Source organism: Flaviflexus salsibiostraticola (assembly GCF_003952265.1).
GTDB classification, from domain to species: domain Bacteria; phylum Actinomycetota; class Actinomycetes; order Actinomycetales; family Actinomycetaceae; genus Flaviflexus; species Flaviflexus salsibiostraticola.
Map to the genome: position 1 here is coordinate 171070 of NZ_CP034438.1, position 115343 is coordinate 286412.

At 66.2% G+C, this 115343-nt stretch carries 101 protein-coding genes, 1 other RNA gene and 3 pseudogenes (2 of these 105 only partly in view); 61 read left to right on the top strand and 44 right to left on the bottom strand.

Going from position 1 to position 115343, the window contains the following annotated elements:
* Together pdxR and EJO69_RS00865 are read left to right on the top strand one after the other, a co-directional pair.
* Positions 1 to 145: the 3' portion of a MocR-like pyridoxine biosynthesis transcription factor PdxR gene (pdxR, locus tag EJO69_RS12730; RefSeq protein ID WP_126037937.1), read on the top strand. Its footprint begins 1367 nt before the window's first position; 145 of the gene's 1512 nt are visible here — the last part of the coding sequence; the start codon falls outside the window, past its left edge; it ends in the stop codon at positions 143 to 145.
* 59 nt (positions 146 to 204) lie between these two features.
* Positions 205 to 1167: an IS481 family transposase gene (locus EJO69_RS00865; protein ID WP_126037940.1), complete on the top strand. Its 963-nt coding sequence runs from the start codon at positions 205 to 207 to the stop codon at positions 1165 to 1167.
* A 452-nt stretch (positions 1168 to 1619) separates the two neighbouring features.
* On the opposite strand, the gene EJO69_RS00870 is transcribed toward EJO69_RS00865, so the two are convergent.
* On the bottom strand, positions 1620 to 1976 hold the full coding sequence (locus tag EJO69_RS00870) for a hypothetical protein (RefSeq protein ID WP_126037943.1): 357 nt from the start codon (positions 1974 to 1976) through the stop codon (positions 1620 to 1622).
* An 83-nt stretch (positions 1977 to 2059) separates the two neighbouring features.
* Here EJO69_RS00870 and EJO69_RS00875 point away from each other — a divergent pair, with 83 nt between their 5' ends.
* From EJO69_RS00875 to EJO69_RS00955, 17 genes are all read left to right on the top strand, one after another.
* Entirely contained in the window at positions 2060 to 2656 is a 597-nt protein-coding gene (locus EJO69_RS00875) for an acyltransferase (RefSeq protein ID WP_126037946.1), read from the top strand.
* A gap of 185 nt (positions 2657 to 2841) precedes the next feature.
* A complete protein-coding gene (locus EJO69_RS00880) occupies positions 2842 to 5232 on the top strand; it encodes a helix-turn-helix transcriptional regulator (RefSeq protein WP_126037949.1) in 2391 nt (796 codons plus the stop codon).
* Between the two features lie 218 nt (positions 5233 to 5450).
* Positions 5451 to 7913 carry a helix-turn-helix transcriptional regulator gene (locus tag EJO69_RS00885; RefSeq protein ID WP_126037952.1) on the top strand — a complete coding sequence of 821 codons (2463 nt, stop codon included), beginning with the start codon at positions 5451 to 5453 and terminating at the stop codon, positions 7911 to 7913.
* Complete coding sequence (locus EJO69_RS00890) at positions 7910 to 10513, top strand: helix-turn-helix domain-containing protein (RefSeq protein WP_126037955.1); 2604 nt, start codon at positions 7910 to 7912, stop codon at positions 10511 to 10513. The genes EJO69_RS00885 and EJO69_RS00890 overlap by 4 nt, the downstream gene beginning before the upstream one ends.
* A 426-nt stretch (positions 10514 to 10939) precedes the next feature.
* The gene (locus EJO69_RS00895; RefSeq protein WP_126037958.1) at positions 10940 to 12493 is read left to right on the top strand and encodes a sugar transferase; all 1554 of its coding nucleotides are present in this window, start codon (positions 10940 to 10942) and stop codon (positions 12491 to 12493) included.
* Positions 12493 to 13566, top strand: coding sequence for a Gfo/Idh/MocA family protein (locus EJO69_RS00900; RefSeq protein WP_126037960.1), 1074 nt, complete (start codon positions 12493 to 12495; stop codon positions 13564 to 13566). Before EJO69_RS00895 ends, EJO69_RS00900 begins: the two co-directional genes overlap by 1 nt.
* Positions 13563 to 14576, top strand: a complete 1014-nt coding sequence (locus EJO69_RS00905) for a dTDP-glucose 4,6-dehydratase (protein ID WP_126037963.1) — start codon at positions 13563 to 13565, stop codon at positions 14574 to 14576. Before EJO69_RS00900 ends, EJO69_RS00905 begins: the two co-directional genes overlap by 4 nt.
* The gene (locus EJO69_RS00910) at positions 14573 to 15748 is read left to right on the top strand and encodes a DegT/DnrJ/EryC1/StrS family aminotransferase (protein ID WP_211331460.1); all 1176 of its coding nucleotides are present in this window, start codon (positions 14573 to 14575) and stop codon (positions 15746 to 15748) included. Before EJO69_RS00905 ends, EJO69_RS00910 begins: the two co-directional genes overlap by 4 nt.
* Positions 15745 to 16422 carry an acetyltransferase gene (locus EJO69_RS00915; protein ID WP_126037965.1) on the top strand — a complete coding sequence of 226 codons (678 nt, stop codon included), beginning with the start codon at positions 15745 to 15747 and terminating at the stop codon, positions 16420 to 16422. The genes EJO69_RS00910 and EJO69_RS00915 overlap by 4 nt, the downstream gene beginning before the upstream one ends.
* Complete coding sequence (locus EJO69_RS00920) at positions 16419 to 17582, top strand: DegT/DnrJ/EryC1/StrS family aminotransferase (protein WP_126037968.1); 1164 nt, start codon at positions 16419 to 16421, stop codon at positions 17580 to 17582. Before EJO69_RS00915 ends, EJO69_RS00920 begins: the two co-directional genes overlap by 4 nt.
* A complete protein-coding gene (locus tag EJO69_RS00925) occupies positions 17579 to 18748 on the top strand; it encodes a glycosyltransferase (RefSeq protein ID WP_126037970.1) in 1170 nt (389 codons plus the stop codon). The genes EJO69_RS00920 and EJO69_RS00925 overlap by 4 nt, the downstream gene beginning before the upstream one ends.
* A complete protein-coding gene (locus EJO69_RS00930) occupies positions 18745 to 20388 on the top strand; it encodes a lipopolysaccharide biosynthesis protein (protein WP_126037985.1) in 1644 nt (547 codons plus the stop codon). Before EJO69_RS00925 ends, EJO69_RS00930 begins: the two co-directional genes overlap by 4 nt.
* A 17-nt stretch (positions 20389 to 20405) precedes the next feature.
* Positions 20406 to 21533, top strand: coding sequence for a glycosyltransferase family 2 protein (locus tag EJO69_RS00935; protein ID WP_126037987.1), 1128 nt, complete (start codon positions 20406 to 20408; stop codon positions 21531 to 21533).
* Positions 21534 to 21544: 11 nt separating this feature from the next.
* Positions 21545 to 22930 (top strand): glycosyltransferase family 4 protein, encoded by a 1386-nt coding sequence (locus tag EJO69_RS00940; protein WP_211331461.1) that lies wholly within the window; start codon positions 21545 to 21547, stop codon positions 22928 to 22930.
* Positions 22927 to 23685 (top strand): Wzz/FepE/Etk N-terminal domain-containing protein, encoded by a 759-nt coding sequence (locus tag EJO69_RS00945; RefSeq protein WP_126037990.1) that lies wholly within the window; start codon positions 22927 to 22929, stop codon positions 23683 to 23685. Before EJO69_RS00940 ends, EJO69_RS00945 begins: the two co-directional genes overlap by 4 nt.
* Positions 23682 to 25715: an O-antigen ligase family protein gene (locus EJO69_RS00950; RefSeq protein ID WP_126037993.1), complete on the top strand. Its 2034-nt coding sequence runs from the start codon at positions 23682 to 23684 to the stop codon at positions 25713 to 25715. The genes EJO69_RS00945 and EJO69_RS00950 overlap by 4 nt, the downstream gene beginning before the upstream one ends.
* Positions 25712 to 26821 (top strand): glycosyltransferase, encoded by a 1110-nt coding sequence (locus EJO69_RS00955; protein WP_126037996.1) that lies wholly within the window; start codon positions 25712 to 25714, stop codon positions 26819 to 26821. The genes EJO69_RS00950 and EJO69_RS00955 overlap by 4 nt, the downstream gene beginning before the upstream one ends.
* A gap of 306 nt (positions 26822 to 27127) precedes the next feature.
* Here the strand turns inward: EJO69_RS00955 and EJO69_RS00960 are convergent, their stop codons facing one another.
* From EJO69_RS00960 to EJO69_RS00970, 3 genes are read right to left on the bottom strand one after another with little or no spacing between them, the layout of a single operon-like run.
* The gene (locus EJO69_RS00960) at positions 27128 to 28000 is read right to left on the bottom strand and encodes a glycosyltransferase (protein ID WP_126037997.1); all 873 of its coding nucleotides are present in this window, start codon (positions 27998 to 28000) and stop codon (positions 27128 to 27130) included.
* A 26-nt stretch (positions 28001 to 28026) separates the two neighbouring features.
* A complete protein-coding gene (locus EJO69_RS00965) occupies positions 28027 to 30840 on the bottom strand; it encodes a WecB/TagA/CpsF family glycosyltransferase (protein ID WP_164519808.1) in 2814 nt (937 codons plus the stop codon).
* Positions 30833 to 31306, bottom strand: a complete 474-nt coding sequence (locus EJO69_RS00970) for a VanZ family protein (protein WP_164519809.1) — start codon at positions 31304 to 31306, stop codon at positions 30833 to 30835. The genes EJO69_RS00965 and EJO69_RS00970 overlap by 8 nt, the downstream gene beginning before the upstream one ends.
* A 354-nt stretch (positions 31307 to 31660) precedes the next feature.
* On the opposite strand from EJO69_RS00970, the gene EJO69_RS00975 reads away from it, so the two are divergent.
* Positions 31661 to 32221 (top strand): dienelactone hydrolase family protein, encoded by a 561-nt coding sequence (locus tag EJO69_RS00975; RefSeq protein ID WP_126038007.1) that lies wholly within the window; start codon positions 31661 to 31663, stop codon positions 32219 to 32221.
* 9 nt (positions 32222 to 32230) lie between these two features.
* Here the strand turns inward: EJO69_RS00975 and EJO69_RS00980 are convergent, their stop codons facing one another.
* Positions 32231 to 33256 carry a zinc-dependent alcohol dehydrogenase family protein gene (locus tag EJO69_RS00980; RefSeq protein ID WP_126038010.1) on the bottom strand — a complete coding sequence of 342 codons (1026 nt, stop codon included), beginning with the start codon at positions 33254 to 33256 and terminating at the stop codon, positions 32231 to 32233.
* A gap of 22 nt (positions 33257 to 33278) precedes the next feature.
* The gene (locus tag EJO69_RS00985; RefSeq protein WP_126038013.1) at positions 33279 to 33857 is read right to left on the bottom strand and encodes a CDP-alcohol phosphatidyltransferase family protein; all 579 of its coding nucleotides are present in this window, start codon (positions 33855 to 33857) and stop codon (positions 33279 to 33281) included.
* Positions 33858 to 33991: 134 nt separating this feature from the next.
* On the opposite strand from EJO69_RS00985, the gene EJO69_RS00990 reads away from it, so the two are divergent.
* A complete protein-coding gene (locus EJO69_RS00990; protein ID WP_126038016.1) occupies positions 33992 to 34630 on the top strand; it encodes an NUDIX hydrolase N-terminal domain-containing protein in 639 nt (212 codons plus the stop codon).
* A 20-nt stretch (positions 34631 to 34650) separates the two neighbouring features.
* Here the strand turns inward: EJO69_RS00990 and EJO69_RS00995 are convergent, their stop codons facing one another.
* From EJO69_RS00995 to EJO69_RS01015, 5 genes are all read right to left on the bottom strand, one after another.
* Positions 34651 to 34971: a DMT family transporter gene (locus EJO69_RS00995; RefSeq protein WP_126038019.1), complete on the bottom strand. Its 321-nt coding sequence runs from the start codon at positions 34969 to 34971 to the stop codon at positions 34651 to 34653.
* Complete coding sequence (locus EJO69_RS01000) at positions 34968 to 35321, bottom strand: DMT family transporter (RefSeq protein ID WP_126038022.1); 354 nt, start codon at positions 35319 to 35321, stop codon at positions 34968 to 34970. Before EJO69_RS01000 ends, EJO69_RS00995 begins: the two co-directional genes overlap by 4 nt.
* Positions 35322 to 35386: 65 nt before the next feature.
* A complete protein-coding gene (gene mgtE / locus EJO69_RS01005) occupies positions 35387 to 36733 on the bottom strand; it encodes a magnesium transporter (RefSeq protein ID WP_126038025.1) in 1347 nt (448 codons plus the stop codon).
* A gap of 484 nt (positions 36734 to 37217) precedes the next feature.
* A complete protein-coding gene (locus EJO69_RS01010; protein WP_126038028.1) occupies positions 37218 to 39848 on the bottom strand; it encodes an MMPL family transporter in 2631 nt (876 codons plus the stop codon).
* Between the two features lie 22 nt (positions 39849 to 39870).
* On the bottom strand, positions 39871 to 40464 hold the full coding sequence (locus tag EJO69_RS01015) for a TetR/AcrR family transcriptional regulator (protein WP_164519810.1): 594 nt from the start codon (positions 40462 to 40464) through the stop codon (positions 39871 to 39873).
* Positions 40465 to 40650: 186 nt separating this feature from the next.
* Here EJO69_RS01015 and EJO69_RS01020 point away from each other — a divergent pair, with 186 nt between their 5' ends.
* Positions 40651 to 41325 (top strand): DNA alkylation repair protein, encoded by a 675-nt coding sequence (locus EJO69_RS01020; protein WP_126038041.1) that lies wholly within the window; start codon positions 40651 to 40653, stop codon positions 41323 to 41325.
* A 94-nt stretch (positions 41326 to 41419) separates the two neighbouring features.
* Positions 41420 to 41818, top strand: a complete 399-nt coding sequence (locus EJO69_RS01025) for a DUF1622 domain-containing protein (RefSeq protein WP_126038044.1) — start codon at positions 41420 to 41422, stop codon at positions 41816 to 41818.
* An 87-nt stretch (positions 41819 to 41905) separates the two neighbouring features.
* On the opposite strand, the pseudogene EJO69_RS01030 reads toward EJO69_RS01025, so the two are convergent.
* Positions 41906 to 42877, bottom strand: a pseudogene (locus tag EJO69_RS01030) (bile acid:sodium symporter family protein).
* A 252-nt stretch (positions 42878 to 43129) separates the two neighbouring features.
* Here EJO69_RS01030 and EJO69_RS01035 point away from each other — a divergent pair.
* The 4 genes from EJO69_RS01035 to EJO69_RS01050 all read left to right on the top strand — a co-directional run bounded on the left by EJO69_RS01035 (position 43130) and on the right by EJO69_RS01050 (position 47824).
* A complete protein-coding gene (locus EJO69_RS01035; RefSeq protein ID WP_164519811.1) occupies positions 43130 to 43750 on the top strand; it encodes an ABC transporter ATP-binding protein in 621 nt (206 codons plus the stop codon).
* Positions 43747 to 46368, top strand: coding sequence for a hypothetical protein (locus EJO69_RS01040; protein WP_126038049.1), 2622 nt, complete (start codon positions 43747 to 43749; stop codon positions 46366 to 46368). Before EJO69_RS01035 ends, EJO69_RS01040 begins: the two co-directional genes overlap by 4 nt.
* Positions 46369 to 46458: 90 nt before the next feature.
* Positions 46459 to 47064 carry a CueP family metal-binding protein gene (locus tag EJO69_RS01045; RefSeq protein WP_126038052.1) on the top strand — a complete coding sequence of 202 codons (606 nt, stop codon included), beginning with the start codon at positions 46459 to 46461 and terminating at the stop codon, positions 47062 to 47064.
* A 37-nt stretch (positions 47065 to 47101) separates the two neighbouring features.
* Positions 47102 to 47824, top strand: coding sequence for a zinc ribbon domain-containing protein (locus EJO69_RS01050; RefSeq protein WP_126038056.1), 723 nt, complete (start codon positions 47102 to 47104; stop codon positions 47822 to 47824).
* 26 nt (positions 47825 to 47850) lie between these two features.
* Here the strand turns inward: EJO69_RS01050 and EJO69_RS01055 are convergent, their stop codons facing one another.
* Positions 47851 to 48618 (bottom strand): YaaA family protein, encoded by a 768-nt coding sequence (locus EJO69_RS01055; RefSeq protein ID WP_126038059.1) that lies wholly within the window; start codon positions 48616 to 48618, stop codon positions 47851 to 47853.
* A 99-nt stretch (positions 48619 to 48717) separates the two neighbouring features.
* Here EJO69_RS01055 and rnpB point away from each other — a divergent pair.
* Together rnpB and EJO69_RS01065 are read left to right on the top strand one after the other, a co-directional pair.
* Positions 48718 to 49063, top strand: an RNA gene (gene rnpB / locus EJO69_RS01060) — RNase P RNA component class A.
* Between the two features lie 37 nt (positions 49064 to 49100).
* Positions 49101 to 49889: a Nif3-like dinuclear metal center hexameric protein gene (locus EJO69_RS01065; protein WP_126038062.1), complete on the top strand. Its 789-nt coding sequence runs from the start codon at positions 49101 to 49103 to the stop codon at positions 49887 to 49889.
* A 68-nt stretch (positions 49890 to 49957) separates the two neighbouring features.
* Here EJO69_RS01065 and ppgK read toward each other — a convergent pair whose 3' ends face one another.
* Both ppgK and map read right to left on the bottom strand, forming a co-directional pair.
* Positions 49958 to 50749, bottom strand: coding sequence for a polyphosphate--glucose phosphotransferase (ppgK, locus tag EJO69_RS01070; protein WP_126038065.1), 792 nt, complete (start codon positions 50747 to 50749; stop codon positions 49958 to 49960).
* The gene (map, locus tag EJO69_RS01075) at positions 50746 to 51618 is read right to left on the bottom strand and encodes a type I methionyl aminopeptidase (protein WP_245993700.1); all 873 of its coding nucleotides are present in this window, start codon (positions 51616 to 51618) and stop codon (positions 50746 to 50748) included. Before map ends, ppgK begins: the two co-directional genes overlap by 4 nt.
* A 31-nt stretch (positions 51619 to 51649) precedes the next feature.
* On the opposite strand from map, the gene EJO69_RS01080 reads away from it, so the two are divergent.
* Positions 51650 to 51844 carry a hypothetical protein gene (locus tag EJO69_RS01080; protein ID WP_126038071.1) on the top strand — a complete coding sequence of 65 codons (195 nt, stop codon included), beginning with the start codon at positions 51650 to 51652 and terminating at the stop codon, positions 51842 to 51844.
* A gap of 77 nt (positions 51845 to 51921) precedes the next feature.
* On the opposite strand, the gene panB is transcribed toward EJO69_RS01080, so the two are convergent.
* Positions 51922 to 52743: a 3-methyl-2-oxobutanoate hydroxymethyltransferase gene (gene panB, locus EJO69_RS01085; protein ID WP_126038073.1), complete on the bottom strand. Its 822-nt coding sequence runs from the start codon at positions 52741 to 52743 to the stop codon at positions 51922 to 51924.
* 83 nt (positions 52744 to 52826) lie between these two features.
* Here panB and glnA (EJO69_RS01090) point away from each other — a divergent pair, with 83 nt between their 5' ends.
* The 3 genes from glnA (EJO69_RS01090) to EJO69_RS01100 are packed head-to-tail and all read left to right on the top strand — an operon-like array spanning position 52827 to position 57776.
* A complete protein-coding gene (glnA, locus tag EJO69_RS01090; RefSeq protein WP_126038075.1) occupies positions 52827 to 54164 on the top strand; it encodes a type I glutamate--ammonia ligase in 1338 nt (445 codons plus the stop codon).
* Position 54165: 1 nt separating this feature from the next.
* Positions 54166 to 57147 carry a bifunctional [glutamine synthetase] adenylyltransferase/[glutamine synthetase]-adenylyl-L-tyrosine phosphorylase gene (locus EJO69_RS01095; protein WP_126038078.1) on the top strand — a complete coding sequence of 994 codons (2982 nt, stop codon included), beginning with the start codon at positions 54166 to 54168 and terminating at the stop codon, positions 57145 to 57147.
* Positions 57148 to 57161: 14 nt separating this feature from the next.
* Positions 57162 to 57776: a histidine phosphatase family protein gene (locus EJO69_RS01100; RefSeq protein WP_126038080.1), complete on the top strand. Its 615-nt coding sequence runs from the start codon at positions 57162 to 57164 to the stop codon at positions 57774 to 57776.
* Here the strand turns inward: EJO69_RS01100 and EJO69_RS01105 are convergent, their stop codons facing one another.
* The gene (locus EJO69_RS01105; RefSeq protein ID WP_126038083.1) at positions 57777 to 58172 is read right to left on the bottom strand and encodes a hypothetical protein; all 396 of its coding nucleotides are present in this window, start codon (positions 58170 to 58172) and stop codon (positions 57777 to 57779) included.
* A 201-nt stretch (positions 58173 to 58373) separates the two neighbouring features.
* Complete coding sequence (glnA, locus tag EJO69_RS01110; protein ID WP_126038087.1) at positions 58374 to 59798, bottom strand: type I glutamate--ammonia ligase; 1425 nt, start codon at positions 59796 to 59798, stop codon at positions 58374 to 58376.
* 134 nt (positions 59799 to 59932) lie between these two features.
* Here glnA (EJO69_RS01110) and EJO69_RS01115 point away from each other — a divergent pair, with 134 nt between their 5' ends.
* Entirely contained in the window at positions 59933 to 60283 is a 351-nt protein-coding gene (locus EJO69_RS01115) for an RDD family protein (protein WP_164519812.1), read from the top strand.
* Between the two features lie 141 nt (positions 60284 to 60424).
* On the opposite strand, the gene EJO69_RS01120 is transcribed toward EJO69_RS01115, so the two are convergent.
* The 4 genes from EJO69_RS01120 to lpdA form a co-directional block, all read right to left on the bottom strand.
* Entirely contained in the window at positions 60425 to 61123 is a 699-nt protein-coding gene (locus tag EJO69_RS01120; protein WP_126038093.1) for a DUF4191 domain-containing protein, read from the bottom strand.
* Between the two features lie 10 nt (positions 61124 to 61133).
* Positions 61134 to 62261, bottom strand: a complete 1128-nt coding sequence (locus EJO69_RS01125; RefSeq protein WP_164519813.1) for an MFS transporter — start codon at positions 62259 to 62261, stop codon at positions 61134 to 61136.
* A 119-nt stretch (positions 62262 to 62380) separates the two neighbouring features.
* A complete protein-coding gene (sucB, locus tag EJO69_RS01130) occupies positions 62381 to 64177 on the bottom strand; it encodes a 2-oxoglutarate dehydrogenase, E2 component, dihydrolipoamide succinyltransferase (RefSeq protein WP_126038099.1) in 1797 nt (598 codons plus the stop codon).
* A 20-nt stretch (positions 64178 to 64197) separates the two neighbouring features.
* Positions 64198 to 65577 carry a dihydrolipoyl dehydrogenase gene (gene lpdA, locus EJO69_RS01135; RefSeq protein ID WP_126038102.1) on the bottom strand — a complete coding sequence of 460 codons (1380 nt, stop codon included), beginning with the start codon at positions 65575 to 65577 and terminating at the stop codon, positions 64198 to 64200.
* 137 nt (positions 65578 to 65714) lie between these two features.
* Here lpdA and EJO69_RS01140 point away from each other — a divergent pair, with 137 nt between their 5' ends.
* Positions 65715 to 66014 (top strand): oxidoreductase, encoded by a 300-nt coding sequence (locus tag EJO69_RS01140; protein ID WP_126038105.1) that lies wholly within the window; start codon positions 65715 to 65717, stop codon positions 66012 to 66014.
* A gap of 275 nt (positions 66015 to 66289) precedes the next feature.
* Here EJO69_RS01140 and EJO69_RS01145 read toward each other — a convergent pair whose 3' ends face one another.
* Positions 66290 to 67771, bottom strand: a complete 1482-nt coding sequence (locus EJO69_RS01145) for a leucyl aminopeptidase (protein WP_211331462.1) — start codon at positions 67769 to 67771, stop codon at positions 66290 to 66292.
* A gap of 35 nt (positions 67772 to 67806) precedes the next feature.
* Between EJO69_RS01145 and EJO69_RS01150 the strand changes: the two genes are divergently transcribed.
* Together EJO69_RS01150 and EJO69_RS01155 are read left to right on the top strand one after the other, a co-directional pair.
* Complete coding sequence (locus EJO69_RS01150; RefSeq protein WP_126038108.1) at positions 67807 to 68244, top strand: hypothetical protein; 438 nt, start codon at positions 67807 to 67809, stop codon at positions 68242 to 68244.
* 17 nt (positions 68245 to 68261) lie between these two features.
* Positions 68262 to 69278 (top strand): quinone-dependent dihydroorotate dehydrogenase, encoded by a 1017-nt coding sequence (locus tag EJO69_RS01155; RefSeq protein WP_126038111.1) that lies wholly within the window; start codon positions 68262 to 68264, stop codon positions 69276 to 69278.
* Between the two features lie 80 nt (positions 69279 to 69358).
* Here the strand turns inward: EJO69_RS01155 and EJO69_RS01160 are convergent, their stop codons facing one another.
* Both EJO69_RS01160 and EJO69_RS01165 read right to left on the bottom strand, forming a co-directional pair.
* The gene (locus EJO69_RS01160) at positions 69359 to 70381 is read right to left on the bottom strand and encodes an aldo/keto reductase family protein (protein WP_126038114.1); all 1023 of its coding nucleotides are present in this window, start codon (positions 70379 to 70381) and stop codon (positions 69359 to 69361) included.
* Positions 70382 to 70476: 95 nt separating this feature from the next.
* Positions 70477 to 71058, bottom strand: a complete 582-nt coding sequence (locus tag EJO69_RS01165; RefSeq protein ID WP_164519814.1) for a DUF3043 domain-containing protein — start codon at positions 71056 to 71058, stop codon at positions 70477 to 70479.
* A gap of 38 nt (positions 71059 to 71096) precedes the next feature.
* Between EJO69_RS01165 and EJO69_RS01170 the strand changes: the two genes are divergently transcribed.
* The 7 genes from EJO69_RS01170 to ctaF all read left to right on the top strand — a co-directional run bounded on the left by EJO69_RS01170 (position 71097) and on the right by ctaF (position 78128).
* Complete coding sequence (locus EJO69_RS01170; RefSeq protein WP_126038120.1) at positions 71097 to 72452, top strand: dipeptidase; 1356 nt, start codon at positions 71097 to 71099, stop codon at positions 72450 to 72452.
* Positions 72449 to 73408, top strand: a complete 960-nt coding sequence (locus EJO69_RS01175; protein ID WP_126038123.1) for a glycerate kinase — start codon at positions 72449 to 72451, stop codon at positions 73406 to 73408. The genes EJO69_RS01170 and EJO69_RS01175 overlap by 4 nt, the downstream gene beginning before the upstream one ends.
* A 117-nt stretch (positions 73409 to 73525) precedes the next feature.
* Positions 73526 to 73870, top strand: coding sequence for a HesB/IscA family protein (locus EJO69_RS01180; protein WP_126038126.1), 345 nt, complete (start codon positions 73526 to 73528; stop codon positions 73868 to 73870).
* Entirely contained in the window at positions 73870 to 74859 is a 990-nt protein-coding gene (locus EJO69_RS01185) for an FKBP-type peptidyl-prolyl cis-trans isomerase (RefSeq protein ID WP_126038128.1), read from the top strand. Before EJO69_RS01180 ends, EJO69_RS01185 begins: the two co-directional genes overlap by 1 nt.
* A 235-nt stretch (positions 74860 to 75094) precedes the next feature.
* Positions 75095 to 75979: an aa3-type cytochrome oxidase subunit II gene (gene ctaC, locus EJO69_RS01190; RefSeq protein ID WP_211331463.1), complete on the top strand. Its 885-nt coding sequence runs from the start codon at positions 75095 to 75097 to the stop codon at positions 75977 to 75979.
* The gene (ctaD, locus tag EJO69_RS01195) at positions 75966 to 77684 is read left to right on the top strand and encodes an aa3-type cytochrome oxidase subunit I (protein WP_126038131.1); all 1719 of its coding nucleotides are present in this window, start codon (positions 75966 to 75968) and stop codon (positions 77682 to 77684) included. The genes ctaC and ctaD overlap by 14 nt, the downstream gene beginning before the upstream one ends.
* Before the next feature lie 3 nt (positions 77685 to 77687).
* Positions 77688 to 78128 carry an aa3-type cytochrome oxidase subunit IV gene (ctaF, locus tag EJO69_RS01200; protein WP_126038135.1) on the top strand — a complete coding sequence of 147 codons (441 nt, stop codon included), beginning with the start codon at positions 77688 to 77690 and terminating at the stop codon, positions 78126 to 78128.
* Between the two features lie 178 nt (positions 78129 to 78306).
* Here the strand turns inward: ctaF and EJO69_RS01205 are convergent, their stop codons facing one another.
* Positions 78307 to 78696, bottom strand: coding sequence for a hypothetical protein (locus EJO69_RS01205; RefSeq protein WP_126038138.1), 390 nt, complete (start codon positions 78694 to 78696; stop codon positions 78307 to 78309).
* A gap of 307 nt (positions 78697 to 79003) precedes the next feature.
* Between EJO69_RS01205 and EJO69_RS01210 the strand changes: the two genes are divergently transcribed.
* Positions 79004 to 79378, top strand: coding sequence for a hypothetical protein (locus EJO69_RS01210; protein WP_126038140.1), 375 nt, complete (start codon positions 79004 to 79006; stop codon positions 79376 to 79378).
* A gap of 26 nt (positions 79379 to 79404) precedes the next feature.
* Here the strand turns inward: EJO69_RS01210 and EJO69_RS01215 are convergent, their stop codons facing one another.
* From EJO69_RS01215 to ctaE, 7 genes are all read right to left on the bottom strand, one after another.
* A complete protein-coding gene (locus EJO69_RS01215; RefSeq protein WP_126038143.1) occupies positions 79405 to 80193 on the bottom strand; it encodes a hypothetical protein in 789 nt (262 codons plus the stop codon).
* Between the two features lie 193 nt (positions 80194 to 80386).
* Positions 80387 to 80854, bottom strand: a complete 468-nt coding sequence (locus EJO69_RS01220) for a hypothetical protein (protein ID WP_126038146.1) — start codon at positions 80852 to 80854, stop codon at positions 80387 to 80389.
* A 185-nt stretch (positions 80855 to 81039) separates the two neighbouring features.
* Positions 81040 to 81654 carry a superoxide dismutase gene (locus EJO69_RS01225; protein ID WP_126038149.1) on the bottom strand — a complete coding sequence of 205 codons (615 nt, stop codon included), beginning with the start codon at positions 81652 to 81654 and terminating at the stop codon, positions 81040 to 81042.
* Between the two features lie 100 nt (positions 81655 to 81754).
* Positions 81755 to 83452, bottom strand: coding sequence for a cytochrome bc1 complex cytochrome b subunit (gene qcrB / locus EJO69_RS01230; RefSeq protein WP_126038152.1), 1698 nt, complete (start codon positions 83450 to 83452; stop codon positions 81755 to 81757).
* The gene (gene qcrA, locus EJO69_RS01235; RefSeq protein ID WP_211331464.1) at positions 83449 to 84447 is read right to left on the bottom strand and encodes a cytochrome bc1 complex Rieske iron-sulfur subunit; all 999 of its coding nucleotides are present in this window, start codon (positions 84445 to 84447) and stop codon (positions 83449 to 83451) included. The genes qcrB and qcrA overlap by 4 nt, the downstream gene beginning before the upstream one ends.
* Positions 84448 to 84473: 26 nt before the next feature.
* Positions 84474 to 85250 (bottom strand): cytochrome bc1 complex diheme cytochrome c subunit, encoded by a 777-nt coding sequence (gene qcrC, locus EJO69_RS01240; protein WP_245993701.1) that lies wholly within the window; start codon positions 85248 to 85250, stop codon positions 84474 to 84476.
* A 45-nt stretch (positions 85251 to 85295) separates the two neighbouring features.
* Entirely contained in the window at positions 85296 to 85931 is a 636-nt protein-coding gene (gene ctaE, locus EJO69_RS01245) for an aa3-type cytochrome oxidase subunit III (RefSeq protein WP_245993703.1), read from the bottom strand.
* A 295-nt stretch (positions 85932 to 86226) separates the two neighbouring features.
* Here ctaE and EJO69_RS01250 point away from each other — a divergent pair, with 295 nt between their 5' ends.
* The gene (locus EJO69_RS01250; protein ID WP_126038161.1) at positions 86227 to 86661 is read left to right on the top strand and encodes a response regulator; all 435 of its coding nucleotides are present in this window, start codon (positions 86227 to 86229) and stop codon (positions 86659 to 86661) included.
* Entirely contained in the window at positions 86658 to 87710 is a 1053-nt protein-coding gene (gene trpD / locus EJO69_RS01255) for an anthranilate phosphoribosyltransferase (RefSeq protein ID WP_126038165.1), read from the top strand. Before EJO69_RS01250 ends, trpD begins: the two co-directional genes overlap by 4 nt.
* Positions 87711 to 87796: 86 nt before the next feature.
* On the opposite strand, the gene EJO69_RS01260 is transcribed toward trpD, so the two are convergent.
* The 3 genes from EJO69_RS01260 to EJO69_RS01270 are packed head-to-tail and all read right to left on the bottom strand — an operon-like array spanning position 87797 to position 90279.
* Complete coding sequence (locus EJO69_RS01260) at positions 87797 to 88075, bottom strand: Lrp/AsnC family transcriptional regulator (RefSeq protein WP_126038168.1); 279 nt, start codon at positions 88073 to 88075, stop codon at positions 87797 to 87799.
* A gap of 57 nt (positions 88076 to 88132) precedes the next feature.
* Complete coding sequence (locus EJO69_RS01265; protein ID WP_126038170.1) at positions 88133 to 89857, bottom strand: DEDD exonuclease domain-containing protein; 1725 nt, start codon at positions 89855 to 89857, stop codon at positions 88133 to 88135.
* On the bottom strand, positions 89857 to 90279 hold the full coding sequence (locus tag EJO69_RS01270) for a hypothetical protein (protein WP_126038173.1): 423 nt from the start codon (positions 90277 to 90279) through the stop codon (positions 89857 to 89859). Before EJO69_RS01270 ends, EJO69_RS01265 begins: the two co-directional genes overlap by 1 nt.
* A 59-nt stretch (positions 90280 to 90338) precedes the next feature.
* On the opposite strand from EJO69_RS01270, the gene EJO69_RS01275 reads away from it, so the two are divergent.
* Both EJO69_RS01275 and EJO69_RS01280 read left to right on the top strand, forming a co-directional pair.
* A complete protein-coding gene (locus EJO69_RS01275; protein WP_126038176.1) occupies positions 90339 to 91550 on the top strand; it encodes a pyrophosphate--fructose-6-phosphate 1-phosphotransferase in 1212 nt (403 codons plus the stop codon).
* A gap of 75 nt (positions 91551 to 91625) precedes the next feature.
* On the top strand, positions 91626 to 92984 hold the full coding sequence (locus EJO69_RS01280; protein WP_126042251.1) for a class II 3-deoxy-7-phosphoheptulonate synthase: 1359 nt from the start codon (positions 91626 to 91628) through the stop codon (positions 92982 to 92984).
* Positions 92985 to 93111: 127 nt separating this feature from the next.
* On the opposite strand, the gene pknB is transcribed toward EJO69_RS01280, so the two are convergent.
* Both pknB and EJO69_RS01290 read right to left on the bottom strand, forming a co-directional pair.
* Positions 93112 to 95058, bottom strand: coding sequence for a Stk1 family PASTA domain-containing Ser/Thr kinase (gene pknB / locus EJO69_RS01285; RefSeq protein ID WP_164519815.1), 1947 nt, complete (start codon positions 95056 to 95058; stop codon positions 93112 to 93114).
* A 62-nt stretch (positions 95059 to 95120) separates the two neighbouring features.
* Positions 95121 to 96500 carry a LysM peptidoglycan-binding domain-containing protein gene (locus tag EJO69_RS01290; RefSeq protein ID WP_126038182.1) on the bottom strand — a complete coding sequence of 460 codons (1380 nt, stop codon included), beginning with the start codon at positions 96498 to 96500 and terminating at the stop codon, positions 95121 to 95123.
* Positions 96501 to 96651: 151 nt separating this feature from the next.
* On the opposite strand from EJO69_RS01290, the gene EJO69_RS01295 reads away from it, so the two are divergent.
* Complete coding sequence (locus EJO69_RS01295; protein ID WP_245993705.1) at positions 96652 to 97002, top strand: Rv2175c family DNA-binding protein; 351 nt, start codon at positions 96652 to 96654, stop codon at positions 97000 to 97002.
* A gap of 58 nt (positions 97003 to 97060) precedes the next feature.
* Here EJO69_RS01295 and EJO69_RS01300 read toward each other — a convergent pair whose 3' ends face one another.
* A complete protein-coding gene (locus EJO69_RS01300; protein WP_164519816.1) occupies positions 97061 to 98131 on the bottom strand; it encodes a polyprenyl synthetase family protein in 1071 nt (356 codons plus the stop codon).
* 107 nt (positions 98132 to 98238) lie between these two features.
* Between EJO69_RS01300 and EJO69_RS01305 the strand changes: the two genes are divergently transcribed.
* The 5 genes from EJO69_RS01305 (at position 98239) to EJO69_RS01325 (ending at position 105237) form a co-directional block, all read left to right on the top strand.
* Positions 98239 to 99114, top strand: coding sequence for a hypothetical protein (locus EJO69_RS01305; RefSeq protein WP_126038188.1), 876 nt, complete (start codon positions 98239 to 98241; stop codon positions 99112 to 99114).
* A gap of 115 nt (positions 99115 to 99229) precedes the next feature.
* On the top strand, positions 99230 to 100330 hold the full coding sequence (gcvT, locus tag EJO69_RS01310; protein ID WP_126038191.1) for a glycine cleavage system aminomethyltransferase GcvT: 1101 nt from the start codon (positions 99230 to 99232) through the stop codon (positions 100328 to 100330).
* 55 nt (positions 100331 to 100385) lie between these two features.
* Positions 100386 to 100760 (top strand): glycine cleavage system protein GcvH, encoded by a 375-nt coding sequence (gcvH, locus tag EJO69_RS01315; RefSeq protein ID WP_245993706.1) that lies wholly within the window; start codon positions 100386 to 100388, stop codon positions 100758 to 100760.
* Positions 100757 to 103642, top strand: a complete 2886-nt coding sequence (gene gcvP, locus EJO69_RS01320; protein ID WP_211331465.1) for an aminomethyl-transferring glycine dehydrogenase — start codon at positions 100757 to 100759, stop codon at positions 103640 to 103642. Before gcvH ends, gcvP begins: the two co-directional genes overlap by 4 nt.
* A 140-nt stretch (positions 103643 to 103782) precedes the next feature.
* On the top strand, positions 103783 to 105237 hold the full coding sequence (locus EJO69_RS01325) for an RNA polymerase sigma factor (RefSeq protein ID WP_126038200.1): 1455 nt from the start codon (positions 103783 to 103785) through the stop codon (positions 105235 to 105237).
* On the opposite strand, the gene EJO69_RS01330 is transcribed toward EJO69_RS01325, so the two are convergent.
* A complete protein-coding gene (locus tag EJO69_RS01330; protein WP_126038203.1) occupies positions 105234 to 105866 on the bottom strand; it encodes a 3'-5' exonuclease in 633 nt (210 codons plus the stop codon). The two genes, EJO69_RS01325 and EJO69_RS01330, sit on opposite strands and share 4 nt — an antisense overlap.
* Positions 105867 to 105960: 94 nt before the next feature.
* On the opposite strand from EJO69_RS01330, the gene EJO69_RS12735 reads away from it, so the two are divergent.
* The 5 genes and pseudogenes from EJO69_RS12735 to EJO69_RS01355 all read left to right on the top strand — a co-directional run.
* Positions 105961 to 106257 (top strand): DUF7455 domain-containing protein, encoded by a 297-nt coding sequence (locus EJO69_RS12735; RefSeq protein WP_245993708.1) that lies wholly within the window; start codon positions 105961 to 105963, stop codon positions 106255 to 106257.
* 110 nt (positions 106258 to 106367) lie between these two features.
* Entirely contained in the window at positions 106368 to 108461 is a 2094-nt protein-coding gene (locus EJO69_RS01340; protein WP_126038206.1) for a DNA gyrase/topoisomerase IV subunit B, read from the top strand.
* A 17-nt stretch (positions 108462 to 108478) separates the two neighbouring features.
* On the top strand, positions 108479 to 109525 hold the full coding sequence (locus tag EJO69_RS01345; protein WP_126038209.1) for a GNAT family N-acetyltransferase: 1047 nt from the start codon (positions 108479 to 108481) through the stop codon (positions 109523 to 109525).
* The gene (locus tag EJO69_RS01350; RefSeq protein ID WP_126038212.1) at positions 109525 to 110475 is read left to right on the top strand and encodes a GNAT family N-acetyltransferase; all 951 of its coding nucleotides are present in this window, start codon (positions 109525 to 109527) and stop codon (positions 110473 to 110475) included. The genes EJO69_RS01345 and EJO69_RS01350 overlap by 1 nt, the downstream gene beginning before the upstream one ends.
* A 115-nt stretch (positions 110476 to 110590) precedes the next feature.
* Positions 110591 to 111076, top strand: a pseudogene (locus EJO69_RS01355) (leucine zipper domain-containing protein); the annotation flags it as partial.
* A 54-nt stretch (positions 111077 to 111130) separates the two neighbouring features.
* Here EJO69_RS01355 and istB read toward each other — a convergent pair.
* Complete coding sequence (istB, locus tag EJO69_RS01360; RefSeq protein WP_126038216.1) at positions 111131 to 111880, bottom strand: IS21-like element helper ATPase IstB; 750 nt, start codon at positions 111878 to 111880, stop codon at positions 111131 to 111133.
* Positions 111881 to 113086: an IS21 family transposase gene (gene istA, locus EJO69_RS01365; RefSeq protein ID WP_126038218.1), complete on the bottom strand. Its 1206-nt coding sequence runs from the start codon at positions 113084 to 113086 to the stop codon at positions 111881 to 111883.
* Between the two features lie 72 nt (positions 113087 to 113158).
* On the opposite strand from istA, the pseudogene EJO69_RS01370 reads away from it, so the two are divergent.
* Positions 113159 to 113683: pseudogene (locus EJO69_RS01370) on the top strand (DDE-type integrase/transposase/recombinase); the annotation flags it as partial.
* On the opposite strand, the gene EJO69_RS01375 reads toward EJO69_RS01370, so the two are convergent.
* Together EJO69_RS01375 and EJO69_RS01380 are read right to left on the bottom strand one after the other, a co-directional pair.
* A complete protein-coding gene (locus EJO69_RS01375; protein ID WP_126038221.1) occupies positions 113680 to 114666 on the bottom strand; it encodes an IS481 family transposase in 987 nt (328 codons plus the stop codon). The pseudogene EJO69_RS01370 and the gene EJO69_RS01375 sit on opposite strands and share 4 nt — an antisense overlap.
* A 124-nt stretch (positions 114667 to 114790) precedes the next feature.
* Positions 114791 to 115343, bottom strand: the 3' portion of a protein-coding gene (locus tag EJO69_RS01380) for an HAD-IA family hydrolase (protein ID WP_126038224.1). Its footprint extends 107 nt past the window's final position; 553 of the gene's 660 nt are visible here — the last part of the coding sequence; its start codon lies beyond the right edge, outside the window; it ends in the stop codon at positions 114791 to 114793.

The window sequence follows — 115343 nt, forward strand, 5'->3', positions numbered from 1 at the left end:
GCAACGCGACTCCAAACAACAAGGTCATTTTGGTTTGGTCATAGGCACTGGAGGCACGAACTCCAGCACCATGACCGACCATTCAACGTTTGAGGATGCGCTGACTAGGTGTAGTTCCTCGGGAGGTTGTGAACGCTCGAGTTAGATGAAGACCTCCGGCAGGATGTGGGTTACCACACTCGCATCCAGTAACCGGAGGTCTTCATGTCCCACGCTAACGCACCATTGACCCCTGTGGGCAGGCAGCGCCTGGCTTCTCTGATCGTCGATCAGGGATGGTCGATCCGACGCGCAGCGGAGCGATTCCAGGTCTCACCTGCCACCGCATCGAAATGGGCGTCCCGATACCGCGCGGGTGAACCTCTCGTGGATCGTTCCTCGCGCCCGCATCACTCACCCATGAGGCTTGCGGAGCGGCGCGAGCACCGCATCATCAGCCTGCGGTTCACCCGCCGGTGGGGACCGCACCGGATCAGCTACCACCTGGGCATCCCGCGGTCCACGGTCGAACGCGTCCTTGCCCGGTACCGGATGCCTCTGCTGGCACATCTGGATCAAGCAACCGGGCTGCCCGTCCGTAAGCCTCGCCCTGTGCGCTACGAGAAACAGCGTCCGGGCGAGCTTGTGCATGTCGACATCAAGAAGCTCGGCCGTATCCCTGACGGTGGTGGACATCGCATGCTCGGACGCGCCAACGGCAAGCGTAACCGTCGCCATGGCGTCGGGTACGCGTTTCTGCATCACGCGGTCGATGACTACTCGCGTCTGGCCTACTCCGAGATCCTTGCCGACGAGAAGAAAGAAACAGCCGCCGCGTTCTGGCACCGAGCGCGCATGTTCTTCGCCCAGGCCGGAGTGACCGTTGCGGCGGTGATGACCGATAACGGGTCTTGTTACCGCTCTCGAACGTTCGCAGCCGCGCTCGGACCTGATGTGAAACATCGTCGAACTCGTCCGTATCGGCCCCAGACCAACGGGAAAGTTGAACGTTTCAACCGCACCCTCGCCACCGAGTGGGCCTACGCCCAGATGTACGAAAGCGACGGAGCCAGGGCCGCAACGTACAGCACCTGGCTCCACCACTACAATCATCACCGACCCCACACCGGAATCGGAGGACAGACTCCCTCAGACCGTGTTCACAACCTCACTGGGAACTACAACTAGGCTCCGTGGAATCCTGAGTTCGGAATTCACCTGAGAATGGCGATTGTGTGCCTCAACATTGGCGATTCTTGAGATCAGGTGAGTGTGTTCAGGCCCCGGGCACAGTGACCACGCCCCGTCACGCCCCATGTCGCGTTAATGGCGTAACCCGAATTGTGCCTCACAGAGTTTGATCGCGCAGCCCCTGTCAGGCGGAGCGGAGTTTCACCCCGCCCGTTTGTCGTTTGCGCCGGTTCTTCTTTGCGTCTTCGAGCTCGGCAGTGAGTATCTCGGTCCTCCAGCTGGCTCTGGTCATGGGCATGCCCGGCTATCGGACAATGGTGTGGGTCAGTTCGACTGGGTTGAGCTTCGCACACTGCGCCCGCAACTCCTGAGTCGTGGACAGTACCCCGCTCGAGTGGCCGGCGATGCGGGGTCCTGGGGCCGTCATGCACGCGCTGTCTGCGTCCCGCTCATCCATTCTTCATCCGACAGGTTTCCTCGTGGGGTGAAGAGTTCATTGGCATGATGACCACGTGCCAAAGTTCTGTGAAGACCTCGCGATCATCCGCGGTGTCGTAACGGTGGCGAAAGCCGTCCTGTCGAACAATGTGATTGTTCTTTGATTCCGCGATCGTGGTGATGTTCTTCACCCTCAGATGCGGGCCCGTGAGGTGGCGTTGCCCGACTGCCCCCTCTCTCAGGCAATCTCCGCGGTTGACCTTCGGTGCCGCCTGAGCGCTGCGGATGCCGCCCTCGCCGGTACCCAGTCGCATCCCGCCCGTGGATTGCCGTCCAAGTGATTTGTGGCGAAGTGTGTCCTGCGTCACGAGTGCGCATGTTAGTCTTGCGGGCACATCATAGTGCCAGATGACCCAGGCAGGGTATTGTGACCGGCGCGTGAGGAGTGGATATGACGACGCACATTGCCGACACGGCTGATATCTCCGACGATGCGACGATCGGCGATGGTTCTCGCGTGTGGCACCTGGCCCAGATCCGCGAGGGCGCGGTGCTCGGTGAGAACTGCATCATCGGCCGCGGGGCGTACATCGGTCCCGGGGTCAGGTTGGGCGACAACTGCAAGATCCAGAATTATGCCCTGGTCTACGAGCCCGCGAGGCTTGCGGATGGCGTCTTCATCGGACCAGCTGCCGTCCTGACAAACGACCTTCATCCGCGTGCGATCAACCCGGACGGAACGCAGAAGTCCGCCGCCGATTGGGACATGGTCGGGGTGATTCTCAAGGAGGGCGCCTCGGTCGGCGCTCGAGCCGTGTGCGTCGCACCGGTGACCATCGGCGCGTGGGCGATGGTCGCGGCGGGCGCGGTCGTCACGAAAGATGTGGCGCCACATGCCCTCGTCGTGGGAGTGCCCGCCCGACAGATCGGCTGGGTTGGCCACGCGGGAGTGAAGCTCGAGGATGCTGCCGAGGGCAGGCTCCGCTGCCCGGAGACGGGAGATCTCTTCCAGGTTGCCGGAGATGCGCTCCACAGGGTGAACGGCTGACGTGCCTGGCTCTCCTTTCCCTCCGAGGGTGAACGTCCTCGATGGTTGCACCAATTTCAGCCTTGCGTGACGATCGCCGCTGGATTCGCCCGAAGTCCACTCGTATGGAACTACGACATCCTCAGTTGGCTGATCGCTAAGCTTGGACGAGGGGCCCGCGATGATGCGGGGCCAGGGAGGGCGAGATGGTTCTCAAACCGATTGTTGGTCGCCCGCGTGGCGGTGCCTGGGAGGCTGCGGGGGACGAGAGCTTCATCGACGAGGCCGTTCGCCGTGCGGCGATCGGGTCCGGCATCCTTCTCCACGGAGAGTCGGGGGCCGGCCAGGAGGATTTCGCGCGGAGGATTGCCCTCCGTCTCGCCGCACCGGCCTCACCTATGGAGTTGACCAGTCCGCCGCACCCAGAAACATCGCGATCCCTCGCCAGGCTCGTCGAGTCGCCACCCACCTCGGGCCCCATCCTCCTCATCCCCACCATCTCGTCCTTCGCCGGCCCTGAGCTTGACGATGTTGCCAGGCTCGTCCTTCACCATCATGCCGTCGTGATCGCCGCTGACACCGACGACGTTCCTTCCGCCGCGGCACCTCTTGGCGACCTCGTCGGCCTTGAGCGGATATGGGTTCCCGACATGACGGAGGTTGCCACCGCGAGTTTCGTGGAGAACGGATTGGGCGGGCCGGTGAGCAGTCGGGCGGCACACGCCCTCTGGAGCGGCGTGGCGGGTAACCGGGCGAGAGTCCGCATGGTCGTCGAGGACTGGCTCGAGGCATCTGTTCTCGTGCGCCACGACGAAGTCTGGATCATCGCAGATCCGGCGCCTCGCGCGGGTCCACGGCTCAGCCGGTACTGGAAGGGCCGGCTGGCCGCCGAGGATCCTGCTGTTCACGACGTGCTCGAGGTGCTGTCGCTCGCCGGAGAGATACCGCTGCCTCTCCTCTTGGAGATCTGCGAACCTGATGCGGTCGATGCCGTCCACGGGCGAGGGCTCCTGGAACTGCGGGGCTCACTCGGTCGGGATGCGAGTCTGCGAGGGGCCATCAACTCCGAGGCGATCGCCAACCACATCCCTCCCGGGCGCAGTCTGCAGCTTCGTCATCGCGTCTCCGACTGCGCATCGGGGAACGGATTCCGCATTCCCGCAGGACTGGTGCACTGGCAGGTGCGCCACGGATTCGAGGTCGACCACCCCGATGTGCTCGATGCGGTCGAGCACCTGATATCCCGTGCGCCGACGAAGGCTATCGACCTGCTAGGGGTGGTCCTCGCCGGCGCAGATCCGGACCGGGCTGAATCTGCTCGAATCGAGGCTCTCATTGCGGCTGGCCGCCTCACCGACGCGTGGGAATGCGCACGGCGCATCCGCACGACGCCCAAGGGTGAGGCCGCGGTCCTGAGTCCCGCGCGTGCGGCTGACCTTGTGAGCGCGTCCTGGCGTGGAGACTATCGGCCGATTCTCAAGGCACGAGAGGCTCCCGCTCGGATGTCGGATGCGCTCGAATGGCTCTGGCGGCATTCGACTCATGAAGCCCTCGTCATGTCCGGACGAGCGGAGGAGGGGATGAGAGCTGAGCGTGAACTGCTCCGGACGCTCGAACGATCGGATGCTGCGTCGCCCATCGCCCAGCGAGTGAGGACTGGACTCGTTGACATGCAGATCCTGACAGGAGAGTGGACGCGCGCAGCGGCGACTCTTGCCAGCAGCTCGAGCGCTCATGGCGTTGACGGGCATGGGCTCGAAGTCGTCTATCGCGCTCTCGCGCGAGTACTCACCGCGGACTTCGAGGAGAGTGTTCGTGCCCTCAGGTGCGAGATGCCGCAGCTGCACATCCTCGACCGCCACGACGTCCATGCGCTCGGCAGTTCTCTCCTTGCTGTGTCTCTCGCCGCCACCGGCCATCGGGCAGAGGCCTTTGCCGCGCTCGCGGGCATCGAGACGCCCCACCCGGAGGGTGCAGGAATCTGGCACAGGACCTGGGGGGCGGACTTCTTCTCCGCCCAGGCGCTCGGCCTGCTTGGGCGAAGGGATGACGCCGTCGAGCTGCTCATGCGCTGCGCAGACCGTGACCGGGATCTGGAGAATCATGCGCTCGAGCTCCTTGCGCTGTCGGGCGCCGTCCAGTGGGGTCAGGAGTCCGCGCTGGACCGCCTCGAGAGCGTGGCGCAGCGGACGGAGAGTCGCTTCGCCCAGGCGTGTACGCGGGTGGTCCATGGACTCCGGACGGGTGACGCCGAGTCGCTCGAGATCGGGGCGGCCATCGCCCGTGCCATCGGCCAGCACTTCTTCGCCGACTTCGCCGACGACCGACGTGCGGACCTCAACGGTACGCGCACGGCCGCACTGTCCAGCGGGCGGGGAGGTGCTCTTGGTGCTCGGTCGTTGACACCGCGTCAACGAGAGATCGTCGAGCACGTGCTCGCGGGCCGCAGCAGCGGCACCATCGCCGAGACCATGGGAATATCGGTGCGAACCGTTGAGTCCCACCTCTATCAGATCTACGCCAAGCTGGACGTGGGGAGCCGAGCTGAACTGCGGGCGATCCTGGCAGACCGGACGACGGACCAGGTACGTAAGTAGCACTGAGCTAAAACAAGTAGCATGTGGCATCAACTACTGGTGCATATGGTCTGACCTGGGGTTTAGGATAGATCACCGCCAGGCTGGGTCGACTGAAGGGGGTACGCAGGGCCTGGGGCATCGAGCCTGTCTGGGGGCGGTTTCGGGTGAAGTCAGCAGCAGTGAATACAGGTAGTCAGAATCCGGGAGAATCCGGAGCGGAAGAAGCGCGGGAGCAATTGTCTCCCCTCCTCCGACGAGTCGTACTCGACCAGAGGCTCGGAGGTGCCATTCTCATCGGCCGGGCCGGCAGCGGCCGTCGAGCCACCTTTGACGCGGCCGTCGCAGGCATTGAACCCCGGCCCACGGTCATCCATCTCAATGGCAGTCCCTTCGCGGCTCAGACGCGCTATGGCGTCCTCTCTCTCATGCTGTCGCGGCTCGAGACCACCCCATCGGTGTCCCGTCACGAGCTGGTCCGGGCTGTTGCCACACTCATCGGTGAGCAGCGAACCATCGTCACGCTCGGCAGTCCCGATTTCATCGACGGCGACTCTGCCGCCGTCTTGGCACAGCTCGCCGCCATGCGAAAAATCTCCCTCGTTGTCGTGTGTGAACGCACCTCGCAGCTTCCCGCCGACATCTCGGCCCTTCACCGCTCCGGACTGCTCGTCCGCATCGATGTGCCAGGAATGGACGCGGGGCGCACGAAGTCCTTCCTCGAGGCGGAGCTTGGAGGACCGGTGTCAATGTTCGCCGCCGCGGTCCTGTGGCGCCTGTGCCGAGCCAGCCGTGCTCTCATCCGCCAGGTCGCCCGGGAGTTTGCCGCTCAGGGAAGGCTGCGGATCGAGGGCGGAACGTGGATCCTCGTTCCGGGCCCCGTCCACATCCCGGCTGGGATCCGAGTGCCGCATCTCGCGAGCGTGTCTCGGGAGGAGCGCCGTCTCCTCCTCCTTCTTGCCCAGGGTGGTCCGGCGAGCATGAGCGCCCTTCGCCACTGCGGCTTGGCGGGCGAGGTGAACAGCCTCCGCTCGCGCGGTCTCGTCACCGTCGAGGGGTCTCGTTCGGAGTCGGTCGACCTCGCCGTGCCCCTCGTCGGCCACATTCTGCGTGAGAGAGCGGACGAGAGCGAGCTCGCGGATGAGGCGGTGCGCGAGGTGTATGCCGACCCGCAGGCCGCCCGCGTGCTGACGGAGGCAAGGGCGATGCGCGACGTCGGCGACGATGCCGGAGCGGTTGCCGCCATCGAGACATTCAGCCGGTCCGGGGGATTCTCGGCCGACGCATGGCGGACCGAGCCGAATACGCGCGGACTCATCCTCGAGGTGCAGGTCCGGGCGCTGCTGACGCGGGGACGCCATGCCAGCATCGACACGTGCCTGGCGCGAGCCGCTGAGGGACTCGCGTCTGCGGTCAAATTTGGGGCGGGTGGGCGCAGCCACGTCCAGGCCGAACAGCTCCTCGGGCTCCTCAGCGCCTATGCGGCCGTGATCACCGGCCGACCCCGTCAGGCCCTTGGCCTGACGGAGGTGCTGTGGGAGACCGAGGCGCTCCATCTCAAGGCCCTCGCCGTCCAAGCCGAGGCGTGGGCGGTGGCGGACCGACAGCGTGAGGCGCTGTCGATCGTCGCCTCCATCGACTCCGATATCGCGGCACTCCGGCTCGCCGGGGTTCTCGACGAGGTGATGACGCCCTGGGAGTGCGCCGACATCGAGTGCACCCTGCTCAAGGTCCGCCTCCTGGCCGGCGATTGGCGCGCCGCCGCGAGGGCCGCGTCCCGGCTCGCCGAGGGCCGATACCCGGTGCCTCACGCCATTGCGTTCGGCGATGTCGTCGGCGGGATGCTCTCGGCATTGGCCCACGAGACGGACGAGGCTCTCAGCATCCTCCTGCCCGCAATGCACCAGCTGTCAGTCCTTGCCGACGGGGCCGTTCCGGCGGGAATCCGTGCCGCCGCGGCCTTCTGTCTCGCCGACCTCGACCACGGAGATGCAGAGAGCCTGTCCGCCCCGATTCCAGATCCAGAACTGTCTTCATCAGACTTCCTCGGATGGGCGGGGGCGGTCCTCGACTGCCTGCGCCGCGGCAGGGACGACGCCGCCGGCGCGATCGTGGACCTTGTGGAGCTGGCCGACCGCTGCCATGACAGGGGAGCGGAGACGCTGGAGATGGGGGCACTCGCCGCTGCCCTGCGACTGGGAGACACCTCCGGCGCGGACCGCCTCGGACAGCTGTCCGCGAGATCGTCGGCGCCGGCCGCTGAAGGATATCGCCTTCTCGCCCGCTCGGTCGTCCGAGGGGACCCATCCGCCCTCGCCGAGGGTCTCGAGAGACTCATCCGCTGCGGCCAGCACCTCTATTCACACGGCCAGGGCGGAGTGCTCGTCGAGCGCCTCAGTCGGCAGGACCAGCGGCGTGTCCTCGCCGCGGCATTCCTCGAGACGCCTGGCGGGCCGTCCGCCGAGTCGGAACCCGCCGGTCATGCCCGCCAGGCGTGGCTCACCCACCTGACGAAGCGCGAGGCGCAGATCGCCAAGCAGGCGATCTCCGGGATGACGAACACGGCGATCGCACGGGTCAACGGGGTCTCCGTGCGGACCGTTGAGGGTCACCTTTACCAGGTCTACTCGAAGCTGCACGTGCGCAACAGGCAGGAGCTGGCGGCTCTTGCCCGGCCCGGCCGATCGTCGAGCCGATCGTGATCCTCCCTCGGGTGGCCGCGTCCGCCGAATACGCCGAGCTCACGTCGATCCTCACCCGGCCCGGACCGGGCGGCGCGCTCATCCTCGGCGGCTTCGGCATCGGCAAGACGACGCTGGTGCGAACGGTGCTGGCGCGTCAGGATGTGCCCGCGCCCGCCATGAGGATCCACTGCAGCCCGACGCTCGCGCGTGAGCCGTGCGGGGCCCTGTCGCCCTATCTCGGCGCTCCTGCGCCGGCGGAGAGTCCGGCGCAGGTGATCCGCGAGATCAGCGCGCTGCTCGGCGCCGAGGAGGCGGGAACCATCCCGATCGTCGTCGTCGAGGACGCGGAGTTCCTCGATGATGAGACCGCGTTCGTGCTCTCGACGCTCGTTGAGAATGCCGCGATCAAGCTCGTCGCCATCGGTCACGGCGGGGCCGATGGGGAGTCGACGCTGTACTCCCTCACCGAATCGGGGCTGCTCACCACGCTCGTCGTCCAGCCGCTCGACAGGGCAGGGGTGCGGTTCCTTTCCGAGGAGCTCGCGGGCGGGGTGTTCACTGCAACCGCAGTCGACATCATCACCGCGATGACGGGCGGGAATCCCAGCTTTGTCGAAGCCTTCGTCCGCTCCTGTCTCGATCAGGATCTCATCGTCCGCAGCTCTGCCGATGACGGCGGGCTCCTCACCCTGGCACGGCTCGATCCGGAACCCGACGAGCGTTTGATGGAGCTTGTTCGCGACGTGACGAGGTCACTGTCTGTCGACCACCGGATGGTGCTCGAGATCCTCGCGCTCGCAGGGCCCCAGCCGGGGCCGGTCCTATCCGCGGCGTCGGGCGGGGAGCACCGCCGTCTCATCGAAGCCGGCATACTCACCACCGGCGCTGACGGTCTCGTTCGCATCGCCTCCGAGATCCATGGACATGTCCTGCGCAGCATCGTTCCCCCGGGGCGCAGCGCCCAGCTCTACGCGACGTGGAGTGAGCACAGGGCGCGCGAAGTCCAGCCCACCTCGCTCGAGGTCCTCTGGGCGCTCGAAGTCGGCGCCGATATGCCATCCGACCTCGTGCTCGCGGCCATCGAGGATGCCGATATGGGTTTCGACTTCAGGCTCGCCTGGAGGCTGATCGATGCGGAGGCCACGACTGACTCCGACTCCGCAACCCTCCTTCGTGCGCGCACCCTCATCGGGCTCGGACGCCACTATTCGGCCCGAACCCTTCTCATGAGGGTGGCCGAGACGAGCACCGACCCAGCCACTCGGCAGGAGGCACTCACCCTTCTTCTCACGGCCTTCGACCAGATCGGGACGGACACAGCCGACATCGCGGCCTTCGAACGATGGTGGGACGAGCAGGCGCGGGCGCCCCGCAGGCGGGAGACGCTCGCGGCCGGGGTGGAGCGGCGGCGAGAGGATGTCCGCCGCCCCACGCAGATCGCAGCGGGGGTCGCGACGGCGCCGCGCTCAATCGCCGACGCCGAGCGGATCCTCGCGAGCCCAGACCTCTCCGCGGACGGCCGCATCCTCGCACTCATCGATCTCACCGACCTCCACTCCGTCGCCGGTCGCACCGACACCGCCCTCGAGATCGCCCGTACCGCGCTCGTCGGTCTGACCGACGAGCGCATGGCGGCGGACTACGAGCTCCTCGTCCTGGTCCGGATCGGGTGGAACCTCATCTTCTCGGGGAGGTACAGCGAGGCGGAGGACCTCCTCACGCACGCCCGAGGTGCCACCCTCCACATCGCCCTTCACCGGGCCGGTGCTCTCGGTGTGCTCCGTTCGCTCCTCGAGCTCGCCCAGGGCCAGACTGGCCGTTCTCAGCGCACACTGGACGAGGCCGTGGCCGAGCTTCGGCTGCGCGACACGGTCCAGATGCTGCCCTCGGCCCTCGCTCTTCGCATGCTCACCAGCCCATCGGCTGATCGAGTCCCGGCCGACGCCGCCCTCATCGACATCTTGTCCTCAGCCGCCAGTGGCCGCGCACAGGAGCCGCGACGGATCCTCGCGCGGGCGGCCCTCGCGGCCGCGAGGGGAGGGAGCCCTGCGGAGTATCCGCTTTTCGAGCGCGAGATGCTCGCAGCAGACTCGGAGCAGATCGTTGGAGAATCCGGTGGCGGCGCCCGACGCCGACTCGCTGAGCTGGCAGACACGGCGGAGGGGAGCAGAGCTGGACTCCTCACGCGGCTCGCCCACGTGCTCGACGACCCGAGTCCGGATTCCGCCGAGCACGTGGCGCGGGACGCCATGGCGACGGGGGACTGGGGGATCGCGGCCCAGGCCCTCGCCCGGGCGGCATTCCTCTGGTCCGCCGCTGGCGATGTCCGCCGGTGTGGGATCGCCGTGCGCGAGCTCAAGGGGCTCATCCGGATCCGGGATGTCACCCCCGGCGAGTACGCCTCCCGGGCGCTTGCCATGGCGGAGCTGACGGGCCGTGAGGAGGAGATCGTCCGCCTCACCCGGTCGGGGCGAAGCAACGCCGAGATCGCGCGCGCACTCACAGTGTCCCAGCGCACGGTCGAGGGACATCTGTACCGGATCTTCGCCAAGCTCGGGATCGCCGATCGGTCCCAGCTGGCCTCGCCTGAGTTCGACCCGGGTACAGCCGTGGTCTGAATCGCGTAGTCGTCGTTCGGATATGGGTGCGCTCCACGCGTGCCGCAGGGCCTTCTGAAACGTAGCCTCAAGACGGGATCGGCGCATGTGTCGACTCACCGATCCCGGAGGCGCCGAGCGAACCGGTCATGTGGGCAGAGCGCCATTAAGGACGGAGTCGGCGGCTGACGCGAACCCCGCGTGGGTTCCACCCCCAGCAGCCGCCGGCTCCCCCTTGCGCTGTCCCAGCTTCCCGTGCACCCCGTAGGCGGCGAGCCGAGTGTCGACCGAGTAGATCCGAGTACCAAGAGCCGTGGGCACGCACCAAACTCGAGTACTGCCCCACTCGTGTCTGCTCGGCGGGCGCGGCCTAGGCTCGCGTCAACGGCGCGAAACGTGGACTCGGCCAGCGTCGGCCGGGACTGACATGACTGGGGGAGTCAACGCATGGGAATCGACACGGCGCGCGGCCTCGACGGGTTCCGAACAGGTCTGGCGCAGTCTTCGGGCTGGAGCCTGCCGACCTTCGGCGATCGGGTGGCGAGCCCACTCGGGTCTGTCCGGGAGGCTGTCCATTGGCGGCAACGATATCGGCGCCGCCTCCTCGTCACCGACATTCTCGTCATCACCCTTGCCGTCGCACTGCCCGTCGCGTATGCGGCCGTCGGTGCCGGATCCGTGTTCATCGATGAGGTCAGCCTCGCCAAGAGCTCCGCTCTTGCTGCCTTCGTCGCGGTCAGCTGGATCGTCGCCCTGCAGCTCGTCCACTCCCGCGCGGCCGGCTGCATCGCCGTCGGCACGTACGAATACCGGGCCGTCATCGGCGCCACGGCGGCCGTCGCGGGAGCGCTCTCGCTCGTCGCCGTCATCGGTGGAGACATGGGACTGCGGGGCTTCATCGTGGCCTCCCTGCCTGCCGGGCTCATCGGGCTCTTCCTCGGGCGGTGGGGCTGGCGGGCCTGGCTCCAGTCCCAGCGCAAGCGCGGCCACGCCCTCAGCGACGTCGTCATCTACGGTCAGGCGAAGGACACGTCCTACGTCGTCCGGCAGATCTCGAGGAAGTCCGGGGCGGCCTATCGCGTCGTCGGTGTCGTCCTCGACGGCGAGGCCGACACCGAGGCGGAGGCCCGCATCCGCGCGGCGAGCCCGGGCATCCCCATCCTCCGCGGCAGTGCTGGTCTCGAGGAGGACGTCAGTCGTCTCGGTGCCGATGCTGTGGTCATCGCAGGCTCTCTTCCCGGCGGGAACCGGGCCATCCAGGAGCTCGGCTGGCGGCTGGAGGATGCACGCACGGAGGTTATCCTCGTCCCCTCCCTCACGAACGTGGCGAGCCCGCGGATCCGGCTCCGCCCGGTCGAGGGGCTTCCCCTCCTCCACGTCGAGCTGCCGACCTTCTCCGGCTACCGGCACGTCGTCAAGCGGGGGATGGACATCGTCGTCTCCTTCGCCGCCCTCGTCGTCCTCGCCCCGCTCTTCCTTCTCATTGCCCTGCTCGTGTCCACCGGAAGCCCCGGGGGCGTCATCTTCCGCCAGGTCCGCACCGGGCGTCGAGGCCAGCCGTTCACCATGTACAAGTTCCGCTCCATGGTCGCCACCGCCGAGGAGGATCTCAAGGCGCTCGCACAGAAGAACGAGGGCGCGGGGCCCCTGTTCAAGATGAAGGACGACCCCCGTGTCACCCCGGTCGGCGTCTGGCTGCGCAAGTACTCGCTCGATGAGTTTCCCCAGTTCTACAACGTCCTCAAGGGCGATATGTCTCTCGTGGGGCCGCGCCCGCCGCTGCCGTCCGAGGTCGCCGCCTACGAGGGCCCCACCCATCGCCGCCTCTACATCAAGCCGGGTCTCACCGGTCTGTGGCAGATCAACGGTCGCTCCGACTTGGACTGGGAGGAGAGCGTCCGCCTTGACCTCTATTACGTCGAGAACTGGTCCGTCGCCGGCGACCTCGCCATCATGTGGCGCACATTCCGAGTCATGATCAAACCGTCAGGAGCCTACTGATGAGCACGCTATCCGACACTCTCCGCGTCGCCGTCATCGGCGCTGGCTACTGGGGTCCGAATCTCGCCCGCAACTTCGCCGCCTCACCCGACTGGGACCTCGTCGCCATCTGCGACCGCGATCGGGCGCGGGCGGAGGCACTCGCGCGGAATACCGGCGGCCCGGCCATCGCCGAGTCCGTCGACGAGCTCCTCGACTCCTACGATCTTGACGCCGTCGCGATCGCAACCCCGGCGCGGACCCACCACTCGATCGCTCTGGCGGCGATCGCCGCAGGTAGGCACGTCCTCGTTGAGAAGCCGCTCGCCCATTCGACCGCTGCCGGGCGGGAGATGGTCGAGGCCGCGAGGGCCGCGGGCCGGACCCTCATGGCCGACCACACGTACTGCTACACCCCGGCCGTCCTCAAGATCCGTGACCTCATCGACGCAGGAGAGCTCGGCGACATCCTCTATGTCGACTCGGTCCGCATCAATCTCGGGCTCGTCCAGCCGGACGTCGACGTCTTCTGGGATCTCGCCCCGCACGACCTGTCGATCCTCGACTTCGTCCTGCCCGGCGGGCTCAACCCGCACTCCGTCCTCGCCGAGGGCGCTGACCCGCTCGGGGCGGGCAAGTCCTGCCTCGGCTACCTCAGCGTTCCGCTTCCCGGCGGGGCACTCGCCCATATCCACGTCAACTGGCTCTCCCCGACGAAGATCCGTCGCATGGTCATCGGCGGCAGCCGGACGACACTCGTGTGGGACGATCTCAACCCGCAGCAGCGGCTGTCGATCTTCGACCGGGGCGTCGATCTCGGGCTGCAGGAGATGATGCTCGGGGATGCGGCGGAGCGCAAGGGCGCGGCGATCTCCTACCGGTTGGGCGACACGTGGTCGCCCGCCCTGGCCGAGGTCGAGCCGCTCGGCCTCATGGTCGGCCAGTTCGCCTCGAGCATCCGCTCCGGCGAGGCGTCCCCGACGGATGGCGAGGCGGCCCTGAGGGTGCTGTCCGTGCTCGAGGCGGCGAGCGGCAGCCTGGCTGCCGGTGGCCCGGTCCGCCCATTCGAGGCGGCACGCGAGGAGGTTCGGTGAGCGGGCTCGACGGCGCGCGGATCGTCGTGACGGGGGGAGCCGGCTTCATCGGCAGTCACACTGTCGATGCGCTGCTCGGCACCCACCCGGCCCACGTGCTCGTCCTCGATTCTCTCGTCAACGGCTCAGAGGAGAACCTCTCCCAGTGGGAGGGTGACTCGAGGTTGAGCCTCGTCGTCGGCGACATCCGTGACCGGGGCCTCGTCGACTCCGTCATGGCGGGCGCGGATGTCGTCTTCCACCTCGCCTGCCTCGGGGTGCGCCACAGCCTCCACAGCCCGGTCGCCAATCACGAGGTCAACGCGACCGGCTCGCTCATGGTCGCCCTGGCGGCGCGGGACGCGGGGGTGTCCCGCCTCGTCCACGTGTCCTCGAGCGAGGTGTTCGGCACGGCCCGCACGGTGCCGATGGACGAGAACCACCCAACGTGGCCCGAGACCGTCTACGGGGCGGGCAAGCTCGCCGGCGAAGCCTACTCGCGGGCGATGTTCCGCACGTTCGGGACGCCGGTCGTCGTCGTTCGCCCTTTCAACACCTATGGACCCCGCAGTCACGCCGAGGGCGACAGCGGCGAGATCATCCCGCGCACGATCGTCCGGATGGCGAATGGGGAGCGGCCCGTCCTCTACGGGGATGGCAACCAGACCCGGGACTTCATGCACGTCTCCGACACGGCGGCAGGGCTCCTCGCCCTTGCCGAATGCGACGAGGCGATCGGGCGGACCGTGACGATCGGCACCGGCGTGGAGACGACGATGCGGGAGGTGTGCCGTCTCATCGCCGACGCTCTCGGCCGCCCCGATCTCACGCCGCGGATGCTCCCTGGCCGCCCGGGTGACGTCCTGCGGCTGTGCGCCGATGGAACGACGATGGCACGCCTGACGGGCTTCACGCCGACAGTCACCCTCGCGGATGGCATCGCCGACCTCGTCGACTGGTTCGCCGGCAGGGCGACGGAGGACATGCTCATCGAGGACCTGAACTGGGAGCGCGACGAGGTGGCGCCATGAAGGAGCGGATCGACGTCATGAAGCCGTGGCTCGGCCCCGAGGAATCGGCCGCCGTCGCCGAGGTCATCGCCTCCGGCTGGGTCGCCCAGGGCCCGAAGACCGCCGAGTTCGAGCGCGCCTTCGCCGCCCGCCAGGGTGTCGAGCATGGTGTGGCGACCTCGAGCTGCACGGCGGCCCTCCACCTGGCTCTTCTGGTCGCAGGAGTGGGGCCGGGCGATGACGTCGTCGTTCCCTCCTTCTCGTTCATCGCCACCGCCAACGCCCCAACCTATGTCGGGGCCCGGCCGGTCTTCGCCGACGTCGAGCCCGAGACCGGCAACGTCACCGCGGAGACGGTCGCGGCCGTGCTCACGCCCGCGACCCGCGCTGTCATCGCCGTCGACCAGGGCGGCATGCCGGTCGATCTCGACCCGCTGCGGCGGCTGTGCGACGAGGCGGGGCTGGTCCTTATTGAGGATGCGGCGTGCGGTGTGGGGTCGACCCACCGGGGATCCCCGGTCGGGACCGGCGCCGACGTCACCGCCTGGTCGTTCCACCCCCGCAAGATCCTCACGACCGGTGAGGGCGGCATGCTGACGACGAACCGGGCCGACTGGGCCGACCGCGCCCGGCGGCTGCGGGAGCATGCCATGGACGTCTCCGCCGCCGAGCGTCACCGCACGCTCCTCGCGCCGCAGGAGACCTACACAGAGATCGGCTTCAACTATCGGATGACGGACGTTCAGGCCGCGATCGGCCTCGTCCAACTCGGGAGGCTCGACGCCATGGTCGCGCGTCGGCGCGAGCTCGTCGACGTCTATCGGGCGGCCCTCGGCGACCTGCCGCTGCGCCTCATCGACGACCCGGCCTGGGGAACCTCGAACTTCCAGTCCTTCTGGATCGAGGTCCTGCCGCACTTCCCTGTCGACCGTGAGGGACTCCTCGAGAGGCTCGCGGCGGCCGGAATCTCGGCCCGGCGCGGGATCATGGCGGCCCACCGACAGCCGGCCCACGCCGACCCGGCCCTCAGCCTGCCGGTGACGGAGCGGCTGACCGACACAACCCTCATCCTCCCGCTTCACCACGGCCTCGACGCGGACTCGATGGAGCGGATCATCTCCGCCATCAGGGCTGCAGGAACCGATACCCTCGGCCAGTCGACGCCCGCCTATTCGGCGGGAGCGGTCTCATGAGACGTGTCGTCCTCCTCGCGGCCAGCGGACTCGCACGCGAGGCCCTCTCGTCGATCCGGCAGGCGGCGGATCTCGACGTCGTCGGAGTGCTCGACGACAATCCCGCTCTGCACGGGCAGGAGATCGGAGACGTTCCCATCCTCGGCGGGATCGACCGCGCGGCTGACATGTCGGAGGAGCTCCTCGTCTGCGCGGGGTCCGGGAAGGCCCGTGCCGGGATCATTGATCGGCTGTGGGGCCTGGGCGTGCGCCCTGAGCGGTTCACCACCCACATCGACCGCAGCGTCATCATCGGTGATGACGTCTCGATCGGGGCAGGGAGCATCATCCTCGCGGGATGCGTCCTCACCTGTGACATCGTCATCGGCGCCCACGTCGTCCTCATGCCGCGGGTGGTGCTGACGCATGACGACTTCGTCGGTGACTTCGCGACGCTGACAGCCGGGGCGACGGTCGGTGGGCGGGCGACGATCGGCCGCTGTGCGTACGTCGGCATGAACGCGACGGTTCGCCAGGATCTCTCGATCGGGGACGGTGCCGTTCTCGGCATGGGCGCAGTGCTCGTGAAGGATCTGCCGCCGGGGCAGGTCTGGGCGGGGACGCCCGCGGGGCCTCTCGCCGCACGCACGGGGATCACCCACCACTCACCTGTCAGCCAGGAGGCGACGACATGACCATCGACGACACTACACACGTGGATCTCGGCCCGATACCGCTCGTCGATCTCGGGGCCCAGCAGCGCGAGATCGACAGCGAGGTGCGCGAGGGCCTCGACGCGATCTTCGCCCGCACGTCCTTCATCGGCGGGCCGGCCGTCGCCGCCTTCGAGCAGGATTATGCGCTGTTCCTCGGAACGCGCCACTGCATCGGCGTCGGCAACGGCACGGACGCGCTCGAGCTCGCACTCCGGGCGAGTGGCGTCGCCGCGGGCGGGGAGGTCATCTTCCCCGCCAACACCTTCGTCGCCACCGCCGAGGCCATTGCCCGCATCGGCGCCATCCCCGTCCCTGTCGACGTTGATCCCGAGTACCTTCTCATCGATCCCACCGCTGTCGAGGAGGCCGTCACCCCCAACACGCAGGCGATCATGCCCGTCCACCTGTTCGGGCAGACGGCCTTCGTCGAGGCCCTCGAGCCGATCGCAGCCGGCGCAGGCGCCGCCATCGTCGAGGATGCCGCGCAGTCGCAGGGGGCGACGCGGTTCGGGCGAGCGGCCGGCACGCTCGGTCTGGCAGCCGGGACGAGCTTCTACCCCGGCAAGAACCTCGGCGCGGCTGGGGATGCCGGTGCCGTCCTCACGGGCGACGATGAGGTCGCCGCCCGAGTGCGGATGCTCGGCGATCACGGCAGCGCCGTCAAGTACTCCCACGAGGTCATCGGCATGAACTCGCGTCTCGATGCGACCCAGGCCGTTGTCCTGCGGACGAAGCTCACCCGCCTCGCGGCGTGGAATGAGAGGAGGAGAGAGGCCGCCCGGCGGTACGGCGAGCTGCTCGCCGGTGTTCCCGGCCTCACCCTGCCGAAGTCCGCCGACGGCAACCTCGACGTGTGGCATCTCTACGTCATCCGCCTCGACGATCGGGATCGGGTGCTCCGTGCGCTCAACGAGGCGGGGATCGGGGCGGGCATGCACTACCCGACCCCCATCCACCTGACCGGTGCCTTCGCCCACCTCGGTTTCGGCCCCGGATCCTTCCCCGTCGCCGAGGAGGCCGCAGGCCGGATCCTCTCCCTGCCTCTCTACCCGCACATCACCCCTGCTCAGCAGGAGCACGTCGCGGACCGCCTTGCAGACTCGGTCAGGTCGGCACGAACAGGGAGACCGAGCGGATGAGAATCATCGTGTGCCCCCACGAGCTGGCCATGGGGGGAAGCCAGATGAACGCCATCGAACTGGCCGCGGCCGTGCGGGACCGCGGTCACGAGGTTGTCATCTACGCTTCGGCGGGAGCACTCGCGGACAGGGTCGACGAGCTTGGACTCGAGCTTGTGACGTCCCCTGCCGGGAACCGTCTCTCGCTCGCATGGGCGAGAGGACTCATCGCACTCACGAGATCCTTCGAACCCGATCTCATCCACACCTACGAGTGGGCGCCGAGCCTCGGCGCCGCATATGGCGTCCGCCAGCTGCTCGCGACACCTCAGATCATGACCGTGCTGTCGATGGACGTGCCCGACTTCCTTCCCGCCGACGTGCCCCTCATCGTCGGAACGAGGGCACTCGCCGCCCAGATCCAGTGGCATGACGACGTCTATGTCATGGAGCCGCCGATCGATACTGACGCAGACCGAACTGGTGATGTCGAGGCCGCGAGGCGCCGTTTGGGCATGCCCGCTGACGCACTCATCATCTCCGTCGTCTGCAGGATGACGGACGAGCTCGGCAAGGCGAGCGGTGTTGAGGCGGCGATCGACGCGGTCTCCAGCCTTGCGGGGGAGTTTCCCATCCGGCTCCTTGTCGTCGGTGACGGCCCGGCGCTGTCCCGGATCCGAGAGCGTGCCGAGCGGGTGAATGCACAGGCCGGGCGACTCGTCGTCGAGTGCTCGGGACAGATGAACGATGCGTCGGATGCCTACGAATCGGCCGATGTCGTGGTCGGCATGGGCAGCTCGATCCTTCGAGCCATGTCGTTCGGAAAGCCCGTCATCGTTCAGGGCGACACGGGCTTCACGCGCCTGCTCACACCTGAAACGGTCGACGAGTTCCTGTGGCGCGGCTTCTACGGCATCGGTGGGAACGGTGCCGCAGACCTTATTCCGGCACTGCGGAGTGTGCTGTCCCAGCCGTCCCTGCGATCGGATCTGTCGGCCTGGAACCGGGACCTCGTGACGGCTCGATTCAGCCTGTCAGGTGCAGCAGACACGCTCGAGCGGCTCTATCGGCGTGTCGCGGACGTGCCGCACCGGCGGGCGCAGTCGACCCTCAGTCTGTCCCAGTCGCTTGCCCGGCTGGCGAAGTTCCACATCTCCCGGGCCGTCCGCACCAGGATCCCGTCATGACGCGCCGGGTGAGTGCAAAGCCAAGCCTGCGGCAGGGGCTCGCCTGGAGCGCGGTCAGTGCCCTTGTCCTCAGGCTCGGCACGCTCGCCGTCGGGATTTTCCTCGCACGGCTCCTCTCGCCGGAGCAGTTCGGGGTCTATGCCATCGCGCTCACCGTCCAGGCGGTCCTTATGACGCTCGCCGATTTCGGCCTGAGCACGGACCTCATCAGGTCCAGAGATCACGAGCGAAAAGCTCCGACGGTCGCGACTCTCGGGCTCGTGACCGGGACGTCGCTCGCTCTCATCATGGTGTGGTCAGCGCAGGGGACAGCCGAGCTTCTCGGCAGCCCCGATGCTGGACCCGTCATCGCCGTCATGTCACTCACACTGGTCTTCGCCGGAGCGGGCGTGGTCCCGTTCGCATCCCTGCAGCGGAATTTCGAGCAGAAGAAGCTCTTCGTCGCCAATCTCGCGGATTTCATCGTCGGCACCGTGCTCACCGTGCTGCTCATCCTCGCCGGATGGGGAGTCATGGCGCTCGCAATTTCCCGTGTCATCGCACAGCTGACGTCGATGACCCTCCAGTTCGTCCTGTCGGGAGAACGGCCGAGGTTCGGCTTCAATCGCTCACTCGTGCCGCAGGTGCTCACCTTCGGCCTCCCTGTTGCGGGGGCGAACCTTCTCTCGTGGGTGCTGCTCAGCTCTGACAAGGTCATCATCTCCCACCTGGCCGGCCCTGCTGCGCTCGGTTTCTACTTCCTCGCCTTCAACATCTCGAACTGGCCCATGAGCGCTATCGGCCAGGTGGTCCGGGCGGTAGCCCTGCCCGCCTTCTCCCGGTCTGGTGCGCCTCGCGACCGGATACTCGCGGATGCTGTTGCGCCGACGTGGACGTTCACGCTCCTCGCGGGCCTCCTGCTTGCCCTCCTTGCCTCCCCGGTCATCGAGATCGTCTATGGCGAGAAGTGGCTCGACGCAGCCCCCATCCTCATCATCCTCGGTCTCTTCGGAGCTCTGCGAACCCTGTTCGACATGGCCGTGGCGTTCCTGCTCGCCCGCGGCCATTCCGGCGCTGTGCTTGTCGTCCAGGTCGCATGGCTCAGTGCGCTCATCCCGGCTCTCTATCTCGGCACCAGGATGGACGGTGGGGTGGGAGCGGCCACGGGGCACTTCGCCGTGGCGCTCGTCGTCGTTGCGCCCGCCTATTGTTGGGCCCTGGCGCGAGCGGGGGCGAGCCTGCGCCTCCTGTGGGCGTCGGTCTGGCCACCGATGGCGGCGGCCCTTCCGACCGCCGCTGCAGTGCTTGTGGTCATGGAGATCGTCGACGGACCGCTCCCACGGCTCCTTGTCGGGGGAACGGCAGGCACCGCCGTCTACCTGCTCGTCATCGGCAGTTGGGTTCGTCGCCGTCTCGCCATCGCGAGCCGTCTCGGAGAGCCCGCCGGCCTCCCTGGCGGCACACCCGCTGAGACCGCGAGTCCGGACACAGGCACACCTGACCAGGCCCCGTCCACGGTCCAAGAACCCGTGCTGGATCCCCCACAGGCATCGGCGGCGACGCGATTCTCCGCACGCCGCGCCGCTTCTCGCAGGAAGCGTGCGGTCGGCGACCTGTCCGAGGAGAGCTCTGATGCTGCCCCTGTACGAACAGCACTGTGACCGGAAAGGACGGCACCATGTCTCTGACCAGACTGCCCGGCAGGACGGCTGACGGAGTCCGCAGTATCGGCGCCCTGACGTCCGCGTCAACTGTGCGCCCGCCGGAGCCTCCAGCGTCAGCGCCGCTCGTCAGCGTTGTCATCCCCTGCTACAACTATGCGGACTACCTTCCCGGCGCGGTCACGAGCGTACTGCGGCAGTCGGGCGTGCGGACCGAGGTCATCATCGTCGATGACTGCTCGACAGACTCGAGCCTCCAGGTGGCACGAAACCTAGCGGCCAGGCATCCGAATGTTCACGCACTCGAGCACAGGGCCAACCGGGGCCCAGTCGACACCTTCAACGATGGGCTCGCGGCCGCCACGGGCGAATTCCTCGTCCGCCTCGATGCGGATGACCTTCTGACGCCCGGCTCCCTCGGTCGAGCAGTCGCGGTCCTTGCGAGAGTCGACAGCATCGGAATGGTCTACGGCCATCCCCTTCACTTCTCCGGAGACGTCCTGCCGACGCCCCGGACGATGACAAGGGCGGTCACGCTGTGGCCGGGCACCGACTGGCTCGCACGGCGGTGCCGCGACGGCCTCAACGTCATCACCTCGCCCGAGGTCGTCATGCGTATGTCCGTCGTCGATATGGTGGGCGGTCAACAGCCGCTCGCCCACACACACGACATGGAGATGTGGATGAGGATTGCGGCCTTCTCCGATGTCGCCTACCTGCGCGGATGTGACCAGGCCTGGCATCGCGATCACGATCAGAGCCTGTCGGCCCGGAAGGTCGACTCCCTCGTCGACCTCGCGGAGCGGCGAGCGGCCTTCGACACGCTCTTCGCCGGCATCGCCAGCACCCTTCCGGGGGCCACGCAGCTGCGGGACGCCGCGAATCGCGCCCTCGACCGTGCAAGCATCGCCGCTGCCCGCAATGAGATCGACCGTGGTACGGCCACCCCGGAGCGACTTGAGCACATTCTCAGCGGCGTCCGCTCGACATCTGCCAAGACCCGGGCCGAGATCGACTCGGTGCGCCGGAGGGCAGAGTGCCCATCCCGGGCCTCGGACCTGCCCGGCATCAGCTGGCGGCGCCTGACCCACAGGCTCCACTACGAACGGTCATTCCACACGTGGCATCGGCGCGGCGAATTCTAGGAGGGTGAACCATGAACGTCATCAACAGAGTAAGAACGGTCGGCACGAGACTGCGTGACGATGGCCCAGCCGAGACGCTGCGGCGCAGTGCGCGAATGCTCGCCAGGCGCGCTGGAGCGGCGATGGACTGGGATGATCTCGACTTCCCTCTGAGGGAGGAGGACATCGCCAGCCCGGGGACCGCGGGACAGCCCGATGAGACCCCTCGCCACAGCGGGCCGCTCACGATCGGCTGGGTCTGCAGCCCACCGGCCGCCGGGTCGGGAGGGCACACGACGCTGTTCCGGATGGTCGAGGCGATGGAGCGGCGAGGCCACGAGTGCGTTGTGCTCCTCTACGAGCGCGGCTCGGATGACACGGTGCGGCATGAGCCTGTCCTCCGGCGCGCGTGGCCGGGAATGAAGGCACAGATCGCGAGCGCGACAGGGGACCTCAGCCGGTTCGATGCGATTGTGGCGAGCGCCTGGGCAAGCGCCCACGTCGTGGCCAGCCGTTCGGCGGGTGCCGCCCGACGGTACTACTTCATTCAGGACTATGAGCCGCACTTCTATCCGAGGGGCTATCTATACTCACTCGCGGAGTCGACCTACCGCTTCGGATTCGACAACATCGCCCTAGGGAGGATGGTCGCCCACGAGCTGCGAACCCAGTCAGGTGTCGAACCGGAGATCGTTGTCCCATTCGGCTGTGACCGGGACACGTACCGGAGACTGTCAGGGCGCGAGGGCGAGCGGCCGCGAAGCGGTGTCGTCTACTACGCGAAGCGGTCGGTCGACCGGCGGGGCTATGCCCTGGCCAGGGCCGCCCTCGAGAGGTTCCATGAGCTGTGTCCGGACGAGCCGATCCATGTCATCGGGGACGAGGTTCGGGGATGGCGGGCCCCGATCATCAACCACGGGTCCATGCGTCCAGCCGAGCTCAACGCCCTCTACAACGAGACGATCGCGGGACTCGCCATGTCCTTCACGAATGTCTCGCTCGTCCCGGGAGAGCTTCTCGCCGCCGGCACGGTTCCCGTTCTCAACGACTCGGCAGATGCGCGCCGGGACATGGAGTCGGCGGGGGCTGTCTGGGCTGAGCCGACACCGGAGGCTCTCGCTCGAGCCCTCGCCGACGTCGTGTCAGTCGACCCAGAGGAGACCGCCGCGCGCGCAGCCGTGACTGCACTCAGCGCGCCTCCCGGATGGGAGAGGACACAGGCCGCGGTCGCAGATTTCATCGAGGCTCGACACCGACCGCTCACCTCAGTTCCGTCAGGAGAGGACAGCCTTCTGACGGCCGAACAGCGGCACCCACACATGGGCAGAGGCGGGGCGCCCACGGAGGCGTACACCGTCCGAGCTCCCCACAACGGCACAGCCGCAGGTCGCGGCTCGACACACCTGGGGCAATTATGAATCTGACAGATTTCGGACGGTCGATGCTCCGCAGATGGTATGTGGTGATCATCTGCGTCGCTCTCACGGCCGCGGGCGCCTTCGCCGTGGGCCGCACCGTCCAGCCCGCATACCAGTCGACGGCCACAGTCGTTCTGCTGCCGCCTCCGGCCGTCGTCACGGAGGAGGGCAACCCGTACCTCTTCATGGGCGGACTTGACCAGGCGCTCAGCGTCCTCTCCGTCAAGCTCAACTCGGCCGAGGTGGCAGAGACGCTCGTCAACGTTGGTGAGTCGTACGAGATCGCGAAGGATCCGAACGGACCAGGACCACTCATCACGATCACCGCCGAGGCGGGGTCAGGGCCGCGTTCGGAGGAGCTCCGGGATGCCATCCTCGACCGACTCCCGGTCGATCTGAAGGTCATGCAGGATGACCTTGCGGTCACGCCAGAGTCCCAGATCGGCGCTATGACACTGGTCCAGAGCGACGAGCCGGAGAGAATGGTGAAGGAGCAGCTGCGGTTGGTTCTCGCCATGGCTGCGCTTGGGCTCGGGATGACAGTGCTGGTCACCGGCGTGCTCGATCGCTGGATGCTGGCCCGGGCAGCACGGAGGCTCGAGCGTCGCGACCGTGACGATGATGAACCCACGGTGGGCGACCAGGTCCAGGAGCGGATGACGGGATTTGATGGTGGGGCAGGAGGGGGCGGAGAGCTTCCCGATCTCGCAGATCCGAGATCCCCGGTGGACTTCGTCTCCAGCGGCCAGCCATGACCACGATCAGAGGACGCCCACCTTCGGAGGCGACCGCAGGTGCGGGGCAGTCCGCCATGCCTGTGCGGCTGGATGCGGTCACCTTCATGACGACCTATCTCGTCATACTCCTCGCAGTGCCTGCCGATCGCCGCGTCGAAGTGCTCGGTGGCGCGGGGGCGCCGGCGGCGCTGTTCGCCACCCTGGGCCTGCTGTGGTGGGGCTGGCAGCGGGTGCAGAGCCGTCGCGGGCTGGCCTTCCAGCCGGTCAAGGCAGCCCTCGCCTTCCTCACGGCCAGCATCCTCGCCTCCTACGTCGTCTCGGCATCTATGGCGCTCCCTGCGACCGAGCGTTCGGTGGCGGACATGGGTGTGCTGCGCCTGGCTGCGATTGCCGGGATTCTTCTTGTCGCCCATGACGGCGTGTCAAGCCCACGTCGGTTCCTCGTGCTCATGAGGAGAATCAGTGTGTTCGGGGGGCTCTACGCGACGCTCGGGCTCCTTCAGTTCTTCACCGGCCAGACTTTCGTCAACACATGGTCGATTCCTGGGCTCGGCGACGGCGGGTGGATCTCAGTCGGGGAGCGAGCGGGCTTCATTCGGGCGGTGAGCACCGCCATGCATTCTCTCGAAGCGGCCGTTGTCCTTGTCATGGTTCTGCCGATCGCGCTGACGGTCGCAATTTACGACCGACAACGGTCGGGCTTGACCCGCTGGTATCCCGTCGCCGCGATCCTCTTCCTGTCGGTGCTCTCGGTGACCCGCTCGGCGCTGCTCGGGACCGTTGTCGTCATAGCGGTGCTCTTCTGGACATGGCCGCGGGCCGTGCGGCTTTGGATGGCTGCCGCCATCGGATTTGGACTCATCGCTGTCTATGCCGGGATTCCCGGCATGGCTGGCACGATCATCGGAATGTTCACCGCAACAGATCCGAGTCTCGTCTCACGAACCGACAGCTATGATACGGTCGCCGCCTTTATCGACGTCAGCCCCCTGTTCGGCCGTGGCCTGGGCACGTTCCTGCCCTCCTACTGGATCCTCGACAACCAGTACCTGCTCACCGTTGTCGAGACCGGCATCGTCGGTCTCGTCGCTCTCCTCCTCCTCATCGCGGTAGCATGCTGGGCGGCTGTATCGATGAGACGGGTGTGGGAGCCGCGCGATGAGCTGATGGGCGCCTTCGGCTATGCACTGCTCGCCTCAGTTCTGGCAGGATCCCTGATCCTCGCCTTCTTCGACGCGTTCTCTTTCCCGCAGGCCTGCGGCATGTTCTTCCTCACCATCGGACTGTGCGGGGCCTACCTCAATCTGTGTCGAGCCGAGGCGACGCCATGGCCCGACGCAGCTGACGTGGAACAGCCGCGGGCAGGGCGCCAGCGATGGATCGCTGGGGTGGCCGCTTTGGCGGTCATGGCGGGACTATCCACAAACGTTCTTGCGACGCCGCCTGTGTACTATGCCCAGGTCGACGTCCTCTTCATCCTTCCCGAGGCTCCCGATGACTCGAACAGTCTCCTCGGTGATCCGGGTCTGACTCTCTACCTTGCAGGTGTAGTCGAGAAACAGCTCAACGCAGAGTCCGCAGATTCGGAGGCGCTGACGACATTCGCACCGCTCTACGGCACCGGTATCCGGAACGGGCACTGGATCCACATACCCGACGTCGGAGGGCAGTGGGAGACCTCGCACGACCGTCCGCTCATCATGATCGAGGTCGTCGGGGACTCACCCGCCCAGGTCGGCGAGGATCTGCGCCGGCACGCGGAGCGAACGGCGGACCTGGCACGCTCCTCGCAGGAGTTGATGGAGATCCCTGCCTCCCTGCATATCAGGACGTCAGCGTCGCCATCAGTCCCGACCGCCAGCATGATCGGAATGAAGAAGGACCGGGCCGCGGCGGGCTTGGCGCTCCTCACGATCATCGTCGTCGCCGCCGCCACTCGCGGGGGAGACCGCCTGCTCGCAGGGCGGTCCCGACGCCGAACGGACGATGGACCGGACGGGCGGACGGCGGACGCCGCGGATCCTCGAGTGGATAGGACAGAGCTATGACACGACCGACCGTCCTCGTGCTCCCCAATACGATCTTCTTCCCGCCGTACCTCGAGGAGATCGAGGAGCGCGGCCGGGCCGGCCGAGTGCCGCGCACCTGGCTCGCCGACGTCGACGCCGACCTCACCATCCTCGATCAGCGCCTTCAGACGAACCCGCCGCGCTGGCGCCGCCCCCTCTATCGCCGCCTTTCCATGTGGGTCGTCCAGGTTCTTGAGGCTTTCCGAGTCGGCCGGACCTACGATGTCGTCTTCGTCTGGAGTCTCGCGAACGTTGCACTCGTCCTCGCCCTTCTGCTTCGGCTCACGCGGAGGAGAATCACCCTCGTCTGTCTCCTCACCCGCATCTCCGAGCCGAAGAAGGCGCGCCTGCTGCGGCGCGTCCACACCCACATCACCCGCATCATCCTCCCGCCGCAGTCCCAGCGGGAGATCGCGATGCGGGAGCTCGGCGTGCCCGCCGAGAAGCTCGTCGATCTCCCGTGGACGCTCGACCTGGACTTCTGGCGGCCAGCTGATCCCGAGCCGGTGCGGCACACGATATGTGCGGCCGGGGGAGAGATGAGGGACTATGTCACCCTCGTCCGAGCCCTCGACGGGCTCAACATCCCCTGCCACATCGCTGGAGTCCTCGACACGTCCCGGCCGGACTGGTGGAACGCGGCGGATGATGATCGTGCGGGCGAGGAACTCGTCCCCGGCAATGTGACGTTTGGAACGATGCCGCCGAACGAACTGCGCGACCTCTACGCCCGATCCCGGTTCGTCGTCGTCCCACTCCACGCAACCGACAGCGACAACGGGATCACCTGCATGAACGAGGCCTGGGCCATGTCCCGCCCCGTCATCGTCTCGGACGTCGCCGGTCAGCAGGGTGCCTTCATCGAGGGGGTCGAGGGCGTATGGGTGCCGCAGGGCGATGTTAATGCCCTCCGACGCGCCATCATCGACCTCTGGGCGAATCCGGCCTCGGCGGACGCCATGGGCGTCGCCGGCCGACGTCTTGTCGAACGGGAGAAGTCGAATGCAGTCTTCAGTGCGGGGCTCTCCCGGGTCCTCTCCGAGGCTGCGGGGATGGTCGACGAGTCGGCCCGGACAACCGGCTGACCACGCGGCCGGGCAATCGACCATGTGCGGTACCGCGTCCGAGCGAGCGGCCGCGGTTGAGCTCGTCTGATCGGGAGATCAGCCCCGACAGTGGCAGTTTCGGCTCGTGACCCCACTGGCTCTCCATGGTCCCCTCCTCGTCGACTCTCCATGATCCCCCCCCTCGCAGCTTCGGGCCGGGTTCGGCGCCTCGACCGGGGCGCTCTCAGGCCGGTGCGGTCTGCTTCACGCCGCGGGGTCACAGCCCCAGGCTCGAACCCGATCACCCAGATCTCTCCGGGTGGGACGCGATCGAGCGGACCCTGATCAGCGGCGGACGCGCGCGGAGACCACCGCGAGGGAGTGCTTGAGTCGGTCGAAGCGCTCCTTGCCAAGGATGGGGAGGATGGTGTTCTTCGCGAGGCGTCGCGCGCCGAGCTTCGCCGATCGTAGGGGCGCGACGATGAGTCGGTCGGCGAGAAGGGCGGCCCTGCTCGGCTGGTCGAGGCCGGCGAGCAGCTCCCCGAATCCGCTCGCGTGGGCAGCCGGGGTGGTCAGGACCCCGCGCACGCGGTTGCTCACGTTGTTACCGTGAACAACCTGGAGCCAGGCCGGGGGACCGCCGAGCACCGTCGACGGCATCTGGCCCGCCAGTCGCGTATGCCAGTCCGCCCATGCCGTGACGGGTGAATCCCACGGCTCCGCGACCGAACAGAAGGCGTTGTTCCTGTCGACATGCCGATAGAGGCGGCCGTCCTTGAGGATGAGGCCATTGCGGAGGAAGATGGCATGCCGCTCCGCCGACTCGATTGAGTTCTGGATCCGGGCCGCGAAATCCGCACTCAGCGCATCATCATTGTCGAGATTCGTCGTGACGAGAACATCCCCGAGCGCGCCCGTCGCCTTTCGGAGGTCGGCGATGAGGGCCTCGCGGCCGACCTCGGCGCGGTACAGCGGACGGAAGCCACCACGGGTAGCGGCCCCCGCAATCCATTCCTTGAGCCACGTGGGACTCTCCGGATCGAAGTAGACGATCCACGTAACGGGCGCGGTCTGAGCTCGGACAGAGGGCAGGCAGCGATCCTCGAACAGGCCCACCCGTTCACGCAACCAGCCGTCTCTCGCCCGGATAAGGGACTCCGCACCCGGGGAGGGAAGGTTGAACCTCGTGAGAAGGACGTGATCAAGCGTGGGTCTCATATGGACTCCTCTCGCGGGCCATGCAGTCACGGCCGAGCGGTGCGCCGGAGCTCACCGGCATCAGTCTGCGCGTCCGCGGCGGGCCCACCTGCCGGGACGGGATGTATCGACGGCCCGGCATCGGAAACCGAGCGATGAACCGGTTCCGGAACAGCATGTGCCGAGTGGGAGGTAGCCGATGCATGCGGGGCGCCCCCACCACTCGTGTCCGTCGGTCGCGTGCTCTCGTCCCGCTCCCACGTGCTGACCGCACGCCGCGCGCTGAGGCGGGCACGGGCGATGAGGGCGGCGCACACGAGCGCGTCGACAAGGCTCGATGGCCCCCACACTCCCGCGAGCAGGCCGCGCGCGGTGCCAGCGGTCGGTCCCGGAGCGTGCGGGACGAGCTCCGGTGAGCGCCGAATCTCCGCCTGGCCGCGGTACGTTCGCCGCAGGACGGCGAGCAGGCTGGCCGTGGTCTGTGGGGTGCGGACACGGACGGGAGGAGTCGTGACCACGAGCTTCTCGAAGCCGTCGAACTGCAGGTCGACGAACAGGTCATCCGCAGTCAGCGCCGGGAAGGCGCCGAAGCGCTCGCGGCCTGCCTTCGACACGGCGTAGGCCCCCGCGCCCCACAGGGCTGGGGGTGTGGTTGGAATCCGCCGCTTTGCACGGTAGAACGCACGCACCGGCCACGTCGCCCCGGCATCATCCCAGCGGAACGAGGGGCGGGCGGCGAGGACGTCGCCGCGGCTGAGCCGCTCGAAGAGAATCCGCACCGCGACCGGTGGGTTCTCGACATCGGCATCGAGATAGAGGCGCGGCCACAGGGTCGCGGCGCCGTCCCCGGCGTTGAGAGCAGCTGTCTTTGACGGTGTCTCGAGCTCGAGCACACGCACCCCCTCGAACCGGCGGGCGATCACGGGAGTCTCGTCTGTACACCCATTGCAGGCGACGATGACCTCGACTGTGCCGACGATCGACTGCAGGTGGGACAGCGTGGTGGCGATGACCGAGGCCTCGTTGTGGGCGGGGATGATGATGCTGCCGGGCAGTGGGTCGGGGCAGTCCCGGCCGGGAGTCGGCCCGGGCAGGTCCGCCCACCTGGCCTCATCGACCAGTGCCCGCAGGGCCCGCCGGCTGCCGGGCCTCGTGATCCGGAGTGCTTCTCGAAGCGTGAGCGCCGCCCGAATCCGGCGCTCACCCAGCTGGTGCTTGCGTGCGTAGCGGACACGATTGACGGCGAGCAGAGCATCCAGGTCAGGAGAGGAGCCCGAGCCCGCCCCGGTGTGGACGATGACGGCGGAGGGCTCGTACCAGACGTGGGCCCCCGCAAGGCGGGCCCGGCGGAAGAAGTCCGTCTCCTCTGAGTAGAGGAAGAATTGCTCATCCCATTCGCCCACCTCGGCCGCCAGATCGGCGTCGATGAGGAGGGCGGCGCCGGTCGCCCAGTCGACCCGGTGCGCGTGCTGGTACGCCTCCGGATTGTGTTCTGTTTCAGAGAGGAGGGCTGGTCTGTTCGGCACCGTGTCCCCGAGGAGAGCGTCGCCGAGTGTCGCGATCGGGCTCGGCTCGCGGCGCAGTGAGTGGAGGATGGACCCGTCCTCATCGACGAGCTTCGGGACAGCGATCCCGGCACGGGAGACCGCCAGCCGCTGGAGGAGGGCCGCAGCGGCACCGGGCCGCAGCTCGAGGTCGGCGTTGAGGATGAGATACGACCGCGTCATGCCCGATGCTCGCATCGCCATGTTGAGCGCCGCCGCGTACCCGAGGTTGCCGCCGGTCTGCACCAGTGTGACGCCCGCGTGGCGACGGACGACGTCGACCGTGCCGTCGGACGAGTCGTTGTCGGCGACGACGACCGCGAGCCGCACAGAGCCCGCCTCCGCTCGGAGGCTGGCGAGAAGGGTGTCGAGGGAGGAGGCGCTGTTGTAGGAGACGATGCACGCGGCGATGTCCGCCTCCTCGTCTGTTCCGACAAAGGTGCCTGGCCCGCCCGAGGGCAGCAGGTCTGTGCGGATCTGGGGCGGCTGGTTGGGTCGAGCACTGGTTGGGATGACGGCGGCGTCGCGTTGGATCCGCAGGAGGCTCGGCGGGTCGTCAACGAGGTAGCGGCGTGCGAGGCGGCGCGGCTCAAGCGCCAGCCGCCACGCCCACTCAAGACCGTTCTCCGCCGCCCACCGAGGCGCCCGCTGGACGGAGCCGGCCAGGAAGTCGACGACCGCGCCGAAGGCGAGGAGCACCCGGGCCCCCGTCAGGGCCCCGTACTGCGCCATCCACAGCTCCTGGCGGGGCTTGCCGAGCCCGACGACGAGGATGTCGGGGGAGGCGACCCGGATTGCTCGTGCCAGATCTCGGCTCGCCACCGGGTCGACAAGGGTCGACCGGTCGGGAGACCACAGCCCGGCGATCGTCAGGCTGGGGCGGGTGAGGGGGAGTTCGCGCGACAGCGTCTGCTGAACTGCAGGCGAGCCCCCGAGGAAGCCGACCGATAGGCCCGCGGCCGCCGCTCCATCGAGGAGCGGTCCGATGAGGTCGCTGCCCGCGAGTCGGGGCCAGGTGCGGCCCGTCAGCCGGTTCGCACGGTTGACGAGTGGTGCCCCGTCGAGCAGTGTCAGCCACTCCATCCGCCCCCGCCCGGCCGCAGTCGGGTGCAGGGAATCCCCGAGGGTTCCCTCCCACCGGGAGCCGCGACCGAACTGTGCGAGGTGATCGAGATTGGCCGAGACGACCGAGACTGGGACAGGTCGGCCGGATTCTGTTGGCGGATGTGCGGCCCGGTCGAGAATGTGGGCGAGCGCGGAATCCTCGTCGAAGAGATCGATGACGATACCGGCAAGGTCGACGCGTGATTCAGGCATGGCTGTCCTCTCGGTCATCAGAGCGGGTGGCTCGTCCGGACGTGCTGGTGGTGCGGGCGCCCCTCCGGCGTGACGCGGCGATGAGAATCCCCGCCAGAACGGCCCCGAGGAGGGCGCCGAGCGTGTTGGCAATAAGATCGCGGAGTGAGGCTTGGCGCGAGGCGAGTAACGCGAACTGGAGGAATTCGACGGCCGCCGACAGGGCAAAGCCGCCGAGGAGACCGACCAACCATCGCCGCGTCGCCCCGGCGAGGAGGAAGCCGAGGGGGATGAAGAGTGCGACGTTCGCGGCCGCCTCGACGTGGCCATAGCGAACGTCGATCATGATCCCCGCATCGTGAAGTCGCCTGGTGAGGGCCTCGGCCGCCTCCCGCAGCCCAATATCGACGGGCGCTCCGAGAAAGAGCGGGACTGCGATGACGAGGCCCGCGAGAAGGGCGATCCGGCAGATGCGTGGGCTGGGCATGAGCGTCATGGCTCGGCCGCCGACCCCGCGGCCGGCCCGTGCCGGACCTCGCCTGCGCCAGCGCAGGCGAGAACGATGCGTTCCACGATGTTCCCCCATGAGCAGACCGTCTCAGCGGCCTACTGTGTCAACGACGTTAGAAGCGACGGTCATCGCCATCAACGGCGGAATGAAGAAGCGGGTGATACTCGAGTAGGGCGGGGGAGGAGGTGCCCCGAACCGAGTGGTCGACTGGGTGCCGATGTGCGGGTTCGACACTCGCCGCGCGACGGTCCTTCATCGCGGCTCTGCCAGCGGGCGATTGTCGCGAGGATGGTCGAGCCCTATCCTGAACCAACGACAGTGAGGTGCGACATGGTCGACGTGATTGTTTTCCACCACATTCAGGGCCTGACGAGCGGTGTCTTCGAGTTCTCTGAGGAGCTCCGCAGACAGGGCCACACCGTCCACGTGCCGGACCTGTTCGAGGGGCGAACATTCGCCTCGATCGAGGAGGGCTTGGCCTTCGTCGAGGCGGAGGGATCCCGCCCAATCCGCGTCGGCCTGGACGCGGCGTACGGCCTACCGAATGACCTCGTCTACGTCGGCCTGTCGTTCGGGGTGATGATCGCCCAGCGGCTCGCCCAGACACGGCAGGGCGCCCGCGGCGCCCTGCTCCTCCACTCCTGCCTTCCGATTGCCGAGTACGGTGGGTGGCCGCAGGGGTTACCGGTGCAGATCCACGCCATGGAGGGCGATGAATACTTCGCTGAGGATCTGCCTGCGGCGACGGAGCTCGCCGCTCGTCCCGAGGGCGAGCTGTTCACCTATCCCGGCGATCGGCATCTCTTCACCGACGCGTCGCTGCCCGAATACGACGGCGACGCCTACGGTCTCCTCATGGAGCGGGTGACGGCGTTCCTCGCCGAGATCTGAACGCGGCGCTCAGCGCTGCGTCTCGAGAAGGACCTTGATCGCCCGCCGCTCGTCCATCGCCCGGTAGCCCTCAGCCGCCTCCTCGAGTGGCAGGGTCATGTCGAAGACCACCCCGGGATCGATCTGGTCCGTCATGATGAGATTGATGAGTTCGGGGAGGAAGCGCCGGACCGGGGCGAGGCCGCCGAGCATGCTCACCGTCTTGACGAAGAGCTCCCGGCCATCGATCTGCACGTCGTGGGCGAGGCCGACGAAACCGATGTGGCCGCCGGCGCGGGTCACTCCCATCGCCTGCGCCATCGACTCCTGGGTGCCGACCGCCTCGATGGTCGAGTGTGCGCCGTAGCCAGCGGTCAGGTCCTTGATGGCGGCGATCCCTGCCTTCCCGCGCTCCTCGACGATGTCGGTCGCGCCGAAGCGCCGGGCGAGCGCCTGGCGGTCGGCGTGGCGGGACATGGCGATGATGCGCCCGGCTCCGAGCTGCTTTGCGGCGAGGACGCCCATGAGGCCGACGGCGCCATCGCCGACGACGGCGACGGTCTTTCCCGGACCTGCCTCGGCGGCGACGGCGGCGAACCAGCCCGTACCCAGCACGTCGGAGGCCGCGAGAAGGCTCCGAGCCTGAGCTGGGGTCGGCGTTCCGGGGACGATGACGAGCGTGCCATCAGCGAGGGGGATGCGTGCCTTCTCCGCCTGGGTGCCGATCGACCCCATCATGACCTGGTGGATGCAGCGGGACTGGAAGCCGGCCTCGCAGATCTCGCATGTGTTGTCGGAGGCGACGAAGGAGCCGACGACGACGTCGCCGACGGCGACGGAGTGAACGTCCGAGCCGATCTCGTCGACGACGCCGACGTACTCGTGACCCATCGGCTTCTCGTGCACAGGATCTGCACCTCGGTAGGGCCACAGGTCGGAGCCGCAGATGCAGGCGGCGGTTACACGAATGATCGCATCGGTCGGCTTCTCGATGACGGGATCGGGACGGTCGACGACGCGCACGTCCCCGGGGGCTTGAAGGATGACTCCGCGCATATTTCTCTCCTGTGTCGGTGGTTCAGGCCCGCTGGTCGGTGCCGGTTCGGGACTGAGTGTAGATGGCCCACGCGTAGGTGAGGCCGGTGATGGCGTGGAGGATCGCGCCGAGCGAGGCGAAGAGGACGCCGACGATGGCGATGGCCTCAAGGCCGGGGATCCGGCCGAAGACCGTAAGCGGCAGTCCCGCCATGAGCACCGCGGTCCGGGTCTTGCCGAGAGGGCTGACCGGTGGTCGGTGGCGGGCTCGGAACAGGAGGTAGACGGCCGCGAGCGCCAGATCGGTGAGGACGATGCAGTACGCGATCCAGTCCGGCAGGTAGTGGGATGTGACGAGCACGATGGCGATGGCGGCCACGCCGACTCGATCGGCGATTGGATCGAGTATCTCGCCGACCCTGCTCACCTGATTGAAGCGGCGGGCGATGTAACCATCGACCCAGTCGGTCATGCCGAAGATCGCGAGCAGCACGGCGGTGAGGATCGGCAGCTGGTCGGTGATGAGGAGGTGGGCGATCGGAACGAGCAGCAGCATCCTCGCCACCGTGATCGCGTTGGGGATCGTCAGCCACTCCGACCGACTGAACCGACCTGGGGTCATCTCTTCGCCTTCCTCCGCGTCTGGCGCCAGTTTACCCCGTTGGGCAGCGCCGCTTTCTTGCTGCCGGCAGCGGCACGCCGGATTCGACCCCCGGGAAAAACCGCCTCTCGGGCCGGGTTCCCTATACTCGAGCCATGTCTGATCCCTCTGACGTGCTCCGACGCGTCGCCATCGAGCTGAGCTCGATCTCCGAGTCCGCGCTTGCCTACTGCAGAGACCCGTTCGATATCGACCGCTTCCACCGGATCGGTGAGATCGCCCAGGAGGTCGCCCAGCTCGTCGCCCGAGAACCGTTGCCGGACTATGACCGTCGGGTCGCGTCGATCGCCGGATACACGACACCGAAGGTCGATGTGCGTGGGGGCGTGTTCGACGAGTCCGGCCGCATCCTTCTCGTCCGGGAGATCGCCGATGAGGGGCGCTGGACCCTGCCGGGCGGCTGGTGCGATGTGCTCGAGACTCCGACGAGCGCGATCGAGCGCGAGGTTGCCGAGGAGGCGGGCGTGCCCGTGCGCGCCGTCCACCTCGCCGCGATCATCGACCGACACCGCTGGCCGCACGAGCCGGTCTACGACCGGCACATGTACAAGCTCTTCTTCGTCTGTGAACCGCTGGGCCCGGTCGATCTGCTCTTCACGAGCGAGGAGACGAGCGAGATCGGCTGGTTCGCTGCGGATGACCTGCCGGAGCTGTCGATTGAGCGGGTCGTGCCGGACCAGATTCTTCTGCTCCACGAGCACTGGCGCAGTCCGGGTCCCGCCCACATCGACTGACTCGGCCGGCCGCTGGGACCCTAGTGACTGGATCCGAGTTCGACGAGCAGGACACCGACCATGATGAGGACGATGCCGAGGACCATGACCCGCGTGAGCGGCTCGTTGAAGAGGAGCCGGCTGAAGATCGCGGTGAGCGCCACCCCTGCCGCTGTCCACACGCCGTAGGCGACCCCGAGGGGCATGCCTGCCGCGAGGGTGAGCGCGAGAAGGGTGAAGGCGCTGAGGTAGCCGACGGCGACAGCCGCATACCAGCGCCTGTCGTCGATGGCGGCCCGCAGCGACAGCGTCCCGGTGACCTCGCAGACCACCGCGCCCGCCATCAATATCCATGCACTCATGCGGCCTCCGCCTTGGGTGCAGGGTGGGACCCGACCTCGACGAGGAGGACTCCGGCGACGATGACGGCGATGCCGAGGGTGGTGAGGGCCGTGAGCGCCTCATCGAACAGGACCAGCGAGAGGACCGCGGTGAGGACGACGCCGACGGCGCCCCAGATGCCGTAGGCGACCCCGAGTGGCATCCGACATCGCAGCGCCATCGACAGGCAGGCGAACGCCCCGACGTAGCCGGCGACGACGACGGCGTAGAGGATCGGTGCGTTGAGGGCTCCCTTGAGGGACAGTGAGCCCGTCACCTCGAGGAGGATGGCGCCGATGAGGAACAGCCACTCCTGAGACCTGTCCGTCATTGCTCTATATCCCTGTTCCGATTGTCTTTTCCGATTGTCACGATCCCATGCTCTCCAGACGACCATCAGATTCCGAGGACGGCCTTCGCGATGAGGAAGTAGAGGATGAGGCCGGTCGCGTCGACGAAGGTCGTGATGAAGGGGTTCGAGAACACAGCCGGATCGACCCTGATGAGGCGGGCCACGATCGGCATGATGCCGCCGATCGTCGCGGCGAGCGAGCAGACGGACGCGATCGTCAGCCCGATGACGAGGCCGATATTGAATCCGAAGAGGAGGCCGACGATGAGGAAGCCGATGAATCCGAGGATGATGCCGAGGGAGAACCCGACGGCGAGCTCCCTCGTGAAGACCCGTCTGACGTCCCGTGTGCCGACGTCCCCGAGCGCGAGAGCCCTCGTCACCGTCGTTGCCGCCTGATTGCCGGTGTTGCCGCCGGTGCCGATGAGGAGCGGCACGAAGAGCGCCAGCGTCGTCACCTGGGCGAGAGTGTCCTCGAAGACGGACAGCACCTGGACGGTGAGCGCCGCACCGAGGGCGAGGACGAGCAGCCAGATGATGCGGGAAGAGACGAGGCGCCTGATCGGGGTGGCGAAATACGGTCGCCGGAGCGGCTCGACGCCACCCTGGCGGGAGGAATCCTCGGTCTCCTCGAACTCGAGGATGCGGGCAGCATCATCGATCGTGAGGATCCCGACGAGCCTGTTCTCGAGGTCGACGATCGGCATGGCGAGCAGGCCAAGGTCGGCCGTCCGCCTCGCCGCCTCCTCGTCCGTGTCGTAGGCGGTCGCGACGACAGGGTCGCTCATGATCTGCGAGATCACCGTGTCCGGCTCCGCCCTCAACAGGTCCCGGAGGCTGACCACGCCCATGACGTGCCGCGTCTCGTCGAGGACGGGCAGGGTGTAGATCGTCTCGGCCTCGTCGAGGCCGGCCCGAACTCGGGCCATGGTCTCCGCGACGGTCGACCCCGTTCTCGTCGCCACATATTCGGGGGACATGCGGCGGCCGATCGAGCCCTTCGGGTAGCCGAGCACATCGGCCGTCATCTGCCGCTCGCTTGGGGTGAGCCCGTGGAGCATCTTCGCCGTCAGCCCAGCGGGAAGCTCCTCAAGCAGCCACGCGCGATCGTCGGGTTCGAGGCCGGCGAAGATCTCGGTGACCTCGGCGGCCCGCAGGCCCTTGACGAGATCACCCTGGTGGCCGGGGTCGAAGCGCTCGAAGACGGCGATCGCGCGGTCCTTCGGAAGTAGGCGAAAAACAACGGCCTGCTGGTTGGCGGGCAGTCGCTCAAGGAGCCCTGTCACCTCATCGGCATCGAGCTCGCCCAGGAGCATCGCAATGTCTTCAAGACGTTCGCGCTGGATGAGTGGGATGAGAGTGTTCTGCAGGTCTGTCAGATTCGTGGTCATGGCGGTCCTTCCGGACGGCCGGTGATGCCGTCCTACAATGCAGACCGCGCGCTCACGCGCCCAATCAGTGGCTGCCTCTCAGAGCAGGCCTGGAGCGCACGGTCGTTGTTCGGTGGGGAGAACTGTCACTGGTCACAACCCTCACCTCGCTTTCGTTCGTGCCGGCTCCCGGCTGACCCTCCATTGTACCTTGCCGGTCAATTCAGACCCGGCCGGTGCGCCCCACACGCCTGCAGGCTGCCGACAGCTCCACTGGACTGCGTTCTGTCAATGACCCACGGCGGGACGGTCGGTAGGGAGGGGCCAACATCAGCCCCTCACCTGCGGGAGCTCCACCACCAGTCATATCGGGTGTGGCTCCGGTCGGAGATGCTCTCGACGAGGCTCCGATCGGCGCCGGAGCTGCCACCCGCACGGGAGGTAACTCCCTGCTGGTGGCTGATTCCCGCAACGTCCGGAGAGCAGTCCCGTGCTGGGACCATCCTCAGTGGACGCCGACCTCACTGCGGGCAAGTCTGCCCCGGCGTCGCGGTGCCTCGTCCGAGCCTGCTTCAGATCGAGCTGGTCGCTCGAGGGAGGATCCTTCGACGTCGACGTGGGGGAGAATCCGATCGAGCCAGCGCGGCATCCACCACGCCTTCTCTCCGAGGAGCGCGAGCAGGGCGGGGATGAGGGCCATGCGGACCAGGAAGGCGTCGAGGACGACACCGATCGCGAGGCCGAAGCCGATCGGGCGGACCATCGACAGCTCGGAGAAGATGAACCCCGCGAACACGGAGAACATGATGAGGGCCGCGGCGACGACGACCGAGCGGGCCGCGTAGAGCCCGTCGACGACGGCTCCCCGCGCCGGGCGCCCATGCACCCATGCCTCCCTCATGCCGGTTGTGAGGAACAGCTGATAGTCCATCGCCAGCCCGAAGAGGATGCCGACCATGATCGTGGGCAGGAACGACAGGATCGGGCCCGGGTTGGTGACCCCGAAGAGGGGGCCGAGCCAGCCCCACTGGTAGATCGCGACGACTGCTCCCATCGCGGCCAGGACCGAGAAGAGGAATCCTGCGGTGGCGGCGAGGGGGACGAGGATCGAGCGGAACACGATGACAAGGAGGATGAAGGAGATCGCGATGATGAGGGCGAGATACATCGGCAGGGCGTCACCGAGATTCTCCGACACGTCGATCTGCATGGCGGTCTGGCCTGTCACCTCGATCGGGATCGAGTATCCATCGATCTCGAGTGGCGAGAGTCCTCGGATCGACCCGACGAGATCCTCCGTCTCGACATCGGACGGACCCGTCGTCCCGATCACCTGGAAGACCGCGAGATCACCGGATTCGGACACCCCGGCCGGAAGCACCGAGACGATCTCTTCGCCCGCGAACAGCTGCTCGCCGACCTGGAGGATGAGCTGGTCCCGCTCCGCGTCATCGACCTCCGGCAGGTCTGCGGCGACGATGTGGGGGCCGTTGAAGCCCGGACCGAAGGACTCCGAGGTGATCATGTGGCTCTCGTAGGAGTCGCTGCCCGGCGGCTCGTTCGACCCATCCGGCAGACCGAGCCTCATCGAGAAGAACGGAATCGCGAGCACCGCGAGCAGAGCGATCGATGCGATGACGGTGAGCCAGGGAAGCCGCACGGGGGCAGGCACTGGGCGCGCGCGGCGGCCTTGCTGAGTGACGACCTCACCCGCATCGAGCCGGGCCCGCCACGCCTTCGGCAGCGCCCGAAGCCCGAGGAGGTGAAGGATGGCCGGGGTGAGGGTGATGGTGAGAAGGATGGCGACGAAGACCGCGAGCGCCGCGACGTTGCCCAGTACGCCGAGGAACGGGATGCCGACGACGTTGAGGGCGATGAGCGCGGTCATGACCGTCAGACCCGCGAAGACGACTGCGTTGCCCGAGGTTCCGACAGCAAGACCGATCGAGTCATCGACCGAGTACCCCTCCATCAGCTGTTGGCGGTGCCGGTTGACGACGAACAGGGTGTAGTCGATGCCGACCGCGAGGCCGAGCATGATGCCGAGGATCGGCGAGATCTGGTGCATGTCGACGAAGCCGGCGATCCCCATCGACAGCATGACCGTGATCCCGACTCCGACGAGAGCGGTGAGGATGGGAAGCGCGGCCGTGATGACGGTGCGGAGCATGGCGAAGAGAACGATCGCGGCGACGAAGAGTCCGATGACCTCGGCGGGCCCGACGACGTTCGAGACATCGGTGTCAATCGCCTGCGAGAAGTACACATCGACGGTGGAGAGTGACGAGCTGATCGCCTCCTGCAGGTTCTCCTTCGTCTCGCCCGTCACGGACATCGAATCGTTCTCGAAGGTGACGGTTGCGATGGCGACGCTCCCGTCCGCGGAGACAACCGCGTAATCCCCGAGCATGACGAGCAGTCGTTCGCCGTAGTCGATCTGTGCGCGGCTCGCCTCCAGCTCGGCCTCGCCCGCCGCGATTTCGGCGAGTCCGGCGTCGAGGGCCTCCTGCTGGGTGTTGAGCTCAGCCTCCGCAGCCTCGAGCTCCGACATCTGTGTGTCGAGCGCCTCGAGCTGGGCCGCGATCTGCGGCGGAAGCTGCTCAGCGGGCACGTCCGGCACCTCTGCGAGGGCCTCCTCCAGCTGGGCCCGGCCCGCCTCGAGCTCTGCACGGGCGGCGTCGAGCTGCTCCTGGCCCTGCCGCGCCTGCTCGCGGCCCGCCTCGAGGTCGGCGGCTCCCGCCTCGAGCTGCTCAGCACCGGCACGCACGTCGGCGGCCTGGGCCGACATCATCTCCTGCGTCTGGAACGGGTCGAGCATGGAGAAGACGCCGTCGACCGCCCCGCCCGCGCGCAGAGCCTCGGAGATCTCCTCCTGCTGGGCCTCTGTCAGCGCAGCGCCGTCCGCCGAGACGAACGTCATCGTCCCCGTCCCACGGGCGGCGTCGGGCAGCTCCTCCTCGAGCCGGTCGGCCAGATCCTGGGCGCGGGTGCCCGGAATGGTGAGCGCGGTCGAGTACTCGCCGCCGCCGACCGTGCCGAACAGGACCGCGCCCACGAGGGCGACGACCCAGAGGACAATGGTGAGGGGGGCGTGCGTGGCGCTGGCGCGGCCGAGTCTCTGCAGGAGTTTCGCCATGGTGAACCTTTCGGGTGGAGGTCTATCGGTCGAGTGAGCTGTGTCTGGTCCGGACAAGTTCGAGTGCGCGGACGACAAGGGTGTTCCACCGCCCACGGGTCGGGTCGCCCTCGGTGAGCCAGATCGTGTGTGCGGTCTGGACGGCGGCGATGACCGCGTTCGACACGAAGCGGATGTCGAGGGGATCGATGTCGATCGCCCGCCCGATCATCGAACCGAGCTGGCCGGCGACCTGGTCGATGAGCTCGCTCGCCCACAGCGCGGTCGCGGGGCGCTGATCGTCATGGGAGAGGACGTGGCCGATGTGGCTGATGATCGCGAAGGCCTCGTCGCCCTGCATGACCATCTCCGCGCGTCGGACCAGGTCATCGATCGAGTGGAGGTTCCCACCGAGGTGGTCGATGAGGGGATCGATCTGCGCGGTGAGATAGGCGTAGACGGCATCGTCCGTCGACGGGAAGTGGTTGAAGATCGACTGCCTGGAGGTGCCGGCGCGCTCCGCGAGCTCTGAGGCCGTGAAGCCGCCCATGCCGCGAGCGGTCGCGAGCTCCCCGGCCGCTGCGATGATCGCGCGCCGGTTCCGCTCCTTGACCGATTCTCTCTGCGGCTCTGACACGCGCCCCACTATAGGGACGCGAGTGCACTCAGTGCAATTCCGAGTGCATCGGTGTGGGCGCGCGGCGCTGGTGCTCTGAGTGGCCTCTGTCGGCGCGACCATGGGTGCGCGCCGATGCGATGCCTGGCGCGCCGCTCGCGACACTGCAAGGATGGCCTGACAGAAGCGTGGACAGGAGGGATGACCATGGCCGACAGCGACCTCGACGAGGTGATGAGCCGCCTGGCTGAGATGGCGGATCCGGCGGTGCGGGCCGTCAATCTCAAGCACGGCGACGAGCACGGAGTCAACCTGTCGCGGCTGCGGGGGCTTGCGAAAAAGCTCAAGAAGCAGCCGGACCTTGCGCGTCAGCTGTGGGCGACCTCGGACAGCGCGGCGCGGCTCCTCGCGATCCTCATCTCTCGCCCGAAGGATTTCAGCGCGGATGAGTATGACGCGATGATGCGGCAGGCCCGCACCCCGAAGGAGCAGGACTGGCTCCTCACCTACCTCGTCGCGAAGTCCGCGCACAGCGAGGAGCTGCGCAGGCGCTGGTTCGAGGATCCGGTCGTGGCGAGTGCGGCGTGGGCGCTGACATCGACACGGGTCGCCAAGGATTCCGAGGGGCTGGACATCGAAGACCTGCTCGACCGGATCGAGGCGGACATGAAACATGCACCCGAGCGTCTTCAGTGGGCGATGAACACCTGCCTCGGCACGATTGGAATCCACCGGCCCGAGCATCGCGCTCGCGTCCTCGACATCGGCGAGCGGCTCGAGGTCCTCAAGGACTACCCGACCCCGCGAGGGTGCGTCTCTCCCTACGTCCCGCTGTGGGTGGCCGAGATCGTCTCCCGGCAGGAGGAGCAGAGCCGGGCCTGATCGTTCGGATTGCCGGGTATCTCTGCAAGGTGATCCGCGAGCGACATCCAGACCTTTCTGGGCCCCGCGCCCTGCGATTGAGTGAAGGAGCTCCATGACATTCCACCAGATCGTCGAACGCGTCGTCCAAGTCGTTGAGGGGCTCGGCGTTGCGGCGATACTCAGCGGCGCGACCCTCGCCTTCGGCATGGCCGGCCGGCAGCTGCTTGCGCGTCAGCCCGATGTCTACCGGAATCTGAGGCGGCTCCTCGGCCACTCCATCCTTCCCCGACTTGAGCTGCTCGTCGCCGCCCTTCCCCGACTTGAGCTGCTCGTAGCCGCCGACATCATCCGGACCGTCGCCATCCCGCCGACTCTCGAAGGAGTGGTTGTCCTGGCGATCATCGTCGCCATCAGGACGCTCCTGAGCTGGTCGCTCGAGCTTGAGATCAGCGGCCACTGGCCCTGGCAGAAGAGGAGTGCGGCAGGACAGGCGGACCCCACCGACGGCTGACGGGCCTGTCCGCAGCGCCAAGAATGACGAGTGGCGGGGAGCTCGACAGCTCCCCGCCACAGTGGTCGGACTCGTGTAAGGCCTGTGTCAGCCCTTGAGAACCGGAGCCGGAGTCTGGGCATCCTCAGTCGGACGGGACCGGTAGAGGAGGGCGAGGAGTCCGCCGGAGATGTTGTGCCAGACGGAGAAGACCGCGGCGGGAAGGGCTGAGATCGGCTCGAAGTATTGGCCGGCGAGGGTCGCCGCCAGGCCGGAGTTCTGCATGCCCACCTCGACGGACGTTGTACGCGACCGCTTCTCGCCGAGCTTGAACAGCCGACCGGCGCCGTAGCCGAACACATATCCGAGACCGTTGTGCAGGACGACGACCGCGAAGACGAGGAAGCCGGCCTCGACGATGGCATCAGCCGAGCGTGAGACGACGGCGATGACGACGTAGGTGATGCCGACGACGGACACCCAGGGAAGGATCGGCAGGATGCGGCCGATCCACTGGCGCGCCGCATAGCGGACGACGAGGCCCGCCACGATCGGGATGATGACCATCTGAACGATCGACAGGGCCATCGCGGAGGCCGACACGTCGAGGACCTGGTCCGCCAGCCACAGGGTGAGCAGCGGGGTCATGATCGGCGCGAGCAGGGTCGAGATCGACGTCATCGTGACCGACAGGGCCACGTCACCCTTGGCGAGGTAGGTGATGACGTTCGAACTGGTGCCGCCCGGTGCGCATCCGACGAGAATGACGCCGACGGCGAGCTCGGGAGAGAGGCTGAACGCCCAGGAGAGGAGGACGGCAATCGTGGGCATGACGACATACTGTGCGAGGACGCCGAGGAGGATCGGCAGCGGCTACCTGAACACCATCGTGAAGTCGGGGATCGTGAGGGTGAGCCCCATACCGAACATGATGATGCCGAGCGCGATCTGCGTGTGCCCGGTCCACGGCATCGCCGCCTCGGGTGCGAGGAACGCGAAGAGGAAGCCCGCAATGATGATGAGTGGGAAGACCGTCACTGCGAGCTTGGACGAGCGGTCCTCGGAGTTCTGATGTGCCATGCCCTTATCGTTCCTGCTCGCGGGTCCTCGTCCCACGTCTCGGAATTCAGATCTCATGTTATGGAACGATCATGACAGGGCTCTCACCAGCACTGTTGCGTGGGGTTGTTCGAATGATCGCTGTACCGCTGGTGGCGGGGACCGGGCGGCTCCGACGCGCCCGGTGATACCATGGGCGGCGCACAGCCGAGCTCCAGGCGGTGCGGGGCGCCGACGATGGCGCCTCCCGACAGCGAGCGTGGGCGGTCCTCCATGTTTCTCTCCCTGCACGGCATCGACGTCGCCTTCACACGCGCGGGCATGCCGATCCAGATCCTCTCCGACTTCTCCCTCGAGGTGGCAGATGGTGAATTCGTTGCGCTTGCGGGCCGCTCGGGCAGCGGCAAGTCGACGGCCATCGCCGTCGCCTACGGCAGACGTAGCCCGGACGCGGGGGCTGTCCGGTGGGGTGAGGTTGAGATCGGCGACCGGTCGGAGAAGGAGCTTCAGAGCATACGGCGGTCCAGCATCGGCTACGCCGCGCAGGACTCGCTCGTCTTCGACGACCTGACCGTCACTGCGAATGTGCTCGTGGGCGGCGGGTCGGCCGAGCGCTGCGAGGAGCTCCTCGAGGGCGTCGGTCTCGCCGACTTCGGCGGGATGCGGGGCGGCCGAATCTCGGGCGGTGAGCGGCAGCGGGCCGCAGTGGCACGGGCGCTCGCCAAGGATCCCACTCTCGTCCTCATGGACGAGCCGACGTCGTCGCTCGACAGCGACGCGGCGGCCCGCGTCATCGCCGAACTGCGCGCCGCGGCCGAGCGCGGGGCGTCCGTGCTCGTGGCGACCCACGATGTGCTGGTCAAGGACGCCGCCGACCGGGTGATCGAGCTGTGAGGGTCGGCCCGCGGCTCCGACTGACGCACGTCCTCATCTTCTCTCTCGTCGGCGTTCTCGTCCTTGCCGGAGCGGTCCTTGGGCGTCTCGGCGTCTCCCGCGCCGGTGAGATCCTCGAGGACAGCTGGCGCGGTGCGTACGACATCCTCGTCACCCACGAGGACGGGTTCCAGATGCTGTCCCCGGGACAGGACCCGAACGGTCTTGCCCTGATCGATGACAACTACGCGGCTCAGTCGAGCCGGGTCATCGGCTTCGACCAGCTCGAGCGCATCGACGCAATTGAGACAGTCGAGGTGGCGGCGCCTGTCGCCTTCATCGGGCGGGTGGCGGGAGCGGTGCCCTGGATGTTCTTCACCCGCGAGGGCCACAATCTCGATGAGGAGCCGATCCAGGACTACGAGATCACGTGGAGTGTCGCCGACGAGAACGGAATTGTCTTCGAGCGGACGAACACGGTGCGGATCGACGCGACGAGGTGGACCGGGGAGAGCGGGTACTACACCGATATCGGTCTCAGCCTCATCAACGACTTCGAGCCGCCGGACCGGCACATCCTCATGTTCCAGGCTGTCGTCTCAGGCGACGACATCGTCCTCATGTGGGCCCAGGGCCCGACGGTCGCGACGACGATCGCCGCGGTCGATCCGGTGCGCGAGCAGGAGCTCATCGGCGAGGCCGCCGACTTCCTCCAGCCGCTCGCCGACTTCGACGAGCTCGTCCGCGAGCGCGGCTCGCTATCCCGGTTGGAGGCGCTGGGCCAGTTCGGGAGTGACATCCTCCCCGAGCTTGAGGGTATGCCGGGCACCGAGGCCGGCAATCGTCCAGCAGTCCACCTCAAGTTCGGCAACGAGCGTCCCCTCATCGGTTATGTGCGCAACACCGACGCCTATCCGTCGACCGTCCTGTCCGCGGAGATCGCGGGGGAGGGGGCGACCCAGGTGGACTACGCGGACATCATGCGGCCGTTCAACGGCGGCACGTATGCCATGCCGTGGCCGGGCGAGGAATATGGGCCGATCGAGGAGTGGCAGGAGAACTATGTCCCGGACACCTACTATTCGGCGACACGGCTCTACCCTGCCCAGCTGACGCCCGTCGACTCGCCCACGCAGGGCCAGGCTGCCTTCGAGGCCCGCATGCTCGGCATCTATGGTCCGTTCGCGCCGTGGCCAGGCGCATGGGACATCGACATCCCAACCGGGCGGGGGCTGGGCGAGGAGATCTCCTACCGCAATCCGTCCGGACACCACCTCACCGTAGGCACGAACCTCCGCGATGGCGCGGCCCCCTTCGAGGTCTCGACGTTCACCCCCGGTGATGTCACCACCCCGGGCGGGTACGTCCCGCTCGGACTCTATGGACCCAATACGGCGACGTTCGAGGGCGAGCCATTCCCGCCCTCGCGCCAGGGGCTCGGTGTCACCACTCAGGCTCCCTCGGCCATCGTCTCCTTCGACGGGGCGGCCGAGCTGACGCCGCAGGAGGACATCATCTCCGCCGTCCGTGTGCGGGTGGCAGGTCTTGAGGGGTTGGACAACGATGCCGCGCTGACGAGGATCAACGACACGGCCCAGGCCATTCGTCGGATCAACGGGCTGGATGCGACGGTTGTCTCCGGGGCAACGACGCAGCAGGCGAACATCTGGGTCCCAGTCTTCGCCCATGGCACCACGGACCCGCAGGGCTCCCAGTCTGTCGGTGAGCTCGGCTGGATCCAGCAGGAGTTCGGCACGCTCGGCGTCGCGTCATGGACGGCGGCGCTCACCAACACAACCGTCGACCGGGTCGCGTCGGCGAGCCTTCTGCTGTCCTCCCTCTTCGTGTTTGTCCTCAGCATGCTGGCCCGCCAGGAGCGTCGCACGACCCACGCCCTGCTCGCCTCCCAGGGGTGGAGCGCACGCCAGCGCCTGGGGTGGACGCTGCGCGAGGAATGGCCGGGCCTCGCCGTGTTCGGAGCAGCATCGGCTCTCGCTCTCGTTATCGCGGGTGATCCCCTCATTCGCATCTCCATCTTCGTGGCAATCGCCGTCCTCATCCTCGGACTCATCATCGCCAACCCGGTCCGCTCCCGCCGTATCGCGCCTGGGGAGCGGCTCGGCACCCGGGCTCAGCTGGCCGGGCTGACGGCGGCTGAGGGCGTGAGCCTCGGCATCACCGCTGCCGCCATCGGCGGGGTCGGCATGATCATCGACTGGTATGTCAGACTCGTCAGCCAGACGAGGCTGGGAGCCGCCATGACTCAGGCGCTGCTGCCGGTACTCGGATCGATCCTTGTCGCGGGGGCTGTGGTCGTCGTGACGACGGCCGTGACCGCACGAAAGAGCCGGGAGGCGACGAGCGCCCGGAACGAGTTCGCCTATTGGAGCCTCGGCCGATCGCAGGCAGCGATCCGCGGCGCCAACCTGAGGCCGGCGCTGGCAGGCGTCGTCATCGCCGTCATCATCGTCCTCATCGTGCGGATCTACGTATCGGGATACCAGGCCGATGAGACGCTCTACCTCATCCTCGCGGGCGGCTGGATCCTCATCTGGCTCACCACCCGGGCCGTCAGCGCCCTGCGATGGACGCCGATCGTCGAGAGTGCCGACACGCAACCGGGTCAGCACGCCGGGTAAGGAGGCAGTGGCAGGGCGGCGAGCTCTGGAGAGTGTATCTAGGACCTTCGTCCATTATGTCCATATTGTCGAGATCTCTAGGCTGGTGGCATGGTAAAGAAGTACGCGTTCACGCTCCCCGCCACAGTCACCCTGGCCGTACTCGCGCTGGCCGCCTGCGGCCCGGACGGTGAATCCACCTCCTCCGGCACGCAGGAGCCCACCGGTCAGGCGGCCGATCAGGCCATCACGTTTGACAGCGTCCGTGAGTGGGATGGCGTCGAGCTCGTCGACCGCCTCGACCAGATGCCGCGGGCCGACCGCCCGGAGGCGCTCATGGCCTCGGTCCGGGCTGATGAGGTTCTGCTGACCGACGTGTCGACGGGCGAGGAGGCCACCCTCGACCTGCCCGAGGATGAGTTCTACCTGTCGTTCGCCCCCTATGTGACGACCACGCACGACTGCTACTACCACTCGCTGACGACATGCACCGGCGAGCTCGTCAACGAAGAGGTCGACGTGACGATCGTGACCGACGAGGGCGAGCTGCTCGTCGATGACACACTGACGATGTTCGACAATGGCTTCGTCGGGGTCTGGCTGCCCGCCGACATCGAGGCGACTTTGACGGTCCAGTATGATGGGAAGACCGGCACGGCCGAGATCGGGACGGGCGACGACGACCCCACCTGCCTCACCACCCTTCAGCTGGGATAGGCTCCCGCGCCGGCACGACGACCCGACGGGATGGACAATGAAGGCATCACTCGAGGAACAGCAGGCACTCATCGACCTCGTTGAGGTCGACCGAGAACTCGGCCGACTCACCTACGCGCTGAGGACTCTACCGGTCTACGGGGAGCTGGAAGCTGCGGAATCGGCACTCGGGGTCGCGCAGAAGCAGGCGAAGGATCACGAGGCCGCCCGGCCGGCGCTCGAGACCACCATCGCCGACTGCGGGGCGAAGGTCGAGCAGCTGAACGCCTCGATCGCGCGCAAGCAGGGCCAGCTCGACTCCGGCGAGAACATGGATTCGCGCCAGCTCCTCGTCCTCCAGGGCGACATCGACGGACTCAAGGCGATGCGCGGCGATACTGAGACGCTCGAGCTCGAGGCCATGGAGGAGCTGGAGGGGCTCGAGGAGCAGCTGGCGGAGGACGCCCGGCAGATCGATCAGGCAAACGCGACGCGTGATGCCCTGGTCGACCGGAAGACGGCCGAAGTGCGCGACCTCGAGGGCCAGATCGCCGAGGTTCGCGCCCGCCGCAGCGCCCTTGCCGCGACGATCTCACCTAACCTTGTCGACGCGTACGACGAGTCCCGGTCGATGGGCGGGGCGGGCGTCGTCGTCATGACGAGCGATGGCACCGTGGACGGTGGCCTCGACCTGTCCCTCACCGAATTCGAGAAGATCAAGTCACTCCCCGATGATGAGGTCTATGTGACCGAGGAGGGCGCGGTCGTCGTCAAGGGGTAGTCGGCCAAGTGCCGCTCAGCGCCGCGTCACGCGGCTCTCTCTCCGCGCTCGACGACAGTGAGCGTCAGCCTGTTGCCGCTTCCGGTGAGCTCGATGTCGCCGATATCGAGCATCGTTCCCAGGTGGGCGAGCTCCTCGGCCGTCTCAGGCGGTGTAGCCGCGTGGAGCGCCAGCCGGGTGAACACACCCCGGTAGTGCTTTGCGTTGTGGGTGATGACCTTCCGAGCGCCGCCCGAGTCCCGCACCGCGCCGATCGTTACGTGCTCCGCGGCAGAGGGAGCCTTCCATCCCGCATAATCCGCCGACCTGCCGTCGATGACGAGCTGTCCGTAGGCCCTCTCGTCGAGGTGTGTCCACAGCGGACGCCAGCGGGACTTCGGGGTGCCGCCCGGCAGCTTCACCCCCATCTTCAGCCTGTACCGGGGAATGAGGTCCATCGGCGAGGTGGCGCCGAAGAGCGCTGAGAATATGAGGACGCTCTCCTCGGCGCGCGCCAACGACTCCGGGTCGAGGCCTCCGATGTCGGCGGCCTGGAAGAGCACGCCGGTGTAGATTTCGTGGGCGGGCGCGCATGGCAACGTTCTCAGGTCCCGCTGAGCGTCGATCTCCTCCATGACAGAGGCGCCGACGCCGAACAGGTGCTGTGCGTCTCCTCGTCTGCTGCTCTCCTCCACCTCGGAGACAAGGCTGGCTCGGAGGCCGGTGAAGGATGGGATCGAGAGGGAATGAAGGTCGAGGGATGGCCCGGACAGCGGGGCGGTCTTTCCCTCAGAGGGAGGCAGAGCAATGAGCACCGAACTAGTCTACTGGTCGGTCCTGCGAGTCTTCATGGTTCTCGACATTCCGGTGTGAGTATGGGGGAGCGTGCGCCGAGGAGTAGACTGGCCCATGGACAAGCTGGCCAGGCGGCCGCGGCACTACGGTGTCGAGGAACGTCCGGGCTCCATAGAGCGCGGTGGTGGGTAACGCCCACCCGAGGTGACTCGCGGGACAGTGCCACAGAAAGCAGACCGCCGTAATAGGTAAGGGTGAAAGGGTGAGGTAAGAGCTCACCGCGGACCGGGTGACCGGGACGGCATGGTAAACCCCACCGGGAGCAAGACCAGACAGTCGGCTGAATGCTGCTCGCACACGGGCTTCGCCCGGGCCGACGGGTAGGTTGCTAGAGATGTACGGCAACGTGCATCCCAGATGGATGGTCGCCCTAGACAGAACCCGGCGTATCGGCCAGCTTGTCCCTCCACCCACGAAACCGCTGCCGCGTTAGACTCGCACCATGCTGGTTCGTGACGTCATAGAAGCCATCGAGACCCTCTGCCCTCCCTCACTCGCAGAAGAGTGGGACGAAGTCGGTCTCATCGCCGGGAGCCCCGAGTGGGAGGCGAAGCGGGTTCTGCTGGCCGTCGATCCATGCGAGGCGACCGTTCGGGAGGCGATCGATGGGGGATACGACCTCCTCATCACCCATCACCCGCTCTACCTGCGCGGAACATCGACCGTTGGTGCACACACCCCGAAGGGCGCCTGGGTCACCGACCTCATCCGCGCTGGCGTGTCGCTCTACGCCGCCCACACCAATGCCGACTCCTGGGGGACAGCCCAGGCGATGGCGGACCTCATCGGCATCAAGGACGCCCGGCCACTCGTCCCGAGCGAGGAGGACCCGGCGCTCGGTCTCGGGCGCATCGGCCGGATCGAGCCGAAGACGCTCGGCGAGCTCGCCGATCGCGCAGCGGCTCTCCTGCCCAAGACCCCCGCGGGTATTCTCGTCGCCGGTGACGAGTCGGCGATGGTCGAGACTGTTGCGGTGAGCCCCGGCTCGGGAGATTCGTTCCTCGGCCTCGTCGACAGCCTCGGCGCCGATGTGTACGTGACGGCCGACCTTCGCCACCACCCGGCGACTGATCACCTGTGGGCTGGGGGAGCCGCCCTCATCAGCCCCACCCATTTCGCCTCCGAGTGGCCGCTTTTGCCGAAGCTCGCCGGCGCGCTGGCGAGGAGACTGCCGGGATTGGAGACCGACGTGTCCACGATTGTGACAGACGCGTGGGTGAGCAGGCGTTGATCTGCCCTCGGCTGTAGTGCCCAGTGCCCAGTTCGCTGGAGATGGGGCAGCTGAGACAGGCGCGCTGGTCAGCTATGGCGGCCGGGCTTCTTTTTCCTCTTCTTGACGTGGGCAGCCGATTCGCGAGCCGCCAACGCGGCCGCACCGATGATTCCCGCACGGTTCTTCAGCGTCGCTGCGACGATCGGCGCGCGGGTGGTGAGAAGGGGAAGGTACTTCTCGGCATCCTTCGAGATGCCGCCGCCGACGATGATGAGGTCAGGGCTGAGGAGCATCTCGTACTGGGAGTAGACGTCCTGCAGACGGGCAGCCCAATCCTCCCACGACAGATCGTGGCGATCCTTGACGGCGGACGACGCCCAGTGCTCAGCCTCCTTCCCGTTCGGAAGGGTGATGTGGCCGAACTCCGTGTTCGGAACAAGCTCGTGATTGACGACGAGGGCGGAGCCGATGCCGGTGCCGAGCGTCGTGACGAGGATCGACCCCGGGACGCCGTGCGCGGCCCCGTACTCTGCTTCGCCGTATCCTGCGGCATCAGCATCATTGGCGACCGTCACGGGACAGCCGAGAGCCTCCCGGAAGAGCGACGATGCATCCGTCCCAACCCATGCCTGATCCAGGTTCGCCATCCACGTGACGACGCCGTGGATGATGGGGGCGGGCAGGGCGATGCCGACGGGGGTGTCTGGGGGCAGATCGAAGCCGTCGACGATCTCCGTGACGACGGCGGCGACATTCGCCGGCGAGGATGTCTCGGGGGTGGGGATGCGATGACGCCTGCCCTGGAGCTTGCCTGTGCTCAGGTCGACGGGAGCTCCCTTGATCCCGGACCCGCCGATGTCGATACCGAGAGCGATCATGGGAGCGTGAGGATCTCGGCCCCGTCTTCCGTGACGACGATGGTGTGCTCGAACTGGGCCGTGCGCCCGCGATCCTTCGTCAGCACCGTCCATCCGTCATCCCACTGGTCCCACTTGATCGTGCCGAGGGTGAGCATGGGCTCGATCGTGAAGACCATGCCGGGCACCATGACGGTGTCGTAGCGGGGCGCTGTGTCGTAGTGGGGGACGATGAGGCCGGAGTGGAAGGCCTCGCCGACGCCGTGGCCGGTGAAGTCCTCGACGACCCCGTACTGGAATCGCTTCGCGTACGCCTCGATGACGCGTCCGATGATGTTGATGGCGCGGCCGGGCTTGACCGCCTTGATCCCTCGCTCCATCGAGATCCTCGTCCGCTCGATCAGCAGCGCGGACTCCTCATCGATCTCCCCGACGGGGAAGGTGGCATTCGTGTCACCATGGACGCCTTCTCGATACGCGGTGATGTCGATGTTGACGATGTCGCCCTCGTTGAGGACGGTCGAGTCGGGGATGCCGTGGCAGATGACCTCGTTGACCGAGGTGCAGAGCGACTTCGGGAAGCCCATGTAATCGAGGCTCGACGGGTAGGCGCCATTGTCGATGAGGTACTCGTGGCCGAGCCGATCCAGTTCATCGGTGGTGATGCCCGGGCGCACCGCACGGCCGACCTCCGCGAGAGCCTGGGCCGCCAGCTTCGATGTGCGCCGGATCCGCTCGATCGTCTCCGCGTCCTTGACGTCGGAGGCCGTCACCACCTCCGGTCCATCGTGGAACAGATATTCCGGTCGTTCGATCGACGGAGGAACCGGTCTCTTGGCAGAGAGGGTTCCGGGGACAAGGGTGCCGAGGGGAGCGCGCTGTGCAAGCATAGGTCCAAGCTTAGCGTTGAAGGGGCAGGTCATGACTAATCCGGAGTACTGGTACAACACACGCACGGGCGAGGTCGAGAAGGGCCGACAGTCGGCGTGGACCGATGTTATGGGCCCCTATCCGACCCAGGAGGCGGCCCGCAATGCATTGAAGACCGCCGCCCAGAGGAACGAGAACTTCGATGCTGCCGAAGAGGCGTGGGAGGACGAGTGGGACGACTCGTGAGCCGTCCGAGCGGCCGCGCACAGTCCGTGTGACACTGCGAGGGCGCGGCCCAAGCCGCGCCCTCGCAGAAGGAATTGCTAGAAGGAGTGCTCGCGAGTCGGGAAGGATCGGTCCTTGACCGCGTCGACATAGTCGGTGGCCGCACCCTGGAGGGCCGTGCCGATCTCGCCGAAGATGCGGACGAAAGAGGGCTGCCAATCCGTCATCGCCACCATGTCGGTCCACACCAGCACCTGCCCATCGGTGCCGGGGCCAGCCCCGATGCCGATCGTGGGAATAGTGAGGATCGACGTGATCCTCTCGGCGAGCTCGGCTGGGACCATCTCGAGGACGACGGCGGATGCTCCGGCCTCCTGGACCGCGACAGCGTCCTCGATGACTCGGTCTGCCGCCTCCTCGCCCCGGCCCTGGATCCGGGGACCCGACAGGGCGTTCTCCGCCTGAGGGGTGAAGCCGATGTGGCCGATGACGGGGATGCCATGGGTGGCGCACTGCCTGATCTGGTCCGCGACGCGGACGCCACCCTCAAGCTTGACCGCGTGGGCTCCGGCCTTGATGAGCTGCGCGGCCGAGGCGAAGGCCTGCTCCGGGCTCGACTCATACGTTCCGAACGGGAGATCGGCGACGACGAGGGCGCGTTCGGTGCCCTTGGCAACGGACTTCGTCGCCCGCACCATGTCGGCGAGCTCGACGCCGAGGGTGTTGGCCTCGCCGAACATCGTCGTCCCGATGGAGTCCCCGACAAGGAGCATGTCGACACCCGCCCGATCGAAGATCGAGGCGACGATAGCGTCATAGGCCGTCAGCATGGTGAGCGGGTCGCCGTGAGTCTTCGCCTCATGCAGGTGGGCGATACGGACGCGGCGCGGACGCGCGGGCTTCTTGGCGCTTTCAGTCATAGGACGCATTCTAGCCCGAAAGCCGTGAGAGGTGACGGGGTGGCGGGTGGACCTGGCAAGATGGAGTGGACGAAGGGAGTCGCATGGACCGTCAGCAGGAGCACATCCTCCAGACCATTCAGGAGAAGGACGTCCGGTACATCCGCCTATGGTTCACGGACGTCATCGGGACACTGAAATCGGTCGCGATCGCCCCCGCCGAGCTCGAGGAGGCCTTCGATGAGGGCATCGGCTTCGACGGGTCGTCGATTGAGGGCCTCGCCCGTGTGGTCGAGGCCGACATGCTCGCGTACCCCGATGCGTCGACCTTCCAGATCCTGCCCGGGCAGTCATCGGCAAGCCAGGTCGCGAGGCTGTTCTGCGATATCTCGACGCGGGACGGCGAGCCCGCACGCTCCGATCCCCGGTCGGTTCTGCGGCGGGCGCTCGCTCGTGCGAGCGACATGGGGTTCACGTTCTACACCCATCCCGAGATCGAGTTCTATCTCTTCCATCCGACCTCCGACCCGTATGAGGAGTTCAGGCCGATCGATCGTGCCGGCTACTTCGACCATTCGGCACGCTCGGCGGGCCTCGACTTCCGCAGGGAGGCTGTCGCCACCCTCGAGGCGATGAACATCCCGGTCGAGTTCTCCCACCACGAGGCGGGCCCGGGTCAGAACGAGATCGACCTGAGGTTCACCGATGCGCTATCGATGGCGGACAGCATCATGGCCTTCCGCACCGTCATCCAGGAGCTCGCCCTCTCGCAGGGGTCCTTCGCCTCCTTCATGCCGAAGCCGCTCATCGACCATCCGGGGTCGGGTATGCATACGCACATGTCACTCTTCGAAGGGGACCGCAACGTCTTCTTCGATCCGTCCGGGACCTACTTCCTGTCGACCACGGCACGACGCTTCATGGCAGGCCTCCTCGAGCACGCAAACGCTATCTCCGCGATCACCAATCAGCACGTCAACTCCTACAAACGGCTGTGGGCGGGCGATGAGGCACCCTCCTACATCTGCTGGGGCCACAACAACCGTTCGGCACTCGTCCGGGTGCCGGCGCTGCGAGCCGGCAAGGCCCGGGCCGCCCGCATCGAGTATCGTGCGATCGACTCCGCAGCGAATCCCTATCTCGCTTTTGCGGTTCTGCTCAACGCGGGATTGGACGGCATCGAGCGCGAGCTCGAGCTGCCCGATGAGGCGATTGAGGATGTCACGTCGCTGACCCGCAACGAGCGCCGTGCCCTCGGCATCGGCTCCCTTCCGGGCAACCTCGATCAGGCGCTCGTTGCCATGCAGGAATCCGAGCTCGTGGCGCAGACGCTCGGCGAGGAGGCCTTCTCCTACTTCATCCGCAACAAGGAGAGCGAGTGGACGGCGTACCGGAACCAGGTGACTCCCTTCGAACGGGACCGCTTCCTGCCGGTGGTGTGACGTGAGGAGGGAGAGCCCCACGTCAGCCCTGCGCCGGCTCGGCTTCGCCGACCCGAAGCGGGCGCTGCAGCTCACCGCTGACCGGGGCTGGGACGCGATGCTCGACGCCCTCGGCGCAAGCGCCGATCCCGATCAGGGGCTTCTCACCATGCTGCGTCTCGCCGACGCGGATCCACAGCGCCTTGACAAGGTTCTCGCGGACCGGAACCTGCTGAGGGCGGTGACCACGGTCGCCGGCATGTCGACGACGCTCGGCGACATGCTCGTCACCCACCAGCACTGGATCGACGGACTCGGGCGGGAGCCGGTGATCGACGACAGCTGGGGCGGCGGGGCAGGCGAGGAGAACTCCTCGACCGGGTCGGAGGATGAGTGGGACGAGGCGGTCGCGGAGCTGCGGTCGGGCTACTATCGCAGGCTTCTCATGATCGCCGCCTGGGACCTGACGGCTGAGCGCCCGGTCGACCGCTTCGCCCAGGTCTCCGCGATGATCTCCGATCTGGTCTCCGCCGCACTCAGGCAGGCGCTGGTCATTGCGCAGCGGCACACGCCCGATTCACAGGCCGCCCGCATCGCCATCATCGCCATGGGCAAGACCGGCGCCCGCGAGCTCAACTACATCTCCGACGTCGACGTTATCTACGTGGCCGAGCCGGTGGAAACGGATGAGGCGACGGCGCTCGCCGCCGCGACGCGTGTCGTCACCGCAGTGTCCCGGGCCGTGTCCGGGCCCGGATCGGTCCCACCGCTGTGGCCGCTCGATGCGAACCTGCGCCCAGAGGGTAAGGACGGACCGCTCGTCCGCACCCTCGCCTCCCACATCGCCTATTACGAGCGGTGGGCGAAGGACTGGGAGTTCCAGGCGCTTCTCAAGGCGCGTCCCGTCGCTGGAAACGAGGAGCTCGGTGCGGCCTACACGGCCGCCGTTCAGCCCTTCATCTGGTCAGCCTCGGGCCGTGATCAGTTCGTCGAGACGTCGCGTCAGATGAGGGCGCGAGTCGAGTCGACCATCGCCACCCGCGATGCGGCGCGGCAGATCAAGCTTGGTGCGGGCGGCCTGAGGGACGTGGAATTCACCGTTCAACTCCTCCAGCTCGTCCACGGCCGTGTCGACGAGAGTCTGCGCGTCCGGTCGACGCTCGAGGCGCTCGCCGCCCTGCGGGACAACGGCTATGTCGCACGGACGGACTCCGAGAAGCTCGACGCCCACTATCGCTTCCTCCGCACTCTCGAACACCGCATCCAGCTTCAGAAGATGAGACGGAGCCAGGTCCTGCCCGACGACCCGGTTCAGCTGAGGCGGATCGCCCGCGCCATGAAGATTGAGGGCATCAGCACTGGGGAGGAGCTGGAAGAGGCATGGAGAGCAGTGCGCAGCGACGTGCGGCGACTGCACCAGGCGATCTACTATCGGCCGCTCCTACCGGAGGCGGCGAAGCTCTCGGACGATGACATCAGCCTCGACCGGGAGGCCGCCGCTGATCGTCTGGCCGGTATCGGCTACCGGGATCCGGTGCGCGCCGTTGGCCACATCGCAGCCCTGACCGACGGTGTCTCAAGAACCGCGAAGATTCAGCGGCAGCTCCTGCCCGTCCTGCTCGGCTGGTTCGCCGACGGGCCAGAACCCGACTCGGGCCTCCTACATTTCCGCATCCTGTCGGAGACGATGGGGCGCACCCACTGGTATATGAAGCTGCTGCGGGACTCGGGGATGGCGGCCCAGCGTCTCGCCCACGTGCTGTCGACGTCGCGATACCTGGCGGACGCGATCCCCACCCTGCCGGAGTCGGTGCGGTGGCTCGAGGGCGATGATGAGCTGCTGCCGATCAGCATTGAGTCTCTCCAGGCCGAGCTTGACTCCCTCGTCTCCCGCCGCACGACCCCGGAGGGAATCGCGATGGCGGGACGATACCTGCGCCGCCGCGCTCTCCTGCGCACCGGGCTCGCACTCGCCCTCGGGACGATCGACACGCGGGCTGCCCAGCGCTCCATCACGAACGCCGCAGAGATCGCCGTCAATGCGGCACTGCGAGGGGCGACCCTCAAGGTGCTCGGGGAGGCGGGCCTGGACGAGGCTCCCTCCCGCTACCTCATCGTCGGCCTCGGCTCCTTCGGGGCGGGGGAGATGGGGTACGGCTCCGATTGTGACCTGCTCTTCGTCCACGATCCTGTCATCGACGACCACAGCCTTGCCCAGAAGACCGCGAACCAGATCGCCTCCGCGGTTCTCGCCATGCTCTCCGAGGGTACCGAGGAGCCTCCGGTCAAGGCCGACGCCGATCTTCGACCCGAGGGCAGGAACGGCCCTCTCGCGCGATCCCTCGAGGCGTACCGCGAGTACTATGCCCGCTGGATAGAGACGTGGGAGCGTCAGTCCCTTCTCAAGGCAAGACCCATCGCAGGAGACGACGCGCTTGCGGGCGAGTTCACCGCCCTCATCGACCCGCTGCGGTACGACCGGGGGATGACGGACGGCGAGCATCGAGACGTGCGGCGCATGAAGGCCCGCGTCGAAGCCGAGCGAGCCCCGCGCGGGACGTCGAAGGCACGCCACCTCAAGCTGGGGCCGGGCGGAATCGCGGATGTGGAATGGACGGTTCAATACCTCCAGCTCGAGCACGCGGGGGAGCATCCGTCACTGAGGACGACCTCGACGGTCGAGGCACTTGAGGCTGCCGTCGAGGAGAATCTCATCGACCCGCATGATGCGAAGACCCTTCTCGACGCGTGGCGCTACGCCCAGCGGTTGAGGCTTGCGATCGTGCTCGGCACGGGCCGGACCACCGGTCCGAGGATCGACTCTGTCCCCTCTGACTCGACGGAACTCGCGGTCACGGCGGCCCTGCTGTCCCACGACCTGTCCTCCCGTCACGAGATCGAAGAGAACTGGCTGAGGCTCGCGCGGCGGGCACGGGTCGTTGTTGAACGTGCATTTTTCGGCGACCATAGAGAGAACGAGCCCCCGCGGGCGAGCACCGAGTGAGGGACTGAGGGACGATGCGACTGTACATTGCCAGGCACGGAGAGACGACGGCCAATGTGTCGCGTGCACTCGACACAGCAGCGCCTGGCGCGGATCTCACTGAGCGCGGCCACGAGCAGGCGAGGGGCCTTGCGGACCGGCTCGATGGCCACCACCTCGATGGCATCCTCGTCTCGAACCTCGTACGCACCCAGCAGACGGCCGAGCCGACTGCCGGCCTCCGCGGCCTGCTTCCCCGCATCGACCCCCGGATCGCAGAAGTCCAGGCCGGCGACTGGGAGATGTCGACGGACATGGACACCCTCATGGCCTACTTCAAGGTGGCAATGGGGTGGATGGCGGGGAACTACGATCTGCGCATCCCCGGCGGAGAATCCGGCCACGACGTCATCGACCGATTCAATGCCGCTCTCGACGAGTCCGACGAAGAGTCCCTTCTCGTCGTCTCACACGGGACGATCATCCAGGTGTGGGCCAACATCGCACTCGGACATGAGGGCGGTAGAACCCTCGCGCACTTCCAGAACTGCGGGACCGGTATCCTCGAGCGGGTCAAGGGCCGCTGGACCCTCATCGACTGGAACCACCGCCCTGACGTTCTGCCCGAAGCGAGCCGCTACGTCGACTGACTAGAGGGCGAGAAGGGCGATGACGATGAGGGCGATGCCGAGGCCGAGCCCAATGAGCAGGACACTCTTGAAGTCGCTCCGGTGCTCCTGCGGATCTCCGCGGTAGGGGTTCTGCTGATAGCGCCAGGCCGCGTGGTTCGTGAACGGATTCGTCTCGTTGTAGGGGGTCGACTCGCGCGGCGGCTGCGGGTCGCGATCATCGAAGTCCTTCCAGGGGCTCTCCATCGCCCCGTAGGGGCCAACAGCCTCGTCTGATCCGCTCGTGTCTGCGGGTCCCGGCTTGTTCCGATCCCCAGCCTCAGGCTCCCCGGACTCAGGCTCCCCAGGCAGCGCCCATTCGTCGCGGGCGTTGACGTAGTCGTTCCAGTCGTTGGAATCCTCTGGATGCTTCTTCATAGGGTCCATGCTAGGCGAGGCACGTCGGCAGGACAGCAGTGCAGTGCTGTCCTGAGCGCCCACACGCGGGATCGATTCACCCGGCTCCCAGGAATGGTGTGGCGATCCATCCGGCTGCCGAGAAGACTGTGGCGCGAAATGATCCTGGGTATGACAATGCGGCGGGCGGGCTGCACCAGCCGACCCGCCGCATTGCTCCGATCAGATGTCGAAGTAGAGCTCGAACTCGTGCGGATGCGGCCGCTGACGCAGCGGCTCGATCTCGTACTTGTACTTGTACTCGATCCACGTATCGATGAGGTCCTGCGTGAACACGTCGCCCTCGAGGAGGAAGTCGCTGTCCTCGCGGAGGGCCTCAAGTGCAGCGTCGAGCGAGTGGGGCAGCTTCGCAATCTCTGCGTGCTCCTCCGGCGGCAGCTCGTAGAGATCCTTGTCGATCGGATCGGCCGGCTCGATGCGGTTCTTGATGCCGTCGATGCCGGCCATGAGCATCGCCGAGAACGCGAGGTACGGGTTCGAGGAGGGGTCGGGCACCCGGTACTCGATCCTCTTCGACTTCGGCGAGGTGCCGGTGACGGGGATGCGGATGCAGGCGGACCGGTTGCGCGCCGAGTAGACGAGGTTGACCGGCGCCTCGAAGCCGGGAACGAGGCGGTGGAAGGAGTTGACGGACGGGTTGGTGAAGGCGAGCAGCGCCGGGGCGTGCTTGAGCAGCCCGCCGATGTACCAGCGGGCAAGGTCGGACAGTCCGCCGTAGCCCCTCTCATCAGCGAACAGCGGATCGCCGTCCTTCCACAGCGACTGGTGGCAGTGCATGCCCGAGCCGTTGTCGCCGAAGATCGGCTTCGGCATGAAGGTGACGGTCTTTCCCGCGTCCCACGCCACGTTCTTGATGATGTACTTAAACTTCATGAGGTTATCGGCCGCAGCCAGGAGCGTATCGAAGCGGTAGTTGATCTCCTGCTGGCCGGCGGTGCCGACCTCGTGGTGCGCGCGCTCGACCAAGAGCCCGGACTCCGCCATCACCCGGCACATCTCGTCGCGCAGATCGACGAACTGATCGTTGGGGGAGACGGGGAAGTACCCGCCCTTCATGCGGGTCTTGTACCCCCGGTTGCCGCCCTCTTCTTCGCGGCCGGTGTTCCACCAGGCCTCGTTGGAGTTGATGTGGTAGTACGCCTCGTGCTCGTTTGTCTTGTACCGAATGTCGTCGAAGATATAGAACTCGGCTTCGGAGCCGAAGAAGACGGTGTCCGCGATCCCGGTCGAGCGCAGGTAGGCCTCGGCCTTGGCCGCGATGTTGCGGGGGTCGCGTGAGTAGGCCTCGCCCGTGAACGGATCAACGATCGAGAAGTTGACGACGAGGGTCTTCGCCTTACGGAAGGGGTCGATGTAGGCAGTCGTCACGTCCGGGATCAGCTTCATGTCGGATTCGTGGATTGCCTGGAAGCCGCGGATCGAGGAGCCGTCGAACATAAGGCCCTCGCTGAAGACGTCCTCGGAGAAGGTCTCTATGGGGATGTTGAAATGCTGCATGATTCCCGGCAGGTCACAGAACCTGACGTCGATGAACCGCACATTCTGCTCTTTGGTATAGGCGATGGCCTCGTCAGCATTCTCGAACATGATCTCTCCTCTTAGTGTGGGTCTATCGCTCATGCTATAACCCGCAGGCGCTCGCGTGCGAGACCTGTTCAGGATCTGCCCCGGGAGTCGCGGGTGGACAAGGTGGTGAGACATGTGCCAGTAGGATGATGGTCATGCCCGACACACTTCCACTCGCGCCGTTGGGGCGCAGGATCATCGCGCTCGTCATCGACTGGCTGCTGGCCGTCTCGATCTCGGCAGGCTTCTTCGGCTACGACGAGTTCGCGACCCTCGGCATCTTCGCACTCATGTCGGTGCTCCTCATCGGAACGATAGGCGGCTCGATCGGCCACGTCATCGTCGGCATCGGCGTGCGTCGTGTGGACGGACGCGCCCCCGGCCCCCTGAGGGCACTCGGCCGTACGCTGCTGCTGTGCCTCGTGCTCCCCGCCATCTTCACCGTGCCGGATGGTCGCAGCTACCATGACGCACTCCTGGGGACGACAATCACCCGCGTCCGCTGACAGGCTCTGTGCGCACTCATAACGGTGCTCTGGAGGCTGGGCAGGATCGGCTGATGCGCAGGAGTCCAGTGCTCGAGCCGTTGATGTCAACAAGAGAATGGAGGGACCCCGGGTCGGGATCCCTCCATCACGCTCATAACTTTATCGGCCTCGTGCGGCCTTGCGGTCGGGCCTGACCTTGTACGGGTCAACGCCCTTCGGAACCGGCAGTGCGTTCGTCCTGATCGATTCGTAGCGCTTGGCGACGACGGCGACCTCATTGTTGTTGAGCTTCTTGGGCAGCTTCTTGAGGCTTTTCATGAGCTTTGCCAGGCGAACCTGGTCGGGGTCCGTGCCGACGTGGAGTGCGTGGACGGGGACATTGGGGGCGATGCGACCGGCCTGTTTGCGCTCCTCATCGACGAGCTTCCGCACGCGGTCGACCGGGCCTTCGGTGACGAGGACGACGCCGGGCTTGCCGATGAGGCGGAACACCATGTCCTGGTGACGAGCATTGAACCGGACCGGCTCCTCTTGGAAGGTCCAGCCGCGGCGGATCCTGCCGATGACGGCAGAGGCTGCTCCCGGAATCCCCTCCATCTGGCGATAGGAGGCGCTCTCGATGAAACGGGTGAGGGCCACCATCGTGAACATCGGGGCGAGGACGACTGCGGAGATGGTCCACAGGATCCAGTTGTCGAGAAGAATGCCGGAGCCGATGAAGACGACGAGAGTGCCGACGAAGATGCCGATGAGAATCCACGGCAGCTTCGGGTAGGTCCTCGAGGCTATCCGGTAGCCGTCTCCGATGAGCTGATACCACTTGCGCTTGCCCTGAGCGTCCTTTTTGTCCTTAGCCATGGTCCCCAGTCTACCGTCCCCGATAGCGCAGGGCCGCCATGAGTCCTATGAGACCCATGACCGCACCCGAGGCGGAGGCCACCCAAAATCCGTAGGCGAGATCGAGCTTGAGGAGCTGGCCCGCCGAGGCCGCGCCGATCGCGACACCGCCCACATTGGTCGCACCCAGAAGCGTCATCGCCACCCCGTCACCGCCCTTCGGAGCCAGGCGGGACGCCAGGGTGAACATCGCCACAGAGGCCGGCCCAATCGCCAGGCCGAAGACGAAGAGAAGTCCGGCGAGCTGCCACGGCGTCTGAGCGAAGGGCGCGAGGGGGATGAGGAGGGCAAGTGCGACTCCGGAGACGAAGATCCGAGTGCCCTGGGAGATGCGCTCGGGGATGGCCACCGCCCCGAGGGCGGTGATCGCTGCGCCGACTCCCATCGCCGAGTAGATGAGACCCGCGTAGCTGGCCGACCCGAAGCTCACGGCAGCAGCCGTCGTCGACGTCTGCATCGAGCCGAAGTACGAGCCGAGGAACATCATGGAGATGACTGCGGCCCAAACGAGGATGAAAGTGCGGGCGAGGGTCGGAGCCTTTTTGCGGCTCTCGCCCTGGGCGAGGGTGGGCACCGACCTGTGCAGGCCGAGTGCGGTGACGCAGGTCGCGGCAATGACAGCGGAGACGATGAGAGGCGCCTCGGGCGCAATGGCGGAGGCGAGGATGCCGACGATCGCCGGGCCGAGGACGAAGTTCATCTCGTCCGCCACGGTCTCGTACGACATCGCTGTCGTCAGCGCCTTCGGCGTGCGTGCGACCGAATACCACCGCACCCTCATGAGCGCACCCACCGGCACGGTCGTCACGCCGACGAGCGCGCACATGACGAGAACGGCCCAGAAGGGCGCGTCTGCCGCATTGACGATGACGAGGCCCGTGAGCAGAACGGCATTGGCAGGCCCGAGCAGGAGGAAGGGCAGTCGCTGTCCTGATCTGTCTGTCCACTGTCCGATGAGGGGCTGGCCGATGCCCGTTGCAATCGCGAGGACTGCCGAGCTGATCGAGGCCTCTGCGATGCCGTGGTAATGCGTGACAAGCGTGAGCACACCGATGATGATCATCGACGTTGGAAGCCTGCCGACGAAGCCAAGTGGCATGAAAACCGGCCCCCAGAGGCGGGGGAGATCTTTATAGCTGGTGAATGACGAAAGTACGTTCATAACAGTGAATGGGGGGTCTGCACGCGCAGACCCCCCATCATACTACTATGTGAGACTCACAGCCCAACCTCTGCTGCGAAATCGCCCTCTTCGAGGCGCGCCTTCACAGCAGAGAGGTACCGGCCCGCGTCCGCACCATCGATGAGACGGTGATCGTACGAGAGTGCCAGGTAGATGAAGCTGCGGATCCCGATCGACTCATTGCCGAACTCGTCCGTGACAACAGCCGGGCGCTTGTAGATCGTGCCGACGCCGAGGATCGCCGACTCGGGAGCGTTGACGATGGGAGTATCGAACAGCGCTCCGGCCGAGCCGGTGTTGGTGATCGTGAATGTGCCGCCCGACAGCTCATCCGGAGAGACGTTCCCCGAGCGGGTGCGCGACGCGAGGTCGACGACAGCCTTCGAGATGCCGGCAATGTTGAGGTCGCCCGCGTTCTTGATGACCGGGACCATGAGGCCGCGCTCCGTGTCGACCGCAATGCCGACGTTCTCGCGATCGAAGTACTCGACCGACTTCTCGTCGACGATACGGGCGTTGATCTTCGGGTGGGCCTTGAGGGCCTCCGTCGCCGCCTTGATGAAGAACGGGAGGTAGGTGAGCTTGATGCCCTCCGCTGCGTGGAACCTGTCCTTCGCAGCGGTGCGGATCGCCACGACCTTCGTCACGTCGACCTCGATGACCGTGGTGAGCTGGGCGGAGCCCTGGAGCGAGTCCATCATGCGCTTGGCGATGACCTGGCGCAGGCGGGACATCTTCTCTGTGGTGCCGCGCAGCGGCGAGGCAGCGGCAGCCTTCGCCGCCGGTGCGGCCGGGGCCGACTTCTGCGACGCCGCCTCGGCGGCCTTCCGCTCGGCCTCTTCGGCTGCCTTCTTCGCCGCCTCGGCCGCAGCCTCGATGTCCTGTCGGCGGATGCGACCGCCGACGCCAGTTCCCTCGACGGAGTCGAGGTCAACGTCGAGCTCGCGAGCGAGCTTGCGGACGATCGGAGTCACGTACGCGCCGGAGGCGGAATCCGCAGCGGAGACAGGCTCCACATCCTCGGTGTCGGCCTTCGGCTCGGAGTCCGTCTTCTGATCAGCGGTGTCCTCGGGCTTCTCCTCGCCGAGCTCCTCCTCTTCGGCGGGTGCGTCGCCGGGTGCGACCTGCTCACCGGAGGGGGCCTCCTCGATCGCCTTATCCTCGCCGGCGGGCGCGGACGACGCCTCGGAGGACTTGGGCGAACCTGATCCGATGATGGCGAGAGCGGCGCCGACCTCGACGGTCTCATCCTCACCGACAAGAATCTCGAGGAGCGTGCCGGCGACGGGGGAGGGGACCTCGGTATCGACCTTGTCGGTCGAGACCTCGAGCAGCGGCTCGTCGACCTCGACGGTGTCGCCCACTTCCTTCAGCCACTGGGTCACAGTGCCCTCGGTGACCGACTCGCCCAGTGCGGGCATCGGAACCTTCTCACCCTCGGAAGAACCCGACTTCTGAGCCGGAGCCTCCTCCTCGGCAGGCTCCTCAGCCTGGGACTGCTCAACGGCGGGCTCTTCAGCCTGGGACTGCTCAACGGCGGGCTCCTCAGCAGGCTCGTCGGCCTCGCCGGTGTCGTCGGATTCGCCCGAACCCGAACCGTCGCCGATGTAGGCGAGGATGGCGCCGACCTCGACGGTCTCATCCTCTTCGACGACGATCTTCTCCAGGACGCCGGCGACGGGGGAGGGGACCTCGGTATCGACCTTGTCGGTCGAGACCTCGAGCAGCGGCTCGTCGACCTCGACGGTGTCGCCCACTTCCTTGAGCCACTGGGTGACGGTGCCGTCCGTGACGGACTCGCCGAGCGCCGGCATCTTGATTGCTTCAGACATGTTCTCGTCTCCTTGAGCTCTTAGTTGTGGGTGTGCAGCGGCTTGCCGGCGAGTGCGAGGATGGCCTCGCCGACGGCCTCATTCTGCGTGGGGTGGGCGTGGATGAGGCCCTCGAAATCTTCGGGGAATGCTTCCCAGGCGACCATGAGCTGGCCTTCGCCGACCTGCTCGCCCATGCGGGCGCCGATCGCGTGGAAGCCGACGATGGGGCCGTCCTTCTCGCGCACGAGCTTGACGAAACCGGCCGTGCCGAGCATCTGCGACTTGCCGTTGCCCGCGAGGTTGAACTCGACGGTCTCGATGTTCTCCTTGCCGTACTTCTCCTCGGCCGTGTCCTGGTTGAGGCCGACGGAGGAGACCTCCGGGTTGGTGTAGGTGACGCGCGGGATGAGGTGCTCTTCGATCGCCTTCGGCTCGAGGCCGGCGATCTCCTCTGCCACGAAGATGCCGTGGAGGAAGCCGCGGTGCGCGAGCTGGAGGCCGGGGACGATGTCGCCGACGGCGTAGATGTTGCCGACACCCGTGTGGAGACGCTCGTTTGCGATGACGAAGCCGCGCTCCATGGGGATGCCCTGCTCCTCGTAGCCGAGGTTCGCGGTCGAGGGGCCGCGGCCGACTGCGACGAGGAGGTAGGAGGCCTCGTAGCTGGCGCCGTCCTGCGTGTAGACCTTGACGCCGTTCTCGTTCTGCTCGACGCGATCGAACATCGTCTTCGTCTTGAACGCGATCTTGCGCTTGCGGAAGGCGCGCTCGAGCGCCTTCGAGATGGCGGGGTCCTCATTGGGGACGAGGTTCGGCAGTCCTTCGATGATGGTCACCTCAGCGCCGAGCGAGCGCCAGGCGGATGCCATCTCGGAGCCGATGACGCCGCCACCGAGGACGATGACCGACTCGGGGACCTCGTCGAGCTGGAGGGCCTGATCGGAGGTGATGACGCGACCCTCAATCGGCAGGCCGGGGAGGGACTTCGAGTAGGAGCCCGTGGCGAGGATGATGTTCTTGCCCTTGAGGACGCGATCGCCGACCTGGACGGTGTCCTTGCCGGTCAGGCGGCCCCAGCCCTCGATGGTCTCGATGTTGCGCGAGGCGACGAGACCGGTGAGGCCCTTGTACATGCGGGAGACGACGCCGTCCTTGTAGGCGTTGAGCGCCGACATGTCGATTCCCTCGAGGCTGGCCTTCACACCGACGTTGGCGCCGTCACGGACCTCGTCGGCGACGTCCGCCGCGTGCAGCAGCGCCTTCGTCGGGATGCAGCCGCGGTGGAGGCAGGTTCCGCCCACTTTGTCGCCCTCGACGAGCGCCACCTTCATCCCCAGCTGCCCGGCGCGGAGTGCGGCGGCGTAGCCGCCCGATCCCGCCCCAAGGATGACAATGTCAAATTCCTGCGTGTCAGCCACGTAGATCTCCCTCGATATCAAAAGTGGAGCGGCCGAATGGCCGCATTACTCACCGATCATTGTTCCACTTTCTGGGCCGAACGTCATGGCTGTTCCTAGATGTTCGTCTCATTGCGGAAGCAACGTACAATCCACCCATGGGAATCTTCTCTCGATTCAGCGGCGGTGCGTCCAGTGAGCGGCGACAGGCGACGATGGAGCATTTCACACACTTCGTCGAGACCCGCAAAGGCGTCGAAGCCTACCTGGAGCCGGCCGGAGCTCGAGAACCCATGGCCCTTATCCTCGTCGCCCGCGACGGGGAGTGGACGCGCCGCAAGGTGCCGAACGCGCGTGAGGCGGCGAAGCTCGCCACCGACCTTGGCCTGCCATTCTACGAGATCATCCGCACGGGGTACCCCCAGCGGATGAGGGAATGGTCGGCCCGCAACAAATAAAGCGAGCGGCCCCGAACACCCACGGCAGCCCTCATGATTCGCTCTGACGGATCAATCGGATTGCAGCCGGCGGCGTCCGACCGGGCTCATGACAGTCGGGCGTTCGACCATCGGCGTGGCGGGCCTTGCCGCGAGAGTGCCCTCGTTGCCATCACCGTACCCATGTCGCCCAGACGCGAACATGGCCACCCCGGCACGCGAAACGGGCGGGGTCGGGGTCATTTCTTGACCCGTCACCCGCCCGCTGCGTGACAGACGCAACAGCGCTCACGCTGTTATTCGACGTCGGCCGTGTTCATTCCCGCCCATGCGAGGAGCGTCTGGACTGCGTGGCCGGTGCCGCCCTTCGGGGTCGAGCCGAACGGTCCCTCCTCGTTGAACGAGGGGCCGGCGAGGTCGATGTGCGCCCACGGCGTCGACCCCACGTACTCGGCGAGGAATAGGCCGGCGGTCAGCATGCCGCCGCCGCGTCCGCCCGAGTTCTTCGTATCGGCGATCTCCGACTTGAGCGACTTCTTGAGGTGGTCGGGCAGCGGCATCGGCCACATGTCCTCGCCGACCTCATCCGCGGCCTCGACGATCTCGTTGCGCACGGCATCGGAGCCCATGACACCCGAGATCCGGTCGCCGAGGGCGATGATCTGCGCGCCGGTCAGCGTCGCGATGTCGACCACCGCATCGGGATTCTCCTCGACGGCCTTCGCGAGTCCGTCGCCCAGCACGAGGCGACCCTCGGCGTCCGTGTTGTTGACCTCGACGGTGCGCCCCGAGTACATCGTGATGACATCGCCCGGGCGGGTAGCCGTCCCGGACGGCATGTTCTCGGCGAGGCACAGCCAGCCGACCAGGTTGACCTTGAGCGACAGACGCGAGGCGGCGACAATCGTCTCGAGGACGGTGGCGGCACCGGTCATGTCCGTCTTCATCGTCTCCATCGATTTCGGCGGCTTGAGCGACAGGCCTCCCGAATCGAACGTGATGCCCTTACCCACGAGGGCGAGCTTCTTCTGCGCCCCACGCGGCTTGTACTCGATGCGGACGAGACGGGGCGGGTTGGCTGAGCCGCGGCCGACGCCGAGGATGCCGCCGAAGCCCTCCTTCTCGAGGTCCTTCTCATCCCAGACCTTGACGGTCAGGCCCTTCTCGGACGCTCCGTAGGTAGCCGCACGGTCCGCGAAGTTCGCGGGTGTGAGGTCGGCGGCCGTCGTGTTGACGAGGCTGCGCACCGCGCACACCGCGTCGGCCACCACGGCGGCCTCGGTCGCGAGCGCGTCGAGCTCGTCCTTCTTCAGCCTGCCGGAGGAGACGACGGTGATCGTCTCGGACGGGGCGGGCATGACCTTGTAGTCCTCGAACGTGTACGCGCCGAGGAGTCCTCCGAGACCGGCCTGATAGATCGAGTCGGGATCGTCGAGGGGAGAGGCGAGGGCGATGGTCGCCGCACCGGTCAGGCCGCGGACAGCCGAGCCGAAGGTTTCCCTCAGGTCGATCGCCTCGACTCGGTCGGCGGGCTTGCCGACGCCGGCGAAGGCGAGGGTCTCGGCCGCGAAGCCGGCAGGGGCGGGAATGCGGGCCAGAGAGCCGGCACTGCCGGAGAATCCGATCTTCGGAAGCAGCTCGTCGAGGGACCGGAGGACCTTCGAGGACAGCGAGTCCGCAAGAACATGGACTCCATCCTCCCCGGTGACGACGGGCAGAACCAGGACGTCGGAATTAGTCTTGTCAGGGGCTTGTTGAATAAAGTTCAGTTCAGACACGACTATCATCATAGCCGGGACAGAAGGAGGGTGCCGTGGATCAAGGCTCGCAGTCCGGTGGACTGCACGACAGCCGACGCTCAGCCCTCGGCTGGGCCCGCGTCCTGCTCTTCATCATCATTGCCTTCGCGGCCGCCTTCGTCTGGCTCGGCATCGTCGGTGCGACGAGCGCGTTCCTCAACTCGCTCCCCGGCACCGCCGTCCTCACGCTCGTCGCCGCCGTCGTCTGGTCGCTCATGGCCGCCGGCATCGTCCATAACGGCCGCCGCATGCGCCGGATCGCGTGGGCGGCCGCCGCTGTCAACGTCATCATCCCGATCATCGACCTGTGGGCGGCGATGCCTCTCGACACGTGGAGTCCATGGCGGTCGGGCGGGGTCGCCTACTGGTACATTCCCACGCTCGTCGCGGCCGTCACTCTCTGGTGGCTCTACCATTCGTCACCCGCACGCCTGGCCCAGCAGAACGGGTAGCCCGGTAGACTGATCGGGTGCTCTACCGATACCTCTTCGACACGATCATCACCCGGACAGACCCTGAAAGGGCCCACGCGGGATCCGTCGACGCCATCGGCGCCGTCGGACGCTCTCCACTCGCACCTCTCCTGAGGGCAACGGTGGGGTGGAGGGACGGTGCGCGTCAGGCGACCGCCTTCAACCGCCCGGTCCCCGGCCTCGTCGGGCTCGCCGCCGGTATGGACAAAAACGCGACGGCTGTTGAGGGGATGGACGCTCTCGGCTTCGCCTTCGTCGAGATCGGGACGGTCACCCCCGAGCCGCAGCCGGGCAACGAGCAGCCGCGCATGTGGCGACATCCAGAATCCAGGGCGCTGCGGAACGCCATGGGATTCAACAACGACGGCTCGCGCGTCATCGCGCGCAGGCTCCAGGCCCTGCGGTCGACTCGCCGCGGGCGCTCGATCGTCGTCGGCGTCAACATCGGCAAGAACAAGTGGACGAGCGAAGAGGACGCCGCGAAGGACTACGAGGTGTGTGCGTCCCGTCTCGCACGCTATGCCGACTACCTCGCGATCAATGTGTCATCCCCGAACACCCCGGGTCTGCGTGATCTGCAGAATGCGGAATCGCTCCGTCCGATCATCGAGGCCACCCGAACAGCGTCGATCGCCGCCGCAGGGCGGCGGGTGCCGATCCTTCTGAAGATTGCTCCCGACATGGATCTGGCCGGCGTCAGAGACATGGCTCAGCTCGTCATCGATGAGAAGCTCGACGGGATCATCGCGACGAACACGACCGTCGACCACCCGCATCTGCGCGGCGGCCTCTCGGGAGAGCCCCTGACCGAGCGCAGCCTCGCCGTCGTCCGCGCGCTGCGCGACAGTCTCCCGACCGATCGCATCATCATCGGCGTCGGCGGCATCACCTCAATCGATGATGCTCAGGCGATGCTGGGCGCTGGGGCAGATCTGCTCCAGGTCTATTCGTCCTTCGTCTACGAGGGTCCGTGTCTTCCAGGGCGACTCAACAGGGCACTCTCCCACCTCTGACGACCATCGAGCAGCGCCGCGCTCGACGAATAAGAGGCAGAGATTGAGGGAGGACCGGAAGGTCCTCCCTCAAAACACAGTCAGCGGGTGATGTCCGGCCGTTCGTGCGGAGCGTTCTCCCATGTCAGGCGCGGGTCATCGATGATGACGCCGGCGAGGATCTCGTCGATCCGAGACATGAGCTCCGCTGGAATGACGACATCGGCGGCGACTGCATTCTCCGCCACCTGCTCGGGCCGCGAGGCGCCGATGATGGCGGCGGCAACATTGTCGTTCTGAAGGGTCCACGCGATCGCCAGCTGCGCGCGCGAGATTCCGAGTTCGTCGGCGACGGACTTGAGGCTCTCGACGGCGGTGAGGATCTCGTCGGACATGAAGCGCTGGATGGTGCGGGCACCGCCCTTCTTGTCCGTCGCGCGGCTGCCCTTCGGCGGCTTCTTCCCGACCTTGTACTTTCCGGACAGGACTCCCTGAGCCATGGGCGACCAGACGATCTGCTGGACACCGCACTTCTCCGACATCGGAATAACCTCGGGCTCGATGACCCGGTAGAGCATGTTGTACTGCGGCTGGTTGGAGATGACCTGGAAGCCGAGCTCCCTCGAGAAGTCGTGCGCGTACTTGATCTGCTCGGCGGTCCACTCGGACACACCGATGTAGAGGGCCTTGCCGGCACGGACGACGTCGGCGAACGCCTGCATCGTCTCCTCGATGGGGGTCTCCACGTCATAGCGGTGCGCCTGGTAGACATCGACATAGTCCGTGCCGAGCCTCTGGAGCGAGGAGTCGATCGACTCCATGATGTGCTTGCGCGAGAGGCCCGCATCATTGTGGCGCCTGCGGCCGGTTGGCCAGTAGACCTTCGTGAGGATCTCGAGCGACTCGCGCGGCTCCGAACGGAGAGCCTTGCCGAGGACCAGCTCGGCGGTGCCATTGGCATAGACGTCTGCGGTATCGAAGGTTGTGATGCCGGCATCGAGAGCCGCCTTGACGGAGGCGAAGGCCGCGCTCTCTTCAACCTGACTGCCGTGAGTCAGCCAGTTGCCATAGATGAGATTGGAGATTTTGAGGCCGGAACGGCCGAGGAATACGTAGTCAACCACGGCGCGAGTCTACAGCCACCGCCCCAGGCACGCACGGCGGCCGGGGAGAGAGACTCGTTGGGGCAGACGAATGCCCTCCGTGAGGAGGGCATCGATCACTTGGCTCCGGCCGGCCATTCGCCTCGGGAGACCAGCGGCAGAGGCCGCCGCCACCGGCGTGGGTAGAAGGTGCGGCCGAACATCTGCCATCGGATCCCGCGCGGCACCCGATCGGGGCCGAACCTCTCGTCCAGCTTCTTCTTCATCTGCCGCACGGCGAGGAGGGAGTCGACGATCATGATGATCATGATTCCGTACGTGGTGAGCATGAGGATGAGGGCGATCTCAGGGGCGACCGCCTGGACGAAGACGAGGAGCAGGACCGCGAAGGCGAGGAAGAAGAAGTACGACGCGAGGGTGATTCGCGCGTCGATGTAGTCCCTGGCCCAGCGCCGTACGGGGCCGCGGTGCGCGTACGGGAGGTTCGCCTCGTCGCCGGTCTTCATGGCGATCTGCTCGCGCTGGAATTCCGCGTCCCGCTTCGCCTTCGCGGCACGCTTCGCGGCCTTGCGGTCCTTGGGGACCAGAGGCCGCATCCGGGCCGCCTCTGCCTCCCTGCGGGTGGGGGTCGGGCGTCCCTTGCCTCGGGCTGCGCCGCTGATGACCTCGGGCCTGTCCATGTCGTCGTCCTTGCTCACGGGCTCAATCCTAGCGTCCCTCGAGTATCGTGGAAAACATGACTGAACTCGCCCCATACAACGCAGCGGTCGACGCCGTGCTGCCCGGAGTACGCGCCGACCTTGAAGATCTCGTGCGGATCCCGTCCGTCTCATCCGCCGCCTTCGACCAGGCGGAGCTGGATCGGTCGGCCGCCAGGGTCAAGGAGATCTTTGAGGCCTCCGGCGTGACCGACATCGACATCATCACGCTCGAGACCGAGAACGGCACCGGACGGCCCGCGGTTCTCGCGCACAGGGCGGGCCCGGAGGGGGCCCCGACCGTCCTTCTCTACGCGCACCACGATGTGCAGCCGCCCGGGGACCGGTCCTCCTGGGATTCGGAGCCGTTCGAGCCGGTCGAGAAGGACGGCAGGCTATACGGCCGCGGCACGGCGGATGACAAGGCGGGCATCCTCGTCCACGCGGGCGCTCTGCGCGCACTCGACACGATGGGCGAGCTGCCCGTCTCGGTCACCCTCTTCATCGAAGGAGAGGAGGAGATCGGCTCCCCGACCTTCGTCGACTTTCTCCACGCTCACCGCGACAGGCTCGAGGCCGATGTCATCATCGTCGCCGATTCGACGAACTGGAAGGTCGGCATCCCCTCGCTGACGACGTCTCTGCGTGGGCTGGTCGGCCTCGAGGTCACCGTCGACGTCCTCGAGCATGCCCTGCACTCGGGCATGTACGGCGGCCCGGTGCTCGACGCGGTGACGGCCGCCTCGCGGCTCATCGCCACCCTGCACGATGAGGATGGCTCCGTTGCGGTCGAGGGGCTCCACACCTACGACAATGCCCAGGTCGACTACCCCGAGGAGCAGCTGCGCACGGATATGGGCGTGCCGGCCGGATCCCAGCTCGCCGGGCGCGGTTCAATCGCCTCCCGGCTGTGGACGCAGCCGGCCCTGGCCGTCATCGGCCTCGACGCGACATCGGTCGACAGGTCCTCGAACACGCTGATCCCCTCGTGCCGCTTTGCGCTCTCGCTCCGCGTTGCGCCCGGTCAGGATCCGAAAGACGCCCACGAGGCACTCACGAAACATTTGCTCGACCACGCGCCCTTCGGCGCCCGCGTCACATTCGGGGGCCTCGAGCTGGGCCCCGCCTTCCAGGCGACCGAGAGCGACGTCATGGAGACGGCGCGGCAGGCGCTGGCCGATGCTTGGCAGGCCGAGCCGGTCGATATCGGCGTTGGGGGTTCCATTCCCTTCATCGCCGATCTCGCCGCCGTCTTCCCCGAGGCGAAGATTCTTGTGACGGGCGTCGAAGACCCCGACACTCGTGCGCACGCGGGCAACGAGTCCCTCCATCTCGAAGAGTTCCGCCGGGCGATCCTCGCCGAGACCATCCTCCTGTCGAGGCTCGGCAGGTGAGGGTACTCCTCCTCGCGTCGCGGATCGGGGTGGCGCCCGCCGAGGTCGTTCTCGAGGCCTCGGCGGCGCCCTGGCGGAGCCGCGCCGAGGTTGACGCCGTGCCGGTGAGTGACGGCGAGGGTGACCTCTGTGAGGTCATGGCCGTCCTCTCGGGAGGCGAACTCGGCATGATCAGGGCGGGCACCACAGCTGTGCCCACTCTTGTGACGGGTGATGACTGGACGATCGACCTGTCCCGTTCGTGGGGCGAGGATTCGGCGATTCTGGGGATCGCGCTGCGGGAGGCTCTCGCGGGCAACCCCCGCCGCCTCACCATCAATCTGCCCGCCCGAGTCATCCCGGATCTGGGCCGCGCGATGATGACGGAGCTGGGAGTCGACGATACGTCGGGCCTGGCCCGACGTCTGGCGAACACCGACGTGATCGTCACCGGCTCGACGGAGCAGCCGCTCCTCGGTGTCAACGGGCTGCCCCGCTGGTTGGACAGACATGGCATGCTCACGGCGGAGGAGGCGCAGAGGCTCGAGCTCGACCTCGGTGCGTCCCTTCCTGCTCCCGCCCGCACCATGCTCGTCGGCGCGTCGGTCGACCCGAAGGCCAGCTGGTCCGGTCTCGGGGGAGGGGCAGCGCTCGTCCTCCAGGCCGCCGGTGCCCGCGTCCGGTGGGCGGGAGAGATCGTCGCCCATGCGGTCAGCCCGCGCCTTGCGCAGGCCGACCTCATCGTCTACGTGACCGGTGGACTGGAGCTTGATATGCCGCGCTCGCTCGTGACGATCGCCGACGAGGCAGGGCAGTCCGCCACCCCCGTTCTCGTCGTCTATGGCGAGGGCAGGCTTCTGCGGCACGAGCTCGCGCGGTTCGGGCTGTCGGGATCCTACTCGTATGCGGACCATGGAGAGGGCCTCGATGCTCTCGGGCGCGCCATGGAGCCGATCGCCCAGACCTGGGCCCGCTGACCAGCCGTATTACTATGGAGATATCCGTGTTAACAGGGTCATGCCTTCTTGGAATGCAGTCCCCTTCCACGTAATCTTGTTCTAGCCCTTGGGCGAACCTTCTGAAGGAGAATTCTCATGACCGAATCCGTTGCAGTCCACGCCGTGGAGCTGACCGACGTTGCCGCAACCAAGGTGCGCAGCCTGCTCGCCCAGGAGGGTCGTGATGACCTGGCCCTGCGCGTTGCCGTGCAGCCCGGCGGCTGCTCCGGCCTCATGTACCAGCTCTACTTCGATGAGCGTCAGCTCGACGGCGATCTCGTGCGCGAGTTCGGCGACGTCAGGGTCGTCGTCGACCAGATGTCGGCGCCCTACCTCGATGGTGCGACCATCGACTTCGCAGACTCGATCGATCGCCAGGGTTTCACCATCGATAACCCGAACGCGGCCGGTTCCTGCGCCTGCGGCGATTCGTTCCACTGATGCAGGCCACGCGGCGAATCGCCGCTGCATGTGCACTTGCCGCCCTCGTGCTCGCCGGATGCTCCGACGATCCAGAGGGCGGCCAGTCTGCCGACGAGACGCAGACGACCGCTCCCGAGGAGACAACGGACGCACCTGTCATCGATGAGGTTGATGCACTCGTCTCCGATGAGGGGATGCCGTCCGTCGTCGAGGAGGACGGGATCGTCACCCTCGACTTCGATGGGGCAACCGAGCCCGATGTTCTCCAGGTCTCCGTGGCCGAGGAGGGCGACGGCACCGCCGTCACCCGCGAGGACATGGTGATCGTCGACTACGCGGGCATGGTGTGGGGGAGCGACGTCACGTTCGACTCGTCCTACGAGCGTGGTCAGCCGATGTCGTTCCCGCTCAGCGGCGTCGTCCAGGGATGGCGCGACGGACTGGCAGGCCAGACCGTCGGCTCTCGAGTCGTCATCTCCGTCCCGTCGGAGCTCGGCTATGGCCCGATGGGCGGCAACGCCTCCGCCGGAATCGGCGAGGATGACACGATTGTCTTCGTCGTCGACATCATCGACACGATCGCTCCGGACGCGACGGGTGATCCCGATGCGGCGGCAGTGGTCCCCACGGATGATCTTCCGATCGAGATCGATGGCGCGCTGGGCGAACCCACCTCCATCACCGTCCGCAGCGGAGCAGACGAGCCCGAGGATGAGACGTCGATCGTCATCGCCGAGTCCGATGGCGATGTCGTCGGAGGTCTTGGCACGACGGTGTACTTCCAGTACTCCGCCGCCACCTGGGACAACTCGCAGAACGAGTCGTCGATCGACTTCGGCGGGGTCCAGAACACGACCATCGGATCCGGATCCGTCTTCGACCACCTTGAGGGCATCCCGATCGGCTCACGAGTGCTCCTGCTCGTGCCCGGCAACGAGGAGACGCCGGCCCTTGCCGCGCTCGTCGATATCGTCGGACAGCTCGAGCCGCCGGAGGCCGTCGAATAGGTGGCAGAGGACTTCCTGTTCTCCCGAACGGTCGGCTCTCGCGACTCAGGTCACACGACATCCCCGCAGCCCTCACGGCTGCGGGGATTTGTCCGTTTTTCGAGATGATTTCTCAATTTCCTCGGGTTGTAGGGGCTTCTCCTGGGAAAAAACTATGTACAGTAGGGTGCTAGGACGATAGTCCCGGGTCCGCCGTGCGAACGGTGGCCGGGAATGTGAAGGAAGGTACACCACCGTGCGTGAAACACAGCAGCGGCGACGCGGTCTGAAGCGTGCTGGAGCGCTTGCCGCGATCGGCGCACTTGCCGCCGGCTGTTCAATGGAGTCGCCGAGCAATCCCGGCAAGGGCATCGATGTTGGATTCCTGCCCTCGACAAGGGGGATGACGGACCGCACCGGTCAGCTCATCGACCTGTGGAACGGCGCATGGATTGCCGCAGTGGCGGTCGCCGTGCTCGTCTGGGTGCTGGTCCTCTGGTCGGTCATCGCCTACCGCAAGCGGAAGAACGACAACACGCTGCCGGTCCAGCTGCGCTACCACGTGCCGCTGGAGATCATGTACACGGTCGTGCCGATCATCATGGTCGGATTCCTCTTCGTCTTCTCGACCCGCGCGACAGCCGAGATGAACGACATGAGCGCTGAGCCGGATCTCGAGATCGAGGTCTACGGCAAGCAGTGGAGCTGGGACTTCAACTACACCTCCGACGACGTCTATTACTCCGGCGACCGGATCTCTTTCATGGGCGACCAGGTTGGTGCCGAAGAGACGCTGCCGACGCTGTACCTGCCGGTCGACGAGACCGTCGAGTTCACCATCAAGTCGCGCGATGTCATCCACTCCTTCTGGATCCCGGCGTTCCTCTACAAGATCGACATGATGCCGGGCCAGGTCAACTCCTTCCAGGTGACGCCGCAGGAGGAGGGCGTGTACTCCGGTAAGTGCGCCGAGCTGTGCGGTGAGTTCCACGCGGAGATGGTCTTCAACGTCGCCGTCGTCGACCGCGAGACGTACGACGCCGAGATGGAGAAGCTGCGCGAGGCCGGCAACACCGGCACCCGCGGCGATGAATACAACAGGCAGTACCAGATTAGGGAGTCCAGCAATGGCATCGACTGATGTAGATCCCCGCGTCATCGAGGGCGATTTCATCCCGGGACTGCGGCCCTCGAAGCAGACGCTCGGCCGCCGGATCATCGACTGGATGACCTCGACCGATCACAAGACGATCGGCTACATGTACCTCATCAGCGCCTTCGCCTTCTTCATGGTCGGCGGCGTGCTCGCACTTGTCATCCGAGCCGAGCTGTGGGCCCCCGGAATGCTCCTCCAGTCCAAGGAGCAGTACAACCAGTTCTTCACGATGCACGGAACGATCATGCTGTTCCTCTTCGCGACGCCGCTCTTCACCGCGTTCGGCAACGTGCTCGTGCCCGTCCAGATCGGCGCCCCTGACGTCGCCTTCCCGAGGCTCAACATGTTCAGCTTCTGGCTGTTCTCCCTCGGCGGTCTCGTCACCATCGCCGGCTTCCTCACGCCAAAGGGTGCCGCCTCGTTCGGCTGGACGGCCTACGTGCCACTGTCGACGAATGCGTTCTCACCGGGCCTGGGCGGCGATCTGTGGATCATGGGCCTCATCATGACGGGTTTCGGAACGATCTTCGGTGCGGTCAATTTCATCGCCACGATCATCACGATGAGGGCGCCGGGCATGACGATGTTCCGCATGCCGCTGTTCACCTGGAACGTCCTCATCACATCCCTCCTTGTCCTCATGGCGTTCCCGATCCTCGCCTCTGCGCTGTTCGGGCTGGCGGTCGACCGCGTCCTGGGCGGACAGATCTACAACCCCGAGGCCGGGGGCGCCATGCTCTGGCAGCACCTCTTCTGGTTCTTCGGGCACCCTGAGGTCTACGTCATCGCGCTGCCGTTCTTCGGCATCATCTCCGAGGTTATCCCGGTCTTCTCCCGCAAGCCGATCTTCGGCTACAAGGGTCTTGTCTTCGCGACGATCGCGATCGCCGCCCTGTCCGTCACCGTGTGGGCGCACCACATGTTCACGACCGGCGGCGTCATGCTCGACTTCTTCTCTCTCCTCACCATGGCCATCGCCGTGCCGACGGGCGTGAAGTTCTTCAACTGGATCGGCACGATGTGGCGAGGGAAGCTGACCTTCGAGACGCCGATGCTCTGGTCGATCGGCTTCCTCCTGACCTTCGTCCTCGGTGGCGTCACCGGCGTCATCCTGTCGTCGCCCGCGATGGACTTCCACGTCCACGACTCCTACTTCGTCGTGGCGCACTTCCACTACGTCGTCTTCGGCACGGTCGTGTTCGCCATGTACGCGGGCTTCTACTTCTGGTGGCCGAAGTTCACCGGGCGCATGCTCGATGAGCGGATCGGCAAGATCCACTTCTGGCTCACCTTCATCGGCTTCCACGTGACGTTCATGATCCAGCACTGGCTCGGCGTCCAGGGCATGCAGCGAAGGATCCCTGACTACATGCCCGAGGACGGCTTCCAGACGTACAACCAGATCTCGACCGTCGGGGCGACCATCTTGGCCATCTCGACGCTGTTCTTCCTCTGGAACGTGCTCAAGACATCGACTGCTCCGAAGCCGGCGCAGCTGCCCGATGATCCGTGGGGCTTCGGCGGCTCGCTCGAGTGGGCGACTGCCTCGCCCATCCCGCGCCACAACTTCACGGAGCTTCCGCGGATCAGGTCCGCCCGTCCCGCGTTCGACCTGCACCATCCCGAGGTCGCTGCTATGGACCGCGTTGATCCGATCGCAGAGACCGACCTGCCGGTCAAGGAGGACTAAGACATGATCAAGAACGATTCGAAGCCGGAGCGGGAGCGCAAAGCCCTCGTTGTCGAGACGCTGTTCTTCGCCACGCCGGGTGCTTTCTTCGTCCTCGTTGCGCTGGCCTACGCCTTCGTGACGAACGCAGAGCCGATCGGGACGATGGCGCTTGCCGGCCTGGCATTCATGTTCTTCTTCGTCACGGGCTACCTGTGGCTGACTTCGCGCAGAGTCGATTTCCGCGCCTCAGATGACGAAGAGGGTGAGATCCATGAGTCCGCCGGCGAGATCGGAGAATTCAGCCCGCATTCCTGGTGGCCATTCGTTGCCGGCGTCGCTGCCACTGTGGTGGCCGCGGGCTTCGCGGTTGGCTGGTGGATGTTCGGACTCGGACTCGTCCTGGGAGCGATGGCCGTTGTCGGTTACGCCTTCGAGAACAACCGTGGCGTCTACGCCCACTGAGCGAACGTCCCACTGAAAAATTCTGTCCCCCGGCCAACGGCCGGGGGACAGAACTGCCACCTGAAGCAGCTGTACCGTGTCCGTACGAGCGCACCGAGAGCCTCGTCGGGTAGGAGACCGGCTGGTCCGGGCTCAGTGAGCCAATGCGGGTACTGCCGTGCGCCGTGAGGGGGCAGTATCAGGTGCGGTCGGCGGAGCCGGCGTCACGCGCCGCAAAAACCTCAGTCCGGCAGACCTCGGCTCGGTTGACGAGCCTGCCAAGATCCGCGTCGTGCATCGTCTTGATGTTGTCGGAGTCGATGACGATGCGGAGAGCCTCGGCGGTGAGTGTCGAGTAGGTTCCGTTTGCCAGGCAGGTGAGGAAGAAGTCCTCCTCGGCCGCGGTCGCGTTCTCTGGAATAGCGAGCCGCCCGTCGTGGTGGAGCTTTGCCGTGAGAGAGGTGCGGTACGCGTCCCTGCTGACCTCCCCGGAATCACCGCCAACCACGAAGGCGGCGACCATCGCAGCGGTCAGAACAAGAGAGGCCGCGGCAGTCGCAATGACTCCGCGGGCCGCTCTCGATCTCATGCTCAGTGGCATGCCATGTCCTTCACAGGACCATTAGATCACTTGTCGTGCCGATGCTTGGGATCGTGCACGTGCGGGTCGCGCGTGCCGCGTTCGCCGTGTTCGCGACCGTCGCGAATTCCGGGCTCATCAGGATGACGCGCGGCCTGCCGATCGACGTAGGGCTCCTGGTCGTACTCGCCTGAACCCTCGGGGCCCAGGTGGTCCTCACCCTGACGGGCGATGTACGGGGTCTGGTCGTACTCGCCGCCGTGGCCCGGGAGGTAATCGTCCTTCGGGGCGCTGGCTCGAAAGCCGGATCGTCCGCATGAGGGGAGAGGGGGTTGTACGGGGCGTTCTCGTGGGCGTGGTGCGGGGTCTCCCGCACATCGACGTCTTCCCGCGCTCCCACGTGTTCGCCGTCCGCGTGTCGAGGACGGTGCCGCGAGTCGGCGTGGCGGGTATCCTCGCCGCCAACCAGATCGACCTCGTCCTCCGTACCCGCCTTGTGGGTCATGTCGTCGTCGTAATGCTTCTTGTCATCGTGGGCCATGGTGATCACAATCTCCTTAAGTCACTGAATGTGATGAACGTCTATGACTCTACGCACAGATCGGCGTGTGCTCCAGCCGAAAACCGCGACATACCGCCTGTTCCCAGGCTTTTCTATGGTTTCCTCCGGACAATCACCGTGCCGGGCTGAAGCCGGCGGTGCGGCGGCGGTGGCGACTAGAGAGTGCCGGCCTCTTCGCCGCACTGCATGGCGATGTCCTCAAGCTCCGTCACCGAATGGTTGTCGTAGACGTCGGTGCCGTTCGAGATCGATTCGATGGCGTCGGGCCGAAGGCGCTGGATGGCCTCGTCTGTCACACAGTCCAAGTAGGCGTTCCACTGGTCTGAGGTGATTCCCTGGTCCTCGGCGGCCTGCTGATCGAGGCCACTCTCTGCGAGGATGTCCTCCATCCCGCTCCTGAAGGCTGCAGGGTCCGCGTTCGGATCGCCGAACTCCTGGTCGGGTGCGTCCTCGGGAGCCCGGCCGCCGTCCTCGACGTCGGGGCCCTCATCGGTCGCATCCTCGACAGCTGTCGGGGTCGGGTCAGAGGCAGCGTCGTTGTCATCATCCCCACGGGTGAGGAAGAAGATGAGTGCGCCGATGAGGAGGACGGCGAGGACGCCCAGGGCGATCCAGAGTGGAGTCCTGCTTCCATCGCGCTGCGGCTCGCGACCATAGGGATCATTGCCGTAGCCGCCGTGAGGGGGCTGGCCATAGCGTGCATCGCCCTGACCGGGCCCACCATAGGGAGGCTGGCCGTGGGCGGCGTAGGGCCCGCCCTGGCTCTGCTGCGCATGCTGGGTTCCCTGCTCGGCGCCGAAAGGCGGCTGACCGTGGTAGCCGGGCTGCTGTTCGGCGTTCTGCTGGAAGCCATCCTGTCCTAGTCCGGGCGTCTGGCCGGTCGGGCCACCCGTCGGCTCGCCCGAATGCTTTGGATCCCAGGGGGTGTTTCTATCGTCGGTCATCGTGTCCGCCTTCAATCGCGAGTGTGGGGCAAAGGACCCATGTTACTCATACTGTGATGTGGTACGCACGACAAGATAACACTACTGACTCGGATGCTCCTGTGGCGGAGTGGGTTGTTCTGCCCAGAGAGGGCCACCGCGGACACACCTCCAGCGGTGCAGCACAGGTCACCTGCGCGTCATAGAAGCCGTGTCATTGGGCGGGTTCGAGCCTTGCTGTGCAGGTCCGGGAGGCGGCCTCCAAGAGGTCGTGATCCCCGATCTCGGCGCCCGAATCGCCGACAGCAATCGCTGAGAGAGTCTCGTCGGACGCGCTGTCGAAGAACCTGTCGACCATGCACTCGCCGTAGGCCATGAGGATGACCGGGTCGATGCTGTCCGGGCCGATTCCATGGAGGGCCAACTCCTCGACGAGGAGACGATGGAGGCCGGCTACGACCGATGCCCGGGTCACCGGCTCGCTGTCCGGTGCGGGCAGTACTGCGGAGGAGGGGGACGCCACTGCCTGCCGCACGCCGGACTCCCGTGACTCCACCGTCGCTCTCCCACCTGTGAGGAGAACAGCGGCGGCCAACGCCCACGCTACGACGATGATCGCCACGGCCCTTCGCACCCAGCGATGCAGGGGCACGCGGCGACTCAGGGTGGCATCATTCGACATGGCGTTCTCCTCGTGGGACGTGGTCGGGCGAACCTACCTCGCGGCGCGGGAGCCCCGCATGCAGTGGATGTTCTCCGTGCACGTGCGCGCCAGGCAGGCCCACGGGGACGGACCGCTCAAACGATGCCCGGCGGGCGTGCAAAAGGGTGGTCGACCGAAAAGTCGACCACCCTTATGCGCACGTGCTACTTGACGATGACTGCCTTCGTGGCGTCCTCGAGTCGTGCTGCAACGTCCTGCCAGTTGACGAGGTTCCAGAACGCCTTGACGTAGTCTGCCTTGACGTTGAGGTAGTCGAGGTAGAAGGCGTGCTCCCACATGTCGAGCATGAGGATCGGCAGCGTGCCGACCGGCACGTTGTTCGCCTGGTCGTAGAGCTGGAATGTCGTCAGCTTGCCTGCGACGGAGTCATAGGCGAGGACAGACCAGCCCGAACCCTGAATGCCGGTGGCGACAGCGGTGAACTGGCTGACGAAGTTGTCGAAGGAGCCGAATGCATCCTTGATGGCTTCGAGGAGCTCACCCTCGGGCTGTCCGCCGCCATTGGGGGAGAGGTTCTTCCAGAAAATGGAGTGGTTGATGTGGCCACCGAGGTTGAAGGTGAGGTCCCTCTGGAACTGGTTGATGGTCGCGAAGTCGCCCGCCTCCCTCGCCGCAGCGATATTCTCGAGCGCCTTGTTCGCACCGGTCACATAGGCATTGTGGTGCTTGCTGTGATGGAGCTCCATGATCTTGCCGGAGATGTGGGGCTCGAGTGCACCGTAGTCGTAATCGAGCTCGGGCAGTGTGTACTGTGCCATTGAATAATCCTCCAAGTTCCGATCCCTGTGACAGGGATCAATGTTCCTTCAGTCTCTCCCATGAGCGGGTCCGGTTCCACCGAACCCGCTCATGGCGAAATCACGGGCGAATCTGGCCCTTGTCCGTGCGCTCCAGCTGGGCGACCGAGCCGCCCGGTCGCGAAGCGCCATGCCCCAGCTGATGATGGGCGGCCTGCGCGGCGGCGAGCTCACTCTTGGTCACCGGCTCGACGCGGTCCTCGAAGAAGAACCGGGAGACCGCAGAGCGGCGCCTGAGGCTCTTGTATTCCTTCCTCGGCAGACCATCGGGGCCGACCTCGGGTCCGGGCTGGATCGGGCGGTGAACATCGTGCTGGACGAGGGTCCACAGTCTGTAGTCGTCGAGCGGGCGGTGCACCGAGTGGAAGGCGCCATCTTCCGTCTGGATGACCTTGCCGGTCGCGTGCCCATGCATCGCGAGCTCCCGGTCGCGGCGCTGCAGCGACAGACAGATCCGCTTCGTCAACCAGAAGGTGATGAAGGGGGCCGCGAGGAACGCGATCCGCAGTGCCCACGTGATGCCGTTGAGAGACATCTCGAAGTGCGTTGCGATGATGTCATTCGAGCCCGCGATGACGAGGATGACGAACTGGACGATGATAACGGCGCCGATCGCGGTGCGAACCGGAACGTTGCGGGGCCGGTCGAGGATGTGGTGCTCCCTCTTGTCGCCGGTCGCGTACGCCTCGATGAACGGATAGACCGCCAGCGCGGTGAAGAGGATGCCCGGGATGACGACGCCGGGGATGAGGATCGACATCGAGAAGGTGAAGCCGAGCAGCTCGAACTCCCACCCCGGCATGAGCCGCAGCGCTCCCTCGAGGAAGAGCATGTACCAGTCTGGCTGGGCGCCTGCGGACACGGGGGAGGGATCATAGGATCCGTAGCTCCACACGTTGTTGATCGACAGCGTCGCCCCGAGCAGGGCGATGAAGCCGAACACGATGAAGAAGAAGCCGCCGGCCTTCGCCGCGTAGACGGGGAAGACGGGGAAGCCCACAACGTTGTCGTCCTTGCGGCCGGGGCCGGGGTACTGGGTGTGCTTGTGCACGACGACCATGAGCAGGTGCAGGCCGACCAGCGCGAGGATGAGGCCGGGGACAACGAGGATGTGGAGGGTGAACAGCCTCGGGATGATCTCGGTGCCGGGGAACTCCCCGCCGAACAGACCATAGGACACCCACGTGCCGAGCACCGGAATGGACTTGGCGACGCCGTCGGCGATGCGGAGACCGTTGCCGGAGAGCACGTCATCCGGGAGCGAGTAGCCGGTGAAGCCGGCGAGCAGTCCGAGGATGAGGAGCGTGAAGCCCACGAGCCAGTTGAGCTCACGCGGCTTGCGGAACGCACCCGTGAAGAACACGCGGAACATGTGGGCGACGATCGCCGCCATGAACAGGAGGGCCGCCCAGTGGTGCATCTGGCGCATGAGCAGGCCGCCCTTGACCTCGAACGAGATCCGCAGGGTGGAGGCGTACGCCTCGGACATGTGATTGCCCTGCTCCGTGACCGGCAGCGCGTCCATCGGGTACGTCACCGTGCCCATCGAGGGCACGAAGAACATGGCGAGGAAGATGCCGGTGAGGATGAGGGTGATGAACGAGTAGAGGGCGATCTCGCCGAGCAGGAACGACCAGTGGTCGGGGAAGATCTTGCGGGCGAAGCCCTTGACGACGCCCGACAGGCCGACGCGCTCGTCGACATAGTTGAGCGGCCCGCCACTCTTCTTCGGCGTCTGTGAGTACTTCGGTGTCGTCACTTCTTACGCTCCCAGTAGCTCGGGCCGACGGGTTCGGGGAAGTCCCCGTCCGCAATGATGTAGCCGTCCTCATCGACCGTGATCGGCAGCTGCGGCAGCGGCCGCTTCGCGGGGCCAAAGACGACCTTCGCCCCGTCGGACACGTCGAACGTCGACTGGTGGCAGGGGCAGAGGAGGTGGTGGGTCTGCTGCTCGTAGAGCGCCACCGGGCACCCGACGTGCGTGCAGATCTTCGAGAAGGCGACGATCCCGTCGAGGGACTTCTCCGGCTCCTTGAGATCCTTTTCGTCGAGACGGATGAGGAGGACAACGGCCTTCGCCTTCTCCTCGGCGTAGCCCTCGGCATGGGACAGGTCGTTGAGCCCCTCGGGGATGACGTGGAAGACCGAGCCGATCGTCACGTCCTCCATCTTGATCGGGCGCGACATGTCGTGGGGCCCGTCGGTCATGAGACGTCGTCCGCGGTCCCACATCGTGTGCTTGAGACGGCTGATGTCCCATCCGCCGCGCTCACCGAGGTTGCCGATGAGCGGGACGAGGAACGGCAGTGGCACGAGGGCGAGGGCGCCGCCCAATGCGGCGGTGATGAAGGGCCGGCGCGCGACGCCGGAGTCGGCGATGCCCTGGCGCATGATCGCCACGGCCTGGGCCTGGTCCTCCGGCGAGGTTCGCGACGTCGCGCGCTTCTCCACCATCTCCTCGTCGTTCATGAGCGCCTTCGCCCAGTACACGGCGGCGAGGCCGATACCGCCGAAGCCGATGGCGAGTCCCAGTCCAAGCACGAGGTTGCCGAGCCTGATATTGGCCAGCGTCGTATAGCTGGGCAGGACGAAGTAGAGGACGACTGCGGCGATCGAGGCGAGGGCCGATAGACCGAAGATGCCCGTCACGATGAGTGAGTCGCGCCTCTTGAGCTTCGGATCCGACTCGTTCCTGCGCGGAGTGTGAGGGGGAAGACCCGGGTTCTCAAAGCGCTGCTCCGGGACGTTGCTCACGGAGGTTACTGGCTGGATGTCCTTGTTCAAGACTTCTTCGCTCCAATCCACACGGCGATGAGGCAGAGACCGCCGATGCCGATGATCCAGATCCACAGGCCCTCGACGACGGGGCCGACTGAGCCGAGGTTGTTCCCGCCGACCGACTCAGCGTTCTGCTGGTGATCGATATAGGCGATGATGTCCTGCTTGCCCTGGGGGGTGATGTTGGCGTCGTTGAAGACCGGCATCGACTGCGGGCCGGTCACCATCGCCTCGTAGATCTCGACCGGGGTCGAGTCCATGAGCGACGGGGCCACCTTGCCCTCGGAGAGGGCGCCGCCGGCGCCGACGGCGTTGTGGCACATCGAGCAGTTCGTGCGGAACAGCTCCATGCCAGAGGCAGGGTCGCCGCCCGCGGGATCGACCATGTCCTGCGTCGGGATGGCGGGGCCGGGACCAAGGGTCGCGACATAGGCTGCGACGTCCATGATCTGTTCTTCGCTGAACTGCGCGGGCTTCACCTCGGCCTGCGGGGAGTTGTTCGCCATCGGCATCCTGCCGGTGATCATCTGGAAGTGCACGGAGGCGGCACCGACGCCCGTCAGCGACGGGGCGATATCGGTTCCCGCGCCATCGACGCCGTGGCAGGTCGCGCAGTTCGCCTCGAAGAGGGCCTCGCCCTCCTGCACGTTCGATGAGCCGGCGGTGGCTGTCGCGGTGCCGGGCGCCATAAGTGAATAGACGCCGGCCGTGGCGAACAGCGCCAGGAGGAGAAGGACGACCGGGGCGTACCGGCTTCGTCTGGCTTTAGCGGTGAACAACGTGGCCTCGCTTGATCGGGGGTGTGGAGAGGATGGGTGAGGTCATCATTTGAGGATGTAGATGATGAAGAAGAGGGCGATCCAGATGACGTCGACGAAGTGCCAGTAGTAGGAGGTGACGACCGCCGTCGAGGCCTCCTGATGACCGAAGCGCTTCGTGAGCCGCGCGCGGCCGACGATGAGGAGGAAAGCGACAAGGCCGCCGGCGACGTGGATGGCATGGAAGCCTGTCGTGATGTAGAAGACGGAGCCGTAGGAGTCCGATGAGATCGTCACCCCGTGCGCGACCAGCTCGGCGTACTCGAAGATCTGGAGTGAGATGAAGATGGCGCCCAGGATGAAGGACAGCATGTACCACTCGGTCATGCCCCACCGCCGCACGTCGAGCAGGCTTCCATCGCGGCGCGCGATGAGCTTCTCGGCCTTCCACACACCGAACTGGCACGTGATCGACGATGTCATGAGGATCAGCGTGTTGACCGCTGCGAACGGCACGTTGAGGACGTCAGCCGACTCGCTCCACACCGCCTGGCCCGCGACGGACCGGTGGGTGAAATACATGGCGAAGAGCCCTGCGAAGAACATCAGCTCGCTGGACAGCCAGACGATGATACCGACGGACAGGGTGTTGGGACGCGTAATCTGTGGCGCACGAGGGGCAGCCGAGGTTGCTGTACTCACAGTCGACATTATGTCTCAAAAAACTCTGAACGTCTGCTTTTTCTAGGCTAAAGGTCCTAGATCGGGGTGATATGTCCCATTCTTCCGGTCGCGTGACAGTGTGATTCGTCGCGGCACCGCTGGATTTCCGCGGCGAGTCATGATGGCGGTCCACTCCGGGCAATTCCACCGGTGGTGTGTCGCCGCTCAGCCACTCCTCAGGCGCGTCGCCGGCCGGGGCGGACCGGCCATGGGATTGAGCCCGCTTCGCGATAGTATGACCCCTGTATATACCCAGTTCTGGATGGAGGACAGCATGTCGGATCTCGTACGATCTCAGGATGCCGAGGTCGCACAGGCGAATACTGCCGCGAAGATCATGGTCTACAGCGACGACCGGTCGACGCGCGCGGAGGTGCGGACGGCCGTTGGTCGCCGGCCCGGCAAGGGAGCGCCGACAGTCGAGTGGTTCGAGGCCGCGACCGAATTCGGTGTGCTCGACCTCCTCGAGCAGGAGGTCTTCGACCTCCTCATCCTCGACGGCGAAGCCGCCAAGGTCGGCGGCATGGGCCTTGCGAAGCAGCTAAAGGATGAGGTCCAGAACTGTCCGCCGATCCTTCTCCTCATCGCGCGCCCGCAGGACGAATGGCTCGGCCGCTGGTCGCTGGCGGATTCGATGACGACCTTCCCCATCAACCCCCGCGATATCCAGCAGAAGGTCACCACGCTCCTCGGGGCGCGCGCACGATGAGCGGACGGACCTGGTCCGATCTCATCTCCCGCCTCATCCAGGGCGAGGACCTCGATCGTTCGGACACGGCCTGGGCGATGGACGAGGTGATGTCGGGGCTGACCTCCCCGGTCATCCTCGCCGGCTTCCTCACGGCGCTCGCCACGAAGGGCGAGACGGTCGATGAGCTGCGAGGCCTGGCGGACGCGATGCTCGCCCACGCCACGCCCGTCGCGATCGACGGCGACACGCTCGATATCGTCGGCACGGGTGGCGACCGACTGAAGACGGTCAACATTTCGACGATGTCGTCCCTCGTCATTGCGGCCGCAGGCGTCAAGGTGGTCAAGCACGGCAACCGCGCCTCGTCCTCGTCCTCGGGCTCCGCTGACTGCCTCGAGGCCCTCGGCGTCGACCTCAACCTGCCGAAGGAGCGGGTGATCGACAACTTCCACGAGCTCGGCATCACCTTCCTCTTCGCCAACCTCTTCCACCCGTCGATGAGGCACGCGGCCGTGGCGCGCCGGGAGCTCGCCGTCGGCACGGCGTTCAACGTGCTCGGCCCGCTCACGAACCCGGCGCGGCCCCGCTCGGGCGCCATCGGCGTCTCGAGCGCCCGACATGCGCCCATCGTCGCCGGCGTGCTCGCCGAGCGAGGAAACTCCGCCCTCATCTTCAGGGGCGCCAATGCGATGGATGAGCTGAGCGCAGTCAGCACCAACCAGGTGTGGGAGGTGCGGGACGGTGAGATCTCGTACTCGGAGATTGACGCGGTCGCGGACCTGGGTCTGGCGCCGGCGACGGTCGACGACCTGCTCGGCGATGACGCCGCCTACAACGCCGGAGTGGCGCGCAGCGTGCTCGGCGGTGAGAGCGGTGCGGTTCGCGAGGCCGTCCTCCTCAACACCGCCGGCGCCCTGGTCGCACACGGCCGGCTGCCGGGTATCGAGCCCGCCTCCGGTTCTCTCATCGAGCGCCTTCGCCGCGGAGTCGACATCGCGGCAGAGACCATTGACTCCGGCCGAGCATCCGACCTGCTCACGCGTTGGGTTGGGCTGTCGCGCGGCTGACGGGCACCGAAGATTCAACCAAAGAGGAGGGCTGGCAGCTGAGGCTGCCAGCCCTCCTCACGTCACGGGAATGCCGTCTGTGCGGTTCAGTCGAGACCGATGTGGAAAGCGGCCTCGAGGTCATGCTGGGAGTAGGCGCGGAAGGCGATGTAGGTCGTCGTGTCGTGGACGCCCTCAACCTTGCCCATCTTGTCCGCGATGACGTCGGCGAGCTTCTCGTGGTCCGAGACGCGAACCATGGCGACAAGATCTCGATCGCCGGTGACCGAGTAGACCTCGGAGACACCCTTGATCTGGGTGATCCCTTCCGCGACCTCCGGGATCCGGCTGCTATCGGCGTTGATGAGCACAATTGCTGTCAGCATGACACGTCCTTTCCTCAATAGGCCTAGCTTACGCTCTTCAGGGGCGGCGCCGAGGCGCTAGCGAGCGACGTCGATCCGGTGCCGCTGCGCCGAGGAGCGGGGGATGGCGAGGGACGTCGCGGGCGAGCTGAGGAGGCGCGTGCCGGGGGAGAAGACCCAGCCGTAGAGCAGCTCCATCTCCTCGACGGGTGCCGCCCCGCAGGCGACCGTCGGCTCGTCGACTGAAGGAGTCGATGCGGCCAGGGCCTCCGCGACCCCGACAACCTCGTGGATGCCTGGGGCTACGGCCGTGCCGACCAGCCGGCCCCAGCGGACGATGATGATCTCCCAGCCGTGTTCGGTTGGCTTCGCGGCGCGCAGCTCAGCCGTACCTGCAAGGAGTGAGAGTCTCTCCCTGCGGGCGGCGGTCGTCACGAGGGCGGACAGGCGGTCCCGTTCATCGGCCGCGCGTTCGAACTCCTCTCGAGATGACATCTGGCGGAGGTTCTCCATCGTGTGCGCGACCGCATCGTCGACGAGGCCGGACAGCACCGTGCGGGCGATGGTGAGCGCCTCCTGTGGCTCGCCGCTCACGCACGGGCCCGAGCACCGTCCCATCTCGAGGAGGGAGCAGGCGCGGAACTGCGGGGACGGCATGAGCGGCAGGCGGCTCGTGCACGTGCGCACCCGCGAGGTCCGCTCGAGCAGGTCCTTCGCCTTCTTCGCCGCCTTCATCGTCGTGAATGGGCCGAGCGAGGCCGCCATGTCCTCGGCCGCGACGGAGCGGACGATCGACAGCCGGGGGTGGGGCTCGTTCGTGAGGACGAGCCACGGACGTTTGTCGGGGCGCTTCGACCGGCGGTTGTACGGGGGGTCGAAGGACTGGATGGCGCGCAGCTCATGGACCTGGGACTCAAGGCGTGTCGCTGTCGGCGTTGCCTCGACGCGGACGGCGAGGTCGACCATCTCCGCGATCCGGCGGCGCTTCTCGGCCGCAGTGAAGTACTGGCGGACGCGCCGATAAACGTTGACCGAGGTGCCCACGTACAGGACGTCTCCGGAGGGTCCGATGAAGCGATAGACGCCGGGGGACCGGGGGAGGCCATCGGCGAGGTTCGCCTTGAGGCGCCGGCGGTACGGGACCGGGTCGGTGACGGTCTTGAGGTCCTCGAGATGGCTGACGCCCAGCGGGCCGAGCCTGCCGAGCATGAACTGGAGGAGCTCCTCGGTCGCCCTCGCATCGTCGAGAGCGCGGTGTGTCGGTGCGACGTCGGTGCCGATGACCCGGGCGAGGGTGCCGAGCTTGTAGTTCGGTGTCTCGTCCTTCGTGATCGTCCGCCTCGCCAGCTGGACCGTATCGAGCGTCATGACCGTCGGGAACGGCAGGGCAAGAGCGGCGGCCGCCGCCTTGAGATGCCCGACATCGAAGCGGGCATTGTGGGCGACGAGCACAGTATCGGGTGCGTTCCCGACGAACTCGAAGAACGCGGGCAGCACCTGCGCGATCCGGGGCGCCTCCATGACCATGGCCGTCGTGATCCCGGTGAGGACGGTGATGTAGGGCGGGATTGGCTGGTTCGGGTTGACGAGGGTGGCGAACTCCCCGACGACTTCACCGCCGATCGACTTGACGGCCCCGATCTCGGTGATCTCCTCCGCGCCGGGGCGACCACCCGTCGTCTCGAGGTCGACGACGACGAACGTGACGCCGCGCAGGTCGGTGCCCAGATCGCTGAACGACATCTGGACATCGACGCCCTCCGGCGCGCGTCTGGCATCCTCAAGGAGGAGCCTTCCTGCCACTACACCCTCATCCCATCGTCATCATCGCTGCCGGTCGCGTAGGAGATGATCCAGGCGACCGCCGCCGCGGCCGCGGCGACAACGACAACGATAAACATCGTCGGTGACAGAGTGATGATCGAAACCTCGGACAGGATGATGAGCGCGACGCTGACCACGACGACGGTGATGAGAGTCTTCTCGAGGGGCGTGGCGAAAGCGGGCCCCTGCGCCGCATATGTGGACTCGAGCACGTCGTCGGCGGCCTCCGGGGCCTCGTCGTCGAGCTCACCCTGCACCCAATCGCGCGGTCCCGCAGCCTCAGGTTGGCGCGGCTCCTGGAAGATCGGCTGATTCCCGCGGTTCCACGCGTCGCCCATCTCCGCGGCGTAGCGCTCCCAATCGGTGTCGTCGCCCTGTCCATCTTTATCGTCCGGAGCCATGCTTCCGATGATAAGCCAGATAGAGTGGGCATCGTATTGTCCAGATTGGAAGGTTAATCATGGCCCTCAACCGTGTCGCAATCCTGACCGCCGGTGGTTTCGCACCGTGCCTCTCCTCCGCCGTCGGCGGACTCATCGAGCGCTACAGCGAGCTCGACCCCGAGATCGAGATCATCGGCTACCAGTACGGCTACCACGGCCTGCTGACCGGCAACAAGATTGTCTTTGATGCGGAGGCCCGCGCCAACGCAGGCCGTCTCCACAACTTCGGCGGATCCCCGATCGGCAACTCCCGCGTCAAGCTCACCAACGTCGATGACCTCGTCAACCGCGGCCTCGTTGACGAGGGCCAGAACCCGCTCGAGGTCGCTGCCGAGCGCCTGCGTGCGGACGGTGTCGATGTCCTCCACACGATCGGCGGCGATGACACCAACACGACGGCTGCCGATCTCGCGGCCTACCTGCACGAGCACCAGTACGAGCTGACGGTCGTCGGGCTTCCGAAGACGATCGACAACGACATCATCCCGATTGCCCAGTCCCTCGGCGCACTGACGGCCGCTGAAGAGTCGGCTGAGTTCGCGATCAACATCATCGGTGAGCACCGCTCCTCGCCCCGCATGCTCATCATCCACGAGGTCATGGGGCGCCACTGCGGTTACCTGACAGCCAAGGCCGCCGCGGATTACCGCGCCTGGGTCGATCAGCAGGAATGGGTGCCGTCCGCTGGTCTCATGAAGGAGCGCTGGGACATCCACGCGGTCTACCTTCCGGAGATGGACATCGACTTCGCGACCGAGGTCGAGCGCCTGCGCGGCATCATGGATGAGTACGGCAACGTCAACATCTTCCTCTCGGAGGGTGCGGGCGTCGACGAGATCGTCGAAGAGCTCGAGGCGTCCGGCGAGGAGGTCCCGCGCGACCCCTTCGGCCACGTCAAGCTCGACATGATCAACCCGGGCAAGTGGTTCGCCGACAAGTTCTCCGAGCGCCTCGGCGCCGAGAAGGTCATGGTCCAGAAGTCCGGCTACTACTCCCGCGCGTCGCGGGCCCGCAGCGAGGATCTCCACCTCATCAAGGGTATGGTCGATTACGCCGTCGAGTCCGCCCTGCGCGGCCAGTCCGGCGTCGTCGGTCACGACGAGGAGGACGGCAACAAGCTCAAGGCGATCGACTTCTCCCGCATCGCCGGCGGCAAAGCATTCAACATGTTCGTCCCGTGGTTCGAGGATGTCATGGCATCGATCGGCCAGCCCCTCAAGGCCGACTAGTGAGGGACCGCGTGGCGGCCGCACTCCGCCGCGCGGGCCCCGTGGATTAGGATCAAGTCTGTGTCTGAACGTGAAATGGATATGTACCGTTCGCTCGAGCATTGGCGCGAGCTGCCTGCCAAGCACCAGCCCGCCTGGCCCGACCCCGACGAGGTGCGCCGCGCCGCCGTCTATCTGAGGTCGATGCCGCCGCTCGTCTTCGCGGGCGAGGCCGATACCCTCAAGGCGGAGATCGCGAAGGCCGGCCGTGGCGAGGCCTTCATCCTCCAGGGTGGTGACTGCGCGGAGACCTTCGCCGATTCCGTCTCGGCGAACAGGATCCGCGCAAAGATCCAGACGATCCTTCAGATGGCGATCGTGCTCACGTACGGTGCCGCCCTGCCGATCGTCAAGATCGGCAGGATGGCGGGCCAGTATGCGAAGCCCCGCTCGAATCCGATGGAGACGAGGGACGGCGTCGAGCTGCCCGCGTACATGGGCGACGCGGTCAACGGACACGACTTCACCCCGGAGGATCGCATTCCCGATCCCCAGCGGATGATCGATGCCTACCACCGCTCCGCGACGACCCTCAATCTCATCCGTGCCTTCACGGGTGGCGGCTTCGCCGACATGTCGGAGGTGCACGCCTGGAATAAGGGCTTCACGGAGAACCCGGCCTACAAGAAGTACGAGACGATCGCGGCTGATATCGATTGGGCGCTGCGTTTTATGAAGGCCGCCGGCATCGATTCCCCCGCGGTTCGGACCGTCGACATGTACTCGTCGCACGAGGCTCTCCTGCTCGAATACGAGAATGCGATGACCCGCATCGACCAGCGCACCTCGGAGCCGTACAACACCTCCGCACACTTCCTGTGGATCGGTGAGCGGACGAGGGAGTGGGACGGCGCCCACGTCGACCTGCTGTCGCGGGTGCGCAACCCGATCGGCGTCAAGCTCGGTCCGACGAGCACCGTCGACGATGCTCTCCGCCTCATGGATAAGCTCAATCCGGACGGTGAGGAGGGTCGCCTCACCTTCATCACCCGCCTCGGTGCCTCCCAGATTCGGGATCTTCTTCCCAGCCTCGTTGAGGGCGTGACGAAGGATGGGCGTCCCGTCACGTGGGTGACCGACCCGATGCACGGGAACACGATCACGGCGACGAACGGCTACAAGACCAGGCGGATGGAGGACGTCGTCGACGAGGTCCAGGGCTTCTTCGAGGTCCACAACGCTCTGGGTACGGTTCCGGGGGGCGTCCACATCGAGCTGACGGGAGACTCCGTCACGGAGGTTCTCGGCGGTTCGGAGGAGCTGTCGGAGGAGATCCTCTCCCAGCGCTACGAGACGCTCGTCGATCCGCGACTCAACCATGGCCAGTCGCTCGAGCTCGCGTTCCTCGTCTCTCAGATGCTGAGGGCGCGGACCAGCGGGCAGCCCTGCGAGTAGTCACATTAAAACGGTGGAGGGTCGGCAAGAGCCGGCCCTCCATTCGTTGTCAGCGCGTCTGGACCGCTCAGGGGCATGTCCGCGCGGTGTGAGAACGTGCCGCTGAAGCGTGTGAGCGGGTGGCGACTCAGACGATCGTGAGAACGATGACCGTGCCTGCCGGGTGCATCTCACCGGGAGCGATCGACTGGTCGCGGACGGTGCCGAAGATCCCACCGAGGAAGTTGTCGTACTCGACCTCGAAGCCGGCGTCTTCAAGGATCGCCGCCGCGTCATCCCTCTGAAGACCGAACACGTCGGGAACCTCGAAGAGTTCGGGCCCGAGGGAGACCGTGAGCGTGACCGTATCGCCGCGGTAGACGGTCCCGAGCTGGGACTGGGAGATGACGGCTCCCTCCTCGACCGTGTCCGAATAGGACTCGGCGCGGTCGACAGTGATCCCGGCGCTCTCGAGCGCGGCTGCGGCCTCCCCGAAGGACAGTCCGCGGACATCGACCGCCTCGACAGGCTCCCGACCGAGCGAGACGACGATGGTGACCGGCGTGGAATGGTCGACCTCGGTGGTCGCGGGGACCGACTGGGCGATGACACTGCCGGCGGGTACGGACGCGGAATACTGTTCCTCGACCTCAGGGACGAGCCGTGCGTCGCGCAGCTGCTGCTCGGCCGTCTCGAGGGGAAGCCCGACGACGGCGGGCACAGCCACCTGTTCGATGCCGAGGGAGACGGTCAGCGTAACCGTGTCGTCCCTCGACAGCTGGGCCGGCGCGGCGGGATCGGTTGAGATGACACGACCGTCGGGCACGTCGTCGGAATGCTCGTATTCGAGCTGGGGGACGAGGTTGACCTCCTCGATGATCGTCACGGCCGCGTCCTCGTCGCGGCCGGTCACGTCGGGAAGACTGATCCGCATGCCCGGCCCTGCGGTGAAGTACCAGGCGATGCCGGCGGCCGTGGCGGCAATGAGCAGGAGGGTGATCGCCCAGCGCCACACCTTCGACGAGGTCGATGAGGGTGTCCGGTTGGCCCCGGAGCGCTGGCGGGCGATCTCGTGCCCGCGGCTCGACTGCCTGGCTGGGGGAGCGGTGAGGAGAGCCGTCCTGTGGGCGGGTGTGAAGGATCTCGTGTCGTGCGGACCCGCATTGCGAGGCCCGTCGGGCTCACGCTCGGCGAAAGTGGTCGGGATGACCGCGATGCGACGCTTGGCGACGATCGGGTCGAGGTCTGCCAGGACACCCTGCACCCGGTCGCGGGCCTCGTTCCCGTCCGCGGGACGGTGGGCGGGGTCTTTCGCTGTGAGAACGCCGATGAGGGAGTCGACGGAGGCGGGGATCCACGGGGCGATGGTCGACAGTCGGGGCATCGGGTCGTTGACGTGCTTGTAGGCGAGGGCGATCGGAGTCTCAGCCGAGAAGGGGGCGTGGCCGGCGATGAGCTCGTAGAGCATGACACCGGCGGAATAGATGTCGGAGCGGGCGGTCGCCTGCTCCTCGAGAACCTCGGGCGCGAGATAGGCGACCGTGCCGAGCACGGTCCCGGCCGTTGTCGCTCGTGCGGCTGCGACGGCTCGGGCGAGGCCGAAGTCGGTGACCTTCGCTGTGACCTCGTCGCCCCTGACGAGGAGCACGTTCTCGGGTTTGACGTCGCGGTGGATGAGGCCTGCGCTGTGGGCGGTGCCGAGGGCCGACAGCACCTGCCGGACGATCTCCAGAGCCATGCCCAGAGGGAATGATCCCCGCCGCCCCAGCTCAGTTCGTAGGTCGGGGCCGGAGATGTGCTCCATGATGAGATAGGCGGTCTCGGATGACTCCGAGGCGAAGGCCCCCTCGTCGTACACGGCGACGACATTGGGGTGCGACAATCTGGCGGCTGCGAGCGCCTCGCGATGGAAGCGCTGGACGAACTCGTCCTGATCCGCGAGGTGGGGGTGCATGATCTTGACCGCGACGTCCCGGTCGAGGCGCTGGTCGGTGCCGCGATAGACGGTCGCCATGCCGCCGCGCGCAATGCGGGCATGGATGAGATATCGCCCGTCGATGACGGCACCGAGAAGCGGATCAGGCACTGAATTCACGAATCCAAGCCTAGATGATGCTCCCCAGGACCGTTGCGAGGCGGTGCTGGGGAGCGAACGGATCAGCGGAACTGCGCCATCGACGACTTGACCCGCTGGACGTACTGGACCGTGTCGGGGTACATGCCGTTCCTTCGCACACCGCCGAGTCCCTGGTAGTAGGCGGCGATGCCCTCGTCGAGCGAGGAGGCGCTGCGCTGCAGCTGACGGATGATGACGACGCCCGCAATGATGTTCTCCCGGGGGTTGAGCAGGTTGAGATCGCGTCCCACGAGATCCGAGGCCCACTTGCCCGAGGAGGGGATGACCTGCATCGTGCCGATCGCATTCGCCGGCGAAACAGCACGAGCATCGAAGCCGGACTCACGGAAGGCGTGTGCCTGGGCGAGCGCCGGATCGACGCCGTACTGGAGGGCGATCTCGCGGACCATGGCCTGGGTCTCGGCGCGCGAGGGAACCGCGATCGAGTTGAGGTACGCCTTGTTCTCGTTCGCCGAGCGCACCGTCGCCTCGGGGTAGGTGTAGTGGAGGAAGGTGCCGGGCACGAGATTCTGATCGCCGGCGGGTGCCGGTGCAGGGGCGGCGGTGCCCGCGACGGTGAGGACCTGGCCGGGGTAGATGACAGTCGAGGAGAGCTTTGATGACTGCATGATCGCGGCTACGGTCGTGCCGTACTTCGACGCAATGCCGGACAGCGTGTCGCCACGCACGACCGTGTGCGTCGAGGCCGAGCTCGGAGCCGGCTTCGGGGTCGACGGGGCGGGGGCCGCCGGAGCGGCCGACGCCGCGCCCGTTCCGCGCAGCGTGAGGACCTGGCCGGGGTAGATAACGTTGGCGTTGCGCAGACCGGATGCGGACACGATGGCCGAGACCGTCGTCCCATTGCGGGCGGCGATGCCCGACAGGGTGTCGCCCCGCTTGACCGTGTACGTCACCGCCGCGGTCGCCGCGGGCTTCGGTGACGCCGCCGGCGCGGGGGCGGGTGTGGCCGACGCCGAGCCGCGCAGGGTCAGGCTCTGGCCCGGGAAGATGAGGTCGGAGCTCAGCTTCGAGGCAGACTTGATCGCGGCGACGGTCGTCCCGTGTCGGAGAGCGATCGAAGAGAGCGTGTCACCGCTCTTCACCGTATACGTCGCAGCGGCCACTGCCGGTGATGCCGGTGTGGCGGTGACGGTCGTGGTCGGGATCTGCAGGCGCTGACCGGGGTGGATAGTGGCCGAGCTGTCCAGTCCGTTGGCCTCGATGACCGAACTGACGGACACTCCGAATCGCTGGGCGATGACCCAGACGGAGTCACCCTTGGCAACCTGGTACGTCGCCGAGGGAAGCCTGTGCGCCGGCGAGGCGGGAAGCTCGGCGGCGGTGGCGGGTAGGGGAGCAAGGGCACCGAGGGCGGCCGCTGCGGCTGCAGTGACACCGATTGAGCGTCGCGAATACGACATGAATCCTCCGAAGGCTGGTCCGCCCCACCCGCGTGCGTGATGTTGATGTTGCGCATCGTGATAAGGCTGTGACAGATGTTTCAGATGTGACACTATCGTGCTCTGCGGCGTGTTGCTACCGGAATCCGAGAATTGGATTTAATATCCTGTTGTGATTCCTCCACTGCCCGACCAGATGTCCCTGCCAGAAGTCGCCGAGGTCCTCGGCATCCGACTCCGCGACGTCCGCTCTCTCATCTCCGACCGTCGGCTCCTCGCCGTCCGGCCCACGGGTCCTCTTGTCATTACGAGCGATCAGCTCGTTGAGGTTGACGGCGCGTGGGAGGTGCTTGGGAACCTTCGAGGCACGCTCATTCTGCTGACCGACGCCGGGTTCAGCGATGATGAGGCCCACGAGTGGCTCCATCGAGTGGAGCCCGAACTCGGAGAGACTCCGATCGAGGCATTGCGAGCCGGAAAGCATCGGGCTGTCCGGAGAATCGTCGCCAGCCTCGCCTTCTGAACGCCGAGCCTCGGCGGGGCAGAGGAGTGGGAACTGAGCGCTGTCGGCGACGGCCCGCCTAGTGCGTGCGGCCTGTGAGCCGTTCCATGAGCTCGCCCAGAGCGTCCCGACCGGGGCCCGCCGGGAGCTCGTCCCACGCCGCCCGTGCCTCATCCTCGCGCTCGGTGATCAGTGCTTCATGCTCTTCCCAGGCACCGCTTTCGACGATGGCGTCGGTGATATCGCGGACGTCGGACTCGTCGAGGTCACGGCCGAGCGACTCTGCGATCCAGTGAGCGCGGTCGGTGCCCGCCAGCCGAGCCAATGCGGTGAGGATGAGGACGGTCCGCTTGCCCTCCCGCAGGTCGCCGCCGGTCGGCTTGCCGGTCGTCGACGGGTCTCCAGCGACACCGAGGGCATCATCGCGAAGCTGGAAGGCCTCACCCAGCGGTGAGCCGATCCGGGTGAGGATGTCGAGCAGCTCCTCGTCGGCTCCCGCGGCCTCGGCGCCGATGAGGAGCGGGTCGCGGACAGAATAGTGCGCCGACTTGTGGCGGAGCACAGTGAATGCATTGTCGCGCGCCGCAAGCAGGGCAGCGGATGGGTCCGAGCTGTTCAACAGTGCCAGAAGGTCGATGTTCTCGGCCCGGATGTCGAGGAACTGGCCGAAGGCCACCTCGGCGCACATGGCCTGGAATCGTCGGTTCGCCGCCGTCGGCGCGTGCGCCGCCATGTGGGAGCTCGCCAGCGCGAGAAGGAAGTCGCCCGAGCAGATCCCGGCATCACGGCCGAAAAGCTGGGAATCGCCGGCGAGGTCCGAACTCTCGAATTCCGCGCTGAACTGGACATGGACGGCAGGCAGGCCCCGGCGGGTGGGCGAGTCGTCCATGATGTCGTCGTGGACGAGCGCCGCTCCCTGGAAGAGTTCGATCGCGGCCGCCACCTCGACGGCGTCATCGCTCGGCGCTGAGCCCGTCGCGCACATTGCGCCCGAGATGGAGAGAACACCTCGCACACGCTTGCCACCCGACAGAAGTGCCCTCGTCGGGTCGGTGAAGGAGGAGAGGAGGGACGGGTCACCCGAGAATCCGTAGGAGTCGAGAGCGGCAAGAGTGCTGGCGGAGATGCGGCGGATAAGTGACTCGTACATGACTCTCACTCTAGCCGCATTGCCCAGACCAGAGCGCCTCGCATGCCGTCCACAGGGCGCATTCCGCCACCCGTGGAGGCGGGCCGGCGAGGGTTGGATCGTCATCCATGAGCACTGCACAGCACAGCATCGTTCCACTCTCCACGCTCGCCCACGCGGCGATGGAGGCCACCGACTATTCACCCGACGGCAGGGCGGTCATCGTCCGATCCGATGCCGGCGGTATCTGCGACATCTCCGTCCACGCCCTCGACCGGCTCGACCGGACCGTCGTCCCCGACGCCCCGAGCACCTCCATCGCTCTCATCTTCCCCGACGGCGATGAGGACGTCACCGCGGAGGCCCAGGAGCTCGATACCCTCGGACACGCCCAGCGGGCCATTGGGGGAGCCTGGGACACGGTCATCGCACGGGGAGGTGTGCGCTTCTCGATCTACAGCCAGCACGGCTGGCTCGATGAGCCGGAGACCGACCCGATGGAGAATGGCCGACTCGATCGACTCATCGCCGACTTCGCCGGACCTGCGGGACGATTTGCCGGGCACTTCGATCCAGCCCTTGCGGACAGTGCCGCTGCCCAGTGGATCGACCTGCTCCGCTCTCGGCTGGCGCACGGCCCGGCGCCCGTGCCGCCTGCCTCCCTGTCGCTCCAGGCCGGATCGGTGCGGGACGCGGTCATCGTCTGGGCGATCGGGGAGGAGGGCTGCGATCGGCTGGCACCCGGTGAGCGCTTCGTCCCGCCCATGACGGCTCCGAACCCCGTGCGGATCGACGCGGCTTTCGCCGCGCTGTCGGACAGGGTGGGCGAGCCGGACACTGTCCATGCCCTCGCCAGCGCGTCCTACCTTGCCTGGTGGAGTGGGTACCCGCGGCTTGCGTCCCATCTCTACTACCGAGCTCGCTCGACCCGTCAGCGCAGTCGGCTCGCCACCCTCGTGTGGACTGCGCTGATGCGGGGGATCGTTCCCCATTGGATGCGATAGGCGTCGACGGTGGGCCCGCAGGCAGGGCCGATCTGGTCGCGCAGAGCCGTCGCGCTGCGTCATTCATGTTGCGGTTCTGCTCGCACCTGCCAGCAAAGAGGGGAATACTGGTGACATGACTCTCAACGAGACTGCGCTGCTTCCGGTCCATGAACGGCTGGGAGCGACAATGACCGACTTCGCGGGCTGGGCCATGCCGCTCCGCTACTCCTCCGACCGTGAGGAGCACGCCGCGGTTCGCGAGCGGGCGGGGATCTTCGACCTGTCCCACATGGGTCAGATCAGGGTCGAGGGCCCGGACGCGGGAGCCGCGCTCGATTACGCCCTCGTCGGGGTGTTGTCGACGATGCCCGTGGGCCGCGCTCGCTATTCACTCATGGTGAAGGAGGACGGCGGCATCATCGACGATCTCATCGTCTACCGAAACGATGACGTCGACTTCCTTGTCATCGCCAATGGTGCGAACCGTCTCCGTGTCGGTGACGAGCTGACGAAGAGGTCAGACCGCCTCCGCGCTCGTGCCGCAGTCCAGGACAATACGACGGCCCGATGCCTCATCGCCGTCCAGGGGCCGGCCAGCCTCGACATCGTCCGCTCAGTCGTCGACTCTGAGCACCGCGACGAGCTCGACACCCTTGGCTATTACCGCCACGGGCGTTTCACCATCGGGGGCACGCCCGTCCATATCGCCCGAACAGGCTACACGGGCGAGCGTGGCTACGAGATCATGGCGGACGCGAATGATGCAGTTCTCCTCTGGGAGCGTCTGGCTGAAGCAGGCGAGCCCCATGGCATGCGACCCTGCGGCCTCTCGTCTCGAGACACGCTGCGTCTCGAGGCGGGGATGCCGCTGTACGGCAACGAGCTCACCGAGGACAGAACCCCGGCGGAGGCGGGCCAGGGCAGGACTGTCGTCCTCGACCATGAGTTCGTCGGTGAAGAGGCGCTCCGGAAGGCGGGCGAGCCCTCGACAGCGCTCTACGGTCTCGCCGGCGAAGGCCGGAGGGCTGCCCGGGCCGGATCCACCGTGAGCGTCGATGGTGAGCAGGTCGGCGTCATCACGTCCGGCGTGCTGTCCCCAACCCTCGGCCACCCGATCGCGCTCGCCATTCTCACTGCCGGTCTGGAGCTCGGCACCGAAGTCTCCGTCGACGTGCGCGGCAAGCACCAGCCGATGACCATTGTCCACCTGCCCTTCTACAGGAGCGAAAGCTGAGATCCTCCCGGCGGCGATGTCGTGGCCGGGACCACCAACGACGAAAGGTGCATCTGTGTACCCCAACGACCGCAAGTACAGCCCCGACCACGAATGGCTGAAGGAGGGCGCCCCCTCGCGCGTCGGCATCACCGCGTATGCCGCAACATCGCTCGATGAGGCGGTCTATGTCGAGCTTCCACAGGTCGGCGCCGTCGTGACCGCCGGTGTGGCATGCGGCGAGATCGAGTCGGTGAAGTCCGTCTCCGACCTCGTCGCACCGGCCTCCGGAACCGTCACTGCCGTCAACGACAGTGTGGTCGACGACCCGAAGCTCGCCACGGACGATCCCCACGGGGAGGGGTGGCTCTATGAGATCGAGGTGACCACGACGGATGATGCCCTCATGGACGCACCCGCGTACGAGTCATTCGTCGCGGAGCTGCAGTGACGAGCTTCCAGCCCCGCCACATCGGCACCTGGGGTTCTGATCGAAGCGCGATGCTTGCGCGCGTCGGCGTCGGCAGCCTCGACGAGCTGATGGAGGCGGCCCTTCCCGCGGGCCTGACACGGGAGGCACTCGACGGACTGCCGGGTGGCCGCTCCGAGCAGGACGTCCTCGAACGACTCTCCGACTTGGCCGCAAAGAACACGGTCCGGATCTCCATGATCGGGCAGGGCTATTACGACACGGTCACGCCTGCTGTGATTCGGCGCAACATCCTGGAGAACCCGTCCTGGTACACGGCCTATACGCCGTACCAGCCGGAGATCAGTCAGGGTCGGCTCGAAGCCCTCGTCAATTTCCAGACCATGGTCTCGGATCTGACAGGCATGGACATCGCGAACTCCTCGATGCTCGACGAGGCGACTGCCGTTGCTGAGGCGATGCTCCTCGCCTGTCGGGTCGCGAGGTCCCGCACTCGAGTCCTCATCGCCGAGGACGTCTTCGATGCCACACGCGCCGTCGTCGAGACTCGGGCAGGTGCGCTTGGAATCGAGCTCACCGAATCCGACTTCTCGCAGATCGACGATGATGTCGCGGCCGTCATCCTCCAGTACCCCGGGGCATCCGGCCACCTGCCGGAGCTGAGCGAGCTCGAGGCGATCACAGCGAGGGCACACGCTTCCGGTGCCCTCGTCGTCGTCGCCGCCGACCTCTTGTCGTTGTCCCTTCTCGCCAGCCCGGGCAGCTGGGGCGCGGATCTCGTCGCAGGATCCACCCAGCGCTTCGGTGTTCCGATGGCTGGCGGAGGCCCTCACGCGGGGTACCTTGCGGTCAAGGATGCACACAAGAGGCAGCTGCCCGGCAGACTGGTGGGCGTCTCGAAGGACGCCGACGGGGCAGTCGCGTATCGCCTCGCCCTGCAGACACGAGAGCAGCACATCCGTCGCGAGAAGGCGACCTCCAACATCTGCACAGCCCAGGTCCTCCTCGCCGTTATGGCGTCAACATACGCGGTCTACCACGGGCCGGACGGGCTCCGAAGGATCGCCGAACGCGTCCACGACCACGCGGTCAGCCTCGCGGAGAGGCTCGCACGAGCCGGTGTTCCCGTGACGTCAACATCTTTCTTCGACACCGTCGAACTGGAGATCCCCGACGGTGCGGACCGAGCGCTCAGGCACCTGCTCGCCGAGAACATCACCGGGTGGAGGGTGGACGAGTCGACGATCCGGCTGTCGTGCGATGAGAAGACGACCGGTGAGGTGATCGACCGAGTGGTCCGCGCGTTGGAGGCCAGCGGCACGGAAGCGGATAAGACGGGCATCGACGCCGGTTTCCCCTCATCCCTCGAGCGGAGGGATGACTACCTCACCCACCCGACCTTCCACCGCTACCGCACCGAGACGCTCCTCATGCGTTATCTCAAGGCGCTCGCGGATAAGGACTACGCGCTTGACCGCGGAATGATCCCGCTCGGCTCCTGCACGATGAAGCTCAACTCCGCCATTGAGATGTCCCCCATCACGTGGCCGGGCTTCGCCTTCATCCACCCGTTCGCACCGGCGACCGACCGACTCGGGTATCTCGAGCTCATCGAGGACCTCGAGACGTGGCTGGCGGCGGTCACCTGCTACGACGCGGTGAGCCTTCAGCCGAACGCCGGTTCCCAGGGAGAGCTCGCAGGCCTGCTCGCGATTCGCGGCTATCACCGGTCGCGGGGGGACACTGAGCGAACCGTCTGCCTCATCCCCGCCTCGGCACACGGCACCAACGCCGCCTCGGCGGTGCTCGCCGGGTTCCGGGTTGTCGTCGTGGGCACGGGACCGGATGGTTCGGTCAGCCTGACCGACCTCGACGCGAAGATCTCTGAGTACGAGGATCAACTCGGCGCGATCATGATCACGTACCCGTCGACGCATGGGATCTACGAGGACTCGGTCGGAGAGGTATGCGCCCGTGTCCATGCCGCAGGCGGACAGGTGTACATCGATGGTGCGAATCTCAACGCGCTTGTCGGCGTGGCGCGCCCAGGTGATTTCGGCGGCGATGTCTCCCACCTCAACCTCCACAAGACGTTTGCGATCCCGCATGGCGGGGGAGGCCCGGGCGTGGGCCCGGTGGCGGCACAATCCCATCTCGTGCCCTTCCTTCCCTCGCATCCCATGACCGATAACAGTGTGATCGGAAGCGCGAGCGCGATCACTCCGGGCGCAGGCGCGGTGTCTCAGGCGCCCTACGGGTCTGCGGGGATTCTTCCGATCTCCTATGCCTACATCCTTCTCATGGGAGGGGAGGGACTGATGACGGCGACTCAGTCGGCAGTCCTTGCGGCCAACTACGTGGCGGCCAAGGTCGACAAGGTGCTGCCGGTGCTCTACCGCGGTCCCGGTGGTCTCGTCGGTCATGAGTGCATCATTGACCTCCGCCCGCTCCGAGAGGAGACAGGCATCACGGTCGACGACGTGGCAAAACGCCTCATCGACTACGGCTTTCATGCGCCGACGATGTCGTTCCCGGTAGCGGGCACCCTCATGATCGAACCGACCGAGTCCGAGGATCTCGGCGAGATCGACCGCCTATGTGATGCTCTGCTGAAGATCCACGATGAGGCTCGCAGCGTCTACGAGGGCACGTGGCCGCAGGACGACAATCCGCTCGTCAACGCGCCGCACACGGCGGCGTCAGCGCTGGTGGGCGAATGGTCGCACCCCTATTCGAGGGCTGTTGCCGTCTACCCGGCCCTCGCCGAGGACGTGCTTGACGACCCGGCGCAGCTGGCGGCGGCAGCAGCCGGGAAGTACTGGCCCCCGGTCCGGCGCATCGATGGACCCTTCGGCGATCGGAACCTTGTGTGCTCCTGTCCTCCCATCGAGAGCTGTCGTTAGGGTCCCTCCTCGCGTGAGAAACATGACTGTTCCCATACTCGGGTCGTTCGAGTATGGGAACAAATCATGGTGCGCGGGCGTTAGCTCATTACAGGTCCGTTTCCGCCCGAGGACCGTGAGCGAATTCTGGAAGGTAATCAGTGTCTGAAGCGACAACCTCGACCACCCCGTCCACCGACGTAAAGGAGGATGTCGGCGCCGCAGCCCGCGCCACGAAGAGCAGCACTGCCACGACAGCATCGAAGAGCGCCTCGAAGACTGCCGCGAAGCCGAAGGCCAAGGCTGCGCCCGCCTCGACGGGTGCGAAGAAGGCGCCTGCAAAGTCGGGTGGCGCAAAGACCGCGGCCAAGAAGACGACCGCGAAGCGGACGACGGCACGCGCCAAGTCGGATGAGGCAGAGCTCGCCAGCCCGACCGCTGAGACGTCTGAGGATATCGACTCGGCCGTGACCCCGGAGATCGTCGATGAAGAGATCGTCGAGGACGAGGTCGTTGAGGACGAGGTCGACATCGCCGACGAAGAGGAAACCGACGAGGACGAGGACGACGAGGAAGAGGTTGCGAAGGAGGACGCTCCGACCGCCCGCAGCCTGAGGCACGCCGAGGAGCGTCCGGGCCACTTCGTCGTCAAGGACTCCGACAGCGGCGACGAGCCCGCTCAGCGGATCCACGTCGCGGGCGCTACGGCAGACCCCGTCAAGGATTACCTCAAGCAGATCGGCAAGGTTGCACTTCTGACGGCTGAGGAAGAGGTCGAGCTGGCCCGTCGAATCGAGGTTGGTCTCTATGCGAATTACATCCTCACGGAGGCGCCCGAGAAGATCAAGGACAAGGCCTACGAGCGTCGGCTCAAGTGGATGGTGCGCGACGGGCAGCTCGCGAAGAACCATCTCCTCGAAGCGAACCTGCGTCTCGTCGTCTCACTCGCGAAGCGCTACACGGGCCGTGGCATGCTTTTCCTCGACCTGATCCAGGAGGGCAACCTCGGACTCGTTCGCGCAGTCGAGAAGTTCGACTACACGAAGGGATTCAAGTTCTCGACCTACGCGACGTGGTGGATCCGCCAGGCGATCACCCGCGCGATGGCCGACCAGGCCCGAACGATCAGGATCCCGGTCCACATGGTCGAGGTCATCAACAAGCTTGCGCGCGTCCAGCGGCAGATGCTGCAGGATCTCGGCCACGAGCCGACGACGGAGCAGCTCGCCAAGGAGCTCGACATGACCGAGGAGAAGGTCATCGAGGTGCAGAAGTATGGCCGCGAGCCGATCTCCCTCCACACGCCGCTGGGCGAGGATGGGGACTCTGAGTTCGGCGACCTCATTGAGGATTCCGAGGCTGTCGTGCCGACAGACCGGGTCGCCCACATCCTCCTGCAGGAGCAGATCCATCAGGTGCTCGACACACTCTCAGAGCGTGAGGCTGGTGTGATCACGATGCGGTTCGGCATCAACGATGGTCAGCCGAAGACACTCGACGAGATCGGTAAGAAGTACGGAGTGACGCGAGAGCGCATCCGCCAGATCGAGTCGAAGACGATGTCGAAGCTTCGCCACCCGTCCCGTTCCCAGGTTCTGCGGGATTACCTCGACTAGAGTCTTCCCAGGTCAGCGACCTCCAGCCACATGATCGAACGCGCCGCGCCTGCGGCGCGTTCCCATTCCGCCGGAAGAACGCTGCGACCATTGCGATCGTGTGCGGTGTCAGCCCAGCGGCGGCCGTCCGCCTCCGCCGCGAGGTAGCTGTTCAAGAGGGCGGCAGAGCACAGCGCGTCATCGAGGCCGCGATGATTGAGCGGAAGGTTGATTCCCGCGCGCGTCAGGCACGCCCCGAGGGAGTGCCGACCCTCGGGGAGATAGATCCGTGACTGGTCCATCGTGCAGACAGCCGCATCGCGAGGAATGGCGACGGAATAGAGCGACCGCTTGAACTCGGCGTTGAGGAACTCGAGATCGAAGGCCACGTTGTGTCCGACGATGATGCGGCCGGAGAGATGCTCGATGATGAGGGGGAGCGCCTCGGAGAAAGTGGGCGCATCCGCCACATCGCTGTCGGTGATGCCGTGGATAAGGGTGGACCCGACAGGCCTGCTCGGGTTGATGAGGGTGGACCAGTGGTCGATCGTGCTGCCGGTGCTGTCGAGGATGACGATGCCGATATCGATGATCCGATCGCTCCAGGCTGCCAGCCCGGTCGTCTCGACGTCGATCACCGCGTATTCCACGTGCTGATTCTCTCCCATCACCCGGTCGAAACCGATTGCTCATGAGCTGCGCCTGCCTGAGCCCGGTTGGCGGGGACGGCGACGGTAATAACCTATGTCATCGATCCGGCATAAGTTGGCCCGAAGCGAACTCGGACGGACGCGGGGATTAAATCGGGGCGAACTGTGGTTGGATGATGGTGTGAGTACAACAGTAGTAGAACCAGTACAGCTGACCGCCAGCGATCGTTGCGACGCGTGCGGTGCCAGGGCGTATGTCAGGGTCGAGCTCGAATCGGGCTCTCTGCTCTTCTGCGGGCACCATGCGAATCAGCATCTCGAGAAGTTGGCTCCGACTGCCAAGCACGTTCATGACGAGCGCCACCGCTTGACCGAGGAGAGCGCGAGCTGAGCGCCTTCCCCCTTATCTGACAGTACGGACCGATCATCGATCGGTCCGTACTTTTTCACATCCGCGAGGTGCTTGAGGGAATTCGCCCCGCTCTCGCCTACTATCGAACAGTGTCTGAATATACCGCGCGCCATCTTTCTGTCCTCGAGGGCCTCGAGGCGGTCCGCAAGCGACCCGGCATGTACATCGGTTCAACGGACTCGAGAGGCCTCCAGCACTGCCTGTGGGAGATCATCGACAACTCGGTCGACGAAGCGCTCGACGGTCATGCCGACCGGATCGCCGTTTCACTCCTGTCGGACGGCTCCGTCCTCGTCGAGGACAACGGTCGCGGAATCCCGGTCGATGAGGTCCCGGGCGTCGGGCTCTCCGGAGTTGAGGTCGTCTACACCAAGCTTCACGCCGGTGGTAAGTTCGGCGGCGGCAGCTACGCTGCGTCGGGCGGCCTCCACGGTGTTGGCGCCTCCGTCGTCAACGCCCTCTCACACCGGCTTGACGTCGAGGTCGACCGAGATGGCAAGACGCATCGGATGACGTTCCGCCGGGGTGAGCCCGGCCAGTTCCAGGACGGCAGAACCCCGGCGGCGGACAACCCCTTCACTCCTTTCGTCACAGACTCGTTCCTCGAGATCAAGGGGAGAGTCGCGAAGAAGAAGACCGGCACGAGAGTGCGGTTCTGGCCGGACCCGCAGATCTTCCCGGCGACGACCGCGATGTCGCTCGAGGCGATTCTCGGCCGTGCGAAGCAGACGGCCTTCCTCGTTCCCGGACTGACGCTCGTCATTCGCGATGAGCGAGAGGGGGAGCCGACGGAGGAGACCTTCCGATATGACGGTGGTGTTGTCGACTTCGTTGAGGATCTTGCGCCCGATGCTGCGATCACGAAGACGTATCACATCGTCGGGTCCGGCACCTTCATGGAGACGGTCCAGACCCTTGACAAGAAGACGGGCCACCTTGTCCCCGTCGAGACCGAGCGCACGTGCCAGGTGGACGTCGCGCTGGCCTGGGGGCAGGGTTATGACACGACCGTCCGCTCCTTCGTCAACATCATCGCCACCCCGGTCGGCGGCACCCATATTCAGGGCTTCGAGGCTGGCCTGTCGCGTGCGCTCCGGAAGCTCATCGAGTCGAATGCTCGTCGGCTGAAGGTCACCGCGAAGGATCCGAAGATTGAGAAGGAGGACATCATGGCGGGCCTGACGGCCGTCGTCACCGTCTCCCTTCCCGAGCCGCAGTTCGAGGGCCAGACGAAGGAGATTCTCGGCACCGGACCCGTGCGCGGCATCGTCAATCGCGTGGTCGGAGACGCTCTCGTCGAGATCCTCGGGTCGACGAAGCGTTCGCAGCGCGACGAGACCGGCCGACTCCTTGAGAAGATCGTGGCGGAGATGCGGGCGCGGGTGACGGCCCGGATGCACAAGGAGATCTCGCGGCGGAAGAACGCCCTCGAGACGTCGACGATGCCGGCGAAGCTGTCGGATTGTCGATCCGAGGATGTTGCCAAGACCGAACTGTTCATCGTCGAGGGCGACTCCGCCCTCGGCACCGCCAAGTTGGCGCGCAACTCCGAGTTTCAGGCCCTGTTGCCGATTCGCGGAAAGATCCTCAACGTCCAGAAGGCGTCACCGGCCGACATCCTGAAGAATCAGGAGGTCTCCTCGATCATCCAGGTTGTCGGGGCAGGCTCGGGTCGCACCTTCGATGTCCAGGCGGCCCGCTACGGCAAGGTCATTCTCATGACAGATGCCGACGTCGACGGCGCTCATATCCGAACCCTCCTGCTCACCCTCCTATTCCGCTACATGCGTCCCCTCGTCGAAGCCGGCCGCGTCTACGCCGCAGTTCCGCCCCTCCACCGAGTTGAGGCGATCGGGCGGGGCAAGGCGAAGAACGAGGTCCACTACACGTATTCGGAGGCTGAGCTCAATGCTCTCCTCAAGAAGCTGGAGAAGCAGGGACGGCGCTACAAGGAGCCGATCCAGCGGTACAAGGGTCTGGGTGAGATGGACGCCGACCAGCTCGCGGAGACGACGATGGATCCCTCACACCGCACTCTGCGCAGGGTGTCGATGGCCGATGAGGAGGCGCTGCGGGAGGCTGAGATGGTCTTCGAGTTGCTCATGGGCAATGAGGTGGCGCCTCGCAAGGAGTTCATCGTCGAGGGCTCCGAAGAGGTCGACCGCGCTCGCATCGACGCCTGACTGGTAGACTGGCGCGCATGGAATCGAACGGCGTCACGGCACGAGCTGGCTCACTTGACCAGCGACTTCGGGTCCCAGGTCACCTCGAATTCCCGGGCGCACACCTGGGTCTGACATGGGCCCTCCTGGGCGGCGGCGACGTCGACGATGTCATTGCCCTCGACCTGCGCTGTCGGCCCAGCGACAGGCCGTCTGCCGTGCGCAGACCAGAAGTCATCGCCCCCATGCTCGGGCTCGCTCCCACCGCGCACCGGCACGAGATCCTCGGGGGGAGGGACTCGACAGGCGAGCTGCGAGCGGTCGGCAGCGTCGTCCTGCTCGCGGGTGTCGACACCGAGCACGTCTGTATTCTCGAGGCCTTCATCGATCCGCTGTGGCGCGGGCGAGGCATCGGCCGTGCCCTCATCGACTGGCAGGACGGCCGGGCGCGTCAGCTGATCGGCGAGGATGGACGGGATCTTCCGGTCTCGATCGAGTCCCGCGTCGTCGCCCACCTGACCGAGCGGCGCCGTCTGCTCGCCGCGGCGGGTTTCAGCCCGAATCGCACACTCGAGTACCTCGTGCGCACGACCGGCACATCGACGGCGGTCGAGGAGGTCGCTCAGGCGAAGCTCGCGGCCGCCGGGGTATCCCTCATTCCTTTTGAACCTGGGCTCAGCGAGGATGTCCGCACCGTCTACAACCGAAGCCGGTCGCTCAGCCTCGGCGGGCGTCTCATTCCGGCGGAGGACTTCGCTCGTATCGCGGACGAGATCGACCCTCGGATCTCCTACATCGCTGTGGCCGACGACGACAAGATCGTCGTCGGCTTCCTCCTCGCTCGGATCGAGCAGCGTGAGACGCCTGAGTCGTGGATCGAATTCCTTGCCATCGAGCGCGGGTGGCGCAGCCAGGGCATCGCCGATGCGCTCATGTCCCGGCATCTCGCCGATTGCGTCGAGGTCGGCGTCCCCCTGACCGGCACGACGATCGACTCGAAGCTGAACGATGAATCGAAGTCGTGGCTGGAGCGCTGGGACTTCTACCCACGCTCCTCCGACATCATCTACGCGATCGAGATGTGATGCGGATCGAACTCACCCGCCATCGGCTGCCCGAACTCATCGCACTCGTTGAAGCGATCGAGCAGCATGATCACGCCCCGTTCCGCACCCTGCCATCCGAACTCGAGGACTACTTCGACTCCGGGCTCGAGACCGAGTCCCTCGGACTCGTCGTTGACGGGGTGCTCGCCGGCTACGGCGTGGTGAGAGTCCCTCGGGACGGCAGTCCTCTGCGCTGCTCGGGAGGCACCCATCCGGACTTCCGGGGTTACGGTCTCGGTCGAATGGTCGTTGAGTTCTTCGATACGGCGGCCCGCAGGCTGGCGGCGGGACAGCCGGACGCGACGATGGAGATTCACGTCGATGAGGGGCGCGACAGCCTCGTCGACCTGCTGGAGCGGGCTGAGTTCGAGCCGAGCGGCGGTTACGTCCAGCTGCGCCGCGATCTCTCCGAGCCGCGTGCCGCGGTCGAGCTGCCATCCTTCTTCAGGCTCGTGCCGTGGAGCGATGTCAAGGACACCGAGGTCGGTGCGGCCTACAGGGAGACTCTATCGGGTCTGAGCGACGCGCTCGAGAGCCAATTCTTCGTGGCCGAATGGTCATTCGTCATCGTTGATGGCCGTTCGGACCGCGCGAAGCTCGCCGCCTATCTCCTCTCCCACAAGTACGAGCAGGACTGGTCGGCCTTCGGCTGGTCAGAGGGCTACACGGAGGAGCTCGTCGTCATGCCCGACTATCGCGGCCTCCATCTCGCCACGAGCCTGCTCAACACTGCCGCGGACTCCTACCAGGAATCGGGCCTGGAGTACGCCGGCATGGATATCAGCGTCGACGCGGACGGGACGTCCCCCATGCTCGACCTGTTCATGCACTTCGGCTACGAGCCCATTCGGAGCACGACCCTGTACGCGAAACGGGTCTTTCCGGCGGGCCAGCCGCCGCTCTCCGCCACGGCCTCAGGCGAGATCTAGCTGTGATGTCCAGGGACGTTGTTATGGGAATCCTGTGTGATCTGTTGAAGGGCGAAGGCCTCCTGTTGTGAAGTGGAGCTGTCTAAGAAACCGCTTCACATACCAGGAGGCCTTCATGGTCCACGCTAATGCCGCACTGACCCCGCGCGCACGTTTAAGGCTTGCGAAACTCATCATCGAGGATCAATGGCCTGTCACCGTTGCCGCGAAGATGTTTATGGTCTCCCCCGTCACGGCCCGTAAATGGGCGGTTCGCTACCGTGATGAGGGCGCGGCCGGGATGACCGACCGGTCAAGTCGTCCCCACTCCATGCCCACCCGCACTCCGCTGCCAGTGGTTAAACGGATCATCGGGCTGCGCTGGCGGGGCCGACACGGTCCAGCCCAGATCGCCTCCGAGCTCGGCATGCCCGCTTCCACCGTTCACGCCGTGTTGGTGCGCGCGGGTCTGAACCGGCTCTCGCGCATTGATCGGGTCACGGGCGAACCGATCCGACGTTACGAGCATCCTCATCCGGGATCCTTGATCCATGTCGATGTGACCAAGTTCGGTCGTATCCCTGACGGGGGTGGACACCGGTTCGTCGGCAGACAGCAGGGACTGTCGGCGGCAGTTGAATTTGGTGCATTTCCGGCGATCGAAAACTGAGCGGTTTTAGTTTACAGTTCCTTGTTCTTGTCGGTGTCTGATCCGGTAGGAGGTTCCTTTCGTGGTCAGGACTTGGGCGTGGTGGACGAGCCGGTCGATGATGGCTGTCGCAATCGTCTCGTCGTGGAAGATCGTGGACCAGGACCCGAAAGCGAGGTTTGAGGTGATCAGGATGGATGATTGCTCGTATCGGTCCGAGATGAGCTGGAAGAACAGGTTCGCGGCTTCTGGCTCGATGGGGAGGTAGCCGAGCTCGTCGATGATGATGAGCTTGTAGCGGCGAATACGCCGCAGCTCTTTCGTCAGGTCTCCCTTGTTGTGAGCGGCAGTGAGCGACTGGATCCAGCCGGCTGCGGTGTCGAACAGGACCGGGATTCCGGCCCTGGTCGCGGCAATGCCGAGCCCGATCGATATGTGAGTCTTCCCGGTGCCTGGTGGGCCGAGAAGGATCATGTTCTCCGCGTTGTGGATCCAGGTCGAGCGTGATGCTGCTTGAACGTCTGAGCGCAGGTGGGGCTGGTGATCGAAGGTGAAGTCCTCAATCGTCTTCATGGACGGGAAGTGTGCTCGTTTCCGTCGTATCTCGGCCCCAGATGCTTCCCGGGCGGTGACCTCGGCTTCCAAAACCGCGGCTAAGTACTCCTCGAACGTCCAGCCCTGTGCCCGCCCAGTGTCAGCCAGGCGAGCGAAAGAAGCTTGAATACGTGGTGCTTTCAACGCACTCGTGTAGTACGTGACGTCTTTGATCGCCTCCATTTAGGCCACCTCGATGTCAAAGATCTGGTCATATACTGCCAGGTCCCCGCCCTGGACCGTCACTCCGTAGCCGGGCAGGCCCTGGCGCTGCTGAAAGGTCGCACGCAGCTTCCGAGCGGTCTCCACGTGGTCAGGGTCGGTCACCTGACCGCCGCTGCCCCAAAGACGCTCATGAGTCGTGATGACCTTCCCGCCCGTACTGACTTGGACCGTCGACAGGTCCATGGTGACGTCGATGCGGTGCCCGATCCACCTGGGGTCAACACTGTAGGCGTTCGCGCCGATCTCGATGTAGTAGTCACGTCCCAACCGCGTCTGCACAGTCCACCTCGCTGCGGGATCAACCGGCGGCAACGCACCCATATGCTCGAGCTCGACGGTCAGGCCCTGGCCCCGAGTTTGGTCTTTCCCTCGTGGTTTCTTCCCTCGGATCACCTCGAGCCAGCCGGCGAGTTGAGCATTGAAATCCTTGGGACTGGCGAACGTCCGCCCGGGCAGGAACGAGGTTTCCAGGTAGGAGTTGAACCGTTCGACCACGCCCTTGGTCTCCGGGTCATAGGGTTTGGCTTGGACGAGCTTCACTCCGAGGGTTCCACAGAACTCCGCGACTTCCTGCCCGAGCTTGCCGTATCGTCCGATTCCGGCCTCGTTGTCCCACAATAGGCGTCGAGGAACCCTGCCAAAGGTGCTGATCCCGTCCCACATGCCCAACAGCAGGTCCGGGCGTTGCCGGCTCGGGATCATCAAGGCAACGGGATACTTTGACCAGGCCAGGATCATCGTCAGCACAGGGAAGCGTGCCGTCTTGCCGTTCCCGATCGGGATATCAACATTGGGGAACCACAGGTCACACTGAGCCACATCCCCGATCTCCCACTCCAACCGGTCCGCAGGATCGAGACGTCGTGGCGCATACTCAGGACGGATCCGTGCCACATTCTGCCGCAAGGCCCTCTCCGAGTAAGGCCAGCCCACCCGCTCGCCGATCACCGAGGCCGGCATCGTCGGACACTCCTCCAGCAGCCACCGTATCCGGGCCTCATACTCCCCAAACTTCGTCGGTGTCCTCGTGCGGACATAACGCGGCGGCTGATCAGACTTCACCGCCCGATCCACCGTATTGCGTGAGATACCCAGCTCAGCAGCAATACGAGCCTTCGGTACACCCTCGCGGGCAAGCACCCGGATCTTTTCCCAATCGTGCATTGAAATCACACTCCACATCGTTAATCGAAGTGCTCACTTTTCAAATGCCGAAACTGCTCACTTTTCAACTGCCGCCGACAGGGACTGATCAATCGAGCGGCGACATCCGATCGCGAGGGCACTCGCACCAAGCGATATCAGCCCCGGCTCGGGGTGGGATAATACCTGCACACCGTCATTGACGACCACTCTCGTGTGGCCTACATCGAGATCTGCGAAGACGAGAAAGCTGCGACCGCGATCGGGGTACTCACTCGCGCGGTGGCGTGGTTCGCCGAGCGGGGCGTCACCGTCGAGAGAGTGCTCTCCGATAACGGTTCCGCCTACCGATCACACGCCTGGCGCGATGCGTGTCGAGACCTGGCGATCGTGCCCAAGCGGACCCGGCCCTATCGGCCGCAGACGAACGGGAAGATCGAACGCTTCCATCGCACCCTTGCCGATGGATGGGCCTACGCCCGGTTCTACACCTCAGAAACCGAGCGGCGGGACGCGCTTCCCGGATGGCTGCACTTCTATAATCACCACAGGCACCACTCCGCAATCAGGGCCACACCCATCAGCAGACTGAACAACCTCCCCGGACAGTACATCTAGCTGTACTGTCCGGGGAGGTTGGTTAAGCGGGTGATTGGGGCGAGCCTGTCGCAGGCTGTGTGGGGTCGGTGATGATTATAGTGATGCAGCCATCCTGGTAGGGCGTCTCGTCGCTCGGTTTCTGAGGTGTAGCAGCGGGCGTAGCCCCACCCGTCTGCCAGGGTGCGGTGGAAGCGCTCGATCTTCCCGTTGGTCTGGGGTCGGTACGGGCGGGTCCGTTTTGCTGTGATCTTCAGCCTGGCGCAGGTTTCGCGCCATAGTATCGAGCGGTAGGCCGGACCGTTGTCGGAGAGCACTCTTTCGACGGTGACGCCTCGGGTGTTGAACCAGGCTGTGGCCCGCTCCAACACCCCGACGGCAGTGAGAGCGGTTTCATCATTGTGGACTTCGGCGTAGGCGACGCGGGAGTAGTCATCGATGACGGTGTGGACGAAGGCGTGGCCCATCTTCGGGTTGTGGTGGTGGTTGCGGGCCTTGTCCGGCGTTGCTATGCGGTTGCGGCCTCCCTGTTGGCGACCGACGAAGCGCCAGCCGCCGCCATCGGGGATGTTGCCGAGCTTCTTCACATCGACGTGAATCATCGAGCCGGGGTGGGGGTGTTCATAGCGGCGCACCGGCTCCCCGGTGGCGCGATCCATATGGGCGAGTCGGTTCAGCCGGCAGTGGCGCAGGATCTGATGAACGGTCGAGGGTGCCAGCCCGACCCGGACGGCCAGCTGGACCGGCCCTTCCCGCAGCCGCAGCCGCAGGCTCACGATTCGTCTTCTGATCTTCAGCGGGGTCTGGTAGGGAGAGGTCTTCGGGCGAGAGGAACGGTCCTGCATGGACTCACCAGCCCGGTAGCGGTCGGCCCAGCGTTTGACCGTCGGCCAGGAGCATTGGAACCGAGCCGCGACCTCGGCAATCGGCACCTGCTGGTCGACGACGAGCCGGGCGACGGTCAAACGGGCGCGAGGGGTCAGGGCTGCATTAGCGTGGGACATACGGAGGGCCTTCCTCGGAGTGCTGGTTTCGCAACTCCCACTCAACCGCGGAAGGCCCTCCCTTCACGTCACAAGTCAGCGCGTGTCATCGCACTGCCTCAACCAACCTGTCCGGTCAGTACATCTAGCCCCGCTCCGACCAGGGGTTGGCGGGGGTCTCCACATCCGCCGAGAACAGGGGCAGCAGCTCGGCGAGGCGCGTGACCGTCCGATACTCCGACTGCTCGCCCGTCACGGCGGTGCTGACGAGAAGGATCGGCGTGACGCCGGCAGCCTGCGCGGCCTCACAGTCGATCTCGCGGTCGCCGATGGCGATGCAGTCCTCTGCTCGCAGGCCATTGCGCTCGAGGGCAACGGTGATCATCGTCGGGTCGGGTTTGCGCGGGTAGCCGTCGGACGTCGAGATGATGTCATCGAACGTCAGCCCCGTGGTGGAGATCAGCTGTTCGGCGGACTCGCGGTCGCGGTGCGTGACGATGATGTTCCTGCCGCGGCCCTGCCGGCAGGCCTGCACAAGCTCTTCGGCGCCATCCATGAGCGGGGCGGGGTCGGCGAGCCACCCCTCCTTCACCAGTTCGTAGGAATCCTCGAACGCGACAGGCGGAATACCGGTACGGGCCGAGAGCGCCTCGATCGCGTGCCCGCGACTGACCCGGGTGAGCCTGCCGATCTCATCG

Excerpts from the sequence above, each read along its gene's own strand:
- EJO69_RS01050 (WP_126038056.1), top strand. The coding sequence starts at position 47,102 with ATGAAGGCATCACTCGAGGAACAGCAGGCACTCATCGACCTCGTTGAG.
- glnA (WP_126038087.1), bottom strand. The coding sequence starts at position 59,798 with ATGTTCGAGAATGCTGACGAGGCCATCGCCTATACCAAAGAGCAGAAT.
- EJO69_RS00940 (WP_211331461.1), top strand. The coding sequence starts at position 21,545 with ATGAACGTCATCAACAGAGTAAGAACGGTCGGCACGAGACTGCGTGAC.
- trpD (WP_126038165.1), top strand. The coding sequence starts at position 86,658 with ATGAGCGGACGGACCTGGTCCGATCTCATCTCCCGCCTCATCCAGGGC.
- EJO69_RS01065 (WP_126038062.1), top strand. The coding sequence starts at position 49,101 with ATGCTGGTTCGTGACGTCATAGAAGCCATCGAGACCCTCTGCCCTCCC.
- EJO69_RS00920 (WP_126037968.1), top strand. The coding sequence starts at position 16,419 with ATGACCATCGACGACACTACACACGTGGATCTCGGCCCGATACCGCTC.
- EJO69_RS00895 (WP_126037958.1), top strand. The coding sequence starts at position 10,940 with ATGGGAATCGACACGGCGCGCGGCCTCGACGGGTTCCGAACAGGTCTG.
- EJO69_RS00925 (WP_126037970.1), top strand. The coding sequence starts at position 17,579 with ATGAGAATCATCGTGTGCCCCCACGAGCTGGCCATGGGGGGAAGCCAG.
- EJO69_RS01345 (WP_126038209.1), top strand. The coding sequence starts at position 108,479 with ATGGAATCGAACGGCGTCACGGCACGAGCTGGCTCACTTGACCAGCGA.
- EJO69_RS01215 (WP_126038143.1), bottom strand. The coding sequence starts at position 80,193 with ATGACCGACGATAGAAACACCCCCTGGGATCCAAAGCATTCGGGCGAG.
- EJO69_RS01280 (WP_126042251.1), top strand. The coding sequence starts at position 91,626 with ATGGATATGTACCGTTCGCTCGAGCATTGGCGCGAGCTGCCTGCCAAG.
- ppgK (WP_126038065.1), bottom strand. The coding sequence starts at position 50,749 with ATGATCGCTCTCGGTATCGACATCGGCGGGTCCGGGATCAAGGGAGCT.
- EJO69_RS00915 (WP_126037965.1), top strand. The coding sequence starts at position 15,745 with ATGAGACGTGTCGTCCTCCTCGCGGCCAGCGGACTCGCACGCGAGGCC.
- EJO69_RS00975 (WP_126038007.1), top strand. The coding sequence starts at position 31,661 with ATGGTCGACGTGATTGTTTTCCACCACATTCAGGGCCTGACGAGCGGT.
- EJO69_RS00935 (WP_126037987.1), top strand. The coding sequence starts at position 20,406 with ATGTCTCTGACCAGACTGCCCGGCAGGACGGCTGACGGAGTCCGCAGT.
- EJO69_RS00880 (WP_126037949.1), top strand. The coding sequence starts at position 2,842 with ATGGTTCTCAAACCGATTGTTGGTCGCCCGCGTGGCGGTGCCTGGGAG.
- EJO69_RS01375 (WP_126038221.1), bottom strand. The coding sequence starts at position 114,666 with ATGTCCCACGCTAATGCAGCCCTGACCCCTCGCGCCCGTTTGACCGTC.
- EJO69_RS01260 (WP_126038168.1), bottom strand. The coding sequence starts at position 88,075 with ATGCTGACAGCAATTGTGCTCATCAACGCCGATAGCAGCCGGATCCCG.
- EJO69_RS01125 (WP_164519813.1), bottom strand. The coding sequence starts at position 62,261 with ATGCCACTTGGCTTCGTCGGCAGGCTTCCAACGTCGATGATCATCATC.
- ctaF (WP_126038135.1), top strand. The coding sequence starts at position 77,688 with ATGATCAAGAACGATTCGAAGCCGGAGCGGGAGCGCAAAGCCCTCGTT.
- map (WP_245993700.1), bottom strand. The coding sequence starts at position 51,618 with ATGCTTGCACAGCGCGCTCCCCTCGGCACCCTTGTCCCCGGAACCCTC.
- EJO69_RS01025 (WP_126038044.1), top strand. The coding sequence starts at position 41,420 with ATGACATTCCACCAGATCGTCGAACGCGTCGTCCAAGTCGTTGAGGGG.
- EJO69_RS00945 (WP_126037990.1), top strand. The coding sequence starts at position 22,927 with ATGAATCTGACAGATTTCGGACGGTCGATGCTCCGCAGATGGTATGTG.
- EJO69_RS01170 (WP_126038120.1), top strand. The coding sequence starts at position 71,097 with ATGACTGAACTCGCCCCATACAACGCAGCGGTCGACGCCGTGCTGCCC.
- EJO69_RS01275 (WP_126038176.1), top strand. The coding sequence starts at position 90,339 with ATGGCCCTCAACCGTGTCGCAATCCTGACCGCCGGTGGTTTCGCACCG.
- EJO69_RS01120 (WP_126038093.1), bottom strand. The coding sequence starts at position 61,123 with ATGGCTAAGGACAAAAAGGACGCTCAGGGCAAGCGCAAGTGGTATCAG.
- EJO69_RS01105 (WP_126038083.1), bottom strand. The coding sequence starts at position 58,172 with ATGAAGAAGCATCCAGAGGATTCCAACGACTGGAACGACTACGTCAAC.
- istA (WP_126038218.1), bottom strand. The coding sequence starts at position 113,086 with ATGCACGATTGGGAAAAGATCCGGGTGCTTGCCCGCGAGGGTGTACCG.
- EJO69_RS01305 (WP_126038188.1), top strand. The coding sequence starts at position 98,239 with ATGAGCACTGCACAGCACAGCATCGTTCCACTCTCCACGCTCGCCCAC.
- EJO69_RS00955 (WP_126037996.1), top strand. The coding sequence starts at position 25,712 with ATGACACGACCGACCGTCCTCGTGCTCCCCAATACGATCTTCTTCCCG.
- EJO69_RS00990 (WP_126038016.1), top strand. The coding sequence starts at position 33,992 with ATGTCTGATCCCTCTGACGTGCTCCGACGCGTCGCCATCGAGCTGAGC.
- EJO69_RS00865 (WP_126037940.1), top strand. The coding sequence starts at position 205 with ATGTCCCACGCTAACGCACCATTGACCCCTGTGGGCAGGCAGCGCCTG.
- panB (WP_126038073.1), bottom strand. The coding sequence starts at position 52,743 with ATGACTGAAAGCGCCAAGAAGCCCGCGCGTCCGCGCCGCGTCCGTATC.
- EJO69_RS01020 (WP_126038041.1), top strand. The coding sequence starts at position 40,651 with ATGGCCGACAGCGACCTCGACGAGGTGATGAGCCGCCTGGCTGAGATG.
- EJO69_RS01290 (WP_126038182.1), bottom strand. The coding sequence starts at position 96,500 with ATGTCGTATTCGCGACGCTCAATCGGTGTCACTGCAGCCGCAGCGGCC.
- EJO69_RS00950 (WP_126037993.1), top strand. The coding sequence starts at position 23,682 with ATGACCACGATCAGAGGACGCCCACCTTCGGAGGCGACCGCAGGTGCG.
- EJO69_RS01115 (WP_164519812.1), top strand. The coding sequence starts at position 59,933 with ATGCCCGACACACTTCCACTCGCGCCGTTGGGGCGCAGGATCATCGCG.
- EJO69_RS01080 (WP_126038071.1), top strand. The coding sequence starts at position 51,650 with ATGACTAATCCGGAGTACTGGTACAACACACGCACGGGCGAGGTCGAG.
- EJO69_RS00875 (WP_126037946.1), top strand. The coding sequence starts at position 2,060 with ATGACGACGCACATTGCCGACACGGCTGATATCTCCGACGATGCGACG.
- istB (WP_126038216.1), bottom strand. The coding sequence starts at position 111,880 with ATGGAGGCGATCAAAGACGTCACGTACTACACGAGTGCGTTGAAAGCA.
- EJO69_RS00900 (WP_126037960.1), top strand. The coding sequence starts at position 12,493 with ATGAGCACGCTATCCGACACTCTCCGCGTCGCCGTCATCGGCGCTGGC.
- EJO69_RS01270 (WP_126038173.1), bottom strand. The coding sequence starts at position 90,279 with ATGGCTCCGGACGATAAAGATGGACAGGGCGACGACACCGATTGGGAG.
- gcvT (WP_126038191.1), top strand. The coding sequence starts at position 99,230 with ATGACTCTCAACGAGACTGCGCTGCTTCCGGTCCATGAACGGCTGGGA.
- EJO69_RS01350 (WP_126038212.1), top strand. The coding sequence starts at position 109,525 with ATGCGGATCGAACTCACCCGCCATCGGCTGCCCGAACTCATCGCACTC.
- EJO69_RS00965 (WP_164519808.1), bottom strand. The coding sequence starts at position 30,840 with ATGCCTGAATCACGCGTCGACCTTGCCGGTATCGTCATCGATCTCTTC.
- mgtE (WP_126038025.1), bottom strand. The coding sequence starts at position 36,733 with ATGACCACGAATCTGACAGACCTGCAGAACACTCTCATCCCACTCATC.
- EJO69_RS01100 (WP_126038080.1), top strand. The coding sequence starts at position 57,162 with ATGCGACTGTACATTGCCAGGCACGGAGAGACGACGGCCAATGTGTCG.
- EJO69_RS00985 (WP_126038013.1), bottom strand. The coding sequence starts at position 33,857 with ATGACCCCAGGTCGGTTCAGTCGGTCGGAGTGGCTGACGATCCCCAAC.
- EJO69_RS01210 (WP_126038140.1), top strand. The coding sequence starts at position 79,004 with ATGAGGGGAGAGGGGGTTGTACGGGGCGTTCTCGTGGGCGTGGTGCGG.
- EJO69_RS01180 (WP_126038126.1), top strand. The coding sequence starts at position 73,526 with ATGACCGAATCCGTTGCAGTCCACGCCGTGGAGCTGACCGACGTTGCC.
- EJO69_RS00910 (WP_211331460.1), top strand. The coding sequence starts at position 14,573 with ATGAAGGAGCGGATCGACGTCATGAAGCCGTGGCTCGGCCCCGAGGAA.
- EJO69_RS01250 (WP_126038161.1), top strand. The coding sequence starts at position 86,227 with ATGTCGGATCTCGTACGATCTCAGGATGCCGAGGTCGCACAGGCGAAT.
- EJO69_RS00930 (WP_126037985.1), top strand. The coding sequence starts at position 18,745 with ATGACGCGCCGGGTGAGTGCAAAGCCAAGCCTGCGGCAGGGGCTCGCC.
- EJO69_RS01000 (WP_126038022.1), bottom strand. The coding sequence starts at position 35,321 with ATGACGGACAGGTCTCAGGAGTGGCTGTTCCTCATCGGCGCCATCCTC.
- EJO69_RS01205 (WP_126038138.1), bottom strand. The coding sequence starts at position 78,696 with ATGAGATCGAGAGCGGCCCGCGGAGTCATTGCGACTGCCGCGGCCTCT.
- EJO69_RS01185 (WP_126038128.1), top strand. The coding sequence starts at position 73,870 with ATGCAGGCCACGCGGCGAATCGCCGCTGCATGTGCACTTGCCGCCCTC.
- glnA (WP_126038075.1), top strand. The coding sequence starts at position 52,827 with ATGGACCGTCAGCAGGAGCACATCCTCCAGACCATTCAGGAGAAGGAC.
- EJO69_RS01035 (WP_164519811.1), top strand. The coding sequence starts at position 43,130 with ATGTTTCTCTCCCTGCACGGCATCGACGTCGCCTTCACACGCGCGGGC.
- EJO69_RS01010 (WP_126038028.1), bottom strand. The coding sequence starts at position 39,848 with ATGGCGAAACTCCTGCAGAGACTCGGCCGCGCCAGCGCCACGCACGCC.
- EJO69_RS12735 (WP_245993708.1), top strand. The coding sequence starts at position 105,961 with ATGTCATCGATCCGGCATAAGTTGGCCCGAAGCGAACTCGGACGGACG.
- EJO69_RS00960 (WP_126037997.1), bottom strand. The coding sequence starts at position 28,000 with ATGAGACCCACGCTTGATCACGTCCTTCTCACGAGGTTCAACCTTCCC.
- EJO69_RS00970 (WP_164519809.1), bottom strand. The coding sequence starts at position 31,306 with ATGCCCAGCCCACGCATCTGCCGGATCGCCCTTCTCGCGGGCCTCGTC.
- sucB (WP_126038099.1), bottom strand. The coding sequence starts at position 64,177 with ATGTCTGAAGCAATCAAGATGCCGGCGCTCGGCGAGTCCGTCACGGAC.
- EJO69_RS01140 (WP_126038105.1), top strand. The coding sequence starts at position 65,715 with ATGGGAATCTTCTCTCGATTCAGCGGCGGTGCGTCCAGTGAGCGGCGA.
- EJO69_RS01300 (WP_164519816.1), bottom strand. The coding sequence starts at position 98,131 with ATGTACGAGTCACTTATCCGCCGCATCTCCGCCAGCACTCTTGCCGCT.
- EJO69_RS00995 (WP_126038019.1), bottom strand. The coding sequence starts at position 34,971 with ATGAGTGCATGGATATTGATGGCGGGCGCGGTGGTCTGCGAGGTCACC.
- ctaD (WP_126038131.1), top strand. The coding sequence starts at position 75,966 with ATGGCATCGACTGATGTAGATCCCCGCGTCATCGAGGGCGATTTCATC.
- EJO69_RS01045 (WP_126038052.1), top strand. The coding sequence starts at position 46,459 with ATGGTAAAGAAGTACGCGTTCACGCTCCCCGCCACAGTCACCCTGGCC.
- EJO69_RS01220 (WP_126038146.1), bottom strand. The coding sequence starts at position 80,854 with ATGTCGAATGATGCCACCCTGAGTCGCCGCGTGCCCCTGCATCGCTGG.
- EJO69_RS00980 (WP_126038010.1), bottom strand. The coding sequence starts at position 33,256 with ATGCGCGGAGTCATCCTTCAAGCCCCCGGGGACGTGCGCGTCGTCGAC.
- EJO69_RS01225 (WP_126038149.1), bottom strand. The coding sequence starts at position 81,654 with ATGGCACAGTACACACTGCCCGAGCTCGATTACGACTACGGTGCACTC.